We start from the raw sequence: 91,794 nt of genomic DNA on the forward strand, positions 1-91,794 counted from the left end.
GCGGCCTTCGCGTCGAAGGTCCTGCAGTGCGCGTCCGGTGAGACGACGCCGCCTTCCTGGTAGGCGTAACCGGTCCGCTGGGGCAGGGCGATGGACACGCCACCCGCCAGCGCGAGGTCCGACTCTCCCGTCAGCAGGCTCTGACACGCGAGGTGGATCGCCACGAGCGAGGACGAGCAGGCCGTCTGCACCGCGATGCTCGCGCCGCGCAGCCCCAGCTTGTGGGAGATGCGTGGCGGGAGGAAGTCCTTGTCGTTGCTGATGGTGACCTGGAAGGTCCCCATTCCCTGGAGGACGTCCGGGCGGGAGAGCAGGTTGCTGTAGAGGTACGAAGACGCGCCCGCGCCGCCGAAGACGGAGATCTGCCCTCGGTATGCCCGGCTCGCGTACCCGGCGCGCTCGAGCGCCTCCCAGCAGCACTCCAGAAAGACGCGGTGCTGCGGATCGAGCACCTCCGCGTCGCGCGGGCTGAAGTCGAAGAACCCCGCGTCGAAGCGGTCCACGTCGTCGAGCACGAAGCCCGCGCGGACGTAACCGGGCTGGTGGATGCGGGCCGGGTCGGCGCCGTCGGCCAACAGCTCCTCGTCGGTGAAGACCGTGCGTGCCTCGACGCCACGGCGCAGGTTGTCCCAGAACTGCTCGAGCGTCGCGGCCTGGGGGAAGCGGCCGGACATGGCGATGATCGCCACGCCCTCCGGAGACGGCTCGGACCGCTCCATGTCGTCACTCATGGGAATCCTCCGGATTGCCATCCGAGTCGGCCTGGGTGGGGCCGGCGCGTCCTCGCCTCCGGGCCTGCTGCCGATCGAGCAGGGCCCTTCGGGAATCGAAGCGCTCCTCTTCGGCGGCGGTGTCCACGGGCGTGGCCGCGGCCTCGGCGACACGGCGCAGGTGCGCGGCGAGCGCGCTCACGCTCTGGTGCTGGAAGAGTTCGACGAGCGGGAACTCCACGCCCAGCGCGCTCTGGAGCTTGCCGTGGATCTGCACGAGCGAGAGCGAGTTGCCGCCCAGGTCGAAGAACCCGTCGTGCAGGCCCACCCGAGGCACGTTGAGGACCTCCTGCCAGATTCCCGCCACGGTGCGCTCGACGTCGCTCCGCGGCGCTTCGTATGTGGCCGCCGAGCCCAGGTGCCGAGCGTCGGGCGGCGGCAGCGCCTTGCGGTCGAGCTTGCCGCTCGATGACAGGGGCAGGGCGTCCAGCACCACGAACGTGGCGGGGACCATGTATTGCGGCAGCCGCTCGGTGAGATAGCCGCGCAGCCCCGGCACCTCGAGGCCCGGCCCGTCGCCGGTGACGTACGCAACCAGTCGGCGGGTGCCGCCTTCATCCCGCGCCACGACAGCGGCATCCCTCACCGCCGGGTGCTCGCGCAGGACAGCCTCCAGCTCTCCGAGTTCGATGCGGAAGCCGCGCAGCTTCACCTGTCCGTCGGCGCGCCCGACGTATTCGAACTCGCCGTCCGCGCACCATCGGACGATGTCGCCCGTGCGATACAGGCGCGCGCCCGGCACCGTGCCGAAGGGGTCCGGCACGAAGCGCTCCGCCGTCAGGTCCGGCCGGCCCGTGTAGCCGCGCGCCACGCCCGGTCCGCCGACGTACAACTCGCCGGCCACGCCGACCGGGGTGGGGACGAGGCGCGCATCCAGCACGTACACCCGCACGTTGGGGAAGGGCCGGCCGAGGGTGGGACGCTCGGGGTCCACCGCGCCGTTGATGGACGCGCAGATGGTCACCTCGGTGGGACCGTAGGCGTTGAGCAGCCGCCTGCCACGGCTCCACCGGCGGGCCACGTCCGGCGTGCAGGCCTCACCCGCGGATATCACCGTCTCCAACGCGGGCAACCCCTCCGGCTCGAGCTGCGCCAGCACCGACGGCGTCAGGGTGACCGCGGTGATGGCGTTGTCCGTCAGCACGGCCCGCAGCGGGGGCCCCGGCAGCAGCGCCTCGCGCGGCGCCAGGCACAGCGTGGCTCCCGCCAGCAGCGTGGCGAAGATCTCGCACACCGACGCATCGAAGCTCGTCGCCGCGAACTGGAGGACGCGACTGCCCGGATGGAAGCCATGCTCCTTCACCGCCGCGAGCGCCGTGTTGCTCAGGCCGCGGTGCGTGAGCAGCGTCCCCTTGGGCCGCCCCGTCGAGCCCGACGTGTAGATGACGTACGCCAGGTTGTCGGCGTCGACGGCGACGTCCGGTGGCGTCTCCGGTGCGCCTTCGCCCACGCCCGGCTCGAGCACGTGCACCGTCACGCCCGGCGCGGCCACGCCGTCCGCCAGATGCCGTTGCACCAGCAGCACCCGGACGCCGCTGTCGGCGAGCATGAACGCCAGACGCTCACGCGGGTATCCCGGGTCGAGCGGCACGTACGCGCCACCCGCCTTGAGCACCGCGAGGATGCCCACCACCAGCTCGACCGAGCGATCCACGCACAGCCCCACCCGCACCTCGGGACCCACGCCCAGCGCCCTCAACCGGTGCGCCAACTGGTTGGCCCTCCGCTCCAGCTCGCGATAGGTCACCCGTTGGTCCTGGAACGTCACCGCGAGCGCATCCGGCGTTCGTGCCGACTGGGCCGCGACCAGCTCGTGCGCGCACCCCGACGGAAGCACCGCCTCCGTGGCGTTCCAGTCCACCAGCACCTGGCGGCGCTCCACGTCGGACAGCAGGGGCACTCGGGAGGGCTGGCGGTCGACGTCCTCCAGCACCGCCTGGAGCAGGCCGACGAGGTGTACCTCCATCCGGCGGATGGTCGCCCCGTCGAACAGCCGCGTGTTGTACTCGATGGCCCCGGTCAGCGCGCCGTCCTCCTCCATGAGCGTCAGGATGAGCTCGAAGCGCGCGGTGGGCAGGTCCGGCTCGAGCGGCGTCACCTTCAGCTCCGGCAATGCCAGCGCCGGCACCGCCGTGTTCTGCAGCGCGAACATGACCTGGAACAGGGGCGAGCGGCTGAGGTCGCGCTCGGGCTGGAGCGCCTCGACGACCTTCTCGAAGGGCACGTCCTGGTGGGCATACGCCCCCAGCGTTCCGTTCCGCACGCGGCCGAGCAGCTCGCGGAAGCTCGGGTCGCCCGCGAGGCTGGTGCGCAGCACCAGCGTGTTGACGAAGAAGCCGACGAGCTGCTCGGTCTCCTCGCGGGTACGTCCCGCGATGGGTGAGCCCACGCAGATGTCGTCCTGCCCGGAGTAGCGGCTCAGCAGTGACTGGAATGCCGCGAGGAGCGTCATGAAGGGCGTGACACCCTCCTGGCGGCTCACCGCCTTCACGCGTGCGGACAGCTCGGGCGACCAGCGGACGCGGTGGCTCGCGCCGCTGTAGGTCTGAACCGGGGGCCGCGCGCGGTCCGTGGGCAGGTCCAGCGCACGGGGCGCCCCGCCGAGCTGGTCCTTCCAGTAGCCGAGCTGCGCCGTCAGCACTTCGCCTTCCAGCCACTGGCGCTGCCAGAGCGCGTAGTCCACGTACTGGATTGGCAGCGGTGCCAGGGGCGATGGGCGCTCCTGCCGGAAGGACTCGTAGAGGGCGGCCATCTCCCGCACGAAGACGCCCACCGACCAGCCGTCCGAGATGATGTGGTGCATCGTCATCATCAGGACGTGCGTGTCCTCGGAGAGTTCGAGCAGCACGGCTCGGATGAGCGGCCCGCGCGCCAGGTCGAACGGCCGGCGCACCTCCGCCGCGCACCTGCGCAGGGCGGCCTCCTCGCGCTCCTCGGGCGTGCCTTCCATCCGTATCCGCTCGAGGACCGACGGGAACTCCGAGGCTACGACCTGGTAGGGCAGCCCCTCATCCATGCCGAACGTCGTGCGCAGGCTGTCGTGGCGGCGCACCACTTCCGCGAGGCCGTGCTCCAGGGCCTCCACGTCGAGGTGCCCGCTCAGCCGCATGGCATGGGAGAGGTTGTAGAGCGCGCTGCCGGGCTCCAGCCGGTCGAGGAACCACAGGCGCTGCTGCGCGAAGGACAGGGGCAGCCGCTCCCCCCGCGGCATTCGCGTGAGCGGAGGTACCGGTGGCCCGCCTTCCTTGCGCGCCAGGGCTTCCACGCGCTCGGCCAGGTGCTCGGGAGTCGCGGACTCGAAGAGCACCCGGAGCGGCAGCTCGACACCGAAGGCCGCCCGCAGCCGCGACACGAGCTGCGTGGCGAGCAGGGAGTGTCCACCCAGGTCGAAGAAGCCGTCCTTGATGCCGACCCGCTCCACGCCAAGCACCCGCGAGAAGAGGCCGGTGAGGATCTCCTCGGTGGGAGTCCGCGGGGGCACGTAGCCCTCCGTGCTCCCGGCGAACAGCGCGTCGGGAGCGGGCAGGGCCTTGCGCACGACCTTGCCGTTGGAATCGAGCGGCATCGCCTCCAGTCGGATGAACGCCGCGGGCACCATGTATTCCGGCAGCCGTTCGAGCAGCCAGCGGCGCAGCTCCGCGGCCTCCGGCAGCTCCTGGCGGCCCACGACGTAGCCCACCAGCCGGCGGTCCTCCGCCACCTCGTGCACGGTGACCACGGCCTCCTTGATGGCCGGGTGCGCTCCGAGCGCTGCTTCGATTTCTCCCAGCTCGATGCGGAACCCACGGAGCTTTACCTGGCCGTCCAGCCGGCCCAGGAACTCCAGCCGCCCATCGGCGCGCATGCGCGTCCGGTCGCCCGAGCGGTACATGCGCGCGCCCGGAGGGCCGTGTGGATCCGGGAGGAACCGCTCGGCCGTCAGGTCCGGCCGGCCCAGGTATCCCCGCGCGAGGCCACCGCCCGCGATGAACAGCTCGCCGGGTGTGCCGACCGGTACCGGCCGCAGGTGCGCGTCGAGGACGTAAACTCGGGCCCCCGAGATGGCGCGGCCAATCGTGGGGAGCCCCTGCTCGACACTGGCCGGCGCCACGAAATCGCAGGTCGCGAGCACGGTCACTTCGGTGGGGCCGTACACGTTCAGGAGTTGGTACGGCGTCTCGGCGGTGGGCCGCCGCCGGAGCTGTTCGCCACCGACGATGATAACGCGCACTCGGTGGTGCGCCGGGAGCGGCTCGGCCAGGACCAGCTCCCCGAGCGCCGTGGTGAAGAAGGCCGTGGTGATGGCCGTGTCCGCCATCCAGCGCGCGAGCGCGGCGGGCGCGGCGCGCACCTCGTCCGGGACGATGACCAGCGTCGCTCCGGCCGCGAGCTTGGGCCAGAGCTCCAGCATCGATGCATCGAACGCGGGGGATGCCAGCACGGCCCCGCGGTCACCCGGGCCCGTGGGGAGGTCGCGCTGATGCCACGCGGTCAGGTGGGCCAGCGCGGCGTGGTCGGTGGTGATTCCCTTGGGGACGCCCGTCGTGCCCGACGTGAAGATGACGTAGGCGGACTGGGACGGGAGTGGCTCCGGCCTTTCGGTAGTGCCTTCGTCCTCGCCCCTGTCCGCGTCGGGCGGACGGACGTTGGCGAACACCACCTGGAGCCCCGGGGGCAGGCGCGCCGCCAGCGAGGGCGAGGTCACGACGACCGCCGCGTGAGCCTCGGCAAGGATGACGCGCAGACGGGCGTCCGGCATGGTCGGGTCGAGCGGCATGAACGCGCTGCCCGCCTTGAGGATCGCCAATTGCGCGATCACCATCTCGGCCGAGCGCTCCAGCAACACCGCGATGGGACGCTCCCCACGGGTGTCCATGCGCGCGAGCCCGCGAGCCAGGCGCGAGGCCTCGCGGACGAGCTCGCCGTAGGTGAAGACGCGCTCCCCGTCGATGACCGCTGGCGCCTCGGGTGCGCGTGAGGCCTGTCCGGCGATGAGGGAGAGCACGCTCGGGTGCACCGGAGCTGGCTGTGGCTCGAGGGACGGAAGCCCGCTCGTGTGCGTGAGCGCCAGCCGCGACAGACGCGCCCGCGGCTCGGACACGACACCCTGGAGCAGGACGCGCAGCTGGTCCTCCATCCGGGCAATCGTCTCCGCGTCGAACAGGTCCGTGTCGTACTCAATGAAGCCGTCGAAGCCGTCAGGCCCTTCGCGCAGCGACAGGGCCAGGTCGAACTTGGCCGCCTGGCTCTCGGTGGGCAGCGCCCTGAGGACGAGCCCCGGGAGGGTCAGCTCGGCCGTCGGCGCGTTCTGGAGGGCGAACACCACCTGGAAGAGGGGCGGGTGGCTCAGGCTGCGCTCGGGGTGCAGTTGCTCCACGAGCTTGTCCAGGGGGACGTCCTGGTGTGTGTAGGCCGCCAGCGTCACCTCGCGGACCCGGCCGAGCAGCTCCAGGAACGACGGGTCTCCCGCCACACTCGTGCGCAGGACGAGCGTGTTCACGAAGAAGCCGATGAGGCCCTCGACCTCCGTACGCGTCCGGCCCGCGACGGGCGTTCCCACGCAGAGGTCGTCCTGGCCGGAGGTGCGCGCCAGCAGCGTCTGGAACGCCGCCAGCAAGACCATGAAGGGCGTGGCCCCCTCCTTCTGGCCGAGCGCCTTGATGGCCTCGGACAGCTCCCTGGGCAGGGCCACGGCGTGGGTGGCTCCACGGTAGGCGCGGACGGGGGGACGGGGGCGATCGGTGGGGAGCTCCAGCAGCGGGGGGGCGCCGGCGAGCGTCATCCGCCAGAAGTCGATCTCTGCTTCGAGCTCCGGTCCATCCATCCACCGTCGCTGCCACGCCGCGAAGTCGGCGTATTGATACTCGAGCTCCTTGAGGGGCGAGGGCTTTCCTCCGGAGAAGGCCTCATAGAGCGCGGCCACCTCGCGGATGAGCACGCCGGTGGACCAGCCGTCCGAGATGATGTGGTGCAGCGTCACGAGCAGCGTGTACGCGCGCTCGTCCTGCTGGATGAGCACGGTGCGCAGCAGGGGGCCCCGCTGGAGGTCGAACGGGGTCCGCGCCTCCTCGGCCTTCAGGCGCCGCTCCTCGGTGTCGCGCTCCGCCAGGGGCAGCCCGCGCAGGTCCACCCGCCGCAGCGGCAGCTCGCCCACCGGGGAGATGACCTGGATCGGTTGCCCGTTCTCGGCGCGGAACGCCGTCCGCAGGGGCTCATGACGCGCCACCAGCGCGGCGAACGCACGCTCCAGCGCGGTTGCGTTCAGGTCACCTTCGATGCTCAGCGAGGCGGGGATGTTGTACGCGGCGCTCCCCGGCTCCAACTGGTCCATGAACCACAGGCGCTGCTGCGCGAAGGACAGCGGCAGCGCCCCGTCGCGCGGCACGCGCACCAGGGGCGTCCACCGCACGCCCACCCCGGCGTCGAACGCTCGCTCGACGTGCTCCGCGAGCGCGCCCACGGTGGGCGCGTCGAAGAGCGCACCCACCGGCAGATCGATGCGGAAGGCATCCCGGACGCGGACGATGGCCTGCGTCGCCGTCAGCGAGTGGCCACCGAGCGCGAAGAAATCGTCATCCCGCCCCACGCGCGGTCGTCCGAGCACCATGGCGAGGATCTCCGCGATCCGCTCCTCGACCGGGGTCCTCGGCGCGGCATACGCCATGCCGTCCGTCACCGCCTTCACGTCCATGTCGGGCAGGGCCTTGCGGTCCACCTTGCCGTTGGGGGTGAGCGGTAGCGCGTCCAGGGTGAGGAACTCCGAGGGCACCATGGGCTCCGGCAGCCGTGTCAGCAGCCAGCCTCTCAGCTCCAGGGAGTTCGGCGGCGCGTCGTGAGCGACGACGTAGGCGATCAGCTTGCGGTCACCGCCGTCGTCCCGCACCGCCACGGCCACTTCCTTCACGGCCGAGTGCTCGGCGAGCACCGCTTCAATCTCGCCCAGCTCGATGCGGAAGCCGCGCACCTTCACCTGGTCGTCGATGCGTCCCAGGAAGTCGAGCTCGCCGTCGGCGCGCCAGCGCACGAGGTCTCCCGTGCGGTAGAGGCGCTGTCCCGGCGTGGAGGAGAACGAATCCGGCACGAACCGCTCGGCCGTCAGCGCGGGCTGCTGGCTGTAGCCACGCGCGACGCCCGCTCCGCCGATGTACAGCTCACCCGCCACGCCGACCGCCACCGGCATGAGGTGCGCGTCCAGCACGTACAGCTTCGTGTTGGCGATGGGGCGGCCAATGGGCACCGTGCTCCCGAGGGCGGTCTGGGGACCCACCTCGAAGGTGCAGCAGCCCACCACCGTCTCCGTGGGGCCGTACTCGTTGATGATGCGCGTGGCCGGCGCCCGCTCACGCCAGAATGCGAGCGCGGCGGAGGTCAGCGCCTCGCCACCCACGACGAAGCAGCGCACGCGGCCAGCCACGGCCACGTCGCCAAGCTGCGTCTCCAGGAGCGACAGCTGGGTTGGCGTCAGCTTGACGAGGGAGAGGTCCGTGCCCGAGCGCAGGACCTGGGCCAGCCCTTCGCCCGCCTTCGTGTCGGGCACCAGGACGACTCGTCCTCCCGCCATGAGGGGCGTCAGCAGGCTGGTGATGGTCAGGTCGAAGCCCAGCGGCGAGTGAACGGGCGCGCCCGCACCCGACGCCGCGTCATAGGCCTCGCGGCTCCACACGAGGTAGTTGACGGCGCCCCCGTGCGTCACCATGACGCCCTTGGGCCGGCCGGTGCTGCCCGACGTGTAGAGGACGTAGGCGAGTTGGTCCGAGTCCACCGTCACACCGAGGTCCGTGTCCTCCTCGGGGGACAGGTCGATCTCGTCGAGGCACACCTGCGGTCCCCCGGTGTCGGGGAGCTCGTCGCGGAGGATGGAATGGGCGACCAGCACCTGGGCCGCGCTGTCCTTGAGCACGTAGGCGAGCCGCTCATACGGGTAGCTCGGGTCGAGCGGCACGTAGGTACCGCCGGCCTTGAGGACGCCCAGCACGCCCACCACCATGTCGAGGCCGCGTTGAAGCGCGAGCGCGACCCGCACATCCTGCTTCACTCCGTTGCGCCGCAGGACGCGCGCGAGCTGATTCGCCCGCGCGTTCAGCTCGCGGTAGCTCAACGAGAGGGCGTCGACCTGGAGCGCCACCGCGTCGGGCGTCCGCTGTACCTGGGCCTCGAACAACGCGCCGACGTGCTTCGCGGGTGGCGCCTGCGTGGCCGTGGCATTCCAGGAGACGAGCAGGCGGTGACGCTCCTGTGCGTCGAGGAGCTGGCAGGACTCGTAGCGGCCCAGCGGGCGCAGCGCCATGTCCTCCAGCGCGCGCAGGTAGATGCCGGCGATGTATTCCAGCCGGTCCAGGTCCCACTCGCGCCCGTGGCTGCGCAGCGTGAGCTTCACGTCCTGGGTCTCCGGGTCCACGCTGAACGTCGTGTCGAGCGGCATGTCCAGCCACGACGTCTCCCAGTACGGCTCCACCAGCCTCATTCCCGGGATGCGCGTCAGCCCCTCGGAGACGTGGAAGTGGACGAAGTTGAAGAGGGCGTCGAACAGCGGGCGTCCCCCCAACTGTTGCTGCATCCGCGCCATCGGGTAGCGCCGATGCGGGGAGAGTGCCTGCTCGCGGGCGAACACCTCGCGGACCAGCTCCACCCAGGTACCTCCGCCGAGCCGCACCGGGAAGGGGACGCTGTTGAGGAACAAGCCCAGCACCCGCTCGCCGTCGCTCACCTCCGGGCGGCCGTTCACCACGAAGCCCGTCACCACTTCGGAGGCCCCTTCGAGCACCCCTCGGACCCGCAGGTGCGCCGCGAGCAGGACGCTCTTGATGGGCACCACGGCCTGATGGGCCAGAGCCCGGAGCCCCCTGGCCAAAGGCTCCGTCAGCGGGAACTCGCGAAACAGAAGCGGGCCCGGCGCCTGGGCTCCCGTCCGGCGGGCGGCGTCCACGCGCACGCGTGACACCTCGGCCAGCCGCTCCTGCCAGTAACGCTGCGTCTCCTCGGAGTCGAGCGCCTGACGCTCCAGCGCCACGAACTCGCGGTACACCGCCTCCAGCGGAGGGACGGGCGCCGCCGCGCCCCGCCGAACGGCCAGGTAGCGAGGGACGAGCTCGGTCAGCAGTGACGCGAAGCTCCAGCCATCGAGAATCGCGTGGTGGAAGATGACGGACAGCTGCACCGTGTGCTCACCGCGCCGGTGGAAGCCGAAGCGGAGCAGGGGCGCCCGGTCCCAGGCGAAGGGGCGGCTGCGCTCACGGCCGATCCACTCCCGCAGCACGGTGTCCTGCTCGGCGCGGGACAGGTGACCGAGGTCCTCCACGTGCAGCGGCACCTCCGCCTCGCGGTGGACGAGCTGTAGCGGGACGCTGTAGCGGACCAGATCGAACGAGGTCCGGAGCACGGGGTGGCGCGCGGCCAGCTCCTGGAGGACGTGCCGCAGCGGCTCGGGGCTGGCGTCCTCCAGCTCCAGGTGGAAGCTGAAGGCGTCATGGTAGAGCGCCGACTGCTGGCTGTACTCGCTCTGGAAGAGCATGCCCACCTGGAGCGCGGCCAGAGGGTAGGCGTCCATGACGTCCGCGGGCAGCCGCGCCCGGTCCTCGGAGGACACCAGGGAGAAGGGCTGGCTCGCCGCCGCCGTCCGGGGTGGCTCCTGGTGCAGGAGCGTCTCGGCCATGGCGCGGACGGTCTGCTTCTCCAGGAGCGTCGCCACCGACAGCTCGACGCCCCGCTCGCGGCAACGCGCCACGTACTGGATGGCGCGGATCGAATCGCCGCCCAGGTCGAAGAAGCTGTCGTCGATACCCACGGTCTTCACGCCCAGCGTCTCCGCGCCCACTACGGCGAGGATCTCCTCGGTAGGAGTGCGAGGGGCCACGTAGGTCGTGCCGAGCTCGGGGCGCGCCCCATCCGGCGCCGGCAACGCGCGACGGTCGACCTTGCCGTTGGCCGTGAGCGGCAGATCCGCGAGCGTTACGACGGCGGCTGGCACCATGTGCGCGGGCAGCTTGTCCGACAGGAAGGACCGCATCCCGTCGACGGTCACCGTCTGGCCCTCGACGGGAACGACATAGGCCACCAGGGACTTCTCTCCGGCGAACTCACGCGCCACGACCACGGTGTCCCGCACCGCCGGGTGGCGTCGCAGGGCGGTCTCGACTTCCCCTGGCTCGATTCGAAAGCCACGGACCTTCACCTGGTTGTCGACGCGGCCGAGGAACTCGAGCGTGCCGTCACGGCGCACGCGGCACAGGTCGCCGGTGCGGTACAGCCGGGCCCCGGGCGTGGTGCCGAAGGGGTTCGGGATGAAGCGCTCCGCGGTCAGCGCGGGCTGGTGGAGGTAGCCGTGCGCGAGCCCGTCTCCCGAGGCGTACAGCTCTCCAGGCGCGCCGATGGGGACCTGCGCCAACGCCGGGTTGAGCACGTACACCTGTGTGCCCGGGACGGGCCGACCCAGGGGCACGCCCGCGCGGAGTTCCTCACGGTCCGTTACCGGGAAGCAGCAGGTGAACGTCGTGTTCTCCGTGGGACCGTAGCCGTTGATGACCCGGCAGGTGGGGTAGGTCTCGAGCACGCGCGCCACGTGCGGAGCCGACAGCACGTCACCGCCGGCAAGCAGCTGACGCACCGGGGCCAATGCTCCGAGGTGCGTGTCGACGACCTGGTGGAACAGGCCCGCCGTCAGCCACACCGTGGTGATGTGCTCACGGGAGATGAGCCCGCCCAGCTCGTCGAGTGACGGCGCGTGCGGCGGCGCGATGACCAGCCGGGCGCCGTTCAGCAGCGCGCCCCAGACCTCGAAGGTGGACGCGTCGAAGGCGAGCGGCGCCAACTGCAGGAGGGTCTCCTCCGACGACAGGCGCACGTAGCCCGGCTCCTGGACCAGCCGGAGCACTCCGCGATGGGGCACCGCGACGCCCTTGGGCGTTCCGGTCGAACCGGAGGTGAACAGGACGTAGGCCTCGGACTCCGGGCCCACCGCGTGCGCCAGGTCGTGCTCCGGCCTCTGTCCAATCGTGGCCTCATCGCGGTCCATGCACACGAGCTGGGCCCAGTGCGCGGGCAGCTCGTCGGCGACCTCCGAGCGCGTCACGATGGCCGCCGGCCGTGCTTCCTCCAGCAGGAAGGACAGGCGCTCCGCCGGGTAGCTCGCGTCGAGCGGGACATAGGCGCCGCCGGCTTTGAGGATCGCCACCATGCCGATCACCAGCTCCAGCGAGCGCTCCAGCGCCAGGGCCACGCGGCTGCCAGGGCCCACGCCGAGCCCGCGCAGGTGGTGGGCGAGCTGGTTGGCGCGGCGGTTGAGTTCGCCGTAGGTGAGCGTCTGCTCCTGGAAGACGAGGGCCACCGCGTCCGGCGCCGCCGACACGCGCTGCTCGAAGCAGGCGGGGATGCACGCGTCCGGAGCGATGTGCCGCGAGGGGCCATTCCATGCCGCCAGCCGCTGGTGCTCCTCGCGGGTGAGCATGGGCAGGGTGGAGATGCGCTGTCCGGGGGCTTCGACGGCGGCGTGGGCCAGCAGGAGGAAGTGCTCCCACAGGCGCGCCATCCCCTCGCCGTCGAGGACGTCGGTGTTGTACTCGGCGACGACGCTCAGCCCCTCACGGTCGGGTGTGAGGATGAGCAGCAGGTCCCAGCGCGCCAGCCCGTTGCTCGCGCCTTCCATGAGCTCCAGGGCGAGGCCCGGCAACCGCATCGCGGGCATGGGGGCGTTCTCGAGGACGAGCTTGGCCTGGAAGAGCGGCTGTCCCGTGGCGGCGCGCTGGTCGCGCAGCTCCTGGACGAGCCGGCCGAAGGGCGTGTCCTGGTGCTCGTAGGCCTCCAGGGCGACCCGCCGTACGCGCGAGAGGAGCTCCTGGAAGGTGGGCTGGCCCGACAGCGGCGTGCGCAGGACGAGCTGGTTGGTGAAGAAGCCGATGATGCCCTCGAGCGCGTCGTGCTCGCGGCTGGCGATGTCGGTGCCCACGACGATGTCGTCCTGCCCCGTGTGGTGATGGAGGAGGACGTCGAAGACCGCGAGCAGCGCCATGAAGAGCGTGGCGCCTTCGCCGCGAGCGAGCGACTCCAGTCGCGCGGTCAGCTCCGCGGGGAAGGTGAAGCGCCGACTGTCACCACGGAATCGCTCACCCGGAGGGCGCGGCGTATCGGTGCGCAACTGGAGCGTGGGCAGCTCCGTCAACTGCCCCCGCCACCAGGCCAGGTTCTCCGCCAGCACGCCGGACTCGAGCCAGCCGCGGTGCCACGCCGCGTAGTCGGCGTACTGGATGGGCAGCTCCGCCAGCGGCGAGGGCCCGCCCTGGCTGAAGGCGCCGTAAAGCGCCGCGAGCTCGCGCAGGAACACGCCGCCCGACCAACCGTCGGAGACGATGTGGTGCAGCGTCAGGCAGAGGATGTGCTCGTCCTCACCCAGGCGGACGAGCACCGTGCGCACGAGCGGCCCGTGCGCCAGGTCGAACGGGCGCACGGCCTCTTCGCGCGCCAGGCGCCGAGCCTCCGTCTCCGCCTCCTCGCGCGAGCGGCCACCCAAATCCTCCACCGGCAGCGCCAGTTCCCCCGGAGGCAGGATGACCTGCACCGGGCGCCCGTCCACCTCGCGGAAGACGGTGCGCAGCGCCTCATGCCGGCGGATGAGCTCGGCGAGACCTCGCTCCAGGGCGGGCACGTGGAGCATGCCGCGCATCCTCACCGCGGCGGGCACGTTGTAGAGAGGCGAGCCCGGGGAGAGCTGGTCGGCCAGCCACAGGCGCTCCTGCGCCAACGACAGCGGAAGGGGCCCGGTGCGCGGCACCCTGGCGAGCGGCGGCGGGGCCCTGCGGGGCTGCTGCGCGCTTGCGTCGATGCGGCGGGCCATCACGGCCACGGTGGTCGCATCGGTCATCAACGCGGTCAGGGGCAGGTCCACGCCGAAGGCGGTACGGATGCGGGAGATGACCTGGGTGGCCATGAGCGAGTGACCGCCCAGGTCGAAGAAGTCGTCGTGGATGCCAATGCGGTCCGTCCGCAGCACCTCCGCCCAGATGGCCACCAGCTTGTGTTCCGTGTCCGTCGTGGGCGCGGCGTACTCCTCGCCCAGTGTGAGGCGCGGGTCCTCCGGCGGAGGCAGGGCCTTGCGATTCAGCTTCCCGTGGTGGGTCAGCGGGAGCGCCTCGAGCGGGATGAAGGCCGAGGGAACCATGTACTCCGGCAGTCGCGACTCGATGGCGCCGCGCAGCCCGCGCGCCACCTCGAGCGAGGCCACCACGTAGGCCACCAGTCGCGGATCGCCCGCGACGTCCTCTCGGACGATGACCGCCGCGTCGCGCACGCCCGGTTGCGCGCGCAGCGCAGCCTCGATCTCACCCGGCTCGATGCGGTAGCCGCGCAGCTTCACCTGGTCGTCGACACGTCCCACGTACTCCAGGTCGCCGTCGGCGAGGTGTCGGACCCGGTCGCCCGTGCGGTACAGCCGGGCACCGGGCACCGCGGAGTAGGGGTGGGGGATGAACCGCTCGGCGGTGAGGTCCGGGCGGCCCAGGTAGCCTCGCGCCAGGCCCACCCCCGCGACGTACAGCTCGCCCGGAACACCGGCCGGCACGGGCTGGAGCGCGTCATCCAGCACGTACACCTGGACGTTGGCCATCGGCCTGCCCAGCGTGGGGCGCTCGGGGTCCATCGCCGTATTGAAGGTCGCGCAGACGGTGACCTCGGTGGGGCCATAGGCGTTGACGAAGCGCAGCCGGTCCGCCCAGCGCAAGGCGATCTCCGGCGTGCATGCCTCGCCCGCCGTGAGCACGGTCCGCAGGCTCGTCACTCCCGCGGGGAAGAGCTGCGCGAGGACGGATGGCGTCAGCGTGACGACGGTGATGGCCTGCTCGTTCAGGGTCTGCTCGAGCGGAGCCCCCGGCATCAGCCGCTCCCTGGGCACCAGGACCAGCGTGGCCCCCGACAGCAGTGGCGGGAAGATGTCGGACACCGCCGCGTCGAAGCTCAGCGCGAAGAACTGCAGGAGGCGGCTGCCCACCTCCAGCTTCATCACCGCGAGCGTCTGCCGCGCGGTGTTGCACAGGCCCCGATGCTGGAGGAGCGTCCCCTTGGGGCGGCCCGTCGAGCCCGAAGTGTAGATGACGTACGCGAGGTTGCCGCCAGTGGCGCCAGCGTCGAGGTCCTCCGTGGACTCGAGGCGGACCTCGGCCTCCACGTCCTCCAGGCACAGCGCCCGGGCCTGCTGCCCGCCCAGCCGGTCGACCAGCGCGCGGCGCGTGAGGACGAGCGGCGCGCGCGTATCGTCGAGGATGAGGGCGAGCCGCTCCACGGGCTGGCCCGGGTCGAACGGCACGTACGCGCCGCCCGCCTTGAGAATGGCGAGCAGCCCCACGACCATCTCGAACGAGCGCTCGACGCACAGGCCGACGAGGACCTCCGGCCCCACGCCCCGGCGCCGAAGCACCCGCGCAAGCCGGTTGGCCCGCGCGTTGAGCTCGCGGTAGCTCAGCTCTTCACCCTCGAAGCTGAGCGCCACTGCGTCGGGTGTGCGCGCAACCTGCGCCTCGAAGAGCCGGTGAGCGCAGACGTCCTCCGGCTCACCGGGGACGGCGCCGCTCCACTCGACGAGCAACTGGCGGCGCTCCGCTTCATCCAGCGGGGACAGGGACGCCAGTGGCGCCGAGGGCTGGGAGACCGCGGCCTCCAGCAGGGCGCCGAGGTGCTTGACGAGCTGGCGCGCCGTCGCCGCGTCGAACAGGTCCGTGCTGTACTCCATCCGGCCGTGGAGACCCTGGGCGCTCTCCGCGAGCGCGAGGCGCAGGTCGCTCTGGACCAGGCGGCTCGGCAGCTCCAGTTGCTGAAGCTCCAGCCCAGGCAACGGCTGCGCGGAGAGCGGGTCCGGCAGGATGGCCAGCACCACCTGGAACAGCGGCGAGGCCCCGAGGTGGCGCGTCGGCCGCAGCGCCTCCACCAGCTTCTCGAACGGCAGTTCCTGGTGGGCATAGGCCTCCAGGGTGACGTCCCGCACGCGCGCGAGCAGCTCGTGGAAGGTGGCGGCGCCCGCCAGCCGCGTGCGCAGGACCAGGGTGTTGACGAAGAAGCCGATGAGCCCCTGCGTCTCCGGGCGGTCACGACCGTTGATGGGCGTGCCCACGCAGATGTCGTCCTGCCCCGAGTAACGGGCCAGCAGGAGCTGGAACGCCGCCAGCAACACGACGAAGGGTGACACGCCCTGCTCGCGCGCAAGGGACTTCACCTGCTCCATCAGCGGGGCCGACAGCTTCACCTCCACGCTGTCACCCTGGTGCGTGGACACCGCCGGCCGGGGCCGCGCAACGCCCAACTCCAGCACCTCGGGCGCACCCTCGAGCTGCCGACGCCAGTAGCCGAGCAGCCGCTCCAGCGTCTCGCCCCGCAGGTGCTCGCGCAGCCACGCGCCGTAATCGGAGTACCGCAGCGGCAGCTCGGGCAGCGCCGCCGGCTGACCGGAGGTGTGCGCCGCGTAGAGCGCCGCGAGTTCGCGGACGAGCACCTCCATGGACGCGCCGTCCGAGACGATGTGGTGCATCGTGAGCACGAGCACGTGCTCCTGCTCGCCGGTCCGCAGAAGGAGCCCGCGCAGGAGCGGCCCTTGCGTCAGCAGGAAGGGCCGAAGCGCCTCGGCGTCCGCACGTCGCTGGACCTCCCGTTGGCTCTCGGCGGCCGGCCGCGTGCGCAAGTCGTCGGTGGTGAGCGTGAAGTCCGCGTCCGGCGAGACGATCAGCACGGCCGGACCTTCCGTCTCCACGGCGCGGAAGGTGGTCCTCAGCGCTTCGTGGCGGCGCACGATGTCCTGGAACGCGCGCTCCAAGGCCCCGGTGTCCAGGGCGCCCTTGAACCGGACGGCCACGGCGAGGTTGTACAGGGCACCGCCCGGCTGGAGCTGCTCCAGGAGCCATAGCCGCTCCTGGCCAGGGGAGAGCAGGGGTGGCGTGTCGTCCGCGCGGCGAGTGATGGCCGGGAGCACCGCCTTCGCGGCCGAGCGCCGTCCGTGCAGCAGCGCCGCCAGCTCCGTGACGCTGGGGCCTCGCAGCAGCTCCTCCATGCGCAAGGAGACGCCCGTGGCGATCTCCAGCGTATGGCCCAGCTCGATCGCGACGAGCGAGTCGAAGCCGAAGCGGGTGATGGGCACGGCGGGATCCAGCTCCTCCGCCCGGACACGCAACCGCCGGCCCAGGGTGTCCCGCAGCCAGGTGGCGGTCTCCTCCAGGGTCGCACTCGAGGACAGCGCCACTGTCTCCGGAGCTGTCGCGCCGGTGTCCGTGGCCTCCTCGCGCCAGGTCGACACGAGGGCCAGCTCGCTGGCGACGAACGCCGCGCGGGTGCCGTTGCGCTGGATCTTCCCGCTGGACGTCTTGGGAATACTGCCGGGTTCAATCAACGCGAGCGCGTGGAGCTGGACGTCGTGCTGCTCCGCGAGCCGGCGGCGCACCAGGGCCGTCACCTCGGCTGCGTCCACCAGCTTGCGGACATCCACCTCCTGGACAACGACGAGCCGCTCCTCACCGTCGATGTCCAAGGCGAAGGCGGCGGTGCAACCGGGGCGGAGCGCGGGGTGGCTCTGCTCGACGGTCAGCTCCAGGTCCTGGGGATGGATGTTGCGGCCGCGGAGGATGATGAGGTCCTTGAGCCTCCCGGAGACGAACAGCTCGCCTTCGTGCAGGAAGCCAAGGTCGCCCGTGCGCAGGAATCGCCTGTCACTTCCGGGCACCTGGGCCTCGAACGCGCGGGCTGTCTCCTCGGGACGTTGCCAGTAGCCCCGCGCCACGCTCGGGCCAGAGACCCAGATCTCTCCCACGGTGCCCGGCGGGCACGGCGCGCACGTCGCGGGGTCCACGACGCGCAGTTCCTGGTCCGGCAGGTTCCCGCCGCAGCCGACGCGCACCTGTCCCTCGGCCGTCGTGTCGACTCGGGCCTCATTGCGCGCCAGCGCTCCGGGCGAGAACGAACGATGGACGGGGAACACGCCCTTCTTGCCGCCCGAGACGATCAGCGTGGCCTCGGCGAGGCCGTAGCAGGCGTAGAGCGCCTCGGGGCGGAACCCGCTCGGCGCGAACGCCTCCGTGAAGCGCGCGAGCACCTCCGGGCGGATGGGCTCGGCGCCGCAGAACGCGACCTCCCAGGCGCTGAGGTCGAGCGCCGCGCGCTCCTCGGGCGTGCTCTTGCGCACGCACAGGTCGAACGCGAAGTTCGGGCCGCCGCTGATGGTGCCCTTGAAGCGCGACACGGCCTCCAGCCACCGGAGCGGGCGCTTGAGGAAGTCCAGCGGCGACATCAGCGCCACGGGGAACCCCATGTAGAGCGGCTGCAGGATTCCGCCGATGAGCCCCATGTCGTGGTAGGGCGGCAGCCAGATGACGCCCACGGAGTCCTGGCGGCTCTCGAACGCGTGAGCGATGAGCCCCAGGTTGTGCAGCAGGTTGCCGTGGCTGAGCATCACCCCCTTGGGTGTGCCCGTGGAGCCGGAGGTGTACTGGAGGAAGGCCAGCGCGTCCGGCCCGACGTCCGCCGGCGTCCAGTCGTGCCCCGTGTCCTCGGGGAGCGTGTCGGTGGCCACCCACTGGAGCGACTGGAGCTCCGGGGCCTGCTCGAACAGCATCTCCGCGAAGGACGCGATGAACGAGGTGGTGAGCACCACCGTGGCCCGTGCATCCTCGATGATGGCCCGCAACCGGGGCAGCGTCCGCCCGAGCCGGAGCGGATCCGGAGGGTAGGCCGGCACCGCGACCCGCTGCGAGTACAGGCACCCGAAGAAGCCCGCGATGTACTGCAGGCCGGGCGGGTACAGCAGCACGACGCGCGCCCCGGCGGGAGCCACCGCCTCCAGCGCCGCGCCAATGCGCCGGGCCCAGCGGTCCAGCTCCCCGCCCGTCATCCCGCTGGCGGCCCCGTCCTCTTCCAGGAACGTGTAGAGCGGGTCCTCTGCCCGGCCCTGCGCCCGCTGACGCAGAAGGCCGACGAGAGACGTGGAGGAGCCAGGAGACGAGGTGGAGTGGGCGGACATGAAGTTCACGTTTCCAGTGTCTCGGGCACCTGGCGGGCCAGGCCTGGGCGGGCGGTGCCGAGCACGACGGGTGAAGGCTCGTCCCCCGAGGTCGGAGGACGGGTTTCACTCGTGATGACATGCAAGTGAGGAACGGCCCCCCGGGGACAGCCGGAGGCCCTGTCGAGGCTCTGGAGGTACAGAGGGGTTACGGAGCCGACACGGACTGCACCACCAGGGCCGGGTCCGCGAGGATCTGCTCCTCGGTGAAGCGGATGTCGCGCCACTGCTTCCCGGAGAAGAGCTCCGTCTGGTCCGAGTAGTAGGGCGAGGCGGGATTGGACGACTGGCCGTAGGTCATCAAGGCTCGCGCCTGCACGCCGGTGTCGGTGAACTCCAGGGCCATGAGGAAGCTGGACCCGGAGGTGATGACGTAGCCGTCCGACGTCAGGCCCGTCTCGCCATTGAGCAGCCTGGCCCGCGCGGGCGGCACGTCGATGAGCGTGGACTGGATGGTGCCGTAGTTGACGACGTTCGCCACGCCGTCGCGGTTGTGGCCACCGTGGATGGGGATGCGCAGGCCGCGGCGCGGGGTGAACTGCACGGTGCCCAGGGGCGCGTCCAGGGAGATGTTCGAGGACGTCAGCAGCGTCACCGCCTGCGCGAGCTTGACGAGCATCGGGTCCTCACCCTGCGCGGGGGCGGGCGTGAGGGTGCCAGGCGTGGTGAAGGGCGCGTTGACGTCGAAGGCCGTGTCGAAGAGCGTGCCCTTGTTCAGCAACTGGTTCACCAGATAGGTCCCGATGAACTCGCGCCAGAGCACCGCGCCCACGCTGTCCACGTCGAAGCGACCGTTCCAGGCGGCGAGGATGGCGCAGGCCCGGGAGAGGTCCACGCTCCTGCCCTGGTAGGTCGCGGTGGGCGTGGCCTGGCAGCGCTCCACGACTCCGGGGCGCAGCATCTCCGCCACGAGGCCGCGGTTGCTGAGGATGGCGGCCTGGAGCTCGTCGAGCGTGAACTTCCCATCCGCGCCGGAGGCCCCTTCCGCCGTCTGCTCGGTCAACATCACCAGGTTCATGCGCGAGCGCGGCTGCTGGCTCCTGCGCGTGGGACCGTGCAGGGGGGACAGGTCCGGCAGGGGCTCCGCCGGATTGGTGAGCCAGTAGCTGTCGTTGGCGTTGAAGACGAAGTCACGCCGCGCGAGCTGAGGCACGCGGGCGAAAGGGATGAGTCCCGGGCTGCGTCCGCCGGGAGTGGCCACCCACTCATTGACGGAGGTGCTGCCGTCGAGCAGCACGAGGTTGAGGTTGCGCAGGAACAAGGTCGCCTGCGGGTCCGCGCCCGAGCTGGCCGTGCGCCAGGCGTCGATCGCCGCGCTGCTCAGGTCGGGCGTGGCCGCGGCGTCCGCGTACCAGGTGTTGCCGTCACGGTCCGCCGCCAGGGTGTTGACCCAGGGGATGCCCTGGATGGTGGCGAAGGCCTCCTTGAACTCCTGGAGGTTGCGCGCGCGGTTCATCGCGTGGAACTGGGCCAGCAGCGTGGAGTTCTCCAGGTTGGCGTCGCGATAGGTGAAGGCGACCGTGGAGGTCCAGTCCGTGGCGCCGGGGATGGCGAGCATGGGGCCGACGTGGCTGCTGTAGAGCGTGCGCTTCACGTTGGTGAGCGAGCCCTCCGGCAGGCGCACGAGGATGGTGTGTTCCCGCGCCGTCATCTGCCGCTCCTGCCCGTCATACAGGTAGTGGGTCGGCTTGCCGGGCACGAGCTTCAGCCGGTACAGCGTCATCCGCTGGCCGGCGGACACCGTGTGCGTCCAGGCGACGTTATCGTTGAAGCCGATGAGCACCCCCGGCACGCCCAGCAGGCTCGCGCCGTAGACGTTCATCACGCCCGGCACGGTGAGGTGGCTCTCCCAGAGCCGCAGCTCGCCCTGCCAGGGAAAGTGGGGGTTGGCCACGAGCATGCCGCGGCCCCGTTGTGAGCGATCGGCGCCAATGGCCCAGCCGTTGCTCCCCGTGTCGTGATCGCGCAGCTCCTTGAAGGCCTCCGGTGACGGCACGGTGATGCGCATGCCGCCCGTGGTCGTGGGCGGCTGGGCATTGGTGACCGCGGCGACGAACTGGTAGCTGCTCATGAGCAGCGCCAGGCTGACGTGGTAGGCCATCAGGTCCACGTCGCTGATGGGCCTCACCCACGCGGCGTTGACGCAGCCAGGGGGCAGTCCGGCGGGGCCCACCTCCTCGAGGTAGCGGTTGTAGCCCGCGACGTAACCCTCGATCATCGACTTCACGTCCACCGGCAACCTGGGGAGCGCCTCCCGCGCGCGGCCGTAGACGTCCAGCGCGAGGTAGCCGAAGTCACTGGCCACGTTGGCATTGCCAGCGCCCGCGCCCAGGAACCGGGCCCGCTCGCTGCGGACCTTGAGGACTTGATCCGCCAGGGCGCAGACGTGCTCCTGGGCAAAGGCATAGCCCTGGCCGAAGGCCGCGCTGCCCAGGTCCCTGGCGGTGATGTGGGGAATCCCGTGGCGGGTGAGCCGGATCGTGGCCTCGTAGCCCGGCGCGGCGATGGGAGGCGGCTCCGGGACCGTGTCTTCACCACAGGCGGCCAGGGTGAAGATCGCGAGGGTCGCGAGCACGCAGCGCAAGAATGTGCCGCGAAACGAGCAGTTCATGAATGACAAGGGAGACCTGGAATAACGGTGGTTGAAGTCAGCCATGTAGACTAAGGAAACATGGCTCAAGTGGTCAAACCGGCAATATGCTTCCTTCGACCACGAGTCCGTCCGGACCTGAAACACCCGCTCATGTCAAAAGCAGGTGTCCGGACAGCACGTCGCGCGGCGGTGTGCTAGGCGACCCGCGCTTCGTCCCGGAGCCGCGCCTCGTTGGCCGGGGGCGAGGGTGCCCAGAGCGCCTCCGGGGGCTCGCCGAAACAGTCCGGCACGACGTGGATGCCGTAGACGCACTCGTGGCGATGCGTGCCCAGCTCGAGCAGCCGCTCGCAGCGCGGTGAATCGAAGTCCACGTCATACAAGGCGGCCGGCCGCTGGCTGCCCACGAGGAAGCGGTTTCCCCCCAGGGGCGCGAGACCGCGGACGAAGGGTGGATCTCCGGGGATGGCCACCTGCCGCTTCCAGCTCCCATCCACCGCCTGCTGCACGACCTGGTTGTTGTGGGTGTCGTTGTAGACGAGCGTGTCCCGGTGCCGCAGCAGGTTGTGGTTGGGCCGCAGGATGCCGTCCTGGCGGGCGACGACGCGCGCGGGCCCCTGGTCTGGCAACAGCACGCCCACCCAGGAGGAGGCCGTGAAGCTCGAGGCCAGGAAGCGCAGGTCGAACGCGCTCGAGGCCTTCGTCTTTCGCGTCCCGCGCCCCAGCCGCCGCAGGAGCGCGTCGGGAAGGTCCGTCAGCGCCTGGATGCGTCGTGAGAGCCGGGACGGGACGAAGCCGAAGGACACGAGCAGCCCCTCGGGGCAGCGTGCCACGCCATTCACATGGACGAAGTCGAAGAAGGCGGGGAGCCGGCGCGGGTCCCGGTAATCGTCGCTCAGCGCTCCGCCGAGCGCGTCCGCCAGCTTCAGCTCCCGGGCCAGCGCGGGGTCCTCCCGCCAGCTCCACGCGCGCAGCACTGCGCCGTCCCAGCCCAGCTTCATCACCATGTCCGATGCGCTGGCCGTCACCCAGACGCCATCCGGTTCGACCAGGAGGTCATGCACCTGGCCGAGGAGGGGATGGCTCAGCTCGCCCACCTGCCTCCACTCGCGATTGAAGACGAAGAGGCGATCCGTCACCGCCACCACGAGCCGCTCCCCGTCGCCGCTGATGCCGCGACCGCCCCTGAGCCCTCCGCGCGGGTTCGGGTCGTACGCGCGAAAGGGACTCTCCGGAATGGGCCAGTCCGCCAGGACGCGCCGCTCCTTCAGGCTGACCAGTCGCACGGAGCCGCTGCGCTCACCGGGCTCGGTGATTCGGATGATGCTGCTGACCAGCAGGCGGGTGTCATTCATGGAAGGAGCTTCATCGAGGCCTGTTTATACATAATCAGGAAATGTTTACATTCGAGATTAATCGCGATTCCTTGACCTCGCGGTATACCGCATGGAACCATCCAAGACACTCGCGGACGCCGGCAGGGTGTCGTGAGTGCCCCTCCCTCCGAAGAAAGGCAGGCCCGCGTGAACCCCGGGGTTGAGCTGTCCCATCAGGTGTCGTCGCTTGCCACGCGCTTCCAGGGCTTCTTGAGGATGGAGCCCTCCGCCGCGAACGCGGGCATCCTCGTGTGGCTCCAGGAGGTGGAGACCCTGGGCGCGATGCTGACGAACGGGGCGGCGGCGCGGCTGGGGCCTCATGCCGCGTCGGTGGACAACCTGCGGAGCTCCGTGCACGCCGCGCTCGGGCGGCTGCTGGACTTCAAGTGGGCCTCCCCGGAGGTCAAGGCGGCGGCGCGCGGGTACATGGAGCGCAACCCGGCGCTGCGGCAGGTGGGCCGCTACCGCTTCTCCACGGACTGGATGTCCAAGTGCGAAGCCGAGTGGCGCGAGGTGCTCTCGCCGTTGATGGGGCAGCCTGGCGCGAGGGTGCTGGAGATTGGCAGCTTCGAGGGGCGCTCCGCCATCTGGCTCCTGGAGAACGTGCTCACGCACCCGACATCGCGCATCACCTGCGTGGACCTGTTCGAGGGGAATGCCGCGCGCTTGTTCGACGAGAACATCGCCACGAGCGGCGCGGGCGAGCGCGTGGAGAAGCTGGCGGGCCTGTCCCATGTCGCCCTGCGCCGGCTTCCTCCCGAACCCGTGTATGACTTCATCTACGTGGACGGCTCACACGAGACGTACGACGTCCTGGAGGACGCCGTGCTGTGCTGGCGGCTGCTGAAGCCGGGTGGGGTGATGACCTTCGACGACTACGGCATGGCCGCCGCGCAGCTCGCGGACTTCCAGGACATCTCGCGCCCGGACGTCGGCATCGACGCGTTCCTCTCCGCTTCGGCCAGGCACCTCCAGGTGGTGCGCAAGGCCTTCCAGGTCACCGTGCGGAAGAACCCGGCCTGAGCCGCGCGCCCTGGGCCTCGGGCGCCTGGAGGAGCCGCTCGAGGGCGTCCGCGGCCGAGTTGTTCCGCTCGTTCTCATGGAAGCAGGCGCGCATGGCGGCCAGGGCCGCGCGCCACCGCGGCTCGCCCACCAGCGAGTCCAGCGATGCGAGCAGGTGCTCCAACTTCAGCGTCTTCGCGGGGCAGGAGATGCCCAGCCCCCGGTGCTCCACCGCGCGCCCCACGCCGGGCATGTCGAACACGAACGGCACCACGACCATGGGCACGCCGAAGTAGATGCACTCCTTCACCGTGTTGAAGCCGCCGTGCGTGACGACCGCGGTGGCGCGCTCCAGCAACTGGAGCAGGGGCGCGGAGTGGACGGCCACCACGTTGGGCTCCGCGTCGTAGGGCTTCGGGTCGTGGGCGGGCGTCACCGCGAAGACGAACTGCCACTGGGGCCTCGCCCGCGCCGCGGCGAACACGGTGTCGAGCACCTGCTGCTCTAGCGCTCGGCGGAAGGCGCCCTGGCTGCCCAGGGAGAAGAGGATGAGGGGCTTGTCGGCGGCGAGCCGCTCCCAGGGGAAGTCCATGGGGGCCCGCTCCAGGTCGATGCTCGGCCCCGCGTAGATGTAGTGGGACTCCACGTAGCCATCGGGCTCGGCGAACTCACGCGGGGCGAGGACCAGCTCTGGCAGCCGGGGCGCGAGCAGGCGCTCGGGCTCCGTCGCGAGCGCCTCCACCGGATAGCCGTAGCGGCGTGCGATGCGCGCGCTGCGCTCGTTCATCCGGGGCGCGATGCCCAGCGCCCCCATCACTCCGAGCAACGCCCGGATTGCGTGGGCGCGCAGCCTGCGGGAGGGCTCCGTGGGTGGGCGAGACAGGAAGGGGTGGATGAACTCGCGGGGCACGGAGGTGTTGAAGAAGACCGCTGGGACTCCATGGCCATGGGCCACCAGCGCCGTGTACGGGAGGAGGGTGTCGCAGACCACCAGGTCCGGTCGCACGCGCTCGAAGACTCCGTCGAGCGCGCCCTCCGCGATGGCCAGCAGCGCGGCGTCGACCCGGCGCGTGAGTGCGCGGAGCTGGCGCACGTGCCCCAGGAACCCGGAGGCCTGGAAGGGGTCGAAGCTGCCCTTGGGCAGTTGCTCCTCGAGCACGGGGATGAACTCGCCCCCGCGGCGGGTCACCAGTTCCTGGCAGTCCAAGGGGCCCGCGTAGACCACGCGGTGGCCTCGCTGGCCCAGTGCCCGGGCGAGCTTCAGGGTGGGATTGATATGGCCATGGCCCGCGAAGGGCGCGAGGAGGATGGTCGCCATGAGGGGAGTCAGTCCTTGATGGCGGGGGTGCTCGCGAGGGCCGTTTCGGAGGCCTCGCGGAACCGCTCGAAGACGGCCTTCGCGCGCCGCAGCCGGCCCATCCAGTCCGCGGTGGGATGCAAGTCGAGCCGGGTGAAGAACGCATCGAAGCGCGCCTGGAACGCCAGCCTCTCGTCGCCGGGGGCGTCTTTCTGGAGCACCATCAGCGCGAGGAAATAGAGGCCGAAGAACCAGAACGCGGCCTCCCGGTGCCGCCCGGCATCGATCATCTCCTGGGTTCCCTCCAGGTAGGCGCGCCTCAGGTGCGCGCGAAGCTTGAAGCCGTACGGGATGTCGCCCCGCTTCACTTCAATCGCGCGGTCAAAGGCCCTCATGAAGTCCGCGTGGAAGTGCTCCACTTCCGCTTTCGACAGGCTCGCGCTGCCCAGCAGCTCCAGCGATTCCTCGTGCAGGGCAGCCAGCCCCTGTCGCTCCAGCAACTCCCCCGAGAGGACGAAGCACTGGCGCACCGTGATGGGGCGCAGGTGTGACAGCGCCACGAGCCCCGACAGGTAGACCAGGGCGGCGTGGTAGTGCATGAGCATCAGCGGATACATCCCCGCCGCGCGGGCCTGGGTGGCCTGCTCCAGGTGCGTCAGGAAGGTGCGCTGGTGTGCCTCGCACCGGGCACGCACCCAGGGGCGCCGGGGGAACTCCACGGCGACGCGCTCGTGCAGCTTCTGGAAGGCGCCGGTCGGGTCCGACAGGATGACCCCCGCCGCGAGGTTGTCCGCGTGCTCCGGGGTCGCGACGATATCCTCGGCGCGCTGGAAGAGCTTCGCGTCCAGGCAGCCGCACTCCACGATGACCTCCTGGTGCACGAACTCCAGGGGCGGCATCCGGACCTCGTTCGCGTCCGTCGTGGCGATGACGATATCGACGTCACGCCACGGCGCGAAGGGCGCGTCCAGCGGCATGCGCGTCGAACTCCCCGCGACATAGGCGCCCAGGAAGCCTGGGATCCGGCTGCCTTCCGTATCGACCCAGTGCTTCGTCCGCTGGAGGGCTTCCCGTACGTTCATGGTGTTCTCGAGTGCGGGCTGGCGGCTCACGACATCCGCAGGATGCGCGCCACCTGCAGCGCGCGCGCGGGATCTCCGTTGACGGAGATCTTTCCCTGGCCGAACAGCGACTGGGCCTCGTTGGGGTCGTTGTAGAGCCGCTGGAAGTCGCTCTCCGAGAGTTCGAGCACCACGTCCGGGGTCTTCTGACGGCCCTCGAAGAGGGTCGGCTGCTGGCGCGACAGGTCCATGGTGAAGGTCCGCACGCCGCTCAGGCGCAGCTCGAACACCCCGCCGATACGCTTCGCCTCCTCGACGTTGCGCTCCAGCGCGGGCTTGATGCGCTCCAGCAGCAGCTTGTCCAGGGGCAGGTCCACGGACGTCCGCGTCGCCACCTTGAAGAAGATGCGGTCCTCCAGCACCAGCGCGTCCAGCGCGCAGCTGAGGAAGAACCGGATGGCCTCCTCGGGCGTCTCCACGATGGGCATGCCCTTGCGGTTGAAGGAGGTATTGAGCAGCACGGAGATGCCGGTGACCTCCTTGAACTGCTTCAGCAGCCGGTAGTACGCGGGGGACACGTCCTCGGTCACCGTCTGGATGCGCGCCGAGAAGTCCTGGTGCACGACGCTGGGGATGCGCGAGCGCCACTCCGGACGCACCGGCGCCACCATGACCATGTACGGGCTCTCGTAGTCGCAGTCGAAGTAGGTGGAGCAGTCCTCGCGCAGCACCGACGGTGCGAAGGGACGGAAGTCCTCACGGAACTTCACCTTGCTGTTGATGAAGTCGCGCATCTCCGGCAGGCGCGGGTCCGCCAGGATGCTGCGGTGGCCGAGCGCGCGCGGACCGAGCTCCGAGCCCCCCTGGAACCAACCCACCACCTTGCCGTCCGCGAGCAGCTCCGCGGTGCGCCGGTACACGTCCTGCGCCGGCTCCTCCTTCAGCAGGTCGTCGTGGTTCTTGAGGGCCGCGTCCACCTCGTCGCGGCGGTAGTGCCGGCCGAACGCCGAGGAGCCCGTGGCCTTCACCCGCTCGCGCTTGAGCACCTCCTGCCAGCCGTAATACGCGCAGCCCACCGCCAGCCCGTTGTCACCCGCCGCCGGCTGGATGAACATGTTCTTGAAGCGAGACTGCGTGCGGATGACGCGGTTGGCCACCGCGTTGAGCGCCACGCCTCCCGCGTAGACGAGGTTGTCCGACGGCGCCTGCTCGTAGCGGTGGTTCACGACGTAGAGCAGGGCCCGTTCCACCTCACGCTGCAGCCACCACGCGAAGTCCGCGTGTGCCTGGAAGCCCTCCTTGAAGTCCGTCTTGTTGCGCGCCGGCCGCGTGAAGCGCTCCATCCAGTCGTAGCGCACGAAGACGCGACCGTCCTTCAGGTCGAAGATGGGGAAGTCGTGCTGGTTCGGGCGGCCAAACGGCGCAAGCCCCATGAGCTTCCCCGGGTCCTCGAAGCCCGCGAACACGTACACGCTCGCCGCCAGGTACATGCCTCCAATGGAGTGCATCGTGAAGTTGGGACGCATGGGGTACTGCTTGATGCCCATGCCGGCCTCGGAGAAGTCCTTGTAGACCGGGCGCATCCGGCCCTGCTCGTAGTGGTAATAGCTGTCCTTCTCGAAGTAGAGGTGCTCCAGTTCCTTGGCGGGCGTCACGCCCAGGGTGCACCCTTCACGGTCCAGGCAGTCATCGAAGGAATTGCCGCTGCCATCGATGATGAGCACCGAGGCTTCGTCGAACGGCGACGCGCAGATGGCGCTGAAGGCGTGCGCCAGGTGGTGGGAGATGGTGACGAGGGGGACGTTGGTTCCCTTCACCACCCGAGGCCCCTGGAACCAGTCGTCCGCCCCCACCAGCATGCCGAAGTTGTCGTTCTGCACGACCACGGCCACGTCGTCGATGGTGATGCCCTCGGCCTGCAGGCAGTAGCTCACCGCGTCCGAGTCGTTGCCACCGTCGTGCTTGCGCCGGGTGATGCGCTCCTTCTCGATGGCCACACAGATGCGCCCATCCTTGATGAGGCACGCCGAGCCGTCGTGAGAGAGACCCGTACCAAGGACGTAGGTGGACTTGACGTTTCGAGCCATTCCTGGATTCTCCGTTTAATGCGCGCTGACGACTCAGTCGCACTGTATTGAAAAACCCGCCTAAGAGGAAAGAGTCCCGCGTTCAGGTTGGCGATGACCTCAGGAACCTCGACGACCCCCTCGTCTTCGGTGGTGGCTCCGCGCCGCCCGATTGACGTCCCTGGAGAATCGCGAGCTCGGGCACCTTGAGGCGCTCCGGTCAACGCCAATAACATCCACAATCCGTCGCGCGTGGAGGGTGGGTTGCGTCTGGCTTTCTCGATGGGTTCATGTGCGGCCAGTTTTACTGGTCCGTTGAGATAAGCTGGTTTTCCTGGAGGTTGACTCGGGGGGCTCGAACCACTGCTCCAACGCCTGCCAGTGAGATGGTCGCCGCACGTGCAGTTCCTCTGGCTGGTGCCAGGGGAACGCGCGCCAGGTCCAGCGCACGGGGGCTGGACGGCATACGGCAGGCGTCCAGCCCTTCGCTGGTTCAGCACCCAGCCCTTCAGGGCTGGAGGATGCTGACTGCTGAACAGTCCGGGGTCGTCGAACGGCGTTTCGGGGTGGCGGGTCGCCCGAGCCAACCGCAGGTTGCGCGCTGTGCCGTCGCGTGCACACCTCCTGGCTCAGGCCTCCCTCGCCTGGGTCTTCACGTTCCCCGGAATTCCCGAATGAGTCCGCCGCAGAACTTCGACACCGGCATTCCCAGCCTCAACGTGCTCCTTGCGGGTGGGTTGCCTCCTCGCCAGTCCATCATCGTCACCGGGACGCCCGGCAGCGGCAAGACGGTGCTGTGCAGCCAGGTGGCCTTCGCGGCCGCGTCGCGGGGCATCCCCGTCGTGGTGGTCACCGTCACTTCCGAGCCTCATGACAAGCTGGTGGATGCGCTGTCCGGCTTCGCCTTCCACAAGCCCGAGGTGCTGGGCGACATGCTGTTCCTCATCAGCGCCTACTCGGCGCTGAAGCGGGGCGCCAAGGAAGCCAGGGACCTGCTCCTCCAGACGGTGCGAGAGCGCGGCGCCCGCCTGCTCTTCATCGACGGCCTGCGCTCCATCCGCGACCTGTGGCAGGACGAGGCGCGGTTGCGCGAGTTCCTCTACGAGCTGGGCCTCGGCCTGGCGGCGCTCAACTGCATTGGCATCTTCACCACGGAGTATCCGCTCCAGCGACTGATGGAACTGCCGGAGGCCACCACCATGGATGGCATCGTGGCGGTGTCCGTCCGGAGCCAGGGCGCGCTCCGCATGCGCCGGGTGGAGGTGGTGAAGCTGCGCGGTCGTCCACACCTGATGGGTGAGCACGTCATGCGCATCACCATGCAGGGCGTGGACTTCCTGCCTCGCCTGGAGGCGACGCTGCCTGCCGTGCCGGAGGCTCCTCTGGACCTCGAACGCAGGGGCTTCGGGCTTCCGGAGCTGGACACCTTGATGTACGGCGGCTTTCCGTCCAACAGCGCCACGTTGATCGCCGGGAGCATGGGCATCGGCAAGACGCTGATGGCGTCGTACTTCGCGCTGGACGGTGCTCGCCGTGGGGAGAAGGCGCTCTTCGTCTCGTTCTTCGACTCACCCGAGCGCGTGCTCGCCCGCGCGCTGCGGGTGGGGCTGGACATGCGGCCCGCGTACGAGTCCGGGATGCTGGAAATCATCAACGAGCTGCCCGCGGAAGCCGAGGCAGACGTCCTTGTCCGCCGCATCCTCCAGCGCATCGAGGAGCGGGGCGTGAAGCGCGTCGTCCTGGATGGGCTGGCGGAGCTGGAGCAGTCCATCATGGAGGGCGAGCGACGCCGCGCCTTCCTGGCATCCCTGTCGCTGCGCCTGCGGCAACTGGGGGTGACGTCGTTGTTCACCCGCGAGGTCTCCAAGGTCGTGGGCACCGAGCTGGATTTCAGCGATTCGCCCGTGGCCATGCTGGCGGAGAACGTGCTGCTCCTGCGCTTCGTGGAGCTGCACGGCCGCCTGCACCGGATCCTCTCCATCCTGAAGATGCGCGACAGCAAGTACGACAGCACCGTGCGCGAGTTCGAGGTGGCCGATACGGGCCTGCGGGTGCTCGCCCCCATGCGTTCCTCTCAGGGATTGCTCACGGGTCAGGCCCGTCCGGTGGGAACCACCATCGGTGGGAGCACGACATGAGCCTGATCCTCATCGCCGAGGACGAAGAGGCGCTCCTGGAAGTGTTCTCCGAGGTGCTGGAGGACCTGGGCCACCGCGTCGTGCGAGCAAGCAATGGCGAGGAGGCCCTGATGCTCGCGCGCACGGAGCCTCCGGACCTGGTCATCAGCGACCACATGATGCCCCGGCGCACGGGGATGCAGTTGTTCTATGCGATGCGCTCGGAGCCCGCCCTGGCGCATGTGCCTTTCGTGCTCCTCAGCGCGGCGCGCCCAACCGGTCGCGAAGAGGCGGAGACGTTCCTGGCCAAACCGGTGGACCTGGCCACCTTCGAGAAGACCGTCAGCGCCGCGCTGGCCCGTCACGAACGGGCCATTCCGGACACACCTCCGCCTTCGCGCGATTCCGCCACCTCCTTGGGAGCGGCGCGCGAGGAGATGCTCAACTGGGTCGCACATGAGCTGAAGACGCCGCTGAGCTCCGCGCGCCTCAACGTCCAGCTCCTGCTTCGCAAGCTGCTCAAGCGTGGCGCCCCCGAAGACGAGCAACGCTCCGCGGAGTCGGTGATGCGCCAGCTCGACCAGATGAACGGGTTGGTGACCTCCATCCTGGACGCCTCGCGACTGGTGGATGGGAAGCTGGAGCTCCAGCGCGTGCCCGCGCCCCTGGTTCCCTTCCTCCAGGAAGTCGTCCAGGACTGGTCCGAGGCCCAGCCAGAGGTGACCTTCCGGCTGGAGGCGCAAGAGCCTCCGGAGCAGGTGTTCTTCGACGCGGAACGGACGCGGCAGATCCTCAACAACCTGCTGTCCAATGCGGTGAAGTATCGCGGCGCCTCTCGCGAGGTGGACATCCGGACGGCGTTGGATCCAGGCGCGGTCCTCATCCATGTGCGAGACAAGGGCGTGGGAATCCCGGCCGCCTCGCTGCCCCACGTCTTCGACCGCTTCCGGAGAGCGGACAGCCAACAGGGGAGGGGCCATGGACTGGGCTTGTTCATCGCCTCGTCGCTCGCCCGGCTTCACGGTGGCTCGCTGGCCGCCCGCTCCCAGATGGGCGAAGGCTCCACCTTCACCCTCCGACTGCCCCTCCGCTCCTGAAGAAGGGGGCCGGGACGCGCTCCCGGCCCCTCTCTCGAAGGCTACTGCTGACGGCCTTCGATGGCGCACATCAGGACCGCCGCGGCGATGCCGAGCCGCCGGTCGAGCAGGTTCCGGTCGTCCATCGAGAAGTCCAGGTCGATCTTCTGGATGAACGGGTTGAACCGCTGGTGGAAGGCGAGGACCTTCGTCTCGCCCAGCTTCCCGGAGAAGGACTGCGGCACCAGGTTGGTGAGGAAGCGGCGCACCAGCGCCAGCATCATGCTGTCCTCTTCAATCTTCCCCGTCTCCTGGTCGTTCGCGTCCAGCACCAGCCACTGGTCTCGGAGGATGGAGCGCAGGCCCTTGCGGCGCAGCGCGCCCACGCGCTCTCCCGTGGCGGCGTCCGTCACGTCGTACGTCATGCCGAAGTCGAGGATGCCGCGCGCCTTGATGGTGAGCAGCTCCTCACGCATCTCCTCATCTCCGTAGATGCGCAGGTCCTCCTTCAGCTTGAAGGCCTTCATCTTCGAGTAGAACGCGAGGTTGCCCACCTCGTCGTAGATGTGGAAGGCGCCGCCGAACAGCTTGAAGAACTTCCGGCGAATCATGTAGCGCGTCTGACCAAAGCGGCCAGCGGCCAGGGAGCTGGGGGAACGGGTCTGGAGTGCGGATGACATGGCCCCCCCCATAGCAAAATCCGCGTCCCGCAGCCGCCCCAAGGGGCCGCCGGTTCCGTGGGCCGGGTCGCGCTCTCCCGGCCAGACTCGGATATGCTCGGGTTGTTACCAGCCCGTGATACAGCGGGGCTTGGAAACTCGCCCGTTCAGACGGAGGCATGCTCTTGATCACCTCGATTCCTCGCCGGGTCGTCACCACGACCCAGACGGATGCCACGAAGCCTCTGGCGCCTGAAGCACCGGTGACGCCCCCGGCCCCCGCGCCCTATTTCCAGGACGGCCTGGAGGCTGCCCGGCCCAGCCCCGTGAATCTCACCGGCCTGGGGACGAAGTCGGCGGTCGCGGAGCCCGCGAGCGTGGTGGCCGCTCCGCCTTCCTCGAGCGGCTCGGCGCCCGTCGGTCCGGAGCTGCTGCACCTCGATGCGGGCTGGACGCCCCAGGGCCAGGGCTACGACGCCAAACGCGATGAAGTGCTCACGACGTACTACTCCGACGAGCACGACGTGCTGCTGTCCGTGCAGGACAAGGGCTCGGGCAGCGAGTCGCTCCAGGTGCAGCTCGGTGGGCTCGACCCCAAGCACCCCGAAGAGGGAAAGCCCACGCACGGCGGTGGTGTCTCGACCGACGGCGAGTTCGTCTACGTCTCCGACACCCGGGGCATCTACGTCTACACGCGCGAGGAGCTCGAGCGCGCGGCGAAGACGGGGACCGTGGCCCAGGCCTCCCAGGTGATGGAGGTCCCATTCCCCGAGGGAGTGAAGGACCCGGCCACTGGCATGGACCTGGTCTCCGCTGGCAGCTACATGACGGTGAAGGACGGCTACGCGTACATCGGCAGCTACAGCAAGGACGGCGATGGCAAGGCGGGCGCTGTCTGGCGTTACAAGCTCGACGAGGAGACCGGCTCCCTCATCGAGGACTCACGCCAGGGACCCATCCGCGCGCCGGACCGCGCCCAGGGCATGACGGTGGTCGACGGCGCCCTGCTGTTCACCACGGGCGACCAGAAGCTCATCTACCAGCCGTTCGAGGCCAGCGCGGACTCCTTCACGGCGAACATCGATAACCGGGTGGATATCAGCAATGGGCTCATCGACCCCTACGCCCAGGGCGTGAACATCATCGATGGCGAGCTGTGGGTGACGTACGAGAGCGGCTCCGAGAAGTATCGCGACAAGCTCAACCCCAAGTACGAGCCGCGCGAACACATCCAGCGAATCCCGCTGGAGGACCTGGACCTCGCCGCGGACTGCGTCACGCCGGAGCAGCTCGAAGGCTGAGCCTGCTCAGGCTCCCGTGGCAGCGTGCGACGCGCCACGGGAGTCGGCGCACCCTCCAGGTCAGGGTGTCTTGCGCATCCGGTTCTTCTGCGGGCTGCCCGCCGCCATGGCCTTCGTCACGCGGGAATAGGCAGACACGTAGGGCTGAAGGACGGTGCGCGGCCAGCGCCCTGGAATCCACAGGTAGCTGAAGAGTGGATGTCTTCGCGCGCCTCTCCGTCGCTTCGTCTCGTAGGCGCTGGGCCCGAGCCAGAGCTTCCGGGCGCCCAGCTCGTAGGCCCGGCGCAGCGGCTCATAGAAGCCGAGGTTGAAGTACAGCGGTGTCTCCGATGCACCCGCCTCGGCGCGACCGACGCGGTAGAACCACACCTCGTCGTGCTTCTGCAGCAGCAGGGAGAACCCGATGGGCTCTCCGCCCTGGTAGCCCACCACGGCCTCGGCTTCGGGTGAGACGTGCTGCTCGATGGCGGACCAGAACGCGGGCGGGTGGCGGATGTGCTCGCTGCCGTACTTCGAATACGTCACCTCGTAGAACCGCTCGAGCAACTCGCCCATCTCACCCATGCGCGAGACACGCTCGAAGCTCACGCCCGCGTCTCGAACGTGCGCCATCTCCTTCTTGAGGAACCTCCGCGCGTCGCTCTTGAACTGGCCCAGATAGGCGTCGAGGCTCTCACCCGGCGGCACGTCGATGACGTTGTCGTCGTAGATGAAGACCTCCTGGAAGGACGTTGAATTGAGCGCCTCTCGCAGCGCCGCATCGTCTCCATCCACTCCGTAGAAGTAGAGGGGGAGTCGCTCACTCGTCGCCAGCTCCCGCAGCCCCTGGAGGATGAGCTCGCGGGCCTGGCGCGCGAGTTCAGGCGACTGGGGCGAGCAGATGATGCCGCTGCGCATGCTGAGGGGGCTGGTGACGAACACTCCTCCATCGATGCCAGCCCCCGTGAGCCGCGCCAGCGAGTGGTAGAGGTCCGCCACCGTGACGGCCACCCGGCTCAGCCCCCCCGCGTTGGCGAAGCCTTTCTTCCAACTGCTGAAGAAGAACTTCTCCAGCGCGTAGGGGGTGTAGATGTTCTGGCTGCGGGTGATGAAACACGGCGCCAGCGCGACGGGGACCTCGCCCTGGCTGACAATGGCATAGCGAAGCGACAGCTCGCCCCGGACCATGAAGGGGAGGTCGACCGCGTCCAACATCCTGAGCCAGCGCCGGCCGAAGAACACACTCGACTCGGACGTGAGGACGTCAAGCGCCTCATCATTCAGGTGGCGGACGGAGTCATGAAACTTCAGGGTCAGCGTCATGGCCGGAGGGCTTCGGGTGCCAGGATGATTCCGCTCAGCCGTTGAGGAGCTGGACGGGCGGGTTTCGCTTGGGAGAAGCGATGTAGCGCGCGAGGTTGGGGCGCTGTCTCATCCGCTCGAAAAACGAGCGCAGGCGCGGGTAGCTGTTCTCCAGCACCTCCATGAGCCCGTTGTCGACGAGCAGCTCCAGGAAGCCGAAGACGCTGGTGTCCGCCACGCTCACCGCGGTGCCGACGAAGAAGCCCTCGCCGCTGCCGTTGTTCCCAATCACCCGCTCGAAGTGGCCGAGCCACTGGGGCAGCTCCTCGCCCAGGATGATGGGGAGCTGCTCGGACAACTCGTCCGGGCTGAGCGACGTCAGGCTGCGCGCGCGTGCGGTCACTTCCTCGACGCCTTCGATGATCATGTCGCAGGCGGCGCTCTCACGCGGGTTCGCGCCATAGAGGCCCCGGGTGCGCGCGACGTGACGCAGGATGGCCAGGCTCTGCACGACGCGGAATCCGTCCGGCTCCTCCCACAAGGGCACCTTGTCGAAGGCCAGCTTTCCGGCGCGCTTCAGCTCCTCGAAGGGAGGCGTCTTCTCCTTCGCCTTCACGTCGAACTTGCCCAGGTCGATGTCCTCGTACTCCGTGCCGGACTCGGCGAGCACCAGGCGGATCTTCTCCGCGACACCTCGACCCGTGAAATACGAAAGACGCGGCAATGATGATGATTGATCGCTCATACAGGGAACGCCGTTGAGAGGGACGGGCTGTATACTAGAGTAGGCGGACAATCCGGAAGGGGCAGACTTCCTTGACCGCTGTACCCGAGCCTCTGGAATCCTCGATGTCCGCTTCACCCTTGCTTGTCCCGCTTGCTCCTGGAATGGCGCTGTGGCCCTGGGCCGCGCTGCGCGGCGCCGGTTTTCCCGCCGAGGATGTGCTCCGGCTCGCGGCACCGAGCGCCGCCGCCGCCGCGGAGGCCTGGCTCGCGACGGGGGCTGAAACACCCGGGGAGGCACTGCGCGCCACGTTCGACGCGGATTTGCTGAATATCAGCGCCGCGCTGCGCTCCCTGGCAGGTGAGACGCGACTGCGCGAGGCCCTGCTCTGGCAGAACCGTCACGCGTACAAGACGGGCGTCGAGCCGCTCGCGGCGCTGCCCGCAACGGCGCGCAACAGCAAGGCCCGGCAACGCGAGCGGCTGGTCGCTTCCTACGTTCAGCGTTACAGCACCAAGAATGACACCATCGGGTTCTTCGGTCCGGTGGGTTGGGCGCGGCTGACGCAGTCGAGTGACGCCTTGCGTTTGTCGCCGGGGCAGCAACTCGTCTCCCGGCGCGCCGTCTACTTCGAGGCGTGGTGCATGGACACGCTCGGCGCCGCGCTGGTCCAGGACGCCACCCTGCGACGTTGGGCGCCGCCTCGGCTGTTGCCGTATTTCCGCCTGGAGGGCCAGGTGCTGCATGGCCCCATGCCCACGCCCGTGGAGCTGTTGCCGTCGCAGGCGCTGTTGCTCGCGCGGTGTGATGGCACGGTCAGCGCAGTGGCCATCGCGGAGGCGCTCACGCGCGGCGCCGAGCCCGCCTTCGCGAACGTGGACGAGGTCTACGACGCGCTGGACCAGGCGAGCGGGATGGGAGTGCTGGCCTGGGGTTGGGACGTGCCGCTGCTGGTGCGCCCGGAGGTGGTGCTGCGCGGTGCGCTGATGGCGATTCCCGATGCGGATGCTCGGGCGCGCGCGCTGGCCCCGCTGGACCGACTGGAGCACGCGCGTGCCGCCGTCGAGGCCGCGGCTGGCTCACCCGAGTCGCTGGACGGAGCGCTCGCGGAGCTGGAGGGCGTGTTCAAGGAAGTGACGGGCGCGCTTCCGACGCGCGCGGCGGGCAAGACGTACGCCTCGCGCACGCTCATCTACGAGGACTGCGTGAGGGACGGCTCGCTGGAGCTGGGGGCTCCGCTGCTCGCGCGACTCGGACCCGTGTTGGAGCTGCTGCTGACGGGGGCTCGCTGGCTGGTGGGCGAGGTGACCCGTCGCACGGGCGTGGGCCTGGAGGCGCTGTTCGACAGGCTGTCCCAGGGAGGAGCGACGGTGGAGCTCACCACGCTCCAGCTCGCCTTCGTCGAGGGCATTCAAGATCCGGCGTCCGCGACGGAGCTGATGCCCATCCAGGAGATTGTCACCGAGCACCGTCGTCGCTGGCGTGAGCTCTTCGCCCTCGAACCGGGTGTCCGTCGTCAGACGCGCACCGTCGAGGCACTGCGCCCCGTGGTGCGAGAGACGTTCATCACGAGCGGAGCGGGGTGGAAGCGCCGCTGGCATGCGTCGCCGGACGTGATGATCGACGCGGCGAGCGACGAGGCGGTCCGCGCCGGGGACTACCAACTGGTCCTGGGTGAGCTGCACTTGTGCAACAGCATCTCCTCGCTCTTCGTGGAGCAGCACCCCGCGCCCGCGGAGCTCTTCGCGCTCGCGGAGCGGTGTGCCACCGAGGCGGATATCATCCCGGTGTTTCCCAAGTCCGAGTGGAGCCAGCGGACGCTGCCGTGCCTGTTCCCCAGAGGCAGCCTCCACTACCTCTCCGGGCAGGAGCCGTCGCCGAACCCTGGTGCTCGCGCCTTGCGCGTGGGTGACCTGGTGGTGGAGCGCCGCGACGGCGCGCTCGAGGTTGTCGACCGGGTGAGCGGGCGCCGCTTCGGGTTGATGGACTTCCTGGCCGTCTATCTGGAGCACCGCTGCGCGAGCGCCTTCGACCTGGCGCTGGGCGAGGACTACTCGCCGCGACTGACGGTGGATGGTGTCATCGTCGCCCGCGAGCGATGGAGCGTGCCGGCGGCGAGCCTGGGCTTCGCCAGTGTCACGGAGGCGCTGGAGCAGTGGCTCGAGGCCCGGCGCTGGCAGCGCGGACTCGGCATCCCTCGCTTCGCGTTCTTCAAGGTGGAGACGGAGCGCAAGCCCTGCTTCGTGGACTTCGACAGCCCGCTCCTGGTGGAGATGATGGCCAAGCTGGTGCGACGCGCGCTGGAGGAAGCTCCGTCCTCGCGGGTCAGCTTCTCGGAGATGGTGCCGGACCCGGACCACCTCTGGCTCACGGATGCGGCCCAGCACCGATATACGAGCGAGCTTCGCGTGGTCTGCGAGCTGTCTTGAGCGACTCCCACGCAGTCGACGTGGTTCACCTCTACTCATGAAGGAGCAGTACGGCATGCGCGCGCCCGAGCCGATTCCCGGCGGAAAGTTGCCTCCCGACATCAAGGCGTTGCACGGGAGGCTGTCCTCCGCGGCCGCGGAGTTCCTCGACTTCGCCGAGCGCGTCCCGGAAGCCTTCGCGCGGCACAGTTTCGCGCCGAGCGAGGCGTCACCGCTCTTTCCCTACCAACTGCATGCCTGGCCCCTGTTCATCGACGCCACGGCGGTGTTGGCGATGCGGGAGATGGCCACGAAGCTGTGCCGACTCATCAAATGCGCGCCACGGCGGCTGCTCGGGGACGCCGCCAGCGCGGCGGCCTGGTACGGGCTCTCCCAGGAGCGCGCCAGCGAGGCGCTGGACTGCCTCGCGCGCACGGACGACGCGCGCGGAGCCATCAGCCGGGGTGACTTCATCCACGATGGCACGGCCCTGAAGTGCCTGGAGTTCAACCTGACGGCGGGGGTCGGCGGCTGGGAGACGGCCTTCCTCGTCCAACAGGTCATGTCGCAGCCCGCGATGCACCGCTTCGCCACCGAGAAGGGGCTGCGCGTCCGTCAGCCCCATACCCTGCGCGTCTTCTTCGCCAACATCGTGGACTGCGTGCGCCGCGACACCGAGTGGGAGGGCGAGTGCAACATCGCCATCCTCTTCCCCCCGAGCGGACTTCCGGGGCCGGCGCTCGCGGAGCAGGCGTGCCGACTCTTCACCAGCCAGCTCATGGAGATCCTCCGTCCTGAGGGCGCGCGGGGCGAGGTCTTCATGACCACCTACGGCGCGGTGAAGAGCGCCGAGGGACACCGCCTCACCACCCAGGGCAAGCGGCTGCACGCGGTGGTCGAGTACGAGGCCCGGGATCGTCTCCTGATGGCGGGCCCGGAGTTCATCGAAAACGCGCGGGCCGCCACCGCCGCTCGCTCAATCAGCCTCTTCAACGGTCCCGCTCAGGACGTGCTCGACGACAAGCGCAACCTCGCGCTCCTGTCGGAGCGTGTGACGTCCTCCGCGCTGTCCGCCGAGGAGCAGGCGCTGGTGCGCACCCACGTGCCCTGGTCTCGCCGCGTCGAGCGGGCCCACGTCGAGCGCGGGGGCGAGCGCGTCTTCCTTCCGGAGCTGCTGTCCACCCGGCGCGAGGAGCTGGTGCTCAAGGCGGGGCGGGACTTTGGCGGCGCCTCGGTGTTGCTCGGGGAGTCGACGCCCGCGCCCGTGTGGGACGAAGCCGCGCGCAAGGCGCTCGATGAGGGTGGCTGGGTGGTGCAGGAGCGGGTGCGGTCCGCGCCCTTCCACTACTTGGGACCCGACGGTGGGGTGCTGCCTCACAGCGTCATCTGGGGCCTCTTCGTCCTCGGTGAAACCTACGGCGGCCACTCGCTGCGCCTGTGCCCCATGGGAAAGGGCACAGGCGTCGTCAATGTCTCGCAGGGCGCGATGTTCGCCGCCCTCATCGACTTGGAGTGAGCCGCCGGCTCCGCGTCACTGCTCGCGGTACTCGCGACCGAGCGTCTGCTGCTTGCGCATCTTCTTCATCGCGCTCACCGCGATGGAGGGGATGAGCTTGGGGCCGATGCGCGCCAGCATGGACCAGGTCCACCACCAGTAGTTGGTGGCGATGGCGTCCTCCACCGTGTACACGCGGTGCCACCAGCCATAGGGCAGGTAGAGGATCTCCCCGGCCTCCAGGACGAAGTCATAGTCGGGGATTTTGCCCGCGGGCAGCTCGTCCGGCTTGCCCCCGTGCGGTGTCAGGTCATGCGCGCTCATCACCGACCAGGGGTGGCTGAGCTTCGCCGGCCGCAGCTCCGCGTCCCGTGACGGCGCGTACAGCTGCCACTGCTTGCGGCCCACCATGACGGCGTGCAGGTTGTGCGCGCGGTCGAAGTGGAGCTGGGTGAAGGTGCCCTTCGGCCCCATGAAGAAGAGCTGTTCGGTGAGGCGCCGCTGCACGGCGTACTCGTCGAAGCGCACGTCGCGGTGCAGGGCGGGGAGGGTGCGGAACAAGTCGTTGCCGATGAGGTAGCCCGGCGTCTCCTCGCCGTCCTTCACCTTCAGCGAGGCGACGTAGTCGCGCATGGTCATCTTCCGCACGCGGCCCACGCGCTCCACGTCGCCAGCGGGGCGTGCGTTGTAGCGCAGCCACTCCACCGGGACGCTCACGTCGCCGTACTGCTGGATGAACCAGTCGAAGGTCCACCGCTCGGCGGCGGGCCAGCCCTTCATGGCATCCGTGAAGATGATGGGCTTGTTGTTGGCTTCGAGGCCTTCGTAGAAAGCCCGACGGTTGTCGAGCGGCATGCGCTCGGGGACCTGGGGCCCGACATCCTTCTGCACGGTGGCGGTGCTCATGACAGCTCTCCTGGGTGGCGCGTCACGCCGCGTTTTCTTCGGCCGGGGCCTTGGGGCCCTCGCGCGTCAGTCGCTCGAAGTTGTTGTCGATGCCGTGGCGCACGTCCGCCAGCATGTGGATCTCGAACTCCTGGAACGCGAACGACGGCCACGCGCGCAGCAGCGTCAGCAGCGTCTCGTGCGAGTCGGCGTTGATGATACAGAGGCCCATCTTCGGGAGGACGTAGTAGGCACAGTCCATGGTGCCGTCCTGGAGGCGGGCGCCCACCCACTCGCGGACGGAGCGGTTGAGGGCGATGGGGTCCGGGGGCACGGGGCCCGAGGTGCGGTCCTTGACGTAGATGAGGTACTTCATCGGGGCAGCTCCTTTGGGGAGGGTCAGCGGGAAGGCGCGGGCCGCGACTTCGCGAGGCTCCGGCGCATGTTCTGCAGCAGGCCGCGAGGCGTCTGCCGCAGGAAGAAGTGGTCGCCCAGGAACGTCTGGGTGAAGAACGTTCCGGAGGTGAGCTGGCGCCAGGCCTCCGTCGCGTCCTCGGGGACGTAGTCGTCGAAGCCTCGGAAGGCGGACAGCGGACAGGCCAGGGCGGGGCCCGGCTTCCACGTGTAGCCCTCGCACACGGCGGTGTCCGCCAGCAGGGTGGTGCGAATCAGCTTCAGCAGCTCTTCCGCCATGTCGCCCGAGACGGAGATGGCCTCGCCCATGCGCCGGGCCTCGGCCGCGTCGATGTCGTGGGTGATTGCCGTGGGCGGGTGGGCCTTCAGCGTCTGGGGCGCGCGGTAGCTGGCGACGAAGAGGTGCAACGGCGTGGGGAGCCCCCGCTCGCGCAGCGCCCGCGTCAGCTCGTACGCGAGCAGCGCGCCCATGCTGTGACCGAACAGGGCGAAGGGCTTGTCCCCGTGGCGCGCCACCACGTCCACCAGGAAGTCGACGACCCGCGGCAGCTCACGCAGGGGCGGCTCACGCAGCCGGTTCTCCCGGCCGGGGAGCTGCACCGGGCACACCTCGATGTCCTGTCCCAGCTCCGCCTGCCAGGTGCGGAACAGCGACGCGCTGCCGCCCGCGTGGGGCAGGCAGAACACCCTCACCCAGGCGCTCGGCTGCGGGACGTGGAAGGCCAGCCACTCCGCCGCGGCCAGGGCGGGGGAGGGCGACACCGGGGATGTCATGAGAGCACCTCGCGGCGAGCGACAGGGGCCTCGGCCTGCCGGGCGGGCATGTCGATCAGCTTCTGGTACACGACGCGGTTGGCGGCCACCATGCGCGGCAGGCCGAAGAGCTCCACCACGCGCTGCTGTCCGGCGAGGCCCATGCTCCGAGCGCGCTGGCGGTCCTCCAGCAAGTGGAGCTGCGCGTTGGCGAGTGCCTCGATATCCACCTCGCGCGGGCCTCCTGGCGCGCCGGGCAGCACCGGGACGAGCATGCCCGTCTTCTCGTGCTCGACGATCTCCGCCGGGCCTCCAGACCTCGTCGCCACGAGCGGGAGCCCGGAGGCCATGGCCTCGATGGCCGTGTAGCCGAAGGGTTCGTACAGCGAGGGCACCAGCGCCAGGTCCGAGATTCGGTGCAGCAGTCCGAGCTGGCGACGCGGCAACTTGCCCAGCAGCTTGATGCGGTGGCGCAGGTGCGCGTAGCGCTGGGTCAGCCCTTGCACCATCTGCGTGGACTCGCGCGAGTCGGTGCCGCCCGCCAGGAGGAAGCGCACCTCTGGACGTTTGGCGAGCACGCGCTCGGCGGCGGCGAAGATGGCGGTGATGCCCTTCTGCGGATGGAGCCGGCCCGTGTAGAGGACGACCGGGTCATCGGGCGTGGCCACCGTGGCGCGCAGCCGCGCGTACTGCTCGGGAGTGTGCGAGGGCTCCAGGAAGGGCCCCGCCTCCATGCCGCAGTGGATGGTGTGCAGCAGCGACGCCGACAGCCCGTAGGTCTCCCGGATGAGCTCGCTCATGGACTCACTCACCGAGATGACCGGTGTCGTGCCGTCGTAGAAGCTGCGCTCCTCCTCGAGGATCTCCGGGTCGGGCGTCTGGCCCCACCAGCGCTCGGCGGGCTCGGAGATGTAGTGGCTGGTGCCCAGCACGGGCACGCCGGCCTCGCGGCCGAGCACCCGCGCGGCCCGGTGCGTGTGCCACTGGTGGAAGTGGATGAGGTCCGGCTGCTCCTCGCGGATGCGCTCGCGGCCGTGGTGGACCAGGTCCTCGTTGAAGAGGCGGATGCCACGCACCAGCGAGAGCTGCGCCGCTTGCGAGAGGCTGCCCCGGCTCGGAGGGACCAGGTGAACGGTGAGGTTGGGCTCGCGAAGCACGGCCGGCTCGCCCGGGGTGTACGCCACGACGGTGACCTTGCACCCGCCACGGGCCAGCCCGCGGGCCAGTTCGTAGACGTAGGTGCCCACGCCTCCGGCCACGTTCGGGGTGTACTCCATGGCCAGGATGAGGGCCTTCAGGGGTGCGGAGTTGGGAGATGCCATCGGCTGTTTCTCGAAAGGGGTGGGAGCGCGGCTAGCGACTGGCCGCGACCTCTTCGGGGGTGAGCTCCGCCAGCATCTTCAGCAGGGCCTCGACTTCCGGATCATCATGGCCGGGGCTCTTGCGCTGCTCGGCCACCAACGCCGCCAGGCGGGCGACCGTCGGTGCCTCGAACAGGGACTGCAGTGGCACCGTGAAGCCGAAGGTGTCCCGCAGGCGACCCACCACCGTGGTGGCCAGCAGCGAGTGCCCCCCGAGCGCGAAGAAGTCGTCGTTGAGCCCCACCGGCCGCACACCCAGCACGTCCTCCCAGATGCGCGCCACCGTCCGCGCGTCCTCCGTGTCGGGTGACACGTACTCCGTGGACAGCGCGGGGCGCGAGTAGCCCGCGGACGCCGCCTCTTCATGCTCCCGGGCCTCGAGCGTGCGCTCCGGTGCTGGAGCGGAAGCCAGCGCGCGGTGTCCATCCGGGGAGACCCAGTAGCGCTTGCGCTCGAAGGGATACGTGGGCAGCGGGACGCGCAGTCGTCGCTCCCCTCCGTGGAAGGCCTCCCAGTCCACGTCCACGCCCGAAAGCCACAGCTGCCCCAGCGCGCCGAGCAGCACGGCCGTATCCGGCTGCCGCGTGTCCGGGTGGCGCAGTGAGGTCATCGTGGTGGGCGCCTGCGGGAGCGCGCCGGGCTGGGCGGCGAAGGTGGACAGCGTGCGTCCGGGACCGACCTCCAGCAGCACCTGCGCGGGCCGCAACAGCGAGAGCCCCGCCGCGAAGCGCACCGGCTGGCGCAGGTGGCGGGCCCAGTACGCCGGGTCCGTCGCCTCGGCGGCCGTCACCCAGGTGCCCGTGACGTTGGAGAGGTAGGGCAGTTGGGGCGCGGAAAGCTTGACCCGCCGCACGCGCTCGGTGAACGGCGCGAGGATGGGGTCCATCATCGCGGAGTGGAACGCGTGCGAGGTGTGCAGCTTGCGAGCCTGCACGCCGCGCTCCTCGAGCCGGGCCCGCAGTGCTTCCACCGCGTCGTCGGGTCCGGCGACCACCGTCAGCGAAGGCGCGTTCATCGCGGCCACGGACACGCGCGCGTCCAGCAGCGGCGTCAGCTCCGTGTGCGGCAGCGCGACGGAGAGCATGGCCCCCGAGGGCAGCTCCTGCATGAGCTTGCCGCGCGCGGCCACCAGGGCCAGCGCATCCGGCAGGCTGAAGACGCCCGCGAGGCACGCGGCCACGTACTCACCGATGCTGTGGCCAATCATCGCTTCGGGCTGAACGCCCCAGCTCATCCACAGCCGGGCGAGCGCGTACTCGATGGTGAAGAGGGCGGGCTGTGCCAGTCGCGTCTGCTGCAACTGGCGCTGGGCCTCCTCCGCGCGGTTCGCGGCGGGGAAGAGGACCTCGCGCAGGTCCTGGCCCAGGTGCGGCGTGAGCCGGGTGGCGCAGTCGTCCACCACCGCGCGGAAGGCGCGCTCGCTCTCGTAGAGGCCCTGGGCCATTCCCGCGTACTGCGCGCCCTGGCCGGGGAACATGAAGACCGTGGAGCGGCCCGTGCGCTCCTCGGCGGCGGACAACTGCCGCGCGGTGTCGCCCAGCGCCGTGAGCGCGTCCTCGCGCCCCTGACACACGATGGCGCGGCGATGCGCGTGGCGACGCCTGCCGACCTGGAGGCTGTACGCCGCGTCCGCGGGCTCCAGGCCCGGGTTCGCGCGAAGGTGCTCCGCCAGCCGCTGGGTCTGCGCGGCGAGCGCGGCGGGCGTGCGAGCCGACAGGAGCAGGAGCTGCTGCGCGCGGGCGGCCCGGACAGGGGCTCGCGTCGGCGGCTCCTCGAGGATGACATGGGCGTTGGTGCCACCCATGCCGAAGCTGCTCACGCCAGCGCGCCGGGGCCCGTGGGCGGAGGCCTTCCACTCGCGCAGCGTGGTGTTGACGTAGAAGGGGCTCTCGTCCCAGGGGATGTTGGGGTTGGGCGTCTCGAAGTTGAGGCTGGGCGGCAGCTTGCGGTGCTTGAGCGCCAGCGCCGCCTTGATGAGGCCCGCCACGCCCGCCGCCGCGTCCAGGTGGCCCACGTTGGGCTTGAGCGAGCCGATGGCGCACGTGCGCGGCCCCGCCGCCTCGTCGCCGAAGGCCCGCGTCAACGCCTGCACCTCGATGGGGTCTCCCAACGCCGTGCCGGTGCCGTGCGCCTCCACGTAGCCGATGCTCGCGGCGGACACGCCCGCGCTGCCCAGGGCCTCGGAGATGACGGCGGCCTGTCCCTCGACGCCCGGCGCGGTGTAGCCCACGCGCGCGGCGCCGTCGTTGTTCACCGCGGAGCCCTTGATGACGGCGTAGATGTGACTGCCATCCGCGAGCGCGTCTTCCAGCCGCTTGAGCGCCACCACTCCCGCGCCGCTGCCGAAGACGATGCCCTTCGCCTGCGCGTCGAACGAGCGACAGCGCCCATCCGGCGAGAGGATGCCACCTTCCACGTAGCGATAGCCGCCCTGGAGCTGGAGGTTGATGGACACGCCTCCCGCGAGCGCGACGTCACACTCCTGGTTGAGCAGGCTCTGGCAGGCGACGTGGACCGCGACGAGCGACGTGGAGCATGCGCTCTCCACGTTGAAGCTGGGGCCGCGAAGGTCCAGCTTGTAGGAGACGCGCGTGGTGAGAAAGCTGCCCGCGTTGCCCAGGTTGAGCTGGAGCGGGTCCGCGGTGCGAAGGAGCTCCGCGTTCCCCATCAGGTTGAGCAACAGATACGTGCTCAGGGCCTGGCCACCGAAGACGCCCACCAGCACGTCCTGGGGCGGCGCTCCCTGGCCCGCGTCCTCCAGTGCCTCCAGCGCGCACTCCAGGAAGAGGCGCTGCTGCGGGTCCATCACCTCCGCCTCGCGCGGCGTGTAGCCGAAGAAGGCCGCGTCGAAGCCCGCCACGTCCTCCAGTCGCGAGGCCACCTTGATGAAGTGGGGATCCGCGAGCACCTCCGGGGGCAGGCCGGCCTTCAGCACCGCGTCGTCCGACAGAGGCTCGATGGCCTCCACGCCGTCGCACAGGTTGCGCCACAGCTCATCCAGGCCGCGTGCGCCCGGGAAGCGCCCGGCCATCCCGGTGATTGCGATCTCCATGCCCGTGTTGCCTTCCGACACGCTGGTTCCTCCCCCTCAATTGCCGGACTGGCGGCGCTGCTGGATTTGCTCCCGGCGCCGCGCTCCTCGGCTCCTCCGGTCGCTGGTGGTCGTCGTCGGCGCCGGGTCCTGTCCGCGCGTCAGGAGCCGCGCCATGGCGCTCAGGGTGGGGTTCTCGAAGAGCGCCACCACGGGCACGTCCGTGCCGAAGCGGCGCTTCACCTCGTTGATGACCTTCAGGCCAATCAGCGAGTTGCCACCCAGCTCGAAGAAATTCTCGTGCAGCGACACGCTCTCCACGCCCAGGAGGCGCCGCCAGATGTCCGCCAGCTCGCGCTCCGCGTCGTCCATGTTCGTGGGCGCCGCGCGCTCTCCCTTGGGCGCGTCGTCCGTCTCCACCGGGCCCATCAGGTCCTGGAGGAAGCTGGCGCTGCGGGCCATGGCCGCGCGCAGGTCCTGCGTGGACACCACGACGTGCGTGGGCATCTGCGCGAGGACGCGCTCGAACACGTCCACGCCCTCGGTAGGGGACAGGGCGTGGGTGAGCATCGCCTCGCGCAGCGCGTCGGCCCCGCCGGGAATCTGGGTGGTGACGGCCTGGCCCACCTCGCGCCACGTGTCCCAGCCCAGGGAGATGACCGGCAGGCTCCCCGTCGCCGAGGCCTGGTAGGCGAAGGCATCCTGGAAGGCGCACGCCGCGCAGTGGTCGATCTGCCCGGGCTCGGCGGTGAAGGCCGTGCGGGATGAGCAGAGCAGGAGGAAGTCGAGGGGCATGCCCTTCAACAGCTCGTGCAGGACCCACGTGCCTCGCACCTTCGGACGGAGGACATTTTCCACCGCCTTCCGGGTGCGAAGCTGGGCGAGCCCACCCGCGGGCACACCCGCGGCATGGATGACGCCATGCGGATCGCCAAAAGTCTCACGCGTGCGGCGCATCACCTCCGCCATCTGCCCCGCGTCGCCCACGTCCGCCTGGAGTACCAGGACCTCGGACCCGAGTGACTCCAACACGAGGACCCGGCGAATCCGCTGGCTCACCACGTCCTGCTCGTCGTGTGCGCCCAGCCACGCATCCCAGTGGCTTCGTTCCGGCATCGCGCGGTGACCCACCAGCACCAGCCGGGCCTGCACCTTGCGCGCGAGAGACTCCGCCAGTACCAGGCCGATTCCGCCCAGGCCGCCGGTGATGAGGTACGTGCCCCGAGGCCGCAGCCGCGTCGGCGCGCCCGTCTCCGGAGGCGTCAGGTGCGCGGGCTCCAGCGACTGCTCCCAGCGGTGGGCGCCTCGCAGCGCGACCGCGCCGTTGGAGGACGTCGCGGTGACCTCACCCGCCAGCCGTGCCGCCAACGTCGGCAGCTCCGTCGGACTTTCGGGCAGCTCCACATCGAGCGTCCGACACGTGAGGCCCGGCACCTCATGGGGCAGCACGCGACATGCGCCGAGCAGCGTGGCCTTCTCCGAGGCGAGTGACTCGTGGCCGGTGACGGACTGCACTCCGGTGGAGACCACCGTGAGGTGTACCGACCCGGACGAACCCTGGCCTCCCAGCGCCTGCGCCAGGAAGAGCAGGCTGAAGAAGCCCGTGTCCTGGGCGCGCTCCACGCCTTCCAGGCCCGCGCCAGTCGCATCCACGCTCCACAGGTGGACGATGCGGTCGGGTCGCGGCCCGTCCTCGGTGAGCGCGGCCAGCAGCGTCGCGTAATTCTCCGCGCGGCCCGGGTTCACCTCGAAGTCTCCGTCCTCCAGTCGCCGGAAGTCAGGGCCGGACTTCACGCGGGTGACCCGGCCGCCGGTCTCCATGAGCCGCGCCGCCAGCGCGTCACCCAGCCCCCGCTCGTCGACGAAGACGAGCCAGTGACCCAGGGTGGCCGCGGGCACGCGCGGGGCGAGCGTCCGCTTCCACGACGGCAGGTAGTACCAGTCAGAGGCGTCCTTGCGCCGGGCGAGCGAGGCCTCTCCGCCAACGATGGCGCCCACCAGCTTCGGGTCCAACCAGTGCCGCTTGCGCTCGAAGGGGTAGGTGGGGAGCACCACGCGCCGCCGCTTCTCTCCGGCGTAGAGGCGCTTCCAGTCCACCGGCACGCCGGCCATCCAGAGCCGGCCCAGGGTGGTGAGCACGAAGCGCACGTCGGAGCCCGGCTCGCGAGGAGCGCGCATCGACGTGAGCACGACGGTGGACTGGTCGCGAGCCACCTGGAGCCGCGCGAGCGAGCCCAGCGTCCGGCCGGGGCCCACCTCCAGCAGCACGCGCGAGGTGTCCTCCATCAGGCAGCGCAGGCCGGGGCCAAAGCGCACCGTCTGCCGGAGGTGCCGCACCCAGTAGCGCGGGTCCGTGGCCTCCTCCTCCGTCACCCACGTCCCCGTTACACCGGACACGAAGGGCAGCTTGGGGGTCTGCAGCTTCAGCCGGCTCACGAAGGCGGAGAACGCCGGCAGGATGGAGTCGATGATGTGCGAGTGCGCGGCCACGTCGATGTGGACCCGACGGTGCTCGATGCCACGCGCCGCCAGCTCCGTCGAAAGCGCGTCCACGGCGGCGGTGTCTCCGGCCACCACGCACTGAGTGGGTCCATTGACGGCGGCCAGCGACAGCCGCTCGCTCAGCAGCGGCAGCAGTTCCTCCTCGGACAGGGCCACGCTCACCATGGCGCCCGAGGGGAGCTGCTCGAAGAGGCGGCCTCGCTCGGTCACCAGGGCGAGCGCATCCTCCAGGGAGAAGACACCCGCGAGGCAGGCGGCGACGTACTCGCCCATGCTGTGGCCAATCATCGCCTCGGGCTGGATGCCCCAGGACTCCCACAGCTTCGCGAGCGCGTACTCCACGGTGAAGAGCGCGGGCAGGCCCACGGACGGGCGAGGCAGGGGCGCCGAGGCGTCCGCGTCTCCAGGCGGGTAGAGCACCGCGCGCAGCGACGGGCCTCCCCGGCGCGACAGCAGGGCGGCGCACGCATCGAAGGCCTCGCGAAAGGCGGGCTCCGTCTCGTACAGCTCCTGCCCCATGCGCACGTGCTGGGCCCCGCCACCGGGGAAGAGGAACACGACGGGACGTCCACCGTCCTTCGCCATGCCGGTGAACACGCGCTCCGGTGCCCCATCGGTCAGCACGGTGGCCGCGTCCTGGCCGTCCTCGCAAATCACCACGCGCCGATGGGCGAAGGCCTTTCGGCCGATCTGGAGGGTGTAGGCCACGTCCGCCAGTTCCTGCTCCGGACGCGCCGCCAGGTGCGCGCCGAGGTTGTGGCTGAGCGTGTCCAGCGCGCCCGGCTTCTTCGCGGAGAGGGCCACCAGCTTCCAAGGCCGGGTGGGGCCGGAAGGCGCGGGAGGAGGAGGCGCTTCCAGCAGCGCGTGGGCGTTGGTGCCGCCAATCCCAAAGGAACTCACGCCCGCGTGGCGCCGGTGGCCATGGGGCTGCCAGTCCTTCAGCGTGGCGTTCACATAGAAGGGGCTCCGGGCCCAGTCGATGTTGGGGTTGGGCGTCCGGCAGTGCAGGGTGGGAGGGATCTGCCCGTGCTCCACCGCGAGCGTCGCCTTGATGAGGCCGGCCACGCCCGCCGCCGCGTCCAGGTGGCCGATGTTCGACTTGACCGAGCCCAGCGCGCAGAAGCTGGTGGCCTCGGTGCCCGCGCGGAAGGCGCTCGTCAGCGCGGAGACCTCCACCGGATCTCCCAGCAGCGTGCCGGTGCCGTGCGTCTCCACGAAGCCCACTTTGTCCGGCGTCACGCCCGCCAGCGCATGGGTGCGGGCAATGACCTCCGCCTGCCCCTCGGAACTGGGGGCGGTGTAGCCGAGCTTCGAGGCGCCGTCGTTGTTGACGGCCGTGGCGCGGATGACGGCGTGGATGTGGCTGCCATCCGCCAGCGCGTCCTCCAGCCGCTTGAGCACCACCACGCCCACGCCACTGCCGAAGAGCGTTCCCTGGGCCTCGGCATCGAAGGGGCGACAGTGCCCGTCCGGCGACGCGATGCCACCGGGCTGGTGCACGTAGCCGGTGCGCTGGGGCATGTCCACGGACACGCCCCCCGCGAGCGCCACGTCACACTGGAAGCCGAGCAGCGCCTGACAGGCCAGGTGGGTTGCGACCAGCGAGGTGGAACATCCCGTCTGCACGTCGAGGCTCGGACCCTTGAGGTCCATGTGGTACGCGAGCCGCGTGGCGAGGAAGTCCTTGTCGTTGCCAATCATCACCTGGAAGCTGTCGCCTGAATCGAGCAGCTCCGGGTGCGTGTGCAGGTTGAAGAGCAGGTAGGTGCTCAGGCTCGTTCCGGCGAAGACGCCCACCGAGCGCGACTCCGTGTCCAGCCCGTGGCCCGCGTGCTCCATCGCCTCCCAGGCGCACTCCAGGAAGATGCGGTGCTGCGGGTCCATCAACGCCGCCTCACGCGGCGAGTAGCCGAAGAAGCCCGCGTCGAAGGCATCCACCTGCTCCAGCACTGCCCCGGCCTTCACGAAGCCCGGCTGCCTCAGTCGCTCTTCGGGGACACCCCGCGCGCGCAGCTCGTCGTCCGTGAAGAAGCGGATGCCCTCCACGCCGTCGCGGAGGTTGCGCCAGTAGGCTTCCACGTCCGGAGAGCCCGGGAAGCGGCCGGCCATGCCGACAATGGCAATGGCCAGTGCATCGCCGTCATTCAGGTTGTCTTCGCTCATGGCGGTCGAAGCACTCACAGGCAGGAGGAGAATCAGGGGGAGCGTGTCTGGAACGTACGAACGGTCCGCACATACGGTTTCAAGGCGGAGGAACGTCCGTGACGAATGTGCTGGAGCCGTCGCCCGCGGCGGTCCCCCGGCCGCCGCGAGTCACCCGAGGCCGCGAATCAGCTCGCGGTGCGGGCGGTGGGTAGGGCTTCGTCGCGCGTGTTCGTGAGCGAGAACGCGTCGGCGAGCAATTCGTAGGACCGCAGCCGGGCGCGGTGGTCGTGGACGATGGTCGTGATGAGCAGCTCGTCCGCCTGGAACTCCTCGGCCATGCCCAGCAGCTGCTCCTTCACCTGGGCCGGAGCTCCGCAGACGACGCGCTTGCGGTCGAACTCGAGCGTGGCCTGGTCCTCGGGCGTATAGGCGTAGGCCTCCGCCTCCTCGATGGAGGGAATGGGCTCTTCGTTGCGGCCCCGGCGGGTGTTGATGGTCAGCAGGTCGCTGCTGCGGGCTATCCGCCGAGCTTCCTGCTCCGTCGGTGCACAGATGACATACACACTGACGGAGGAACGAGGCGCCGATTGCACGTGAGAGGGCTGGAACCGCGCGCGGTAGCCGCGCGTCACCGGACCGCCGTGAATCGGATTGAAGAAGTGGGCGAAGCAGAAGGAGATTCCCAGCCGCGCGGCGAGCACGGAGCTCTGCTCACCCGAGCCCAGCGCCCACAGCTGCGGCATCCCCGGCGCCATCGTCCGCAACCCCAGCCCCTGGAACTCCGCCGTCGCGGGCGTGCTCCCCGAGATGAAGGCGATGAGGTCCTCGAGCTTCGTCGGGAAGCTCTCGTTGCTCGCGGGGACGCCGTACGCCAGCGCCTTGGCCACCAGGTCCGCGCTGCCAGACGTCCGCCCGATGCCCAGGTCGATGCGTCCCGGGTGGAGCGCTTCCAACAGCCGGAAGACCTCGGCGACCTTGAAGGGGCTGTAGTTCGTCAGCAGCACACCGCCCGTGCCTACACGGATGCGCGACGTCGCCGCCGCGACATGCGCCACCATGATTTCGGGGGCGACACCGGCGAAGTGTCCGGAGCCGTGGTGCTCCGCGACCCAGAAACGGTGATAGCCGAGCTGCTCCGCCGCACGGGCCAGCTCCACCGTGTTCTGGAATGCCTCACGTGTCGTGCTGCCTCGGGCGACGATGGAATGGTCAAGGACACTGAGCTTCACGGCGAGCGCTTCTCCCGGGGCAAGTGACACCCTCGGCCGTGGACGACACGGGCCGGGGCGTCGAGTTGACCGCGTTTCGTTGGGGGTCGTTACTATAATAGCACCGTCAGCCGTGAGAAATGAGGCTTGGCTGATTTTGTTTGAACTCCGAGAAAATGTGACAGGCAGGAGTGCTGTGGTTGCGCGGACTCCTCCTTCTTCCCGGCCGCGACCTGTTATCAGCACCTCCCACATGTTCCGACGCGTCATCACGCACCCGCCCGCCGTCTTCGGGCTCACCTGGTTCGCGCAGCTGGTCTCCTCGCTGGGCTCGGCGCTGGCGGGCTTCTCGGTGATGGTCCACGTGTATCGGAGCAGTGACTCCATCACCGAGTACTCGCTCGCCTCGTTCTTCTCGTTCCTGCCGATGGTGCTGATTGCCCCCGTCGCCGGGGCGCTCGTGGACCGGTGGGACCGCCGCCGCATCATGGTGCTGGCGGACGTGGGGGCGGGGCTCACCATGCTGCTGATGTGGCTCCTGCTGGTGGCGGACGGGGCAGGGCTCTGGAGCCTGCGCAGCTGGCACCTGTACCTGCCCATCGCGGTGTGCGCGGCCGCGGGCACGTTCCGGGCGCTGGCCTACTCGGCCTCCACGGCGCTGATGGTTCCGAAGCAGCACCTGGGGCGGGCCAATGGCCTGATTGAGCTGGCGCTGGGAATCGGCCAGTTGGGCGGGCCCGCGCTGGCGGGACTCCTGGTGGTGCGAATCGGCCTCCAGGGGGTGCTGCTCATCAACCTGGGGTCCTTCTTCCTCTCCGCGCTGGTGCTGCTGTGTGTGGGATTCCCCCAGCCCGAGCAAAGCGCCACCGCGCGCGCGGCGAGAGGCTCCCTGCTGGAGCAGATGGCGGTCGGGTGGGGTTTCATCCAGGCGCGGCCCGGCCTGCTGGGGCTGTTGACGTGTATCGCCGTGGCCAACCTGTTCGTGAGCCTGGTGACGGTGCTCATCACTCCCATGGTCCTGAGCTTCGCGGACGCGTCGACCCTCGGGTGGATTGCCTCCTGCTCGGGCATGGGGGTGCTCACGGGGGCCTTGTTGATGAGCGTGTGGGGTGGGCCCCGGCGGCGCATCCTCGGCGTGCTTGGCTTCGAGCTGCTCGCGGGCCTGGCCCTGTTCGCGGCGGCGCTGCCGGCGGATGCGCGACTGGTGGCGGGCGCCGCCTTCGTCTTCATGTTCACCACCCCAGGGGTCATGGGGTGCTCTCAGTCCATCTGGCAGAGCAAGGTGCCGTCGGAGTTGCAGGGCCGGGTCTTCGCCGTGAGGCGGATGATCGCCCTGTCCACGCCGCCGGTGGCGGCCTTGCTCTCGGGACCGCTGGCGGACCGATTCTTCGAGCCCTGGATGGCCCCGGGCGGCGCGCTGGCGGGGCGCTTCGGGCCCATGCTCGGCGTGGGCCCGGGCCGAGGCATCGCGCTGCTCTACCTGGTGCTGGGCGTGTTGTGCGCGGTGAACGTGCTGGTGGCCTGGCTCTCCCCCCGCGTGAGGAACGTGGAGCTGGAGCTGCCGGATGTCCTGCGCGAGCCGCCTTCGAGCGTGGGGCCTCAGCCGGCGCCGACCTCGGCGTGACGGAGGCCCCGGACGGGCGGGCTACTCGACGACGACGAGCGCGCACATCAACGCGCCCTGAGTCGCGTTGACCACATCCTTGCCCCGACCCATGGGATTCATCCGGACCATCGTCCCGCCGTAGCGCTCGCCGAAGACGAACGAGCCCCAGATGAGGATGTGCGGGCCCACGGAGCCGTCGTCCCGCATGAAGTGGTAGGGGCGGGGTTCGACGCGCTCCTGGATGATCCACCCGCCGCTCTCCATCGCCTCCTGGATGGCCGCGTCCCACGCCTCGGCGGTCATCGACCGGCCGATGAGCACCGACTTCCCGCCGTAGGCGCGGCCCGCCTTCAGCACCAGCCCATCGCGCTTCGAGGCGACGACCTGGTCGGGCAACCACACGCGCTCACCGGCCCGCCAGGTGTGGGTGCGCTGGAGCCGCCGCGTCCAGGGGATGTGCTGGCGGATGAGCTCGCGCTCCTCGGCGGAGAGGGCAGGGGAGTCCTCGTTCTCCGACAGCAGCGAGATGTTGAGCTTGTCGTCGAGGATCTCCTGCGCGGGGCCGTTGTAGAGGCAGAGGGTGCGGGCGGCGAGCGCGGCGCCGACGCGGGCATCGAACGCCGCTCCCACCACCTCCAGCCTGTCCCTCGCGTCATGCTCCTGCACCGCATGCACGCGTCGGCCGCGCATCGTGAAGCGGTGTCCCTCCTCGTCGTGGACCTCGCCGTAGGTGCCGATGAGCACCTCGCCCTTCGCACCCTCCGCTTCGAGCAGCTCCGTGAAGGTGGTGTTGAGCAGCAGGGTCGCCATCTCGACACCCACCGGGTCCGGCAGCTCGTTGTCCGGGAAGAGCACGGCCAGGTTGCATTCGCCCTCCCATGCAACGGTCCGGCGCACGTCGTCGATGACGTGGGAGAGGAAGGCCTTGAGGGTGTCCTGGAGCTGGACGCGCAGGCCCTGCTCCTGGGTGAAGCGCTGGAGCACGGGCTGGTCCATCACCACCTGGGCCTTGAGCGCCGTCTCCCAGCCACCCAGGCCCGCCATCATGTTGATCTCAAGGCACTTGAGACCGTCCGCGGAGTCGATGAAGTCGCCCCGGCTGAGCACGCCGCGCGCGTCGTCCGTGAGGGCCAGGGCCTCCACCGCCACGCGTGCGCGCTCGGGCGGGAGCCCGAAGTACTCGGCGACACGTGCCGGGTCACCGCCGAGCAGCAGCCGGGGCCCGCGCTTGACGAGCCGGCTGAGCTTCACCGAGACGTCCTCCAGCAACTGGTTCCGGCGCGCGTCGATGAGGATGGGCCAGCGGTGCAGCTCGTAATACATGAGCGGCGACTCCTCGAACTTGCCGAAGCGGTGCTTCGCGAATGCCTCGGGAGTCCGCTCCGCGAACTTCAGGAAGGCCACCGCCGCGGCGGACAGCTCGCCGTGCAGCACGTGGGTTTCCTCGGAGAACATCTTGCCCTGCCGCCCATCTGCGCCTGACATCACGAAGGCTCCACGCCAAGAAATTCACGCAATTGCACTCTGTCGCAGTGTGCATGTAAAGCCTTCGTGACACCATGAAGCTTGAACGCCATGTCGGAGGGCTCTCCCTCGCGCGGAAGGCCAACTACCTGCGGGCGCGCGGCTGGCGTGAAGACGAGGGGCGGTGGTCGCATGAGATCTTCGGCCAGCATCCGCTGGCGAAGGCCATCCACCACCAGCTCACGGACGACCTGGCACAGGCTCTCTGTCAGCGGGGATGGCAGGTGCTTGGGTACTCGGAGCGGGGCTATGTGCAGCTCCGCGATGGAGAGCGCGGCAAGCCATGCTCGCTGCCCAAGGCGCTGCGTACGCAGGCGCGCCGCGAGAAGCGTCCCGTGGCGGAGCTGACCTACTCGTTGTTCCTGGCGGCGCTCGTCGAAGTGAACGACGCCGGGTAGGGCGCGACCGTGCACCGAGTCCACGGGCTGCTGCCTGTCCGTGTGTCTGCTGCGTGCCACGCCCGCCGGGGCCACATTCTCCTTCTGGCCGAGAGGGAGTTCGAATGGTCGCCCGCCGTCTCCGCAGGCTCATCCGTGACCCCTACTGGCTGGTGCTGCTCGCCTGTCTCGGCATCGGCGGCCTGCTTGGCTTGGAGCTGGCGCGGGTTCAGACGGACTACGCGTCGGCCTTCTTCGGGCTGGCCTGGCGGGGGGACCCCTCCGAGACACGCTCCGCGCTCACGGCGCTGTTTGGACTGCAGATCACCGTCCTCACGGTGGTCCTGTCCCTGAATGCACCGGTCATCCAGTCCGCGGCGAATCAATACTCACCCCGGCTCGTCCCGCTCTACCTGAAGAGCGCGCCGCTGCGCCGCGCCATCCCGCTGTTCTGCGTCTCCAGTGGGTACATCCTCGTGGCCGGACGGGAGCTGGGCTTGATCACGGACGCGGGAGTCCGTCCACGTCCCGTGCTCTCGGGGGCCTTCATCCTGGTCCTCTGCGCGCTCGTGTCCCTGGTCGTCTGCATGATTCGCACGTTCCGTTACATGCGCGTGGAGCGCGTGCTCGGACTCGTCCAGGAGTTGGTCGTCTCGGCGGCAGAGCGTCGCATCCGGGCACGACTGAGCCGACTCCCATTGGACCCGGCAGCGACCCTGCTGCTGCCGCCCGAGTCCTCCGCGCTCACAGCGCCTTCCTCTGGCTACCTCACCGAGGTCGACCTCCGTCGCCTCACTCGAACCGCCCGGCATTGGCGCGTGCGGGTGCGCATCGACGTTTTCGTCGGCGACTATGTCGACACGGGGGAAGTCGTCGGCTGGGTGGTGGGGGAAGTTCCTGGGTCCATGGACCCTCGCGCGATGCACAGCCTCGCCTCGGCCCTGCTCCTCACCGCGGCGCGCGAGCCTGATTGCGACCCCGCGCTCGGGATTCGCATCCTCGTCGACGTCGCCAACCGGGCGCTCTCGACGTCCGCGAACGACGCCTATACGGCGCGACAGGCGCTGCAGCAGGTCCGCTCGGTGATGCGCCGGCTGGGTCACCTGCCGCTGGGGGATTGGAACGTGGTCGACCCCGACGGGCAGGTGCGTGCGTCAGTCGCGGGGATGCGTCTGCGCGACTATCTCTTCATGGCGGTGGATGGTCCGCTGCACCATGGAATGGGCAGTCCCGAGGTCCTCGAAGAGGTGCTCCAGATCGCGCTCGCCGTGGGGCTGACCGCCTGGGATGCGGAAGACCGGGCAGCGGCGCATGCGCTCGTGGCTCGCGTGCTCGCGAAGGCCACCGCACAGGAGACCCCCGAGCGTGAACGCCTCCATCGACGGCTCACGGAATCCAGGCGCATTCGCGCTGCATTCGAGAACCGCTCGTCAAGCGACCCCGGAGCCAGCGCGGGCGAATGGGGGCCGCACTGAGCCGAGCCCGGCTCAGCAGGTCGCCACCTGTCGTCCTAACGCGGTTCCCCAGCGGGAGAGGAGGGGGCACTCGACAGACGAAGGAGCTCGGGCAGGGTCGTGAGGTCGCGGACAGCCATGTATGCCAGGCTGCCCACCACAAACGCCACGAACGTTCCGATGCCCATCATCACCATGGCGAGGGTCAAGAGCACGACGGTGGTCACCCAGTGCGCTCGGATGGCCCACTTCCCGGCGACGGTCGCCACCATCGCGCGACGAACCTCAATCGCGGTTTTCGCAGCGCGGATTGCATCGGGAGCCGCCCTCATGCTGCGCGCCTGAAGCGTGCCGACGATGACGCCGCAGAGGGCGCCCACAGCGGGCGGGAGGGCCGGCATCGGAGTGACCCAGGGGGCCAGTAGCGCTGATGCCGCCGCGAAGGTCACAGCGAGCGCGGCGCTCTTCGCGGGTTGCAGGGTCCAATGAAGGCCAGTCCTCTCGACACCTGCATCCGGATTCATGGACGTAAGGTATCAGCTTCACCTCGTGGTCGACGAGCGAGTCCTTCGGCTCCTGCCGTGCCCCACCTGCTCACCCTCGAGCCGTGCCAGGGCACTCGGCCCTGGCACGGCCTCGGTTCAGGTGTCCTCTTGGGCCTACCCGAGTCCCCACGGGAGCCCCAGCACCTGCCACGCCACCAGGAGGAGGATCCACGCGATGAAGACGACCACGACGTACGGCAACATCAGCGCCACGATGGTGCCCACGCCTGCTTCCTTCTGGTACTTCTGCGCGAACGTGACGATCAACGCGAAGTAGGCGTTCAGCGGCGAGATGGCGTTGAACGGACCGTCACCCACGCGGTACGCGGCCAGCACGGCCTCCGGGTCGACATTCAGCCGCATCAGCAGCGGCACGAAGACGGGCGCGAAGATGGCCCACTTCGGAATGGCGCCCGTCATGATGAGGTCCAGCACCGCGACGACGCCGACGAACCCGACGAGCAACGGCAGCGCCCCGAGCCCCGCGTCCTCCAGGATGTCGCCCATCTTCACGGCCGCGAGCGTCGCCATGTTGGTGTACGTGAACAGGGCGATGAACTGGCTGATGATGAAGAGCAGGAAGATCAGCGCGCCCAGCCCCGACACCGCCTTCTCCATCGCCTTGATGACGTCGACGCTGCTCCGGATGGTCTTCGCGCCGATGCCGTAGGCCGCGCCCGCCACGAGGAACAACACGGTGATTGCGACAATCAGGCCGTTCATGAACGGCGAGTCGCCGACGATGGCTCCCGTCTCCGGATTGCGCAGCGGCGCCCCCGGCGGCAGCGTCAGCAGACCGAAGAACACGAGGACCGCCAGCACCCCCAACCCCGCGAACTTGAGTCCACGCGACTCGTCCGCGCTCATCGTCGCACCCGCCGTGTCCGGCTTCTCGCCCTTGTACTCACCCAGTCGGGGCGAGATGACCTTGTCGGTGATGAGCGAGACGATGAAGGTCAACATGATGACCGACGCGACGGAGAACCAGAAGTTCGCCGTCAGGTCGATGGAGCGCTCGGGATTCAGGATGTGGATGGCATCGTTGGTGATCTCCGTCAGGATGCCGTCCAACGGCTTGATCAGGATGTTGACGGTGAAGACCGCGGCCACGCCGGCGAACGACGCCGCCAGGCCCGCCAAAGGATGCCGCCCCACGGTGAGGAAGGCCGCCGCCGCCAGCGGAATCAAGACGAGATACCCGGCATCCGCGGCGATGCTCGACAGGATGCCGACGAACACGAGGATGTACGTCAGCGCCTTGCGGGGAGCGACCACCACCAGCTTGCGAATCAGCGCTCCCACCAGGCCCGCCGCGTCCGCGACACCCACGCCCAGCATCGCGACGATGATGACGCCCACCGCGTTGAAGTTCATGAAGTTCTGGACGACGCCTTCGAACATGAAGCGAAGGCCTTCACCCGTCAGCAGGCTCTTCGCCGCGGCGGTCGTCTCCTCCGGGACGTGGGTCTCCGGATTGATGGTCTGGTACGTGACGCTGGCTCCCATCATGTAGAAGACATGGGAGAGCAGGATGACGATGCCAATCAGCGCGACGAAGATCACCGCCGGATGGGGGACCTTGTTTCCCACCCGCTCGACGGTGTCGAGAATCCGCTCCAGTCCCTTCTTCTTGGGCGGTGTCCCGGTCTGCCGTTCCGGCATCGAATCGTTGAAGTGAGCTGCCTTCATGGTCGTCCCGATCCTTTCCATCCGGGGACACGCTTGCCGCTCAATCCCGCGACGACGCGCGAGCCCCCTGCCTCAGAGCGTCAGCTCAGCTCCCACCGTGAGCGCGGTGTCCGTGGAGGCCTTTCCCTCCGCCGGTGAGCTGTCATGCCGTACGTCGAAGAACGTGGTGAGCGCCAGTCGCCCCGTCAGGTTCACGGAGAGCTTCGTGGTGGAGGTCAGCAGCACGCGCGTGTCGCCGAAGACATCCGGAAGCAGCATGGCGTACTCCCGGAACTCCACCCGCTCGTTGATGTCGTAGCGGAACATCACCGCGACCGAGGGAGACCACAGGTCGACGCTGGGGAGATCCTTCCGCGTGGGGACGTACTGGAACCTGCGGTCATGGGCGTAGTGAGCACCCAGGTAGGCCCGCAGGAACAGCTCGTCCGTCTTGCGCTTCTTCTGCTCAATCAACGTGAAGCCGACGCCCAGCTCGGCTTCCGCGCGCAGCTCGAGGCTCGACAGGTGGTCGGTCTCCGCCCCCAGATACGTGTACGCGCTGAGCAGGGGCGTGGCCCGGTACTCTCCACGCACCCATGCTCCGAGCGCCTCCGCGATGAGCTCCTCTTCGTCCTCGGACGCCGCCGCTCTCCCGTAGGCGCCATCCGCCTCCAGGGTGAGTGCCCACTTGGGTGACTCGTATTCCGCCAGGGAATTGCCTGTCAGCGTGTACGAGCGACTGTTGCCGGTGAAGAACGAGAAGCCGACGCCGAAGGACCCTGTCCAGGGCCCGACGTCCTCTTCCTCATCCTCGGTGCATGGGCGCACCGGGCCGTCCTCCGACACCGTGTCGGGCGGCGGCGTGGGAGTCTGGGCAAGGACCGTGAGGAGGAAGAGAAGAGGGCTCATACACACTCGGGTGAAGCAGTGAGGCGCTCCTGGAGCGATGCCAGGAGACGGGAGGCGCGGAGTTCACGGCCAGGACAGCGAGCAGGCGCGTGCCGCCCTCTCGGGTTCCGTCAAACACTCGTCATGCGTGACGGGGCGCGCAATCGCCCAAGGGGGCAGCGCGGGACGCTCGCGTGCGCGTCAGGGCCCGACTCCGATTCACTGCCTTCATCCGACGCGCGACACTCGTCACGGCTCGGGCCGCAGGCGCTCCCTCAGTCGCGCGGTCTTCTCCTGGGTCCAGCCTTCCGGCCGCAGCAGCGCGAGCCAGCCGTCCACGTGCTCGCCCGTGTAGACATGGCCATAGCCGGGAGGGACCGCCATCCCCAGCGGCAGGTCGGCTGTCACCTGCCAGAACGTCACGAAGGGGAGCCACACCATCGCGTCCACGACGTCATCGCCCCGGGGCTCCCTCAGCCAGTCGGGACGGCTCAAGAGCAGCTGCGGACTCCACCAGGTGATGGGGTCCGACGGGTGGAGCAGGTAGAGCACCCGGGAGTTCCCCCAGGGTGCGGACGCCGGAGGAATCTCCACGCCCGGCCGCCTGCTGAAACGCACGATGCGGCCATTGCGATAGGTGGGCTCCACCTCGGGGCTGCCAGCATCGCGCTGGTCGGTGAACTCGCGATACAGCGTGTTGAAGTGTGGCGGCCCGACGAAGAGCGCGCCGCTCGTGCGGTTGGCCAGGTCCCGCTCTCCACTGAACGCCGTCTCTCCGCCGTAGGAGCCCAGGCTCTCTCCGAACACGAGCAGCTTCGGACGACGGCCTTCGGGAAGTCGCGACCAGCGCTCGTAGACCTCATCGAAGAGGGCGCGTCCCGCTTCCCGCGCGCGCTGCTGGTCCACCAGCACGGAGAGCCAGGACCACAGATGTGAGTACTGCATGGAGATGATCGCCGAGTCGCCGCCTGTGACGTACTCGAAGGCGTCCACGGACTCCGGCACCACCCAGCCGCTGCCCGTGGTGGTGACGACGAGCAGGTACTCGCGCTCGAAGCCACCGGCTCGCTCCAGGTCCTGGACGGCCAGCTTCGCGCGGCCCTCCGCGTCCGGCGCGGAGGCGTAACCGGCATAGACGCGGATGGGCTCCTTCGCGGCGGCGCCGTTGAACGTGGAGATCTCCTCGACCGAGGGACCCCGGCCCACGAAGTTGCGTCCCTCGCGGCCCAGCGTGTCCCAACCCACTCTCGAACCAGGGCCCCCGGAGCGCAGCACGCTGCTCGGCGGATACACGCCCTCCGCGGTCGTCGTGTCCTTCACGGCGAGGGTGCGGTCCGCCAGGGAGATGAGCCCGTCCCACAGCACGCCGCTGGCGAGCAGGAAGGTGAGCGCCGCCACCACGACGCCGCTCGTCGCCCGGGCCGCACGCGGGCCGATGTGCCGCGCGAGCCGCGAGTCCAGTCGGCGATACACCGCGCGCAGCCCGCGCCCCGCCGCGACGAGCAGGAAGAAGATGACCGCCGCGACCACGGGCGCGAACAGGTAGCCGGCGCGGCCAGGGTGGGGCATTCCCATCCGCTCGCGAATGCTCGCCTGCCAATGCCAGCCCAACGCCAGCGCGGCGACCAGGGCCACGCCCCCCACCATGAAGAAGCCGAGCCAGGCGCGTGGACTCGGAGCCCTCGGAGGTCGGTTGGCGAACTCGCGCCAGAGCCAGGCGCCCAGGACGCCCAGCCCGTAGCCGATGACCGCGCTCATGCCACTGACCAGTCCTTGAAAGGGACCGCTGCGCGGCAGCAACGACGGCGTGAAGGACAGACACGCGAACACGAGCGCGACCCACGCGCCGGGGAGCGTGTAGTGGAGCCACCGGGAGGAAGTCCGACTCCCATGCCAGACACCGCGCGCGGGTGGCTTCGGCGCGGCGCGATCAAGAATGCGCTCCATGCGAACCCCCGGGGAGACGTTCTCGCGGCGCGGCACCGCATCCCTCGTTCCATGCAGAGGGTAGGACCTGCGAACGCGGCCCACAGCGGGCGCTCGTCACCCCCGCCAGGGACAAAGGGCCCGGGAGCTGTCCTGGGGAAGACGCACAGGCCTGCTCGCCCGACGTGCGCCCAGGCGGCGCCCGGCCAGGGCTCCGACTTCCCACCCGTCAGGCCCTCAAGCCTGGAGACGAACCCGGCCTCTTGTGATAACGAAATTGCGAGTCAATATCGTAGTCCTGGCTGTCGGACCGTCCTTCGGGGCGGGCCTCGAGGCAGCGTGAAGAGAAGAGGAGCGCGGCGTGACGACGAGCGTGAGCGAGAAAGTGTTCCGTCGGGGGCCCTTCCCCGTGAAGTTCCGACTGCTGGAGGTGCTGCGGGTGACTCCCATCACCCCGCATGTGGTGCGCATCACCTTCGGGGGCGAGGACATCCAGGGCTTCAACAGCGAGGGTGCGGACGACCACGTGAAGCTGCTGTTCCCCGAGGAGGGGAAGCTCAAGCCGGTCATCCCCACCATGGGGCCGAACGGCCCGGTGCTGCAGCCGGGTGAGAAGAAGCCGGACTCGCGCGACTACACGCCCCGGCGGCATGACGCGGTGGCGGGCGAGCTGGACATCGACTTCGTCCTCCACGGCTCGGGTCCCGCGTCGTCCTGGGCGTCGAAGGCGAAGCCGGGCGACCTCCTCGGCGTGGGCGGGCCCAAGGGCTCGCTGTTCGTGTCCAACGACTTCGACTGGTACCTGCTCGCGGGTGACGAGACGGCCATCCCCGCCATCGGCCGCAGGCTGGAAGAGCTGCCCGCGGGGGCTCGCGCCATCGTCTTCATCGAGGTGTCGGACGCCAGCGAGGAGCAGAAGTTCGACACGAAGGCGAACGTGACGCTGACGTGGCTTCACCGCAATGGCGCGGAGGCCGGGACAACAGACCTCTTGAACCAGGCGATTCGCGGGCTCGACTTCCCGCCCGGCGACTACTTCGCCTGGGTGTCGGGAGAGTCGCTCTCCATGCGCCCCATCCGCGACCACCTGCTCAACGAGCGGGGCACGAAGAAGAGCTGGGTGCGCGTCACCGGCTACTGGAAGCGCGGCCTGTCGGACCACCACCACGACTCGCAGAACTGAGTCGTCGCCCGGGGAGGCCGAAAACACCTCGACCTCCCCGGGACTTTCGACGAAGGCTACGCGGGCTTCGCGAGCGAGCGGAGCACTTCGCCCGCCATCTCCACCGTGTAGTCGATCTGCTCCTCGGTGTGCGCGGCCCCGGGGAAGTTCACGTCACGACGCAGCAGGATGCCCCGGCGCGCCATGCCGCCCTGGAAGGGCGTCATCAACTTCGCGTGCTCGACCATGTCGGTGGAGTAGCGGAAGAAGGGAATCGCGTCGTAGCCGAGCACGCGCAGCGGGGAGCCCACGGCCTCCGCGTGGGCATTGATGCCCTCGCGCAGCTTGCGGCCCAGCTTCGCCACGTGCTGGATGTGGTTGCCGTTCTTGTAGAACTTCAGGACGGCTTCCGTCACGGCCAGCGTCAGCAGCTCACCGCCGAAGGTGGTGGACACCTGGAGGTCGGCCAGCTTGCTCAGGTACTTCGCCGGGCCGGAGATGGCCGACAGCGGCATGCCCGCGGCGATGCCCTTGGACATGCACACGATGTCCGCCTGCACGCCGAAGAACTCCTGCGCGCCGCCCATCGCCAGACGGAAGCCGGTGACGACCTCGTCCATCACCAGCAGCACGCCGTGCGCCGTACAGGTCGCGCGCACCTGCTGCATGAACGCGGACGTGAGCACGCGGTTGTAGGGGATGGAGAGAATCACCGCCGCCAGCTGGCTGGCCTGCTTCTCGATGGTGGACAGCAGCACCGCCTCGTCCGGAGGCGTGAAGAGGGGCAGGCGCGTCGTCAGGCCCGCGTGCGCGGCCGGCACGCCCGGTGTGTCGAACATGAAGTGGTCGTGCCACCCGTTGTAGCCGACCGTGATGATGCGCTCCTTGCCGGTGACGTAGCGCGACAGCCGCACCGCCGCGGACGTCGCATCCGCGCCCGTCTTGAAGAACCGCGCCTGCTCCGCGCCGGGGACCAGCTCCAGCAGCGCCTGGATGGAGGTGACCTCGACGGGCGTGGGCAGGGAGTGGAGGACACCTTCCTCCAGGTGCTTGCGGATGGTGTCCACCACCGCGGGGTGGTTGTGGCCCAGCATGTTGGCGCCGAGGCCGCTGATGAAGTCGATGTACTCCTGGCCGTCCACGTCCTCCACCAGCGCGCCCTGTCCCTTGGAGAGGAACACGGGGAAGGAGCCGGGAGCGAAGAACTCCGGCTTCTTCATCATCGACTGGGTGACGCCGGGGACCGTCTTGCGCGCCTCGGCGAGCAGCTGGTTCGAGCGCTCCAGCTTCAGCTCACCCAGGATGGGACGGGGGAGGGAAGGGTGCTTCCTGACGGGCATGTCCATGAGGCTTCCTTTTGCTTGATTCGAGTAACGTCCAGAGAAGGCACAGCGAGAGCGCCGTCACCGCCACGGCCATCCACCCCACCTGGCCGAAGCCGATGAGCGCTCCCTCTGGTGACGTCGCGATGAGCATTCCGCTCACCCAGGCGGACAGGCCGGAGGCGCCGTCGCTCGCGGCCATGTTCACCGCGAGGAACCGCCCGCGCAGCGACGGAGGCACCCGCGCCGTCACCAGCGCGATGGTGGGGATGGCTCGCGTGGACGTGAGGGCCATGAACAACACGAAGGCCCCCATGACGACGGGCAGCGGCGAGGGCGACAGGTGCGTGAACAGCAGGTGCGGGCCCACGGTGCCCACCAGGAGCAAGGCGAGCATGCGGCCTGGTCCGAGCCGGTCCGTGAAGCGTCCCACCAGCTTCGCCGCCACGAGTGTTCCCGCGCCGCCGCCCAGGTAGACCCAGGGCAGGTCTGTCTGCGACAGGCCGAGGTTTCCGACCATGTACGTGCCCAGGTAGGGGATGAGCAGGAAGCTGGCGAACGCCACGCTGAAGGTCAAAAGCCAGCCCAGCGCGAGCCCCGGCGCCGCCAGCGTCGACAGGGGATTGCGGCGGGTCTCCTCGGCGCTCCGGGACAGGTGCTGGTCCAGGCGGGGCAGGGCCTTCAAGAGCCCCAACCACAACACGCCCGCCAGCCCGCAGATGGCCCAGAACGGGGCGCGCCAGCCCAAGAGGTTCGCCAGGGCGAGACCGAGCGGAACGCCCGCGACGGCGGAGAGGCCGATGGTAGACATCACCGTGCCGATGGCGCGACCCCGTCGCTCGGGGGGAACGACGTCCGCGATGATGGCCATGATGACCGCGCCCATCAGCCCCGCGCACGCTCCCGCCAGCGAGCGTGCGACCAACATCGACACGTAGCCGGTGGCCGCGCCGCAGGCCATCGTGGAGAGGATGAAGCCCGCGTACATGGCCAGCAGCGTGCGCTTGCGGTCGAACCGATCCAACCAGAACAGGCCCAGCACGCCCATGGCCGCGGAGGCCAGGGTGTACGAGGAGACCATTGCCCCGAACTGCGCCGTCGTGATGCCGAAGCGCCGGATGAACTCCGGCCCCAGCGGCATGATGATCATGAAGTCCAGGAGGTGGCTGAACTGGACCCCGGCGAGCAGCAGGGTCAGCACTCTCTCCTGTCGAAGCGGAGATGCGGGGTTCACGAGGGGACTCCAGGTGTCGCGCGCGGCGGGGGCCGCGAGGCTAGGGGCGGACGAATCGCACCCGAATCGGTGGCGAGGTCGCCGCGTAGGGCCGGCCCTCGCGGTCCAGCGCGGTGTCGAAGCGCGCCTTGCGTGCACAGGCCAGGGCCGCCTGGCCGAAGCCATGTCCCGGGTCTGACAGCAGCTCCGTCGACGTCACCTCGCCGTCGGCGTCCACGGCGACGCGCAGCACGACGAGCTGGTCATCGATGCGCAGCGCATCCGCTTCCTTCGGCCAGGGGCAGCTCCAGCTTCGCGCCGCGAGCTGGATGGAGCGGGCCCGGCTGCCTCCGGTGCCCTGGCCCTGCGTCTCTCCGCTCGGCACGGTGTTGACCGCCGTCGCCGAGCGACCCGTGGACGCCGTCACGCCTCCCGCGTAGCGAGGCGCATTGCCGCTGGTCATCTCGAAGTCCGTGAAGTCGAGCGGGGCCGCCGGCTCCTTCGCGGCGATGACGGCGCCGGCCTGCGCGGGCTGGGCGGGCGTGGGACGTGACGACTCGCGAGGCGCGGGGCTGGGCGTCTTCACGCGCGGCGGTGGCGGGTCCGCCCTCGCGACGCGCTGAGGCGCGGGCGGCGGGGGCTCGGCAGGCAGCGGGGGCGGCTTCAGGTCCACCACGTGGTCGATTTGAAGCGTCTGCTTCTTCTGGGTGACCCTGGGCGCCAGGGATTCACCCTTGCGCCAGGCCTGCCAGGCGACGACGCCGGCGATGCCGTGCAGGGACGCGGTGGCCACCATGGCCCAGACGAGCCCGTGTCGCCGCCGCGCGGGCGGCGGGCCCAGGATGATGCTCGCGATGCTCGCGTCGGGGCGCGCGGTGGGGTCAGGGGATGACACGCCCGTCCTCCGTCGCAGGGGTCTCGGGCGTCGCCGGCTCGGCGGGGCGCACGGTGCCGAAGGCCACCTTCGTGAGCCCGGCTTCCTTGAGCTGATCCAACACCGCGATGACCTGCCGGTGCGGCACGGCGCCATCCGCCTGGATGACCGCGCGCAGCTCCGGGTCCTTCACCAGGGCATGTCGCGCGCTGTCTCGCAGCGCGGCCTCGGTGATTCCCTCGCCGTTCACCAGGAGCTGGCCCGTGGCGGTGATGGAGACGGCGAACACCGTCTGCACGTCCTCGCTCTGCGAGGCCTTGGGGAGATCCAGGGGCACGGCGGGGCTGTCCACCAGCCGGGCGGTCACCATGAAGATGATGAGCAGCACCAGCATGATGTCCACGAGCGGCGTGACGTTGATGCCCTCAATCAGGCCGCCTCGGGGCTGCGTTCCGCCCGCCATGGTCAGGCGCCTCCGGTGGAGGAGCGCGCCGCCGCCCGCTCACGGGCGGAGACGTAGGCCAGCACCAGGTTGGTGAGGGCCTCGGCGTCCGAGAGGATGCTCGCGATGCGCCGCTGGAAGTAGTTGTAGGCGGCCACGGCGGGCAGGGCCACGCCGATGCCCACGGCAGTGGCGACCAGCGCCTCGGCGATGCTGCCCATCACCGCGTTGGAGGCGACCTGGCTCGTCTTGCCCACCACCGCGCCCGCGGTCGTCTCGCTCAGCGCCTCGAAGGCGAGCAGCACGCCGATGACGGTGCCGAACAGCCCGATGAAGGGCGCGTTGTTGCCCAGCGTGCCCAGGAAGGCCAGCCGGTTCTCCAGCGTGGAGCGCTCAATCGCGAGCGCGCTCTGCATGCCCTTCTCCGCCGCTGTCATGCCCTGCGGCGCCAGCCGGAGCCCGGCGCGGGCCACCGTGGCGCCCACGGACGTGCGCTTCTCCAGCTTGGAGATGGCCGAGGGGAAGTCGCCGCTCGCCAGCGTCTCCTCCAGCGTGCCGGACAGCTCGCGCACCAGGTCCTGCTTGGTGCGGAACACAATCCACCGCTCGATGATGATGCCAATGCTCACCAGCGACAGGGCGAACAGCAGCCAGAGCACCCAGTTGGCACCCCACTGCACGAAGACATCCTTGACGATTTCCACGATGTGCATGGTCGCTCTCTCAGGCGTCGTCGTGATGACCGCTCGTCATCGCCGCGTCGTTGTCTATGGGTTGCCTTGAAGCAGGACTCCACGGCGCCGGATGCGACCTCCGCACCCGGCGCCATGGGATGAAAAAGTGACTAGCGCAGCTGCAGGAAGGAGAAGACCAGGCCCTGCGTGCTGAAGGCGACCGCGCCGTTCTGGCTGGTCAGGTCGCGGAAGTTCGTCGTGGAGGTGCTGGTGAACTCCGTGAAGAGCGTGCGGCTGTCCGTCACGTCATACAGGAACGTGCTGCCCGTGGAGACGGGGAGGGTGGTGACCTCCGTCGCGGTGAAGGTGCTGAGGTTGAGCTGCCAGAACTTCCACGCGACGGCGCTGGCCACGGGGCGGGGGTGCACGCCCGGAACCACGGTGTAGGTGGTCTCGTCCAGGACGCGCAGGTACGCGGTGCCGTTGGGGCCGCGCAGCAGGGAGCCCGTGGCGTTGCCGTTGGTCAGGTCGGCCAGGTTGCGGAAGAACGCGCGGTCATAGGTCTGCGTCGTCGCGTTGAAGCGCAGCAGGCAGGGCACCGGCGTGGTCTCCGGGCCCGCCGTGCGGTACACGGCCGCGCCGTACGCCTCGGTGGCCAGGTACACCAGGCCGTCCGGACCGACGACGCCGTCACGCACGTAGCCGCAGCGGTCATCCGTCACGATGGTCGCCGTGTCGGCCACCGTGTCCACCACGACGACGCCGGCCTGCTTGGTGATGCCGATGCCCGCGCTCGGGCGCCAGCCGATGGGGATGATGATCTTGTTGCCGACGCGCACCGGCATCGTCGCGAAGGTGCTCAGCGCACCCTCGATGGTCAGCCCGGTCAGGGTGATGGCGCTGGTGACCGTCATCGCGGTGGGGTTCCAGACGATGACCTTCCCCGAGCGACCGTCGATGTAATACGCCTTCGTCTCCGAGACGTACTGGAACTGGTGCTGGTACTCGCCGATGGAGCTGACGCCGCTTCCCTGGAAGCTGACCTCCGCGTCACGGCCCTGCGCGTCCTTGTCCTTCTCCAGCTTGCCTTCCGCGGTGAGCTTGTAGCGGGTGACGACGGCGCCCTCGCTGCTGCTCACGTACAGCAGGCCATTCTTCGCGATGCCAGAGCCCAGGGCGCGGCCCGGAACCTCGATGGCGTTTTCCAGGGCGAGCGGCGTGGTGACGTCGACCTTGTCGGTCAGGACGATGTAGCTCTGCGACTCACCGTCGACGCTCACCTGGGTGATGGCGGCATAGACGGGACCGGTGTTGGGGGTCGGCTCCGGATCCTTGTCGTCGTCATTGCAGCCCGCGACCAGCGACAGCGCGAGCGCCGCGGCGGTGATGCGTGACAGGGGGAAGAACGAGCGAATCTTCATGGGGGGCAAAGCCTTTCGGAGAGGATGACTGCGTGTTGGTGACTCAGAGCTCCGCGACCACCTTGGCGGAGACGCTGCGGCCGGGACGCTGAACGCCCATGAAGTCCATGGCGGTGGCGTCGGTCAGGTTCTGCACGTCGACCGTCCAACTGAAGGTCGCGCGCGCGGTCCGGGTGACATAGGTGAGGGCCAGCGAGTGCAGGAGCTGCGCGTCGATGTCCTGCTTCGAATCCTGGGTGCCCAGCTTCTCCCAGCCCCGGTAGAACGAGTGGATGTACCGGGTGTGCCAGGTCAGCGACAGCTCGTCGCGTGACGAGGCCAGGCCGCTCAACTGGAAGCGGGCGCTGCCGTTGGCCAGCAGGTGCGGACGGTTGGGCAGCCGCTGCCCCTCGAAGATGCCGAAGGCCCCCTCGCTGGAGACATTGCGGACGTCCTGCCAGGTGACGTTGCCGTCCAGCAAGAAGTACTGCTCCGGAGACGTCCACCCGGCCGCGCCGGTGCCGCCCAGGGCGCGGGCCGCGAAGACGTTCTGGTACGTGAAGTAGCCCTCGCGCCCCTGGGGGATGATGAGCTGGTCCGCCAGTCGCGCGAAGCCCATCACGCCGCCCCGGAACGAGCCGTGCCGCGTCTCGCGCGTGTCGAGCGCCAGCTCCAGGTTGAGGTTGTGGCTGGTCTCTGGATCCAGCTCCAGGTTCGCGTCGATGAGGATGCCATCGCCGAACAGCTCGTCGGGCCGGGGCAGGCGCGTGGCCCACTCGTAGGATGCCTTGGCGATGAACAGGGACGACAGCCGGTAGCGGAGCGAGTCACCGACGCCGAAGGTGAAGGTGTCCCGGTCCACGGGCATGAAGCTGTTGTCGGGGCTCAGCCGGTCCGCGCGGGCCAGTTGCACGTAGCTCTTCACGAAGGCGATGTTCTCCAGCCGCTCGTCGAAGGCATCCAGTTCGTGCTCCAGCCCGGTCACCTGGGTGTAGAGGCCGCGGCGAGCGCTGAGCGGGTCCACCAGTCCGGTGTTCCGGAGGGCGCGGTCCTCACCGGTCCGCTTCACCCAGGTCGGCGACACCGCGAGCCGCAGCATCTGGTTGGGGGTGAAGCTCCAGCCCAGGTTGATGCGCGCGAAGCCGGTGTGCTGCCCCACATGGCGGTCGACGGCGCGGCTCTCCATCTCGCCGGCCTGCGGGAGCTCGGCGACGCACCGGCCGAACCAGTCGTAGGCGCAGCGGCCCTGATCGCTCAGCCGCGCCTGTCGGAAGACATAGCCGCCGACGGCATCGGCGATGAGGCCGCCGTCATAGGTGTGCTCGAAGCGGAGCGTGGCGCCGCCGGACTGGTTGCCCGAGTCAACCTCGCCATAGGGCACCTTCATCGTCGTGTCGTGCTGGATCTCCTGGGTGGACGCGGAGGCGAAGCCACGCAGGATGAGGCGCCGCGCCCAGGGCTTGTCCAGGAAGCCGACCTCGACGCCGCCGCCTCCCGCGCGGAAGGCATCATTGAAGCGCGGCAGCCGCGCGTCGCTGAGCTTCCCCGAGCTGTCCTCCACCCGGACGTCGACGCGGTAGTCATTGGGGCTGGAGTCGAAGAAGCCGCTGGCTCGGACGAACAGGCCGGAGGCGCTGGCCACGTGCTGCGCGCTCGCGGCGACGCGGTGGGTCTCGAACGAGCCAATCTCGTAGGACGCGGAGGCCCCGCTGCCCTGGAGGTTCTCGGTGGTGACGATCTGCACGGCGCCCCCCAGCGCGTCCGCGCCGAAGCGCACCGGCACGACGCCCTGGTACACCTCCATGCGCTGCACCAGGTTGACGGGGACGTTTGCGAAGTCCGGGCCGTAGCCCGCGAGCTCCAGCGGCACGCCGTCGATGAAGAAGCGGACCTGGTCATCCGCGAGCCCCGCCAGGGAGAAGCGGGCCCGGCTGCCCAGGCCTCCCGCGCGGCGCACGCCGACACCCTCGCTGCGCGCCAGCGCCTGGCCCATGTCCACGGCTTCGCGCTGGAGGTTCTCCGTCTCGATGACCTTCACCGCCTCGGCGGAGCGACGCCGGCGGTTGGCCACGGACTCACCCTCGACGGTGACGTCGATGGCCTCCTGGCTCACGTCGACCGGCGCCGCGGTGACCCCGGGCGTTTCGGGCTGAGCGGGCGGCTGGGCCACGGCCTCCGGTGCGGGCGTCGGAGCCGGAGCGGGAGTCTCGACCACGGGGGCGGGCGTGGGCTCCACGGGGAGGCGGAACTCGTAGCTGTAGGCGATGCGCGAGGCCACGGCGACGCCCTCACGCCGGGCCGGCTCGAAGCGGAAGCTCAGCGCGGCCTGTCGCGCCGCCTCGTCGAACCCGTGTCCCTGGGGCTCGAGGACCTCCGCCTCCGTGACGACGCCCTGGTCATCCAGCGTCAGCTTCAACCGCACCGTGGCTTCCAGCCGGGCCTGCTCCGCCTCGGCCGGGTAGGCAGCCTCCACGAACGTCACCAGCTTCGGCGCCACCACGGCCGGCACCGGCGCCGGGGCTTGCGCCGCCGCCGGCACCTGGGCCTCACCGGCCACCTGGGCTCGCGCCGGAAGGGCGAACGCGAGCCACACCATCACCGCCACGCTCCAACGCATCCGGCCAACGACCTCTCGTCCGCGCCCAGTGGGGATTATGAAAATGGTTCTCATTTTCATTTGCGAGGCCGTGTATTCCTGTAGACCCAGTGCTGTCAAGGGTTGATGGGTGACTCAGGCTGCCCTGGCGTGGGGGGTCTTCAGGGCCTGAAGCTTTTCCGCGACCATGAAGGAGAGCTGGAGTGCCTGGTCCGCGTTCAGGCGGGGGTCGCAGTGCGTGTGGTAGCGGCTGTGGAGGTCGTCCTCCGTCACGGCCAGCGGGCCTCCCAGGCACTCGGTGACGTTCTGCCCGGTCATCTCCAGATGGATGCCGCCCGGGTGGACGCCTTCGGAGGAGGCGACCTCCAGGAAGGACTTCACCTCGGAGAGGATGCGGTCGAAGGAGCGTGTCTTGTAGCCGTTGCTGGCCTTGTGGGTATTGCCGTGCATCGGGTCGATGGACCAGATGACGGGGCGGCCGTCGCGGCGGGTGGCGGCCATCAGGCGCGGGAGGCAGTCGGCGACCTTGTCGGAGCCGAAGCGGCCGATGAGCGTGAGGCGTCCGGGGATGGCCTCCGGGTTGAGCGCGTCCATCAGGCGCAGGAGGTCGTCGGGGTCCATGGTGGGCCCGCACTTGACGCCGATGGGGTTACGGATGCCGCGCATGAACTCCACGTGGCCGCCGTCGAGCTGGCGGGTGCGCTCGCCAATCCACAGCATGTGGGCGGAGGCGTCGAACCAGTGGCCGGAGCCGGGCTCCATGCGCGTCATCGACTCCTCGAAGTTGAGGAGCAGGGCCTCGTGGCTGGTGAAGAGGTCCACGGGCGTGGGCGTGGGCGCGGCCGTGTACTCCGGGGATGGCGCCAGCGCGCTCATGAAGCAGAGGGACTCGAAGATGGAGTCCGCGAGCTTGCGGTACTGGTCTCCCTGCGGTGAGCCGGAGACGCCGTCGAGCGTCCACCGGTGCAGGTTGCACAGGTCCGCGTAGCCGCTCTGCGAGTAGGCGCGCAGCAGGTTCAGCGTGGCGGAGGACTGGTGGTAGGCCTTGAGGAGCCGCTTGGGGTCGGGGATTCGCTCGGCGGCCTCGAAGTCCATGCCGTTGATGATGTCGCCCCGGTACGCGGGGAGGGTGACACCGTCGAGCGTCTCCACGGGGCTGGAGCGCGGCTTGGCGAACTGGCCGGCGATTCTTCCGACCTTCACCACGGGGCGTCCGCCCGCGAAGGTGAGCACCACGGCCATCTGGAGGATGAGCCGGAAGGTGTCGCGGATGTTGTCGGTGGTGAATTCCTTGAAGCTCTCCGCGCAGTCTCCGCCTTGCAGCAGGATGGCCTTGCCCTGTGCCACCTGCGCGAGCGAGGCGGTGAGCCGCCGCGTCTCCGAGGGGTGGACCAGCGGAGGGAGTCGGGACAGCTCTTCCTCCACTCGGTGGAGGGCGCGCATGTCCGGATAGTCATCCGGGATGTACTTCACGGGCTTCTCCCGCCAGGTGCGGGGATTCCAGGTTCGGTTCATCACGAGGGGGCCGTTTCCTTGGGGGAGCCAGGCGTCGCGGGCAGCAGGCCGCGCGTGACGCACCAGGCGAGGTATCGGAAGAAGAGGTCGCGATCCGCCTGGGGGCAGGTGATGCCAGTGCCCTCCAGGGCTTCATGCAACCGCTGACAGCGGATGGGGCCCAGGCCGAACGCGGGCGCCAAGTCACCGGAGCGCAGGTCGAAGAAGGCCAGGGTGGTGGTGTTGTCCGCGGTGCCGGCGCGCTCGGCGACGCGGGCGCGCCAGGCGGGGATGGGGAGCAGGTCCACGGGGTAGCCGTACTCGCCCACCCAGCGGAACAGGTCCGGCAGTCGCACGTCGGGCACGGGCGTCACGTTGAACACCGTGCCGGGCGTGGCGACGCGGGAGAGCTTGACGATGGCGCGCGCCACGTAGTCCACGGGGGTCCAGGTCTCTCCCACGTCGAGCAGCGGGAGCGAGCCGGAGGGAATGCCCGCGAGCAGGATGCGCCAGACCAGATCCTGCGGATTGACGATGGCGGTGTCCGTCGCGCCGACGACGCGGCCCAGCCGGTAGACGGCGACGGGCAGGCCGCGCTCGGAGGCGTGCTGCACCAGTCGCTCCGCGACCCACTTGCTCTGCTGATAGCCGTCACGCAGTCCGGGGTGGGCCTGCACGAAGTCCTCGGGCACCTCCGGGCTCACGTTCGCCTGGGGCGCCACGGCCAGCGTGGACACGTAGTGGAAGGGCTTGAGGCGCACGGCGGCGGCCAGTCGCAAGAGCTCGCGCGTGCCCTTGACGTTGACGGCTTGGACGCTGCCGTACTCGCGCACGACGCTCACGACGGCGGCGTTGTGCAGGATGACGTCACACTCCGCGGCCAGCCCGTGGAAGCGCGCGCTGTCCAGTCCGAGCATCGGCTGGGTGAGGTCCGACGGCAGCGCGAGCACCCGCTCGGCGAGGCCCGACGTCGGAAGCTGCTGGGACGTGAGCGCGGCGCGGATGCGCTCCATCGCCTGGGCCTCGTCGCTGGCGCGGACCAGGCAGACCACGCGGGCGCGCGTCTGGCGCAGGAGCTGGTCCAGCAGGTGGGCGCCGACGAAGCCCGTGGCGCCCGTGAGCAGCACCTGACGGGGTTCCGGGAAGCGCGTCTCGAAGCTGCCGCCCACGCCCTGGGGCGCGGTGGTGCTCGGACGGGGGACGATGTCCTCGGACAGCTCCGAGTCGGCGAGCATCGTGGTGCTCGGGCCGCTTGCTTCGGAGCCGGTGGCCTCACCGTGCTCCAGCGCCTGGGCCAGCGCGGCGGCCGTCGGGTAGCGGAATACCGTGGCGACGGGGACCTCCCGGCCCAGGGCGATGCCCAGGCGGTTGGCCACCTGGATGCTCTGGAGGGACTGGCCCCCTCGGTCGAAGAAGTCGTCCTGCGCGGTGAGGCCCGTGGCGCCGAGGACCTCCTCCCAGATGCCGAGCACCACGCGCTCCAGCTCCGTGGTGGCCTGCGCCACGGTGGAGGAGGCGTCGGTGGTGGTGGCCTTGCGCAGCTCGGCGCGGTCGATCTTCCCCGTGCTGGTGCGAGGCAGGCGCTCGGCGAACACGATGGCGCCCGGCACCATGGGCGCGGGCAGGTTCGCGAGCAGGTGCTTGCGCAGGTCGGCGGCGGAAGGCACGGGGGCCTCCGCGACGATGTGCGCGCAGAGCCGGCGGGCGCCGCCCGGGAGCACCTGTCCGACCACCGCGGCCTCACGCACGCCGGGGTGGCCCAGGAGCACCGTCTCCACCTCGGCCGGGTCGATTCGGTGTCCGCTGATCTTCAGCTCGTCGTCCACGCGACCGACGAACACGAGCTGTCCGTCCTCCCGCAGCCGGGCCTTGTCGCCGGTGCGGTAGGCGCGGGGCTGGCCGGGCAGCGCGGCCAGGGAGATGAAGCGAGCCTTGTCCAGCTCCGGCCGGCCGAGATAGCCCCGCGCGAGCGCGCCGCCCATGAGGCACAGCTCGCCCTCCGAGCCCCGAGCGACGAGTCGTCCTTGCGCATCCACGAGCACCGCGCGGACGCCGGGAAGCGGCAGGCCGATGGGGACCTCGTCACGCTCGGACTCCGGACCACCGGCGTCCGCGAGCGACGCCACCGTCGCCACCACCGTGGCCTCCGTGGGGCCGTAGGTGTTGAGCAGCTGTACGCTCGGACCGACGGTGGCCCGCCAGCGGGCGACGCGCTCTGGCAGGGCCGCCTCGCCCCCGATGATGACGGTGCGCAGGGAGGATGGCAGCCGCGCCGCGCCCGTGGACACCGCGTAGGCCAGCTCGTGCCAGAACGCGGTGGGCAGGTCGAGGATGGTGATGCCGTGGACCGCGCAGGACTCGAGCAGGCGGGGCACGGACTGGAGCATCTCGTCGGTGCGCAGCACCAGCCGCGCGCCCGAGGTCAGCGCCAGGAAGACCTCCTCCACGCTCGCGTCGAAGTGCAGCGGCGCGAACTGGAGGATGCGGTCCTCGCGGGTGACGGCGTAGCGGTGCGTGGCGCCCGCGACGAAGTGTGCCAGCGCCTGGTGAGGAATCTGCACGCCGTTGGGCTGGCCCGTCGAACCGGAGGTGTAGATGACGTACGCGAGCCGCTCAGCCTCGGCGCGAGGGGTGACCGTCTGCGCGGCGACGTCGCGCTTCAGGACGGTCAGGTGCCCGGCCGCGCGGGGGCTCGCGTCCGTGGCGGAGACGGTCTCCGACGGGAGGACCATCAGCGAGGGCGCGGCGTCGTCGAGGATGGCGGCCGAGCGGGAGGCGGGGCCGGTGGGGTCGAGCGGGAGGTAGCCCGCGCCGGAGCGCAGGATGCCCAGCGACGCGACGATGGCGTCGATTCCGCGTGGCACCTTCACCGCCACGGGCGTGTCGGACTGGACGCCTTCGGCGACGAGGCGCTCCGCGAGCGACCCGGCGACCCGCCACAGCTCGCCGTACGTCAGGCGGTGCTCGCCATGCTCCACGGCGATGACGTCCGGCTGCTCACGGGACTGGCATTCGATGAGCTCCAGCACCGGGTGGGCGGGCGCGGGGAGCGGGCCTCCATCCAGGACCGACGCGTCGCCACCGGTCGACAGGACCTGCTCGCGAACGGCCTGCTCGGGCGCGCCGAGCCACGTGTCCAGGTGCCGGAGGAATTCCTGCTGATGGGAGTCCACGGCGCGCGCGTCGTAGCAGACCGGGTTCGCGTCGAAGTCGACGCGCAGGCCACCGCCGTCCGAGCGGGCATAAATCCCGATGGAGAGGTCCTCGACGGGCCCCGCGGAGATGTTGTGCGCGATGCCGGGCAGGCCCGCGAAGCGCACGCCGTAGTCGAACGGCATGATGTTGACCACGGGGCCGAACAGCTTGCGCTGCCCACCCACGCGGCGCAGATCGCGTCGAAGCTGCTCGTAGCGGTAGCGCAGGTGGGGCCTGGACGCGCGCATCTCCGCGGCGACATGCCGGGCCAGTGAGGCCAGGGTGGCACCGGGGGAGACGGGCACTCGCAGCGGCACGATGTTCATGGCCATGCACGGCACGCGCAGCGCGGCCGAGCCCAGCCGTGTCATCACTGGAAGGCCAAGCACGACCTCCGGCGCGTCGGTGCGCAGGTGAATCCAGGCCGCCGTCGCCGCGAGCACCAGGTCCGGCCACGTCAGTCCGAGCTGCTTCGCCACGGCCTGCATCCGCTCCACATCGGTGCCCGCGAGCATCCGGGTGGAGCGAACGAACGACGCGGACATGGGGGCCGGCGGCGCCAGCGTCACCGGCAGCGGAGCGTCCGCGAGGCGGCCGACCCAGAAGTCACGGTCCTTCTGGAACTGGGGACCGGCGCGATAGGCCGCGTCCTCGTCCAGCACGGGGCGCAGGGGACCGAAGCCCGCGGGCGCGGCCTTGCCCGTTACGCGAGACGTGTAGAGGTCCGCCACGCGCCGGGTGAGCAGCGAGAAGCCATACCCATCCATGGCGATGTGGTGCACGCGCTGGAACCAGAAGTACCGCTCCGGCCCCGCCTTGAAGAGGACCTGGGCGAAGAGCGGCCCTCGGGTGAGGTCCACCGTGCGCGTCAGGTCTTCCTTCATCCACGCCTGGGCGGCGGCCCACGGGTCCGCTTCGGTGGACACGTCCACGTGCTGGAGCGCCCACTCCACGCGGGGGCTGACCAGCTGGGAGGAGCCTTCCTGGGTGGACTCGAAGCGCGCGTGGAGGGCCTCCGCCTCGTCGACCGTCTGACGGACGGCGGCCTCGAAGTGCTCGGGGACGATGGCGCCACGAAGCTCGATGCACTCCCCGGCGTTGTAGATCGGGCTCGCGAGGTCGAGCTGTTGACCGACCCAGATTCCGTGCTGGGCCGCGGTGAGCGGCCAGCGTGCGTCGTGTGTTTCGGTCATCGCAGGTCCTTCGAGAGGGGGCATCGGCATGGAGCGAGGTGGGGGGAGCCTCGCTTCCGTGGGCGGCGCTTAACGGTGGAGGGCCACCTGGACGCTGCTCGCGTCAGGAGGCGGAAGGGGCATGGCGCGCAGGAGCACGTACCACTCGGTGAGCGTGGGCCGCTCCGCCAGCTCCACGAAGGTGACCTCCGCGCCCGCGCTCCGCCACCGCTCCACCAGGCTCATCAGCCGGATGGAGTCCAGGCCCTGCTCGAGCAGGTTCGCATCCTCGTTCACCTCCATCACCGACTGCTGCAACAGCTCCGCGACATCCGCGCGCACCTGGTGCTGGCTCAGTCCGGGAGCACCCTTGACGGCGGGCAGGCCCAGCGAGTCGATGACCTGCTGCGTGGTGGTGGTGACGGCGCACAGCTGCGACGCGTAGCTCAGCGCGAGCTGGTGGTGCGCCAGGGAGAAGTCGCCCAGCGCATCCGCCACCAGGAAGGGCTGGATGTTGCTCATGAAGCCATCGCTGGCCGTCTGGAGGCAGCCGATGTGCGCGTAGATGCCGCAGATGATGAGCTGGTCCTTGCCGCGCGCGCGCATCATCTCCAGCAGGTCCGTGCGACGAAACGCGCTGTAGGTCCACTTGGTGAGCTGGACGTCACCTTCGCCCGGCGTGAGCGCGTCGATGATCTGCTTCTGGAGCGGACCGCCGTTGATGCCGCCGCCCCAGAAGTCGAGCAGCAGGCCGCGCTGCTCCGGCGTCTGGCCGCCCGGCTGCGCGGAGTAGACGACGGGGATTCCCAGCGAGAGGCAGTGCGCGCGAAGCCGCTGGATGTTGGGCACCAGCTCCGTCACGGGGGACTGGCCGGGGGTGAATGCCTCCACGAAGTAGCGCTGCATGTCGTGGATGAGCATCACGGTCCGCTTGGGGTCGGGCGTCCACGCGACCTTGTTCTTCGGCAGGTCGGCGGCACCGGGCATCGGATAGGGGGTGATGGCTGGGAGCGCCATGAGGGGTCCTTTTCTGGAAGGAAGGAGAGGGGAGGGTGTGTCAGCGGGGAGCGGTGGGGCGGCTCAGCGTCTCGCGGAGCGCCTTCTTGCTGACCTTGCCGACGCCCGTCTTGGGGAACGTCTCGACGAACTCGACCCGGTCCGGAATCTTGAAGGCCGCCAGCCCCCGCTCCCGCAGGAACGCGGTCAGCGACGTGGCGGCGGGAGGCGTGCCCCGGGGGATGACGAACGCGCAGGTGCGCTCGCCCAGGAAGGCATCCGGCATGGAGACGACGGCCGCGTCGTGAACCTCCGGGTGGGCCAGGAGGTGGTTCTCCACTTCCTCCGCCGCGACCTTGTCGCCGCCCCGGTTGATCTGATCCTTCGCGCGGCCCTCCACCACGAGGTAGCCGTCCGCGGTCATCCGCACCAGGTCTCCGGTGCAGTAGAAGCCGTCGGACGTGAAGGCGCGAGCGTTGTGCGCCTCCGCCTTGTAGTAGCCGCGAATGGTGTACGGCCCTCGCGTGAGCAACTGGCCCGTCTCACCCGTCGCCACGTCCTGGCCGTCCTCGTCGACGATGCGAATCTCGTCGTCCACGCTGATGGGGCGGCCCTGCGTGTTGACGATGAGTTCCTCGGAGTCGTCCAGGCGCGTGTAGTTGACCAGTCCCTCGGCCATGCCGAAGACCTGCTGCACCGTGCAGCCCAGCGCGGGCTTCACGCGCGCGGCGGCCTCGGCGCTGAACTTCGCGCCGCCCACCTGGAGCACGCGCAGGCTGGACAGGTCATGCCTGCGCGCCTTGGCCGCGTCCAGCCACACCATGGCCAGCGGAGGCACCAGCGCGGTGATGGTGACCTTCTCCTTCTCGATGAGCGGGAAGGCCACGTCGGGGCTCGGGTGCAGGGCCAGCACCGAGGTGCCTCCCGCGTAGAACGTGCCGAACACGCCCGGCGAACTCATGGGGAAGTTGTGCGCGGCGGGCAGCGCGCAGAGGTACACGCTTGACGTGTCCAGCTGGCAGATCTCCGCGCTGGCCCGCAGGCTGTACAGATAGTCGTCGTGCGTGCGGGGAATCAGCTTGGGCACGCCCGTGCTGCCGCCGGAGAGCTGGAAGAAGGCGACGTCGTCGGGACGCGGCTCCGTCAGCTCCACGGGCGAGTCGGCATACAGGCTCTCCAGCGAAGTGAAGGGCCCCGCGTCTCCCACGACGATGACGTGCCGGAGCGACGGCGTCTTCGCCTGCACGCTGGTGGCGAGGTTGCGGTAGTCGAAGCCGCCGTGCCGGTCGGCGATGACGTAGGCGACCGCCTCGGTGAACTCGCAGAAGTAGCCGATCTCCGAGGCGCGGTGCGCGGGCAGCGCGAAGACGGGCAGGGCCCCCAGGCGGAAGAGGGCGAAGCACACCTCGTGGAACGCGCCGATGTTGGGCAGCTGCACCACCACGCGGTCCTGGGGCTGGATGCCCAGGCCCTTGAGGCCCGCGGCGAGCCGGTCCACGCGCGCGTCCAGCTCGCGGTACGTCCAGCGCTCCTTGCCGGACACCAGCGCGGTGCGCTCGCCATGACGCTCGGCGCGCTCGCGCAGCATCCGTCCGAAGGTCTCACCCTTCCAGTAGCCCGCGCGGCGGTAGCGCTCCGCGTAATCCTGGGGCCACGTGGGGCAGCCGGGCAGCCGGGAGTCGCCCTGGCTCACGGCTTCACCTCGACGCCCTGACCCAGGCCCATGGCGACCAGCATCGTCCGGAACTTCGCCTCGGTCTCCGCCAGCTCCGACTCCGGCTTGGAGCCCGCGACGATGCCCGCGCCCGCGAACAGCCGCAGCGAGTTCTCGTCCGCCTCCGCGCAGCGGATGGTCACCGCCCACTGGCCGTCACCATTCACATCGCACCAACCCACGGTGCCCGTGTAGTAGCCGCGGTCAAATGGCTCGATGTGGCCGATGGTCGCGTGCGCCAGCTCCGTCGGGTAGCCACAGACGGCCGGGGTGGGGTGGAGCGCGACGGCGAGCGTCAGCGACGTAATGGACGGGTCCGCCAGCTCTCCCACGATGCGGCTGGACAGGTGCCACATCGTCTGGGTGCTGACGAGCGACGGCTTCGCGGGCACATCCAGCGTCTTGCAGAACGGCCGCATGGCCTCCGCCACCGCGTCGATGACCACCGCGTGCTCGTGCAAATCCTTGGGGGACTGGAGCAGGGCCGCCGCGCGGGCCTGGTCCTCCACCGGGTCCGGGCTGCGCGGAATCGAGCCCGCCAGCGGGTTGGCCAGCACCTGCATTCCCGAGCGCGACACCAGCAGCTCCGGGCTCGCGCCAATCAGCGTGCGCCGACCCTCGCCGGGCATCAGCCCCGGGCGCGTGGGCAGGTCCGCCGCGAAGGTGTAACCAGACGGGTTGCGCCGGGCCAGGTTGTGCAAGAGCCGCTGCAGGTCGATGGGCGTCGTGGAGCTCAGGTGCAGCGAGCGCGACAGCACCACTTTGCGCAACGGGCCGCTCTCCATCAGCTTCAGCGCCTGAGCCACGCCGTCCAGGTAGGCGGCCGGCTCCGGCACGGGCTGCACGGTGTAGCGCGTGGGCACGCCCTGGTGGGGCATCGCCACGTCGTCGAATACGAGAGGCCCCGCGCGCTGGATGGTCATCGGCACCACGAGCTGCGCCGGGACGCGCCCGTCGAAGGGCACCGCGCCCACCGCCACCGGGATGTCGTGGTCCGCCTGCCGCGCCTCGCTGAGCACCGCCGCCACGCGCTCGGGCAGCCGCGCGAGCGAGCTCGTCCCGCCCACGTGCGGCACCGTGGCGAAGGTGCCCTGCGCCAGCAACGTGCGGCGGGGTGAGGCGAAGAAGAATGAGGAGCCCGCTTCGTAGCTCTCGAGCAACTGCGCGGCCAGCTTCTGGGTTGCCACTGCGCGTTCGGTCGTCTTCACAGCCAACCTCCTGTTCCGAAGGCCACGCCCTCGTCGCGGGCGCGGCCCTGGAGCAAACCTGTCGTTTCAATCCTGAAACAAAGAATCCATCTCAACTTCGAGCCACCCGGGCGCCGGGTGGAGGAGGGCGCGGGCTCAGACGCCCAGCGTGGCGCCGCCGTCGACACAGAGGTCGTGCATGGTGATGTGTCGCGCGCGGTCCGACGCGAGGAACTGCACCGCCTCCGCGATGTCCCGGGGCGTGGCGATGCGCCGCAGGGGAATGCCCACGCGGAACGTCTCCGAGGCTCCGGCGATGACGGCGTCGGCGCCGTGCTCGTCCTTCCACATGCCCCGCTGCATGGCCGTGTCGGTGGAGCCCGGAGACACCACGTTGCAGCGGATGCCGTACTGAGCCAGCTCCAGGCCCAGGCACTTGGTGAACATGGTGGACGCGGCCTTGGACGCGGCATACGCGGCCATCTGCATCCGGGGTGTCCCCGCGGCATTGGAGCCGACGGTGACGATGACCCCCGCGCGGCGAGGCACCATGCGCCGGGCCACCGCGCGCGAGACATGGAACACCCCGTTCGTGTTCACCCCGAACGTCGTGGCCCAGTCCTCGTCGCTGAGCGACACCACCGGATTCATCCGCAGCACCCCCGCGACGTTGACGAGCGTGTGGATGGGCCCCAGCTCCTTCTCGATGCGCTCCACGACGGTCTCCACCGCGGAGGCGTCACTCACGCTCACGGGCCAGGCCGTGGCCCGCTGGCCTTTGCCGCGCAGCTCCGCCACCAGCGACAGCAGGCCCTCCGCGTTCGTGTCGAGCGCGGCGATGGTCGCTTCACCGGCCAACACCCGCGCGACCTCGGCGCCAATGCCTTGCGCGGCACCCGTCACCAGTGCCACTCGCGGTGTGTCTCCCATCGGGGCCTTCTCCTGCCGGTACCCGAGGGGTCCGAGGTAAAAGTGGGATAATGAGAATGGTTCTCATTATCGTTATTGGGCGACTAAGTGCCATGTGCGCCGCGCGGTGTCAAGAGTGCTGAGACTCCGGGGCGAATGCGTTGACGCGTTTCCACCCGGGCGGGGGTGATGCAATGTGGGGTGTGAGTGGGTTCTGATTCGCGTGGGCGCGAGAGCGTCTGGGTGAGCCATGGGGGATGCCATGTCACACGCTGCGCTGCTGTCCGAAGTCTCGCTCTTCGCTGGACTGGAGGACGAAGCCCTGGAGAGTCTTTCCGCGCTGCTGCGTCCGCGACGTTTCGCGCGAGGCGAGGTTGTCTTCCATCAGGGAGACGTGGGGACGTCGCTGTTCATCATCCGGCGCGGTGAGATTGACATCCGGCTGAGCTCGCCCGACGGCAAGGAAGTCATTCTCTCGTTGCTGGGGCGGGGGGACTTCTTCGGGGAGCTGGCGTTGCTGGATGGAGAGCCCCGGTCCACGGATGCCGTCGCGCGCGAGGAGTCGGAGTTGCTGACCCTCCAGAGGGAGGACTTCCGCCGGTTTCTGGAGACCCGTCCGGGTGTCTCGCTGGGCTTGCTGGCGACCTTGAGCCAGATGGTCAGGCATGTCACCCAGCTGGTTCATGACACCCATTTCCTGGATGCGCGGGAGCGGCTGGTTCGGGTGTTGCTTGACCTGGGGAGGGAGCAGGGTGTTCACGGGCCCGGAGGTGTGGTCATCCCTTGCAACCTCACGCAGACAGACCTGGCGAACCTCTGCGGGTTGACCCGGGAGAGCACCAACAAGTGGCTGCGCTTCTATGTGCGCGAGGGATTGCTGTCCTACGAGGGGGGAGTCATCACCCTGGTCCAGCCCGAGCGCCTGGGCAGGGAAACCCCTTAGCACCGCTGGGCATTTGGGATGTGAAGCCGTTCACTGCGGCATATTTCAAAGGCGTCTAGGTTTGTCATGCGGCTCCACCGTGGAGGCAGCATGGCGCGTCTGGCTTCCCCAGGTCCCTGTTCGACTCAGACTCCCGAGCCTGGGGAATCGTCCCCGCGCGTGGGCGCCACGATTCCCGCGCCCGAGGCGTCGCCGGTGGGGCCCGCTCCACTCCCGGTGTGGACGCGATTCCTCCCCGCGGGCCGCGTGGTGGTTCGCGAGGGAGACCCGGGCTCGTCGATGTTCGTCATCCTGGAAGGCAAGGTGGGCGTGTACCGGGAGGCCGGGAGTCGCGAGGCCCGCCTGGTGACGCAGCTTTCGGGCGGCGGCTTCTTCGGAGAGCTGGCGATGATGGCGAAGTGTCCCCGGACCGCGAGCGTCGTCACGCTGGAGCGGACGGTGCTGCGGGAGCTGTCTCACACGGGCCTGTCGCTGACGGGCTCGCGCTACGGACTGGACGCTCCGGTGGTCGCCATGCGGTGTCGCGAGAGGCTGCTCGCGGATGCCTTGTGCGGCAGTCCCGTGTTGAGCGAGTTGTCGCCGGAGCTGTGGGCGCAGCTGGGCAGCGCGCTCGTCCCCTGCGCGGTGGAGGCCGGGGCGCAACTGCTCACCTACGGCCAGCCAGGTGAGGCGCTCTACATCCTGTTGCGCGGCCGCTGCGGCGTCTTCCACACGCACGCGGATGGGCACACGACGGCGTATCCCGACATGGTGGAGGGAGACCTCTTCGGCGAGGTCTCCCTGCTGCGAGGGCACCGGGCCACGGCGACGGTGAAGGCCCTGACGCCCTGCACGCTGCTGCGGTTGGACCGGGACGTGTTCCGCAAGCACTTCTGGGGGCAGGCGGAGATGCGACGCGCGCTCGTGCGGCTGGGACTGGCGCGCATGCACCGGACGATGGATGTCATCGCCAATCCCGGGGGCTGATTACAGGGCGTAGCCGAGCGTCACGCCGAGCACGTGCGCGGAGCCGGAGTAGGTTCCGTCAATGCCCGGCGCGGTGCTCTCCGTGTCCGCGAGGAAGACGAACTGGTAGCCCACGTCCGCGCGCAGGCCGGCCGTGGTGGTGTAGCCCGCGCCGATGGCGACCTTGTAGCGGTCCGCGTCCGGAAGGTCCGGCGTCAGCGTGTCCGAGGGGCTCGGCGACAGGTCGGCGACCAGCCCCGCGCGCGCCTGGAGATGGGGCGTGACGGCGTACTCGGCGCCCAGGTGGTACTTGATTTTCGTCGACCAGCTCTTGGCCAACGGGTTGTTGAGCTGCGGCGTGTCGGGGAAGGTGATGGCCAGCTCCTCGAAGCTGGACCAGTAGGTGACCTGGGCGTCCAGGGCCATGGTCAGCCGCTCCACGGGGTAGAAGGCCAGTCCGATGGCGAGCGTGGCGGGGAAGGTGACGTCCGCGCTCACGCGCTGGTCCGACATGCGCTGCTGGAACTCCACGGGGATGTTCTGGAAGTCCGCCTTCCCCTCGAACGTGACGGCGACCGAGCTGCGGTAGTGCACGCCCAGCGTCAGCTCCCCGGGAAGCAGCTCCGCCTGGAGCCCCGCGTTGAAGCCCACGCCCCAGGCGCCGCCGCCCAGGTGGATGGAGCCCTCGCTCTCCAGGAAGTTCAGCGCCCGGCGGATCTCCACCGTGGAGCGCACGACGTCCACGCCCGCGCCCACGCGGACGGACTCGTGGAGCTGATACGCGACGGTGGGGTTGATGTAATACGCGGCGAGGTTCGACTCCTGCCCGCGGAAGCGCCCCACGAAGTCCGCTTCCCAGTGGCTGCGCGCGCCATAGGGCGTGTACGCACCCACGCCGAACGCGAGCTTCTCGAAGGGCCGAAACACCGCGAAGACATGCGGCGGTGGTGACAGCGTCAGCTTCTGTCCCTGTGTGGTGCCCCCCGTCGGCGTGAACTTCAGGCTCGGGAGGATTCCGGTGTCGCCCACGGTGATGTCCAACGTCTTCACGCCCAGGATGTTGGCCGCGTTGGAATAGATCGCGGACGAGTCCTCCAGCCACGCCGTGGCCGCGTTGCCCAGGCCCGTGGCGCGAGCGCTCTGCGTGTCGATCTGAAACCCCGCGGCGTGGCTGACACCAGCGGCGAGGAGCGTCATGAGTGAGAGCGTTGTCTTCATGGTCGGTTTGAAACGAGCACTATAGGACAGTCTGCTTTGGCGCAGTGCGCTGGTCATCCAGGCTTGAAGCAATTTTACGGATGCCCTGCCCTGAACGATGCATCCCCGGGTCAGTCGTACACCACGCGCCCAAGTGTGAACCCGTCATCCTTGGTAGGGGGCTGCGTGCATTTGCACAGGTTTTCTCAGTAAGACTTGTTTTACCTGGACTCCCCTCCCAGGCCCCTCGCCATGACCCAGCCACGCTCCCAGGACCTCCTCGTAGAGCGCAGCGTCACCCGTGCGGTGGAACCCCGCACCGACACGGAGCGCGCGGTCGCGCATATCTGGAGTGAGGTGTTGAACATCCCGCAGGTGGGCGCGCTCGACAGTTTCTTCGAACTCGGTGGCCACTCCCTGCTTGCGACACAGGTGCTCTCGCGCATCCGGACGTCGTTGCGGGTGGAGCTGTCGCTTCAGGAGATGTTCGACCTGGTGACTGTATCGGCGCTGGCGGGACGTATCGATGCGCTGGTGGCGTTGCAGCCCGGAGAGGTGCTGGAGCCACTGCATCCCTCGCGTGAGGCGCGGCCGTCATCGCTGGTTCCGTGCGAGCGTCAGGCGGAGTTGTCGTTCGCGCAGCAGCGGCTGTGGTTCCTGGACCAGTACGCACCGGGCAGCCCGCTCTACAACCTGCCAGCGGCGTTGCGGCTGGAGGGGACGCTCGACGTGGCGGCGCTGGAACGGGCGTTCACGGAGCTGGTGTGTCGACATCAGTCGCTGCGCACGGTGTTTCCCGCGAGGGATGGGCGGCCGCTCCAGGTGGTGGCTCACGCGGGCAACGCGCCCATGGCCCTGGAAGTGGAGGACCTGCGCTACCTGCCGGAGTCGGAGCGTGAAGCCATCGGCTTGCGCACCGTGCGCGAGGAAGCTCGGCGGCCGTTCGACCTGGTCCGGGGTCCGCTTTTGCGCGCGCGGGTGTTGCGACTGACGGAGCGCGAGCATGTGGTCGTCGTCACGATGCACCACATCATCTCGGATGCGTGGTCCATCTCCGTGCTCATCCGGGAAGTGGTCGCGCTCTACGAGGCCTTCAGCGCGGGCCGGCCCTCGCCGCTGCCGGAGCTGCCCCTCCAGTACGCGGACCATGCGGTGCGGCAGCGCGAGCGGCTGCGAGGGGAGGCGCTGGAGCGACAGCTCTCGTGGTGGAGGCAGCGCCTGGAGGGCGCCCCGCCCGCGCTGGAGCTTCCGGCGGACCACCCTCGCATCGCCGGGGCCTCCAACCCGGGCGCGGTGCTCAAGGTGGAGCTGCCGGTGGGGCTGGTCCGCATGCTGCGTGGCTTCTGTCGTCAGGAGGGCGCCACGCTGTTCATGGGGCTCCTCGCCGGGCTTCAGGCGCTGCTGTCGCGGTACTCGGGGCAGGACGATATCTGCGTGGGGGCCCCTGTCGCGGGACGCACCTCTCCGGAAACGGAAGGACTCATTGGCTTCTTCGTGAACACGCTGGTGCTGCGCACCAAGCTGGACGGAGACCCGACGTTCCGTGAGCTGATGTCTCGCGTGCGTGAGACGACGCTGGGGGCGTACTCGCACCAGGACGTGCCCTTCGAGAAGCTGGTGGAGGCGCTCCAGCCGGAGCGCCAGCCCAAGCGCTCGCCGTTCTTCGAGGTGGCGCTGGTCCTGGTCAATACCCCCATGGCCGCGCTGGAGAGTCCGGGGCTGCGCTTTCGTCCGCTGGATGTGGACAGCGGCACCTCGAAGTTCGACTTCACGCTGACGCTGAGCGAGTCGCCCACGGGGCTGTCGGGGATGCTGGAGTACCGCACCGACCTCTACGAGCCCGCGACCGCGGAGCGCCTGGTGGCGCATCTGGAGCGCTTGCTGGAGCGAGCGGTGGTGGCGCCTCACCTGCGCCTGTCCGAGCTGTCCCTCGTGACGGAGCTGGACCGACGCCTCGTGCTGGAGACGTGGAACGCGACGACCGTCGAATCACGCGCCGAGGTCTGCGCGCACGAGTTGGTGGAGGCGCAGGCGGGGAGGACGCCGGAGGCGGTGGCGGTGGTGTTCGAAGGGGAGGAGCTGACGTACGCGCAGTTGGAGAAGCGAGCGAATCAACTGGCGTGGCACCTGGGCGGGGCGGGAGTGGGGGCAGGGGACAGGGTGGGGCTGTGCATGGAGCGCTCGCTGGAGCAGCTGGTGGGGGTGCTGGGGATATTGAAGGCGGGGGCGGCGTACGTGCCGCTGGACACGAAGTACCCGGCGGAGCGGCTGGGGTACATGGTGGAGGATGCGAAGGTGGTGCGGGTGCTGACGCGGGCGAGTCAGCGCGCGGTGCTGCCGGAGCGGGCGCGAGAGTTGGCGCTGTGCGTGGACGAGGAGGCGGAGGAGATAGGGAGGCGTCCGGACATGGCGCCCCCGAGGGCGGTGCCACCGGGAGGCACCTGCTACGTGGTGTACACGTCAGGGAGCACGGGGAAGCCGAAGGGGGTGGCGCTGTCGCACGCGGCGCTGTGCAACCTGTTGCTGTGGCAGCGGGCGCACTCGGTGAAGGCGGAGGCTGTGACGTTGCAGTTCGCGTCGCTGAGCTTCGACGTGTCCTTCCAGGAAATCTTCTCGACGTGGAGCGCGGGAGGGGCGCTGGTGGTGCCGCCGGCGGCGCTGAGGCAGGACGTGCCGGCGCTGCTGGACTTCATGGTGAGTCACCAGGTGGAGCGGTTGTTTCTGCCCTTCGTCGCGCTGCAGGCGCTGGCGGACGCGGTGGCGCACGGGGCGAGTGTGCCCACGTCATTGAGGGAAGTGGTGACGGCGGGAGAGCAGTTGCAGGTGACGCCGGCGGTGGTGGCCTTCTTCGAGAAGTTGCCGGGGTGCGTGCTGGAGAATCAGTACGGCCCGTCGGAGACGCACGTGGTGAGTGCGCACCGGTTGAAGGGGCCGCCGGGGAGCTGGCCGAGACTGCCGCCGATTGGAGTGCCGCTGCCGGACACGAAGCTGCTGGTGTTGGACGGGCAGGGGAGGCTGTGTCCGATTGGAGTGGCCGGAGAGCTGTACATCGGCGGGGCGCAGCTGGCGCAGGGGTACCACGAGAGGGCGGAGCTGACGGCGAAGCGCTTCGTGCCGGACGGGTACGCGAGGGAGGCGGGGGCGAGGCTGTACCGGACGGGGGACAGGGCGAGGTGGAGAGGGGACGGGGTGGTGGAATTCCTGGGCCGGTTGGACGAGCAGGTGAAGGTGAGGGGCTTCCGGGTGGAGTTGGGGGAGGTGGAGGCGGCGCTGAGGGAATTGGCGGGGGTGAGGGACGCGGCGGCGGGGGTGCACGAGGACGCGCCGGGGGACAAGAGGCTGGTGGGGTACGTGGTGCTGGGGGAGGGCGTGGAGTGGGAGCCGGAGGTGCTGCGCGAGGCGCTGGCGCGGAAGCTTCCGGAGCACATGGTGCCGCCTGCGCTGATGAAGCTGGAGGCGCTGCCGCTGACGCCGAGCGGGAAGCTGGCGAGAAGCAAGCTGCCCGCGCCAGACGTGGAGAGTCTGCGGGGCGCGGCGCCCTTCGTGGCACCGAGAGACGCGCTGGAGGTGCAACTGGCGGAGGCCTTCGCGGCGGTGCTGAAGCTGCCTCGCGTCAGCGTCACCGACAGCTTCTTCAGCATCGGTGGCCACTCATTGTTGGCGACCCAGTTGGTGGCGCGCATCCGCGCCTTGCTCAAGGCCGAGGTTCCCTTGAGGACTCTTTTTGAAGCGCCATCTGTCGCGGCGCTCGCGAAGCGCATCGAGGCGGATGTCCGGCTCAAGCCTGGCAACGCTCCGCAGTCGATGCTCGCGCGAGCGCGTGCGCGGTTCCGTAGTTCCAACGAGCAGGGCGACACGGAGGAAGAGATGCTCTCTTTTGCCCAGCAGCGGCTTTGGTTCCTTGACCAGTACAGGCCCGGCAGTCCCCTCTACAACATCCCCGCCGCGCTCCGGTTGAAGGGCGCGCTGGATGTGCAGGCGCTCGAGCGGGCCTTCACCGAACTGGTGCGACGCCACCAGTCCTTGCGCACCGTCTTCCAGTCCCGTGAGGGCAAGCCGGTCCAGGTCATCTCGCGAGGCGAGCCCCTGCGGATGCGGCTGCCGCTTCAAGACCTGGCGTCGCTGCCGGAGTCCGAGAAGGAAGCAGAGGCGCTGCGGCTGGTCTGGGCCGAGGCCCGACGGCCGTTCGACTTGACGCGCGGCCCCCTGCTGCGCACGGGGCTGGTGCGGCTGGACGTCAACGAGCACCTTTTGCTCGTGACGATGCACCACATCATCGCGGACGCCTGGTCCATCGCCGTGCTCATCCGAGAGGTCGTCACGCTCTACGAGGCCTACAGCGTGGGGCGGCACTCCCCGCTGTCGGAGCTGGGCCTTCAGTACGTGGACTATGCCGTCCAGCAGCGCGAGTGGCTCCAGGGCGATGTCCTGGAGCGACAGCTCTCCTGGTGGAAGCAACAGCTCGAGGGCGCACCGTCATTGCTGGAGCTGCCCACCGATCATCCGCGTGCCCTGGATGCTCGCAATCCAGGCGCGGTGATCAAGGTGGACCTCTCACGGGAGCTCACCCGGGCCCTGGTGAGCCTGTGCCAGCGCGAGGGCGCCACGCTGTTCATGGGGCTCCTCGCGGGACTTCAGGCGTTGCTGTCGCGGTACTCGGGACAGGAAGACATCTGCGTGGGGGCACCCATCGCGGGTCGCCAGCAGATGGAGACCGAAGAGCTCATCGGCTTCTTCGTGAACACGCTGGTGCTGCGCACGAAGCTGAAGGGAGACCCGACGTTCCGCGAGCTGCTGGGACGCGTGCGTGAGACGACGCTGGGGGCGTACTCGCACCAGGATGTGCCCTTCGAGAAGCTGGTGGAGGTGCTCCAGCCCGAACGGCAGCCGGGGCACACGCCGTTCTTCCAGGTGGCGATGGTGTTGCTCAACACCCCGCCCATGGAGCTCGCCACTCCGGGACTCTCCTTCGAGTCCGTGGACGTCGACAGTGGCACCGCGAAGTTCGACTTCACGTTGATGTTGCGCGAGACGCCCACCGGTCTGACCGGAACGTTGGAGTACCGCACCGACCTCTACGAGCCCGCGTCCGCGGAGCGACTGGTGGTGCACCTGCAACGGCTCCTCGAGGGCGCGGTCGCCAACCCGCTCCACCGCTTGTCCGAATTGCCGCTCGTCTCGGAAGCGGATCGACGCCTCGTGCTGGAGGCGTGGAACCCTTCAGCCACGGGCCCACGCTGGGAGGTCTGCGCGCACGAGTTGGTGGAGGCGCAGGCGGGGAGGACGCCGGAGGCGGTGGCGGTGGTGTTCGAAGGGGAGGAGCTGACGTACGCGCAGTTGGAGAAGCGAGCGAATCAGCTGGCGTGGCACCTGGGCGGTGCGGGAGTGGGTGCGGGGGACAGGGTGGGGTTGTGCATGGAGCGCTCGCTGGAGCAGTTGGTGGGGGTGCTGGGGATATTGAAGGCGGGGGCGGCGTACGTGCCGCTGGACACGAAGTACCCGGCGGAGCGGCTGGGGTACATGGTGGAGGATGCGAAGGTGGTGCGGGTGCTGACGCGGGCGAGTCAGCGCGCGGTGCTGCCGGAGCGGGCGCGAGAGTTGGCGCTGTGCGTGGACGAGGAGGCGGAGGAGATAGGGAGGCGTCCGGACATGGCGCCCCCGAGGGCGGTGCCACCGGGAGGCACCTGCTACGTGGTGTACACGTCAGGGAGCACGGGGAAGCCGAAGGGGGTGGCGCTGTCGCACGCGGCGCTGTGCAACCTGTTGCTGTGGCAGCGGGCGCACTCGGTGAAGGCGGAGGCTGTGACGTTGCAGTTCGCGTCGCTGAGCTTCGACGTGTCCTTCCAGGAAATCTTCTCGACGTGGAGCGCGGGAGGGGCGCTGGTGGTGCCGCCGGCGGCGCTGAGGCAGGACGTGCCGGCGCTGCTGGACTTCATGGTGAGTCACCAGGTGGAGCGGTTGTTTCTGCCCTTCGTCGCGCTGCAGGCGCTGGCGGACGCGGTGGCGCACGGGGCGAGTGTGCCCACGTCATTGAGGGAAGTGGTGACGGCGGGAGAGCAGTTGCAGGTGACGCCGGCGGTGGTGGCCTTCTTCGAGAAGTTGCCGGGGTGCGTGCTGGAGAATCAGTACGGCCCGTCGGAGACGCACGTGGTGAGTGCGCACCGGTTGAAGGGGCCGCCGGGGAGCTGGCCGAGACTGCCGCCGATTGGAGTGCCGCTGCCGGACACGAAGCTGCTGGTGTTGGACGGGCAGGGGAGGCTGTGTCCGATTGGAGTGGCCGGAGAGCTGTACATCGGCGGGGCGCAGCTGGCGCAGGGGTACCACGAGAGGGCGGAGCTGACGGCGAAGCGCTTCGTGCCGGACGGGTACGCGAGGGAGGCGGGGGCGAGGCTGTACCGGACGGGGGACAGGGCGAGGTGGAGAGGGGACGGGGTGGTGGAATTCCTGGGCCGGTTGGACGAGCAGGTGAAGGTGAGGGGCTTCCGGGTGGAGTTGGGGGAGGTGGAGGCGGCGCTGAGGGAATTGGCGGGGGTGAGGGACGCGGCGGCGGGGGTGCACGAGGACGCGCCGGGGGACAAGAGGCTGGTGGGGTACGTGGTGCTGGGGGAGGGCGTGGAGTGGGAGCCGGAGGTGCTGCGCGAGGCGCTGGCGCGGAAGCTTCCGGAGCACATGGTGCCGCCTGCGCTGATGAAGCTGGAGGCGCTGCCGCTGACGCCGAGCGGGAAGCTGGCGAGAAGCAAGCTGCCCGCGCCAGACGTGGAGAGTCTGCGGGGCGCGGCGCCCTTCGTGGCACCGAGAGACGCGCTGGAGGTGCAACTGGCGGAGGCCTTCGCGGCGGTGCTGAAGCTGCC

49 protein-coding genes (1 of these 49 only partly in view) are annotated in these 91,794 nt (G+C 69.6%); 13 read left to right on the top strand and 36 right to left on the bottom strand.

Going from position 1 to position 91,794, the window contains the following annotated elements; all coding sequences use genetic code 11:
* The 4 genes from HUA74_RS17445 to HUA74_RS17460 all read right to left on the bottom strand — a co-directional run.
* A protein-coding gene (locus HUA74_RS17445; RefSeq protein ID WP_174455399.1) for a non-ribosomal peptide synthetase/type I polyketide synthase crosses the window boundary here: on the bottom strand, nt 1-731 show its beginning. Its footprint begins 11,548 nt before the window's first position; the window shows 731 of its 12,279 coding nt (coding positions 1-731); its start codon is at nt 729-731; its stop codon lies beyond the left edge, outside the window.
* A complete protein-coding gene (locus tag HUA74_RS17450) occupies nt 724-18,729 on the bottom strand; it encodes a non-ribosomal peptide synthase/polyketide synthase (RefSeq protein WP_174455400.1) in 18,006 nt (6,001 codons plus the stop codon). The genes HUA74_RS17445 and HUA74_RS17450 overlap by 8 nt, the downstream gene beginning before the upstream one ends.
* 187 nt (nt 18,730-18,916) lie before the next feature.
* Nucleotides 18,917-21,379: an acylase gene (locus HUA74_RS17455; RefSeq protein WP_174455401.1), complete on the bottom strand. Its 2,463-nt coding sequence runs from the start codon at nt 21,377-21,379 to the stop codon at nt 18,917-18,919.
* A 176-nt stretch (nt 21,380-21,555) separates the two neighbouring features.
* Complete coding sequence (locus tag HUA74_RS17460; RefSeq protein ID WP_174455402.1) at nt 21,556-22,713, bottom strand: hypothetical protein; 1,158 nt, start codon at nt 22,711-22,713, stop codon at nt 21,556-21,558.
* Between the two features lie 168 nt (nt 22,714-22,881).
* Between HUA74_RS17460 and HUA74_RS17465 the strand changes: the two genes are divergently transcribed.
* Nucleotides 22,882-23,757 carry a class I SAM-dependent methyltransferase gene (locus HUA74_RS17465; RefSeq protein WP_371817251.1) on the top strand — a complete coding sequence of 292 codons (876 nt, stop codon included), beginning with the start codon at nt 22,882-22,884 and terminating at the stop codon, nt 23,755-23,757.
* On the opposite strand, the gene HUA74_RS17470 is transcribed toward HUA74_RS17465, so the two are convergent.
* The 3 genes from HUA74_RS17470 to HUA74_RS17480 are packed head-to-tail and all read right to left on the bottom strand — an operon-like array spanning nt 23,732 to nt 28,181.
* Nucleotides 23,732-25,054, bottom strand: a complete 1,323-nt coding sequence (locus tag HUA74_RS17470) for a nucleotide disphospho-sugar-binding domain-containing protein (RefSeq protein ID WP_174455403.1) — start codon at nt 25,052-25,054, stop codon at nt 23,732-23,734. The genes HUA74_RS17465 and HUA74_RS17470 overlap by 26 nt on opposite strands.
* Before the next feature lie 8 nt (nt 25,055-25,062).
* Nucleotides 25,063-26,115, bottom strand: coding sequence for a hypothetical protein (locus HUA74_RS17475; RefSeq protein WP_174455404.1), 1,053 nt, complete (start codon nt 26,113-26,115; stop codon nt 25,063-25,065).
* Between the two features lie 26 nt (nt 26,116-26,141).
* The gene (locus tag HUA74_RS17480; protein WP_141640637.1) at nt 26,142-28,181 is read right to left on the bottom strand and encodes a carbamoyltransferase C-terminal domain-containing protein; all 2,040 of its coding nucleotides are present in this window, start codon (nt 28,179-28,181) and stop codon (nt 26,142-26,144) included.
* A 653-nt stretch (nt 28,182-28,834) separates the two neighbouring features.
* Here HUA74_RS17480 and HUA74_RS17485 point away from each other — a divergent pair.
* Together HUA74_RS17485 and HUA74_RS17490 are read left to right on the top strand one after the other, a co-directional pair.
* Nucleotides 28,835-30,298, top strand: coding sequence for an ATPase domain-containing protein (locus tag HUA74_RS17485; protein ID WP_174455405.1), 1,464 nt, complete (start codon nt 28,835-28,837; stop codon nt 30,296-30,298).
* Nucleotides 30,295-31,374 carry a hybrid sensor histidine kinase/response regulator gene (locus tag HUA74_RS17490; protein WP_141640639.1) on the top strand — a complete coding sequence of 360 codons (1,080 nt, stop codon included), beginning with the start codon at nt 30,295-30,297 and terminating at the stop codon, nt 31,372-31,374. Before HUA74_RS17485 ends, HUA74_RS17490 begins: the two co-directional genes overlap by 4 nt.
* Nucleotides 31,375-31,415: 41 nt before the next feature.
* On the opposite strand, the gene HUA74_RS17495 is transcribed toward HUA74_RS17490, so the two are convergent.
* On the bottom strand, nt 31,416-32,033 hold the full coding sequence (locus tag HUA74_RS17495) for a hypothetical protein (protein ID WP_141640640.1): 618 nt from the start codon (nt 32,031-32,033) through the stop codon (nt 31,416-31,418).
* Between the two features lie 158 nt (nt 32,034-32,191).
* Between HUA74_RS17495 and HUA74_RS17500 the strand changes: the two genes are divergently transcribed.
* Entirely contained in the window at nt 32,192-33,313 is a 1,122-nt protein-coding gene (locus HUA74_RS17500; RefSeq protein WP_254625102.1) for a hypothetical protein, read from the top strand.
* A gap of 60 nt (nt 33,314-33,373) precedes the next feature.
* On the opposite strand, the gene HUA74_RS17505 is transcribed toward HUA74_RS17500, so the two are convergent.
* Together HUA74_RS17505 and HUA74_RS17510 are read right to left on the bottom strand one after the other, a co-directional pair.
* Nucleotides 33,374-34,615, bottom strand: coding sequence for a GNAT family N-acetyltransferase (locus tag HUA74_RS17505; RefSeq protein ID WP_174455406.1), 1,242 nt, complete (start codon nt 34,613-34,615; stop codon nt 33,374-33,376).
* Nucleotides 34,616-34,649: 34 nt separating this feature from the next.
* Complete coding sequence (locus HUA74_RS17510; RefSeq protein ID WP_174455407.1) at nt 34,650-35,339, bottom strand: glutathione S-transferase family protein; 690 nt, start codon at nt 35,337-35,339, stop codon at nt 34,650-34,652.
* Between the two features lie 104 nt (nt 35,340-35,443).
* Here HUA74_RS17510 and HUA74_RS17515 point away from each other — a divergent pair, with 104 nt between their 5' ends.
* Complete coding sequence (locus HUA74_RS17515) at nt 35,444-37,747, top strand: lantibiotic dehydratase (protein WP_254625103.1); 2,304 nt, start codon at nt 35,444-35,446, stop codon at nt 37,745-37,747.
* A gap of 37 nt (nt 37,748-37,784) precedes the next feature.
* On the top strand, nt 37,785-39,242 hold the full coding sequence (locus HUA74_RS17520) for a hypothetical protein (protein WP_254625104.1): 1,458 nt from the start codon (nt 37,785-37,787) through the stop codon (nt 39,240-39,242).
* A 15-nt stretch (nt 39,243-39,257) separates the two neighbouring features.
* Here HUA74_RS17520 and HUA74_RS17525 read toward each other — a convergent pair whose 3' ends face one another.
* From HUA74_RS17525 to HUA74_RS17555, 7 genes are all read right to left on the bottom strand, one after another.
* Nucleotides 39,258-40,127: a cupin-like domain-containing protein gene (locus tag HUA74_RS17525; RefSeq protein ID WP_174455408.1), complete on the bottom strand. Its 870-nt coding sequence runs from the start codon at nt 40,125-40,127 to the stop codon at nt 39,258-39,260.
* A 22-nt stretch (nt 40,128-40,149) separates the two neighbouring features.
* Nucleotides 40,150-40,482 carry a hypothetical protein gene (locus tag HUA74_RS17530; protein ID WP_174455409.1) on the bottom strand — a complete coding sequence of 111 codons (333 nt, stop codon included), beginning with the start codon at nt 40,480-40,482 and terminating at the stop codon, nt 40,150-40,152.
* Nucleotides 40,483-40,505: 23 nt separating this feature from the next.
* Nucleotides 40,506-41,294 carry a thioesterase II family protein gene (locus tag HUA74_RS17535; RefSeq protein WP_141640645.1) on the bottom strand — a complete coding sequence of 263 codons (789 nt, stop codon included), beginning with the start codon at nt 41,292-41,294 and terminating at the stop codon, nt 40,506-40,508.
* Complete coding sequence (locus HUA74_RS17540) at nt 41,291-42,595, bottom strand: glycosyltransferase family 4 protein (RefSeq protein WP_141640646.1); 1,305 nt, start codon at nt 42,593-42,595, stop codon at nt 41,291-41,293. The genes HUA74_RS17535 and HUA74_RS17540 overlap by 4 nt, the downstream gene beginning before the upstream one ends.
* 31 nt (nt 42,596-42,626) lie before the next feature.
* Nucleotides 42,627-45,707 (bottom strand): type I polyketide synthase, encoded by a 3,081-nt coding sequence (locus HUA74_RS17545; RefSeq protein ID WP_371817252.1) that lies wholly within the window; start codon nt 45,705-45,707, stop codon nt 42,627-42,629.
* Between the two features lie 15 nt (nt 45,708-45,722).
* A complete protein-coding gene (locus HUA74_RS17550; RefSeq protein ID WP_174455410.1) occupies nt 45,723-50,330 on the bottom strand; it encodes a type I polyketide synthase in 4,608 nt (1,535 codons plus the stop codon).
* Nucleotides 50,331-50,497: 167 nt separating this feature from the next.
* Nucleotides 50,498-51,541: an LLM class flavin-dependent oxidoreductase gene (locus HUA74_RS17555; protein WP_141640648.1), complete on the bottom strand. Its 1,044-nt coding sequence runs from the start codon at nt 51,539-51,541 to the stop codon at nt 50,498-50,500.
* 232 nt (nt 51,542-51,773) lie between these two features.
* Here HUA74_RS17555 and HUA74_RS17560 point away from each other — a divergent pair, with 232 nt between their 5' ends.
* The gene (locus tag HUA74_RS17560; protein ID WP_174455411.1) at nt 51,774-53,144 is read left to right on the top strand and encodes an MFS transporter; all 1,371 of its coding nucleotides are present in this window, start codon (nt 51,774-51,776) and stop codon (nt 53,142-53,144) included.
* A gap of 21 nt (nt 53,145-53,165) precedes the next feature.
* Here HUA74_RS17560 and HUA74_RS17565 read toward each other — a convergent pair whose 3' ends face one another.
* On the bottom strand, nt 53,166-54,611 hold the full coding sequence (locus HUA74_RS17565; protein ID WP_254625105.1) for a hypothetical protein: 1,446 nt from the start codon (nt 54,609-54,611) through the stop codon (nt 53,166-53,168).
* Between the two features lie 74 nt (nt 54,612-54,685).
* Between HUA74_RS17565 and HUA74_RS17570 the strand changes: the two genes are divergently transcribed.
* Together HUA74_RS17570 and HUA74_RS17575 are read left to right on the top strand one after the other, a co-directional pair.
* Nucleotides 54,686-55,048, top strand: coding sequence for a hypothetical protein (locus HUA74_RS17570; protein WP_141640651.1), 363 nt, complete (start codon nt 54,686-54,688; stop codon nt 55,046-55,048).
* Between the two features lie 104 nt (nt 55,049-55,152).
* The gene (locus HUA74_RS17575; RefSeq protein ID WP_174455412.1) at nt 55,153-56,502 is read left to right on the top strand and encodes a DUF2254 family protein; all 1,350 of its coding nucleotides are present in this window, start codon (nt 55,153-55,155) and stop codon (nt 56,500-56,502) included.
* A gap of 35 nt (nt 56,503-56,537) precedes the next feature.
* Here the strand turns inward: HUA74_RS17575 and HUA74_RS17580 are convergent, their stop codons facing one another.
* From HUA74_RS17580 to HUA74_RS17595, 4 genes are all read right to left on the bottom strand, one after another.
* Nucleotides 56,538-57,005, bottom strand: coding sequence for a hypothetical protein (locus tag HUA74_RS17580; RefSeq protein WP_174455413.1), 468 nt, complete (start codon nt 57,003-57,005; stop codon nt 56,538-56,540).
* Between the two features lie 135 nt (nt 57,006-57,140).
* Nucleotides 57,141-58,715, bottom strand: coding sequence for an AbgT family transporter (locus HUA74_RS17585; protein WP_217440075.1), 1,575 nt, complete (start codon nt 58,713-58,715; stop codon nt 57,141-57,143).
* A gap of 72 nt (nt 58,716-58,787) precedes the next feature.
* Nucleotides 58,788-59,603, bottom strand: coding sequence for a YdiY family protein (locus HUA74_RS17590; RefSeq protein ID WP_174455414.1), 816 nt, complete (start codon nt 59,601-59,603; stop codon nt 58,788-58,790).
* 228 nt (nt 59,604-59,831) lie between these two features.
* Entirely contained in the window at nt 59,832-61,529 is a 1,698-nt protein-coding gene (locus HUA74_RS17595) for an alpha/beta-hydrolase family protein (RefSeq protein ID WP_174455415.1), read from the bottom strand.
* Nucleotides 61,530-61,869: 340 nt separating this feature from the next.
* On the opposite strand from HUA74_RS17595, the gene HUA74_RS17600 reads away from it, so the two are divergent.
* Nucleotides 61,870-62,691: a siderophore-interacting protein gene (locus HUA74_RS17600; RefSeq protein WP_141640656.1), complete on the top strand. Its 822-nt coding sequence runs from the start codon at nt 61,870-61,872 to the stop codon at nt 62,689-62,691.
* A gap of 56 nt (nt 62,692-62,747) precedes the next feature.
* Here the strand turns inward: HUA74_RS17600 and mxcL are convergent, their stop codons facing one another.
* The 13 genes from mxcL to HUA74_RS17665 all read right to left on the bottom strand — a co-directional run bounded on the left by mxcL (nt 62,748) and on the right by HUA74_RS17665 (nt 81,879).
* Entirely contained in the window at nt 62,748-64,016 is a 1,269-nt protein-coding gene (gene mxcL, locus HUA74_RS17605) for a myxochelin B biosynthesis transaminase MxcL (RefSeq protein WP_141640657.1), read from the bottom strand.
* Entirely contained in the window at nt 63,964-65,226 is a 1,263-nt protein-coding gene (mxcK, locus tag HUA74_RS17610) for a myxochelin export MFS transporter MxcK (RefSeq protein ID WP_174455416.1), read from the bottom strand. Before mxcK ends, mxcL begins: the two co-directional genes overlap by 53 nt.
* A 40-nt stretch (nt 65,227-65,266) precedes the next feature.
* Entirely contained in the window at nt 65,267-66,100 is an 834-nt protein-coding gene (locus tag HUA74_RS17615) for a TonB family protein (protein WP_174455417.1), read from the bottom strand.
* On the bottom strand, nt 66,087-66,542 hold the full coding sequence (locus HUA74_RS17620; RefSeq protein WP_141646971.1) for a biopolymer transporter ExbD: 456 nt from the start codon (nt 66,540-66,542) through the stop codon (nt 66,087-66,089). Before HUA74_RS17620 ends, HUA74_RS17615 begins: the two co-directional genes overlap by 14 nt.
* 2 nt (nt 66,543-66,544) lie before the next feature.
* Nucleotides 66,545-67,234: a MotA/TolQ/ExbB proton channel family protein gene (locus tag HUA74_RS17625; protein ID WP_141646970.1), complete on the bottom strand. Its 690-nt coding sequence runs from the start codon at nt 67,232-67,234 to the stop codon at nt 66,545-66,547.
* Between the two features lie 131 nt (nt 67,235-67,365).
* A complete protein-coding gene (locus HUA74_RS17630; RefSeq protein ID WP_174455418.1) occupies nt 67,366-68,616 on the bottom strand; it encodes a hypothetical protein in 1,251 nt (416 codons plus the stop codon).
* Between the two features lie 43 nt (nt 68,617-68,659).
* The gene (gene mxcH / locus HUA74_RS17635; protein ID WP_254625106.1) at nt 68,660-71,212 is read right to left on the bottom strand and encodes a TonB-dependent siderophore myxochelin receptor MxcH; all 2,553 of its coding nucleotides are present in this window, start codon (nt 71,210-71,212) and stop codon (nt 68,660-68,662) included.
* 114 nt (nt 71,213-71,326) lie between these two features.
* Nucleotides 71,327-72,706, bottom strand: a complete 1,380-nt coding sequence (locus tag HUA74_RS17640) for a class II 3-deoxy-7-phosphoheptulonate synthase (RefSeq protein WP_174455420.1) — start codon at nt 72,704-72,706, stop codon at nt 71,327-71,329.
* Nucleotides 72,706-77,073: a myxochelin non-ribosomal peptide synthetase MxcG gene (gene mxcG, locus HUA74_RS17645; RefSeq protein ID WP_174455421.1), complete on the bottom strand. Its 4,368-nt coding sequence runs from the start codon at nt 77,071-77,073 to the stop codon at nt 72,706-72,708. Before mxcG ends, HUA74_RS17640 begins: the two co-directional genes overlap by 1 nt.
* A 69-nt stretch (nt 77,074-77,142) precedes the next feature.
* Nucleotides 77,143-78,069, bottom strand: a complete 927-nt coding sequence (locus tag HUA74_RS17650) for an isochorismatase family protein (RefSeq protein WP_174455422.1) — start codon at nt 78,067-78,069, stop codon at nt 77,143-77,145.
* A gap of 40 nt (nt 78,070-78,109) precedes the next feature.
* Nucleotides 78,110-79,741, bottom strand: a complete 1,632-nt coding sequence (locus HUA74_RS17655) for a (2,3-dihydroxybenzoyl)adenylate synthase (RefSeq protein WP_174455423.1) — start codon at nt 79,739-79,741, stop codon at nt 78,110-78,112.
* Nucleotides 79,738-80,970 (bottom strand): isochorismate synthase DhbC, encoded by a 1,233-nt coding sequence (gene dhbC, locus HUA74_RS17660; protein WP_141646963.1) that lies wholly within the window; start codon nt 80,968-80,970, stop codon nt 79,738-79,740. Before dhbC ends, HUA74_RS17655 begins: the two co-directional genes overlap by 4 nt.
* A 135-nt stretch (nt 80,971-81,105) precedes the next feature.
* On the bottom strand, nt 81,106-81,879 hold the full coding sequence (locus HUA74_RS17665; protein ID WP_141646962.1) for a 2,3-dihydro-2,3-dihydroxybenzoate dehydrogenase: 774 nt from the start codon (nt 81,877-81,879) through the stop codon (nt 81,106-81,108).
* 241 nt (nt 81,880-82,120) lie between these two features.
* Between HUA74_RS17665 and HUA74_RS17670 the strand changes: the two genes are divergently transcribed.
* Both HUA74_RS17670 and HUA74_RS17675 read left to right on the top strand, forming a co-directional pair.
* Nucleotides 82,121-82,801, top strand: a complete 681-nt coding sequence (locus HUA74_RS17670) for a Crp/Fnr family transcriptional regulator (RefSeq protein ID WP_174455424.1) — start codon at nt 82,121-82,123, stop codon at nt 82,799-82,801.
* A gap of 159 nt (nt 82,802-82,960) precedes the next feature.
* Nucleotides 82,961-83,767 carry a cyclic nucleotide-binding domain-containing protein gene (locus tag HUA74_RS17675; protein WP_246137614.1) on the top strand — a complete coding sequence of 269 codons (807 nt, stop codon included), beginning with the start codon at nt 82,961-82,963 and terminating at the stop codon, nt 83,765-83,767.
* Here the strand turns inward: HUA74_RS17675 and HUA74_RS17680 are convergent, their stop codons facing one another.
* Entirely contained in the window at nt 83,768-84,964 is a 1,197-nt protein-coding gene (locus HUA74_RS17680; RefSeq protein WP_174455425.1) for an OmpP1/FadL family transporter, read from the bottom strand.
* 339 nt (nt 84,965-85,303) lie between these two features.
* Between HUA74_RS17680 and HUA74_RS17685 the strand changes: the two genes are divergently transcribed.
* The coding region (locus HUA74_RS17685; RefSeq protein ID WP_174455426.1) for a non-ribosomal peptide synthetase at nt 85,304-91,794 on the top strand (6,491 nt) is incomplete at its 3' end.

The organism is Myxococcus sp. CA051A, assembly GCF_013336705.1.
Lineage (GTDB): Bacteria > Myxococcota > Myxococcia > Myxococcales > Myxococcaceae > Myxococcus > Myxococcus llanfairpwllgwyngyllgogerychwyrndrobwllllantysiliogogogochensis.

Bases quoted from the DNA above. Each gene is read 5' to 3' on its own strand.
- HUA74_RS17450 (WP_174455400.1), bottom strand. From the start codon at position 18,729: ATGTCCGCCCACTCCACCTCGTCTCCTGGCTCCTCCACGTCTCTCGTC.
- HUA74_RS17455 (WP_174455401.1), bottom strand. From the start codon at position 21,379: ATGAACTGCTCGTTTCGCGGCACATTCTTGCGCTGCGTGCTCGCGACC.
- HUA74_RS17460 (WP_174455402.1), bottom strand. From the start codon at position 22,713: ATGAATGACACCCGCCTGCTGGTCAGCAGCATCATCCGAATCACCGAG.
- HUA74_RS17470 (WP_174455403.1), bottom strand. From the start codon at position 25,054: ATGGCGACCATCCTCCTCGCGCCCTTCGCGGGCCATGGCCATATCAAT.
- HUA74_RS17475 (WP_174455404.1), bottom strand. From the start codon at position 26,115: ATGAACGTACGGGAAGCCCTCCAGCGGACGAAGCACTGGGTCGATACG.
- HUA74_RS17480 (WP_141640637.1), bottom strand. From the start codon at position 28,181: ATGGCTCGAAACGTCAAGTCCACCTACGTCCTTGGTACGGGTCTCTCT.
- HUA74_RS17485 (WP_174455405.1), top strand. From the start codon at position 28,835: ATGAGTCCGCCGCAGAACTTCGACACCGGCATTCCCAGCCTCAACGTG.
- HUA74_RS17490 (WP_141640639.1), top strand. From the start codon at position 30,295: ATGAGCCTGATCCTCATCGCCGAGGACGAAGAGGCGCTCCTGGAAGTG.
- HUA74_RS17495 (WP_141640640.1), bottom strand. From the start codon at position 32,033: ATGTCATCCGCACTCCAGACCCGTTCCCCCAGCTCCCTGGCCGCTGGC.
- HUA74_RS17500 (WP_254625102.1), top strand. From the start codon at position 32,192: ATGCTCTTGATCACCTCGATTCCTCGCCGGGTCGTCACCACGACCCAG.
- HUA74_RS17505 (WP_174455406.1), bottom strand. From the start codon at position 34,615: ATGACGCTGACCCTGAAGTTTCATGACTCCGTCCGCCACCTGAATGAT.
- HUA74_RS17510 (WP_174455407.1), bottom strand. From the start codon at position 35,339: ATGAGCGATCAATCATCATCATTGCCGCGTCTTTCGTATTTCACGGGT.
- HUA74_RS17515 (WP_254625103.1), top strand. From the start codon at position 35,444: ATGTCCGCTTCACCCTTGCTTGTCCCGCTTGCTCCTGGAATGGCGCTG.
- HUA74_RS17520 (WP_254625104.1), top strand. From the start codon at position 37,785: ATGAAGGAGCAGTACGGCATGCGCGCGCCCGAGCCGATTCCCGGCGGA.
- HUA74_RS17525 (WP_174455408.1), bottom strand. From the start codon at position 40,127: ATGAGCACCGCCACCGTGCAGAAGGATGTCGGGCCCCAGGTCCCCGAG.
- HUA74_RS17530 (WP_174455409.1), bottom strand. From the start codon at position 40,482: ATGAAGTACCTCATCTACGTCAAGGACCGCACCTCGGGCCCCGTGCCC.
- HUA74_RS17535 (WP_141640645.1), bottom strand. From the start codon at position 41,294: ATGACATCCCCGGTGTCGCCCTCCCCCGCCCTGGCCGCGGCGGAGTGG.
- HUA74_RS17540 (WP_141640646.1), bottom strand. From the start codon at position 42,595: ATGGCATCTCCCAACTCCGCACCCCTGAAGGCCCTCATCCTGGCCATG.
- HUA74_RS17550 (WP_174455410.1), bottom strand. From the start codon at position 50,330: ATGAGCGAAGACAACCTGAATGACGGCGATGCACTGGCCATTGCCATT.
- HUA74_RS17560 (WP_174455411.1), top strand. From the start codon at position 51,774: ATGTTCCGACGCGTCATCACGCACCCGCCCGCCGTCTTCGGGCTCACC.
- HUA74_RS17565 (WP_254625105.1), bottom strand. From the start codon at position 54,611: ATGTCAGGCGCAGATGGGCGGCAGGGCAAGATGTTCTCCGAGGAAACC.
- HUA74_RS17570 (WP_141640651.1), top strand. From the start codon at position 54,686: ATGAAGCTTGAACGCCATGTCGGAGGGCTCTCCCTCGCGCGGAAGGCC.
- HUA74_RS17575 (WP_174455412.1), top strand. From the start codon at position 55,153: ATGGTCGCCCGCCGTCTCCGCAGGCTCATCCGTGACCCCTACTGGCTG.
- HUA74_RS17580 (WP_174455413.1), bottom strand. From the start codon at position 57,005: ATGAATCCGGATGCAGGTGTCGAGAGGACTGGCCTTCATTGGACCCTG.
- HUA74_RS17585 (WP_217440075.1), bottom strand. From the start codon at position 58,715: ATGAAGGCAGCTCACTTCAACGATTCGATGCCGGAACGGCAGACCGGG.
- HUA74_RS17590 (WP_174455414.1), bottom strand. From the start codon at position 59,603: ATGAGCCCTCTTCTCTTCCTCCTCACGGTCCTTGCCCAGACTCCCACG.
- HUA74_RS17595 (WP_174455415.1), bottom strand. From the start codon at position 61,529: ATGGAGCGCATTCTTGATCGCGCCGCGCCGAAGCCACCCGCGCGCGGT.
- mxcL (WP_141640657.1), bottom strand. From the start codon at position 64,016: ATGGACATGCCCGTCAGGAAGCACCCTTCCCTCCCCCGTCCCATCCTG.
- HUA74_RS17620 (WP_141646971.1), bottom strand. From the start codon at position 66,542: ATGGCGGGCGGAACGCAGCCCCGAGGCGGCCTGATTGAGGGCATCAAC.
- HUA74_RS17625 (WP_141646970.1), bottom strand. From the start codon at position 67,234: ATGCACATCGTGGAAATCGTCAAGGATGTCTTCGTGCAGTGGGGTGCC.
- HUA74_RS17630 (WP_174455418.1), bottom strand. From the start codon at position 68,616: ATGAAGATTCGCTCGTTCTTCCCCCTGTCACGCATCACCGCCGCGGCG.
- mxcH (WP_254625106.1), bottom strand. From the start codon at position 71,212: ATGCGTTGGAGCGTGGCGGTGATGGTGTGGCTCGCGTTCGCCCTTCCG.
- HUA74_RS17640 (WP_174455420.1), bottom strand. From the start codon at position 72,706: ATGAACCGAACCTGGAATCCCCGCACCTGGCGGGAGAAGCCCGTGAAG.
- mxcG (WP_174455421.1), bottom strand. From the start codon at position 77,073: ATGACCGAAACACACGACGCACGCTGGCCGCTCACCGCGGCCCAGCAC.
- HUA74_RS17650 (WP_174455422.1), bottom strand. From the start codon at position 78,069: ATGGCGCTCCCAGCCATCACCCCCTATCCGATGCCCGGTGCCGCCGAC.
- HUA74_RS17665 (WP_141646962.1), bottom strand. From the start codon at position 81,879: ATGGGAGACACACCGCGAGTGGCACTGGTGACGGGTGCCGCGCAAGGC.
- HUA74_RS17670 (WP_174455424.1), top strand. From the start codon at position 82,121: ATGTCACACGCTGCGCTGCTGTCCGAAGTCTCGCTCTTCGCTGGACTG.
- HUA74_RS17680 (WP_174455425.1), bottom strand. From the start codon at position 84,964: ATGAAGACAACGCTCTCACTCATGACGCTCCTCGCCGCTGGTGTCAGC.